We start from the raw sequence: 111,830 nt of genomic DNA, 5'->3' as shown, positions 1-111,830 counted from the left end.
GTACCCGCGCGAATGCGACGGACCGCTGCTCGAGCTGCCGGTAGGTCACCACTTCGCCGCTGCCTGCCATCACGATCGCCGGATGGTCCGGCGTCCGGGCAGCATGCCAGGTCGGCGTCATCGGGTTCGGCGTCATGTGGTCGGGCGTCATCGGGCATCACTCCTGGTAGTTCCGGACCGTGCGGTGTCGCCCTGTCCCGCTGCGGCCGCACGCAGGCAGAAGGCGGCAATTCGGTCAATATCCGCTTCAGTCGGTTGACGGCCACCCCAGAGGTAGTCGGCGAGCTTGCCGACCGCTGCATGGGCCGCGAGCGAGGCATCGAACTCCGGATCCGGACTGCCCAGTTCGGCCAAAGGTGCATTCAGCAGTGCGGCCAGAGGCCCAGCCGCGGACGGCGGGCCACCGATGGCGTCAGCGGACAGGGTGCCGGCATTCCAGAGCACCGCCCGGGTGGTGGTGGCGGCGTCTTCGGCGCACTGGGACAGCACGCCCTCGACCCAGCGCCGAACCTGCCCTTCCGGCGTGGGCTCCTTCGCCATCTGGTGACCGACATAGGCGGTCAACCGCTCGGTCCCGTCTTCCAGGATCGCCGCCACCAAGGCATCTTTCGACTTGAAGTGCCGGTAGAAGGCGTCGTTCGACAGGCCGGCCGCCGCCACGATGTCGGAGACGCGTGGCCGCGAGTCCGTTCCGCAGTTGCGCATCACCTCCAGTGCCGCGTCGAGCAGCCTGCGCACCTCACCGGCATAGCTCGCCTCACGTTTTGCCAGTGCCCTCTGGGCGATTCGGCTGGCGAAGTCGTCCATGCCCTACCTACCGACCCGATCGCGGACGGTGATCGGCGAGCCGGCGCGCCGAGACGTGGAGAAGGTTGTCTGCCATCGGTGTTCCCTTCGTGCGGTTGTGTCAGACGGACTTCGGATCGGACCAGCACCGCTCCAGTCCCGACCGAGCGGCCCTGGTGACGAGTTCGACCCGAAAGCCCTTTGCGCTACGGAGAAATGCAAAGAACGGCATGCCGTCGGGCCCGGTACGCGTCGCCTCTGTGACGTATCCCGCAGCGGCCAACTCCGCCGCGTCGGCCGCAACGTCGTCCGACCAGTACCCGAGGTGGTGGACGCCGGCGCCGGCGACCGGCTCCCACATCGTGCCGGGCACGCTGCGCACCACCTCGAGGCGCGGAGTCGTGATCGAGTACGCGCACCGCATGTCCACCTCCCGAGTCCCGCCCGGCAGGCTCACGACGACCGGCCCGCCGACCTCCGGTCCCCACTCATAGCCGAACAGCGCCGCGAGGTCGGCGCGGGTCGCGGCGGGATCATCGGTGACGATGCCGACGTGAAACAGGTTGTCCGCCTTCATTGAGCACTTCCCAAATCCAGTTCAGAATTGCATTCTTGATGACGAGAAGCATATTCTCACGATAGAGAAGGAGGCGCAATGGCATGGGATTTCGAGACCGACCCCGAGTTCCAGGCGAAGCTGGACTGGGCTGATGCGTTCGTTCGAGAGGAGGTGGAACCCCTCGACCTGGTGTGGGAACACGAGCAGTTCGTGCCCTTGGACGGCGCCCGCCGCAAGGTGATCGACCCGCTCAAACAGGAGGTACGAAAGCAGGGCCTGTGGGCGACGCACCTCGGCCCCGACCTCGGGGGCCAGGGCTACGGTCAGTTGAAACTGGCACTGCTCAACGAGATTCTGGGGCGGTCGCAGTGGGCCCCGATCGTGTTCGGCTGCCAGGCCCCGGACACCGGCAACGCGGAGATCATCGCCCACTACGGCAACGAGGAACAGAAGCGGCGCTACCTGCAGCCGCTGCTCGACGGCGAGATGTTCTCCACCTATTCGATGACCGAACCGCAGGCCGGAGCCGATCCGGCCCAGTTCGAGACGCGGGCCGTCCGCGATGGTGACGACTGGGTCCTGGGCGGGTGGAAGTACTTCTCCTCCAACGCTCGTACCGCGTCGTTCCTGATCGTGATGGCGGTGACCGACCCCGACGCCGACACCTACAACAAGATGTCGATGTTCCTGGTCCCGGCGGACACCCCCGGCATCGAGATCGTCCGCAACGTCGGCCTCACCGGGGAGCCCATGAACGAGGGTTCGCACGCCCTCATCCACTACCGGGACGTGCGGGTGCCGGCCGACGCCCTTCTCGGCGGCGAGGGCCAGGCGTTCGCCATCGCCCAGACCAGGCTCGGAGGCGGCCGGATTCATCACGCCATGCGGACGATCGGGCTGGCCCAGAAGGCGCTGGACATGATGTGCGAGCGGGCGCTGAGCCGCACCACCGCAGGAAGCAAGCTCGCCGACAAGCAGTTCGTCCAGGGCTACATCGCCGAGTCCTACGCGCAGCTCACGCAGTTCCGGCTCTTCGTCCTGCACACCGCGTGGAAGATCGACAAGTACAACGACTACAAGAAGGTCCGCAAGGACATCGCCACCGCCAAGATCGTCATGCCGACCGTGCTGCACGACATCGCCTGGCGCGCAATGCAGGTGCACGGGGCGCTCGGCGTGACCAACGAGATGCCGTTCTTCCGCATGATCAACGGTGCGGCCGTGATGGGTCTCGCCGACGGGCCGACGGAGGTCCACAAGGTCACCGTCGCCAAGCAGGTCCTGCGCGACCACCGGCCCAGTGACGATATCTGGCCGACCGAATGGATCCCCCGCAAGCAGGCCGCGGCGCGGGAGAAGTACGCCGAGTTCCTCGAAAACGAAGTGGGTGACCTGTGATCGACACCGAACGCCTCGCCACCTGGATGGACGGTATGGGCCTGCCCGGCAAGGGCGCCCCGCTCGAAGCCCGATTCCTCTCCGGCGGAACGCAGAACGAGATCTACGAGATCACCCGCGACGACGAAAGCGTCGTCATCCGGATCCCGCCTCCCCACGCACCGGCCAACCGGGACGAGGGCATCCTGCGCGAGTGGCGGATCATCCAGGCCCTCGACGGAACCGACGTGCCGCACACCAGGGCGATCGCCGCCTGCGAGGACACGTCGGTCCTCGGCCGTCCGTTCTACCTGATGGGTTTCATCGACGGGTGGTCGCCGATGGACCACAAGAAGTGGACGGAGCCGTTCACCTCCGATCTCGAGGCCCGCGCCGGGCTCGCCTATCAGCTTGCGGAGGGCATCGCGCTGCTGTCGAAGGTGGATTGGAAGGCGAAGGGTCTGCACGACCTCGGCCGCCCGGACGGGTTCCACGAACGCCAGGTGGACCGCTGGACAACGTTTTTCGAGCGCATCAAGGGCCGCGATCTCGACGGCATGGACGTCGCCACGAACTGGCTGCGCGCGCACCGGCCACTCGACTTCGTCCCAGGGCTCATGCATGGCGACTACCAGTTCGCCAACGTGATGTTCAAGGACGGTGCTCCCGCGCGGCTGGCCGCCATCGTCGACTGGGAGATGGGCACGGTGGGCGATCCGAAGCTCGACCTCGCCTGGATGCTGCAGGGGTGGCCCGAGGACACGAACGCCCCGGAGGCATCCGAGTCCAGTTACGTCGACCTGCGGGGCATGCCGTCGCGCGAACAGGTGGTCGCCCACTACGCCGAGGTGTCGGGTCGTCAGGTCGACGACCTCGACTACTACCTGGTGCTCGCGCAGTGGAAGCTCGCTATCGTGCTGGAACAGGGCTTCCAGCGCGCCGGCGACGACTTCAAGTTGCAGTCGTTCGGCCCGATCGTGCCCGAGTTGATGCGGTCCGCCGCGGAGCTCGCCGAGTCCACCGGGTACCGCTCATGATCGCCGAAGGCTTGGCGATCGAGCGCCGGGGACCCGTCTTGATCGTGCGCCTCGACCGCCCCGAGTCACGAAACGCACTGACCGGAGCCATGATCCGCGGCATCGGTGCCGCCGTCCTCGAGGCGGAGTCGGATCCGCAGATCCGTGCCATCGTCCTCACCGGCACCGGCGACCGGGCGTTCTGCTCGGGAATGGATCTGCGTGCCTTCGCCGACGGCGAGGACGTCGGGTACGGCACCGACGAGGCCACCGCGGCCTACCTCCGGCTCGGCCGGGGCGAGGTGCCGATCCCCATCGTCGGCGCGGCGAACGGGACGGCAATCGGTGGCGGACTCGAGTTGCTGCTCGGCTGCGACATCATCGTGGCCTCCTCGGCCGCGATGTTCGGGTTCCCCGAGGTGAAGCGGGGCCTGTTCCCCGGCGGCGGCGGCACGTTCATCGGCACTCGGATCCCGCTGGGCGCTGCACTGGAGCTGACGCTGACCGGCGACACCGTCACCGCCGAGCGTTGCTACGCGCTCGGCCTGATCAATGCCGTCGTGGACCCGAACGCGGTGCTCGACACCGCGCTGGACTACGCCGATCGAATCGCCGCGAACGCCCCCCTCGGCCTGGCCGCGTGCAAGGAACTCGCCCGCCTCTCGGTCGCCCAGCCTGCCCGCGCCGACGAGCGGCTGAGCGAGTGGCAGGCGGTGGTGTTCTCGAGTCAGGACGCCAAGGAAGGCGCCGCGGCGTTCATCGAGAAGCGGCCACCCGCGTGGACCGGCAGGTGAGCTGACGTGCGTGCGGTCGTCTGCCCGTCGTACGGGCCGCCGGAGGTCGTCCGCGTCGAGGACCGCCCCGTGCCCGCACCCGGCCCCGGCCAGGTGCGGGTGCGGGTGCGGGCCGCGGCCGTCAACTTCCCCGACGTGTTGCTGATCGCCGACCGGTATCAGATCAGCGTGCCTCCCCCGTTCGTGCCCGGCAGCGAGTTCGCCGGGGTGGTCGAGGAGATCGCCGACGACGTCGACGCCGTCGCGGTCGGCGACCCGGTCACGTTCACCGGTCTGGTCGGTGCCTTCGCCGAGGCGGTCGTGGCCGACGCGTCCAGGCTGTCCCCGGTCCCGGTCGGCGTCGACCTGTGCACCGCGGCGGCGTTCGGCGTCGCGTTCCGCACCGCCCACCACACACTGCGGTCGGTGGCACGGGTCCGGGCCGGCGACGAGCTGATCGTGCTCGGGGCGGGTGGGGGTGTCGGGCTCGCCGCGGTGCAACTCGGGGTTGCCCTCGGCGCCTCGGTGACGGCGGCGGCCTCCTCCCCCGACAAGCTGGACGTGGCCGCGTCCTACGGGGCGCGGCACCTGGTCAACCATCGCGACGGCGATCTGCGGGCGGGTCTGCGCCGCGCCCTGCCCGACGGCGCGGACGCCGTGATCGATCCGGTGGGAGGCGACCTCTCCGAGCCCGCGTTGCGCACGCTGCGGCGGGGCGGACGGTTCGTCACCGTCGGCTACGCGTCCGGCGTCATTCCCCGGCTCCCACTCAACCTGGTTCTGGTCAAGGGCGTACACATCCTCGGCTTCCAGTTCCAGGACGTTCCGCCGAACGAGTTCCGCCGCAACGAACTCGAGCTGACCGAGCTGCTCCGCACCGGGCGAGTCGTCCCGCACATCGGCGCCGTGTTCCCTCTGGACGCCGCCGCCGACGCGCTGCGGCAGGTCGCGGACGGCCGCGCGATCGGGAAGGTTCTGCTCGACGTCACGCCCTGAAACGGACAACTCACGCTGTACTCCAATGGATTACGACCAAACAAGGAGATCCACCTGTGCAGGGACTGAAGGACAAGGTCGTGCTCGTGGCGGGGGCCGCCACCGGACTCGGCGCGGATTCCGCTCGCCGACTGGCACGCGAAGGCGCGAAGGTGGTGGTCGGCGATCTGGACGGGGACGGGGCCGCACGCACCGCGGCCTCCATCGCCGACGAGGGTGGCGAGGCGCTGGCCGCACAGTTCGACATCTCCGACGACGACTCGGTTCGGAACCTCGTCTCCACGGTGGTGACGGAACACGGCGGGTTGGATGCGGTCCACGTCAACGCCGGTGACATGGGGGCGGTGCGCCACGACACCAATGTCGTCGACATCGACCTCGAGATCTGGGATCGGACGGTGGCGGTCAATCTGCGCGGGCACATGCTCGTGACCCGGCACGCCGTACCCCGGCTTCTCGAGCGTGGCGGCGGCGCGATCGTGTACACGTCGTCGATCGCCTCGTTCAACGGCGAACCGGACCGGCCGGCATACGCCGCCACCAAAGCCGGGATCAACACCCTGGCCCGCCACGTCGCATCGAGGTGGGGCCGGGACGGGATCCGGGCGAACGCCGTCACTCCGGGCCTCATCCTCACCCCGGAGATCGAACAGGGACTGCCGGCGGACACCAAGCAGCGCATGCTTTCCCGCACCCGGAGCCCGCGTCTGGGCCGGCCCGCCGACGTCTCCGGAATGGTCGCCTACCTCGTCTCCGACGACGGATCGTGGATCAACGGTCAGGTCGTCAACGTCGACGGCGGCACCGTCCTGCGCTGACACCGCCTTCGGGCCACCGCCCGACCGGCCACTCGTTCGGAGGCGCCCCGACAGGGTCGCCTCCGAACAAGGCCTCAGCGACCGCTCACCGGCCAGAAGTCCGGGCGGGCCGCGAGCGGGAAGGACTTCTCCGCTCCCGATCCGTCCCGCGCGGAAGCTCCGTCAGCTCGCCGAGACGAGGCGAAGTCCACCCGGCGGACGCAGGCGATCGATGCGGAACGGTTCCGTGACGCCGACCGGACCGACCGCGGCGGCGGCCGCAGCGAGAGCCTGGGCCTTGAACATTCGGGCCGCACAGCTGAGCCGATGCTGCCCGGCGTCGAAGCGCTCGTCGAGTTCGGCCGGACAGGTCTCGCCCCACATCGTGACGTCCATGTCCCCCCGCTCGAGGGTGTCGAGGACACCCCGCCGGATCCGATCGTCGTTCCGGAAGAGATCCGCCGACACGGCAAGCGCCTGCGGGTACGGCCCATTCTGATCGGCGAGTGCGGAATCCAGATCCAGAGTGCGGGCCCCGAGGATCTCCAGCGGTCGAACATCGGGATGATCCGCGACGACAACGGTGACGTCCCACCCGGCGGTCACTCGATCGAACACCCAACCACCGGCGAGACGAACAACGTCGACCACGCTGGGGCCGACCATCACCAGTCGATGCCTCAGGCTGTGCCGGCGGGCATGAGCTGCCGTCTGAGCGACTGTATGTACTCCGCGAAGACCTCGTTCAGCGGTATCGAACGATCGAGCAGCCATAGCGTCTCCATTCCGTGTAAGAAGGCGATGATCTCCACCGCCTTGACGGCCGGGTCCACGTCGGTTCGATACCTTCCAGCGCGCTGACCGCGCCGGATTCCTGTTTCGACGGTGGCGACCGAGGCCCGGGATCTGTGGAGTAGGCGGTCGTGAAGGAACGCATCGGGTTCGAGGTTCTCGATGAGCAGAACGGTGAACAGGCCGACGAGGTCGGGCGACTCGTCGAACCGGCGCGGCACCCGCTCGAGTTGCTCGATGAGGTCACCGGTCCGGTCGACGCGAGCCATGTCGTCCGCGTCTCGGGTATCGGCCACCGCGTTCAGCAACTGCTCCTTCGACTCGAAGTGGTGCAGCAGTCCCGCGGTGGTGACTCCCGCTTCCTTGGCGATCTGCGCGAGCGACGTGTTGCGCCACCCGTTCCGTACCAACAACCGCTGCGCCACGGACAGGATTCGCTGCTTCCGGTCCTCCCCCTTGGCGAGAAGCGCTGCATACGGCCGTTGCACGGGCGAGCTCTCCTTCATTCAAACCAACCTACTGAGCACACAGTAGGTTGGTTTCGCGGTTGTGACAAGGGTCATATTTCGGCGACAGTGTGACACACCCGACTCTGGTTCACAGGCCTAACGACTTCGCGATGATCACCTTCATGACCTCACTGGTGCCTGCGTAGATGCGCGCGACCCGGGCATCCGTGTAGAGCCGCGCGATCGGGTACTCCGTCATGTACCCGTACCCGCCGAACAACTGCAGGCAGCGGTCGACGACGCGCCCCTGCACCTCGGTGCAGAACAACTTCACCCGGGCCGCGTCGGCACCCGACAACTCGCCGTCGACGAGATCGAGCACGGCGCGGTCGAGCATCGCCTGCGCCGCCTCGATCTCGGCCGACATCGCCGCCAGTTCGAACTTGGTGTTCTGGAACGACGCCACCGGCGTCCCGAACGCCCTGCGCTCCTTGACGTAGTCGATGGTCGTCGCGACAGCCGCGCGCGCCTGCGCCACCGATCCGGTGGCCACCGTCATGCGTTCCTGCGGCAGGTTCCGGCCGAGGTAGCGGAATGCCTCGCCCTCCGCACCGAGGCGGTTCGCCACCGGAACCCGCACGTCCTCGAACGAGAGTTCCGCCGTGTCCTGAACCTTGCAGCCCATCTTGTCGAGGACCCGACCGCGAACGAACCCCGGCATCCCGTCCTCCACGACCAGCAGGGTCAAACCGGCCCGGCGGTTGTCGGGGTCGGTGGAGGTCCGCGCGACCACGATGACGAGTTCGGCCAGGATCCCACCGGTGATGAACGTCTTCGCCCCGTTCAGGACGTACTCGTCGCCCTCCCGCCGGGCAGTGGTCCGGATGCCGGCGAGGTCGGAACCGGTGCCCGGTTCCGTCATCGCGATCGCGGTCAGCAACTCGCCCGCGGCCATGCCGGGGAACCAGCGCGACCGCTGTTCCTCGTTCGCGTACTCGAGGAAGTACGGCAGGATGACGTCGAGCTGGGTGCGCACCGTGCTCAATGTGACCAGCGCGCGGGCCGCCTCCTCCTGCAGGATGACGTTGTACCGGAAGTCCGGAACACCCGCTCCCCCATACTCTTCCGGGATCGCCATCCCCAACATTCCGAGAGATCCCAGCTTCCGGAAGATCTCGCGGGGCATCCGGCCGGCCTTCTCCCAGGCGGGGTAGTCGGGCACAACGTACTTCTCGATGAAGTCACGTGCCAGCTTACGGAAGGCCTCGTGATCTTCGGTGAAAACGTCTCGACGCATGATCTCCCCAGTCCTCAGGCCAGTTCCACGAGGGTCGCGTTGGCCGTGCCCCCGCCCTCGCACATGGTCAGCAGTCCACGATGAATCCCGTTGCGGCGCATGTGGTGAATCATCCTGGTCATCAGGACCGCGCCCGAGCCGCCCAGCGGGTGCCCGAGGGCGATCGCACCGCCGAGCGGATTGAGCAGGCCGGGATCGGCGCCCGTCTCCGCGAGCCATGCCAGAGGGACGGGCGCGAACGCCTCGTTGACCTCGAACACGCCCACGTCACGCAGGTCGATGCCGGCCTTGCGCAGCACCCGCGCGGTGGCGGGGATCGGTCCGGTGAGCATCAGCACCGGATCCGACCCGACGACGGCTCCGGCCACGTACCGCACGAGGGGCGTCAGGCCCAGCTCACGGGCCCGCTCCGGCGTGGTCACCAGCAGCGCCGCCGCGCCGTCGGAGATCTGCGACGAGTTGCCGGCGTGGATGACACCGTCGTCGAGGAACGCGGGTTTGAGAGAGCCCAGCTTCTCCACCGTGGTACCACGGCGGATGCCCTCGTCCACCGAGACCACGCCGGTCTCCGTTGTCACCGGGACGATCTCGGCCTCGAAGGCGCCGGCGTCCTGTGCCGCCGCTGCGCGCTCGTGCGACCGAACGGAGAACTCGTCGACCACGGACCTCGTGAGCCCCCACTTGTCCGCGATCATCTCGGCGCCGATGCCCTGGTTGAATCCGGCATTGCCGTACCGGGCCAGCGCCTTCGGGCCGTACGGCATGCCGGTGGCGCGCGCCGCGCCGAGGGGAACCCGGCTCATCACCTCCACCCCGCCCGCGACGACGACCTCCTGCTGCCCCGACATGACGGCCTGGACCGCGAAATCGAGGGCCTGCTGGCTCGACCCGCATGCACGGTTGACGGTGGTGCCCGGAATGCTCTCGGGCCACCCCGCGGCGAGCACCGCGTACCGGGCGACGTTGCTCGACTGGTCACCGACCTGCGAGACACAACCCCAGACGACGTCGTCGATGACCACCGGGTCGATGCCGGCGCGCTCGACCAACGCCTGCAGGACGTCGGCCGACAGGTCCACCGGATGTACGCCCGACAGGCCGCCGTTCCGCTTGCCCACGGCGGTTCGAACCGCCTCGGCGATCACTACTTCACGCATCAGTTCTCCACTTTCACACTGTCGTCGATGTCGTCCCGGCGGACGCTGGGGCCAGGGGACGTGGCACCGGCGTGAACGCGAGGCACAGCCCACTGCCCGGTGAACCGGGGTTGACGCTTCTCGGCGAACGCGGTGTACGCCTCGGGCGCATCGACGGTTCCGAAATTGATTGCTTGAGCGCGGGACTCGTTGGCGAGTGCATCGCGCAGGGTTCGATCGGCGCCCTCGTTGAGCAGCGCCTTGGTCTGAGCCAGTGCCACCGGTGGTCCCGCAACCAGCCGATCCGCGAGTTCGTCCACGAAACCGTCGATCTCCCCCGACTCCACCACCCAGGTGACCAGGTTCAGGTTGTGGGCGCGTGCCGCGTCGATCGTCTCCGCCAGCAAAGCCAGCCGCTTGGCCTGCTGCAGGCCGACGAGCTTGGGCAGCAGCCACGAGCCGCCCAGGTCCAGCGACAGCCCCCGCCGCGCGAAGATCTGCGAGAACGTCGACTCGGGTGTGGCCACCACCAGGTCACACCCGAGTGCGAGGTTCCAGCCCGCGCCGACGGCCACCCCGGAAACCTTCGCGATCGTCGGTACCGGCAGGTCGTGCAGCAGCAACGCCACGTCCGTGAGCAGCCGCATCTTCTCGGTGGGATGGGCGTCCGAGAGCTCCGCCAGGTCGGCTCCGGAACAGAACGCACCACCCGCACCGGTCACGACAAGCGCGCGGACGTCGCGATCGTCGCGAACGGCCTCCAGCGCGTCCCGCAGGACCACCCACAGTTCCGGATTGATCGCGTTCTTGCGGTGCGTCCGGTTCAGGGTGAGGGTCCGGACACCACCCCGGTCGACGGTGAGCAGCACAGCCGGCCCGGTCATGCCGGCGACCGATCGTCGCGGTACTCGGGTCCGATCGCCCCCTCGGCGCGGAGGTCGGCGATCTCCCCGGCGCCGATCCCGAACTCCGCGAGCACCCGGTCGGTGTGCTCGCCGAGCCCGGGCACCGCGCCCATCGGCGGGTCGAAGCCCTCGATGACCGGCGGCGGCAGGAGCGCCGGGATCGGGCCCGCGGGTGTGTCGATCCGGCGCCACCGGTTCCGTGCCGCCAACTGGGGATGGTCGAGCACCTCGCTCGCCAGGTTGTAGCGCGAGTTGCCGATCGCGGCGGCGTCCGCGGTCTTCTGGATGAACTCCAGGTCGTTCCGGGCGCACCACGCGCCGATCTCCGCGTCGAGTACCTCACGGTTCGCGACACGGTCCGAGTTGGTCCGGAATCGCTCGTCGTCGGCCAGATCGTCCCGGCGCAGGATCTCACGGGCCAGCCGCTGCCACTCCCGGTCGTTGGTGGTCCCCAGCACCACCGTCTGTCCGTCCGCGGTCGGATACGACCCGTACGGGGCCACCGCGGGTGAACTCATGCCCAGCGGTTGCTGATCGACACCCGCGTGGCGCGTGTAGGTCAGGTGGTAGCCCATCAGCTCGGTCATCGTGTCGAACAGGCTCACGGTGACCGCGGGCGCACCCCCCTGTCCGGCTCTGTCCCGGCCGTAGAGCAGGGCCATGATCGACAGCGCGGCATACAGACCGGTGCTGACGTCGGCGACCGGGGGGCCGGGCTTGGCCGGCTCGCCGGGACGCCCGGTCACCGCGCACACCCCCGACTCCGCCTGCACCAGCAGGTCGTAGGCCCGCTTGTGGGACAGCGGACCGCCCGCACCGAAACCGTCGATCTCGACCGCGATCAGGTCCGGATGACGTGCCTCCAGGTCCGCGGAGGCGAGCCCGAGGCGAGCGGTCGCTCCCGGCGCCAGGTTCGACACCAGCACGTCCGCCCGGTCGAGCAACCGGTGCAGCGTCTCGATGCCGGCATCCGACTTCAGGTCGAGCGTCACCGACTCCTTGCCCCGGTTCACCCAGACGAAGTGCGCGGCAAGGCCGTTCACCACGTCGTCGTAGTCGCGGGCGAAGTCCCCGCCCTTCGGGTTCTCCACCTTGATGACGCGTGCGCCGAAATCGGCGAGGGTGCGAGTACACATCGGCGCCGAGACGGCCTGCTCCAGGGTCACGACGGTGACCCCGGCCAGAGGACCGGACGCGGAGGTCGGGTCGGATGCTGCCGTGGTCTGCGGCATCACATGACCATTCCGCCGTCCACCGGCAGCACCTGGCCGGTGACGAAGGACGCCGCGTCCGACGCGAGGAACACGAATGCGCCCGCGACCTCCTCGGGTTCCGCCCAGCGACGCAACGGAATACGAGAGATCATCTGCGCCGAGAACTTCTCGTCTGTGCGGATTGTCTTGGTCATCGGCGTCGCCGCCAGCGGCGCGAGCGCGTTGACGAGGATCTGCTTGCGGGCCAGCTCACGGGCGAGCGACTTCGTCAGGCCGATGATGCCGGCCTTGGCGCCGGAGTAGTTCACCTGGCCGAGGGTTCCGGTGATACCGGCCGACGAGGTGACGTTGATGATCCGTCCGGTGCCGTCGGTGGGCAGGAACGGCAGCGCCGCCTGCGAGCAGTGGAAGGCCCCGAGCAGGTGGATGTCGAGCATCCACTGGAACGCCTCCGCGGTGAGGTCGGCGAACATCGCAGGCGCGGTCGCGCCGGCGTTGTTGACCAGGATGTGCAGGGTGCCCTCGGTGAAACCGGCCGCCTTGGCCACGGCCGCGTCGGCGGCGCTCCGGTCCCGCACGTCCAGTCCGGCCGAGTCGGCCTTGCCGCCGTTCGCACAGATCCGCTCGGCGACGGCGGCTGCGGCGTCGGCGTCCACGTCGGTGACGAGCACGGCCGCCCCCTGCGCTGCGAGGGCCTCGGCGACCGCCGAGCCGATGCCACCGGCCGCACCGGTCACCAGGGCCGAGCGCCCCGTCAGATCGAACAGTCCATTCTTGTCGGCCATCAGTAGCTCCTCGGCAGTCCCAAAGTGTGTGAACCCAGGTAGTTCAAGATCATTTCCTGGCTGATCGGCGCGATCCGCATGACGCGGGCCTCGCGGAAGTAGCGGGCGACGTTGTACTCCTCCGAGTAGCCCATGCCGCCATGCGTCTGGAGCGCCCGGTCGGCGGCTGTGAAGCCGGCATCGGCGCACAGATACTTCGCGGTGTTCGCCTCGCGGCCGCACGGCTTGCCGTTGTCGTACAACCAGGTTGCCTTGCGCAGCACCAGTTCCGCCGCATCCAGATGCGCCAGCGAGTCCGCGAGCGGGAACTGCAGGCCCTGGTTCATGCCGATCGGGCGACCGAAGACCTCCCGCTCATTGCCGTACTTCACCGCCTTCTCCAGTGCGACCCGCCCGATACCCAGCGCCTCGGCCGCGATCAGCATCCGTTCCGGGTTCAGCCCGTCGAGCAGGTACTGGAATCCCTTGCCCTCCTCACCGACCCGGTCCTCCACCGGAACCCGCAGGTCGTCGATGAACAACTCGTTGGAGGTGACTGCGTTGCGCCCCATCTTCCGGATTGGCCGGATGTCGACGTGCGCGCGGTCGAGGTCGGTGAGGAACAGCGTCATGCCGTCGGTCTTCTTCGACACCTCGTCGAAGCGCTGGGTGCGGGTCAGCAGCAGGATCTTCTCGGACTCCATCGCCTTGGAGATCCACACCTTGCGTCCGTTGACAACGTAGTGATCGCCGTCGCGCCGGGCGAACGTGGTGATCCTCGATGTGTCCAGTCCCGCACCGGGTTCCGTGACGCCGAAGCACACGTGCAGATCGCCGTTGGCGATCCGCGGCAGCGTCCGCTGCTTGAGCTCCTCGGAACCGTGCACCACGACCGGGTGCATCCCGAAGATGGACAGGTGAATCGCGCTCGCGGCGTTCATACCGCCGCCGGACCGCGCCACCTCCTCGAGCAGCAGTGTCGCCTCGGTGATCCCGAGGCCGTGCCCGCCGTACTCCTCCGGCATGGTGATCCCGAGCCACCCACCGTCCGCGAGGGCGCGGTAGAACTCGGTCGGGAACTCGTGGGCGAGATCCTTCTCCATCCAGTACTGGTCGTCGAACCTGGTCATCAACTCGGCGACCGATTTCCGGATCAGTTCCTGATCCTCGGTCAGCTCGAAACTCATTCCACTCACTGTGAATTCCTAGTCACGCTCGGGTGGCCGGGCCACCGGACTTCGCCAGGGCGACGGCCGCGCGGGCCCGCTGGCGGTAACCCTCCAGCTTCTCCTCGGCTCCGATCGTGCGGTGGCTGCGGGCCTTGATGCTCACGTCGTGGCCCTCGGCCTGCTGCCGCAGGGCCCCAACCGTGCACTGCTCGCGCGGGATGTGCGCGAAGGGGTCGAAGGAGTACCACTTCATGGCGTTGAGATGTGTCATCTTGTCGATGTCGGAATCGGAAGCGCCGGCGGCGGCGAAGTCCCTGTGCAGCTGCTCCGGCGCGTCCGGCCACATCGAGTCGCTGTGCGGGTAGTCCGCCTCCCAGGCGATGTTGTCGATGCCGATCTCGTGCCGCAGCTTCACACCGAGCGCGTCGCTGATGAAGCAGGTCAGGAAGTGCTCGCGGAACACCTCGCTGGGCAGCTTGCCGCCGAAGTCCTGCAGCGTCCACGCCTTGTGCATCTCGAAGGAGCGATCGACCCGCTCGAGGAAGTACGGAATCCACCCGGTGCCACCCTCGGAGAGGGCGATCTTCAGATCCGGATAGTCCTTGATCGGCTTCGACCACAGCAGATCCGCGGCGGCCGAGACGATGTTCATCGGCTGCAGGGTCATCAACACGTCGGGCGGCGAGTCCACCGCCGGGATGGTCAGCTTGCCGGACGACCCGATGTGTACCGACATCACGGTCTCGGTGTCGACCAGCGCCTTCCACACCGGGGTCCAGTACTCGTCGTGGAAGCTCGGGTAACCGAGCGCCGCCGGATTCTCGGTGAAGGTCAGCGAGTGAACGCCCTTCTCGGAGACCCGCCGGATCTCCTTGGCGCACAGTTCGGCATCCCAGATCACCGGCAGGGCCATCGGAATGAACCGGCCGGGGTAGGCGCCACACCAGTCTTCGATGTGCCAGTCGTTGTACGCCTGCACCAGTGCCAGCGAGAACTCGGGGTCCTCGGTGGCGAACAACCTCGCCGCGAAACCGGGGAACGACGGAAAGTTCATCTGCGCCAGCATGCCGCCGGCGTTCATGTCCTTGACCCGCTCGTGGACGTCGTAGCAACCGGGGCGGATCTCGTCCAGCCCCTGCGGCTCCATCCCGTACTCTTCCTTCGGCCGGCCGGCCACGGCGTTGAGCGCGGCGTTCGGAATCACGGTGTCGCGGAACTGCCACACGTCGGTGCCGTCCTCACGGTGGACCAGCCGCGGCGCCTCGGCCTCGTACTTCTTCGGCAACCTGCCCACGAACATGTCGGGCGGCTCGATCACGTGGTCATCGACGCTGATCAGGATCATGTCATCGACATTCATAGTCGTCCCTTTCGAATCGGGAGAAGCGAGATCAGTCGGAGGCGGGCAGCGCGCGCGCCGCCTTGACGGTCATCACCACGCCGTCGCAGGTCAGTTCGCCGACCCCGGGAACGGTGCAGAGCAGTTCCACCGACTCACCCTCGTTGACGTAGCGCTTGCCGAGAACCGTGACGGCATCCTTGACGGGTCCACCGGCGGGCCGGCCACCGGTCGCGGCCACCATCGGAGCTCCGCCGCAACCGATCTCGGCCGCGCCGTCGGACGGGGCACGCACGACCACCACCCGGGTGGTGCAGGTGGTGCTGGCGAGTTGTTCGCCGGGACGCAGTGTCGTGGACATGATCAAACCTCACTTTCCGAAGCCCGGTCCGCGAGCTGACCGAGGTCGAAGGACTGACGGGCCATCCAGAAGCGGAGAAATCCCGTGAGTGAATAGCGCAGGTACACCGCGGCACCCACCACCGCGACCGCGATCCCGATGAGGGCGATGATGATGGCGTCGCGCTGAACCAGCGGATCGGAGGTGTTGTGCGACATCAGGAATGCCACCACCCCCAGGACCGGGCCGAGCACCATCGCCGCCACGCCGAGGCGCAGCCACAGGCTCGACCGGCCGGCGGACGGGTCGGGGATCTTCAGTTCGGCGAGTTCACGGGTGAAGCGATCCGCGCGGGTCTCTGTCGATGTCATGTGGGACTCCCTAGGTAGAGGGCGGCTAGTTCGGTGCGGAATTCACTGTCGGGGACGCCCTGACGTTGCACCCGGCCCCGGACCAGGACGGCCGCATGGTCGGCGATGTCGAGAACGGTCGATGCGAACTGTTCGACGACCAGCACCGAAACCCCCTGCCGGGCGATCTCGGCGACCTGCTCGTAGAGCTGATCGACGATCAGGGGCGCCAGGCCCATGGACAGCTCGTCCAGCATCAGCACCGCGGGATCCGTTGCCAGACCGCGGCACAGCGCCAGCATCTGCTGCTCGCCTCCCGACATCGTCCCCGCGATCTGCGAGGCCCGCTTACCGAGGATCGGAAAGCGGCTGAAGGCAGTCTCCTCGATCTCGGCCCTGGACTTGCCGGTGAACGTCATCATCAGCAGGTTGTCGCGGACGGTCATGTTGGGGAACACTCCCCGCCCCTCCGGAATCAGGCAGACCCCGGTTCGGGCCAGATCCCGGGACGCAGCACCGGTGACGTCACGGCCGCCGAGCAGCAGCTGCCCCGACGCGACCGGGTGTACACCGGCGGCAACCTTCAACGCGGTCGTCTTGCCCGCGCCGTTCGGCCCGAGCAGGGCCACGATCTGCCCGGGTTCGACGCTCAGATCGATGCCATGCAGAACGGTGATCGCGTCGTACGCGGCGCGCACGTTGCGTAGTTCGAGTATCGCGTTCATGCCTGCCCCAGATAGGCCGCCAGCACGGCCTCGTCGCTTCGGACCGCCTCGGGCGTGCCGACCGAGATGATCCGCCCGAGGTCGAGCACGTGCACGGTGTCGCACACGTTCATGACCAGTTCCATGTCGTGCTCGACGAGCAGGACCGCCGTGCCGCCCTCGGCGAGCGATCGCAGCAACGCCGCGAACCGCTCGGTCTCCGCGGCGTCCTGGCCGGCGGCCGGCTCGTCGAGCAACAGCAGGGTCGGTCGAACCGCCAGCGCGCGTGCCACCTCGACCAGGCGGGCGGTACCGGTGGTCACGGAGTCGGCACAGGTGTCGGCGACCGACTCCAGGCCCAACCGTCCGATGATCTCGTCGACCACCCGTGACGCGTGACGTCGCTCCGGTCCCAGCTCGGCGGCCACGAGCAGGTTGTCGCGAACGCTGAGCCGACCGAAGAGCTCCAGGCGCTGGAACGTCCGGGCCAGCCCGTGTCGGGCGCGGCGGGCCGGACCGGCCCTGGTGACGTCCTGGCCGCCGAGCAGCACTCGCCCCGCGGCGGGACGGCGCAGACCGGAGACGACGTCGAACAGCGTGCTCTTGCCTGCGCCGTTGGGTCCGATCAGGCCGGTGACGTGGCCCTCTTCGGCCGTCAGCGTGACCCCGTCCAGAGCGCGGTGTCCTCCGAAGACGACCGCGATGTCGTCAACTTCGAGCAGCGATGGCACGATCCAGCTCCTCCTCGTCTTCCGGGCGCCAGGGGCGCTCGAGCCCCCACCACTCGACCGGTATCTCGGGCGCCTGCGACGGCGGCCGGTGCCGGGCGTTGCCCCACCAGAGCGCGGCGAGCGCTCCGAGCACCACGCCTCCGAACAGGACGTAGCCGTTGATCACGTCGGCCAGACGCAGCACCCACAGCAGCACCGCCCAGCCCCCCAGCACCGACATCACGAGTCCGTCCCGCAGGGTGGCGTCCCAGCTCTTGCGCATCAGGGAGATCGCGCCGTGCTGGACGGCGGGAGCACCGAACGCGACGCCGGCGAGACCGGGCACCGCCTGGATGAAGTTCTGGGTTGCCGGCCAGAGCGCGACGATCGCATTGAAGGGGCCGGCGAGCATGGTTCCTGTCCACAGACCGTTGCCCACGGCGCCGAGGCCGCCGAGCACCGCGATCAGGAACAGCGAGAGTCCCATGACGAAGTTGAACTGGTCGGCGGTGACGGAACGCAACTGCATGCCGTAGAGCGCGCCGCCGAGACCGGCGATTCCGGCCGAGACGGCGAACACCAGCACCTTGGTCATCAGCAGGCTGCCGCCCAGTGTCGCGTATGCGGCCTCGCTGTCGCGCAGTGCGATCAGCCGTCTGCCGAGCAGTCCGCGTCGCAGCGCGGCGACGGCCAACGTCGCCAGCGCCAGACAGACAGCCGCGAACACCGTGGTCTCCGCCGGGGTGTCGATCTGGAAGCCGAACAGGTTGGGCCCCACCAACTCCACCGATCCCTGATCGAACAGCGTGATCTCGGTGCCGAAGATGCTGAAGGACGGAAGGGTGAAGATCCAGCGGTCGAGGATCACGGCGAAGGCCGCGGTGCCGAGCGCCAGGTAGATTCCGGACAGCCGCAACGCCGGCAACGCGATGACCGCGCCGATGACGGCGGTGACCAGCACGGTGACGATCAACGCCCACCACTGTCCCTGCGCACCGAACCTGGCGCACACGATCGCACCGACACCGGCCATGCTCAACTGACACAACGAGATCTGCCCCGCGTAGCCGGCCAGCGGCACGAAGGACAACGCGATCACGCCGAAGGCGAAGATCTGTCCGTAGGTGACCAGGTCGGCCTCGCCCAACACGGTGGCGAGGACGACGCCGAACGCGACGACCACCCCGCCGAAGGCGAGCGTGCCGCGCATCGTGGGCAGCGGAACCTGACTGAGTTGCCGGTCCCGGCCGCGCAGGCGACCGTGCGGGAACAGCAACAGCGCGAGGAGGAGCAGCAGCGCGGGAGCCGCGAGCCGCAACCCGGGAAGGAACTCGTTCTGCGGCAGGTACCCGGTCAGGTAGCTCTCCAGGCAGCCGACCACGATGGCGCCGACGAACGTCATCGGCAGACTGTGCAGTCGGCCGAAAATGGCCGCCGCGTATGCACTGACGATCAGCAGCGAGAGCTGGGTGGAGTCGAGGGCGATGGTGGGGGCGATGAGGATGCCACCGATCGCGGCCAGCTCGGTACCGAGCATCCACGCCACCCGATTGGCCCGCACCGGGTCGGCGCCGGTCAGGCCGACCAGGCCGCGATCGTCGACGGTGGCCCGCATCTCGGCACCGGTTCTGGTGCGCGTCAGCAGGATTCGCAGACCGATCGCAACGGCCACGGCAACGATCATGGTCAGTGCCTGGTGCCACGTGATCGTCACCGATCCGATCCGCAGCGGCGTCTGGTCGGCGAAGAACTTCGGCAACGAGCGGGCCGTGTTGGGATCCCAGATCCACCGGGCGAGGGCGATGAGACCGCTGAGCAACGCGATCGTCATGACCATTCGCTCGGCTTCACCGAGAGCCTGCACCGGCCGCATCGCTCGCTCGACCAGGAGGGCGAACGCCGGCGCGAGCACCAGCAGCACGGTGGCCAGCGCCAACGGCACCGGCCACCCCCAGCCGACGCTGAGCTGCCAGTACGCGAACGCGGCCATCATGCCCGCCGCACCGTGCGCGAAGTTGAACACCCCGGTGGTCGTGTAGGTGACCACCAGGCCGCTGCCGATGATCGCGTAGATCGCGGCCGCGCTCAGCCCGACGATCCCGAAGGCGAGGAACTGCTCCATGGTCCGTTACCCGACGTCGCTCATGCTCTTGCCGACGTCGGCGAGAGTCAGCGGCTTGCCGTAGTCCTTCGTGTACTTGTACGGCGCGACGTCGCAGCGGTACAGACCGTTGTCCGGCTCGAAGTCCGCGGCCTTCCACCCGTCGGGCGTGGCCTCCTCGACGTTGAAGCACGGCTGCGGGACGGTCGGATTCGACACATCCACCGGCGCCTGCAGTCCCCCGCCGGTCCACTCCGTCTGCTTCTTCGCGTTCTCCAGCAGGCAGGCCCGGGTGAGATCGTCACCGCAGGCGCCGGCCGACTTGGCGAACAGCAGCCACGACGAGATCGCACGAATCGCGGGCAGGGTGATCTGGGCACCCGGTGCGTACTGCTCGAACATCTCGGTGACCTGCTTGGTCGCCGGGTTGTCGCTCTCCAGCGGGGCGACGCCGCCGAGATCGGCGAAGTTGTTCTGGGCGTCGAGCGAGTTGCCCGCCAGCTCCAGGAACGACTCGTTGTAGGCGTTGCTGTTGGCGTCGATCCAGTCCAGCTTGTAGTCCATGCCGGTCAGGACGTCCTCGAGCTTGGCCAGCTGCTTGAAGTCGCCGTAGAAGATCAGGCCCTTGACGCCCTTGGCCTTGATCGCCTGCGCATAGGGGGTCCAGTCCGCGACACCGGCCGCCGGGTACAGGTCGTTGTAGACGAACGTTCCGCCCCCGGCCTGGGTGGCCTCGACCGCCTGGTCGCCGAGATTCTTCGTCACCGGCGAGTCGCCGTTGATGATGCCGACAGCGGCCGCCGATGCGGGATACGCATCGGTCATCAGCCACTTCCGGTACCCGTAGTACGGGTCGTAGCCGGGAACCTGGGTGGGCGCGGCACTGACCTCGAGGTCCGCGCCGACGGACTGGGCCTGGGCAATCTGCGCCGGGAAACTCGGCAGCAGGCAGTTCAGGCGCTCCTTGACGCCGAGACCGTCGAGGGCGGCACCGCCGCCGACGAGGGCGAAGTCGTCGCGGCAGGCCTCGAGCATCCGCTGCCGGACCTCCATCAGCTTCGTGTCGCGAATGTTGACGGTGATCTTGCGGCCGTTGATGCCGCCGGCCTCGTTGCACCAGGAGGAGAACGCCTTCGCCGCGTCGGCGAACTCCGAGTTCTTGGTGAAGCCCATGTCGGTGAACACGCCGACCTTGATCTCGTCGGCCGTCACGCCTTGTGCGGAAGCGCTTTTCGCGTCACCCGACTGACAGACATCGGTGAGGTCACCGAAGTCGCCCGAAGCCGCTGAACTGCTGGTGCCACCACCTCCGGCGCCTTCCTCCGAACCGGAACTGTCGCCGCGGCCACTACATCCCGCGACCAGCAGCGCCATCGCCGCAAGGGCGACGACTGTTCGCTGTGCTTTCACCTGGTCCTCCTCCGCTGGGGCTCGTCGTCGAGCCGGTGCAGGCGATCTGCGTGAGCGCCCGACCTCGACTCAGGTCACTCCCCGATGGGCAGTATTGCTCTCACTGGTGGGAAACTAGCTTCTCCTTGAGAGAGAATCAACAGAGTCCGCAGGAATTGATTGATCCGTGAATCAAGCACCGCAGGCAGAGAGGCCGAACGGGGCGAAGCGGCCAACCGCCGACAAAAGCCCTCGACAGCGGGTCGCCGAGCGCAGTCACCCCCAGGCGTTGACTATCAGGACCCGACGTGGAAACCTTGTGCTCAGAAATGAGAATGCTATTCTCTCGATGAGAGGAGGTTACGGATGGGACTGACACCGCTACCGGCGGACGAATGGGACGACGACACTCGCCGCGCATTCGCCGGCATGCTCCCGAGAGACCGCCAGCACCCGGACGGCGCGGGCCCCATGCTGTCGACACTCGCTCGACACCCCGACCTGACGAAGTCGTTCCTCGGGTTCAGCCTTCACCTGCTGTACCGGTCGACACTGCCGGCGCGCCTGCGCGAGCTGACCATCCTGCGCGTGGCGCACCGCCACGACTGCGCGTACGAGTCGCACCATCACACCGAGATCGCCCGGGAAGCCGGTTTCAGCGACGAGGAGATCGAGTCGACCCGGCTCGGCAAGTCGAACGACGAGTTCGAGCAGACGGTGCTCAGCGCCGTGGACGAGCTCGGCGACACGTCCCGGCTGACCGACGCGACCTGGGCGGCACTCGGGGCGCAACTCGACGACCGCCAGCGACTCGACTTCGTCTTCACCGTCGGCGGCTACTCGACCATGGCCATGGCCATCAACACATTCGGCCTCGCGCCCGACGAAATCGCACACAAGAACCTCGCGCACAGCGACATCGAGCACAGCGGCCACGGGCCCGGAAACGAAAGGTAGACCCTTGTCACACTTCACCAAGCCAGCCGTGGGTAGCTGGACCGAGAACTGGCCCGAACTCGGGACCGAGCCCGTCGACTACTCCGATTCCATCGACCCGGAGCACTGGCAGCTCGAACAGCAGGCGATCTTCAAGAAGCTGTGGCTCAATGTCGGACGCGTGGAGCGCCTTCCGAAGACCGGCAGCTACTTCACGCGCGAAATGCCGTCGGTGGGCACCGGCACCTCGATCATCATCGTCAAGGACGGCGACGGTGAGGTCCGGGCGTACTACAACCTCTGCCGGCACCGCGGCAACAAGCTGGTGTGGAACGACTATCCCGGCGAGGAAGTCGCGGGCAGCTGCCGCCAGTTCACCTGCAAGTACCACGCGTGGCGCTACAGCCTGAAGGGCGATCTCACCTTCGTTCAGCAGGAAGGCGAGTTCTTCGACCTCGACAAGGGCGCCTACGGACTGAAGCCGGTGCGGTGCGAGGTCTGGGAAGGCTTCATCTTCGTCAACTTCGACGACGAGGCCGGCCCGCTGGGGGACTATCTCGGCGACTTCGCCAAGGGCCTGGAGGGCTACCCCTTCCACGAGATGACCGAGGTCTACAGCTACCGCTCGGAGATCAACGCCAACTGGAAGCTGTTCATCGACGCGTTCACCGAGTTCTACCACGCACCGATCCTGCACATGAAGCAGGCGACCAAGGACGAGGCAGAGAAGCTGGCCAAGGTCGGGTTCGAGGCGCTGCACTACGACATCAAGGACGACCACGCGATGATCTCGTCGTGGGGTGGGATGTCCCCGCCGAAGGACCTGAACATGGTCAAGCCCATCGAGCGGGTCCTGCACAGCGGCCTGTTCGGCCCGTGGGACCGCCCCGACATCAAGGGCATCCTGCCCGAGGAGCTGCCGCCGGCGATCAATCCTGCTCGCCAGAACACCTGGGGCACGGACTCGTTCGAATTCTTCCCCAACTTCACCCTGCTGTTCTGGGCACCCGGCTGGTACCTGACCTACCACTACTGGCCGACGGCCGTGGACAAGCACATCTTCGAAGCCAACCTCTACTTCGTGCCGCCGAAGAACACTCGCCAGCGACTCTCTCAGGAACTGGCGGCGGTCACCTTCAAGGAATACGCCCTCCAGGACGCGAACACGCTGGAGGCAACACAGACCCAGATCGGCACCCGGGCGGTCACCGACTTCCCGCTGTGCGACCAGGAGATCCTGCTCCGGCACCTGCACAAGACCGCAGGCGACTACGTGGCCAAGCACAAGGCTGCCGCCACGACCAACACGACCGGCGGCACCGCCGCCACGACCAATGGAAAGGTCGCACATGTCTGAGACGACGACTCCCCTGCTGCCGGCCGAGTTCGCCGACCTGGAGCGGTTCGGTGACTGGATCCTCCAGACAGAGCCGGAACGCTACGCAAAGCGCCTTGCCTCGTCGATGGAGGAGATGCAGGATCTCTACGACGTCGGCATGGCACGGCTCGAGGACGTGATGGTCTACCTCGATGCGCGATTCCCTCTGCACGACATGCCCGATGACGCCAAGCGGCTGATGCACTTGATGCAGTCGGTGGTCATGGTGTCGTTCCCGGTCGAGGTGTGGAAGCAGCCCCGCGTGCTCGACAGCGGTGCAGCCTGGGTTGAGATCATCCGAGAGCCGGTGGTCTGACGCCATGCTGACACTCAAGGCGGCCGGCTATCTCGATGTCGACTCCGGCGAGATCGTCCGCCCGGGAATTCTGCGGATCGAAGATGACCGGATCGTCGGTGTCGGCGGCAAACCCGAGGGCGAGGTCGTGGATCTGGGCAACCTGATCCTCGTCCCCGGCCTGATGGACATGGAGGTCAACCTGCTGATGGGTGGACGCGGCGAGAAGCCGGTCTACTCCACCGTGCAGGACGACCCTCCGCTGCGCATGCTGCGTGCGGTGGGCAACGCCCGCCGCACGCTGCGTGCCGGCTTCACCACGGTCCGAAACCTCGGACTGTTCGTCAAGACCGGCGGATACCTGCTCGACGTCGCGCTCGGCAAGGCGATCGACGCGGGCTGGGTCGACGGTCCCCGGATCGTTCCTGCCGGACACGCGATCACCCCGACCGGTGGCCACCTCGACCCGACCATGTTCGCGGCCTTCTCCCCCGGTGTGCTGGACCTGACCATCGAAGAGGGCATCGCCAACGGCGTCGACGAGGTGCGTAAGGCGGTCCGGTACCAGATCAAGCACGGCGCGCAGCTGATCAAGGTCTGCGTCTCGGGCGGGGTCATGTCGCACACCGGAACACCGGGTGCACAACACTATTCGGACGAGGAACTGCGGGCGATCGTCGACGAGGCACACCGGCGGGGACTCCGCGTCGCGTCGCACACCCACGGCGCCGATGCCGTCCGAGCGGCGATCGCCGCGGGGATCGACTGCATCGAGCACGGCTTCCTGCTCGACGACGACGCCATCGAGAAGATGGTGGAGGCGGGCGCCTTCCTGGTTCCGACCACCCGGCTCGCCGACGCGATGGATGTCTCGCACGCACCGAAGGAACTCCAGGAGAAGGCAGCCCTGATGTTCCCCCGCGCCCGGACGTCGGTGAAGAAGGCATACGACGCCGGTGTGAAGATCGCGGTCGGTACCGACGCACCCGCGATCCCCCACGGCAAGAACGCCGACGAGCTCGTCGCGCTGGTCGAGCGCGGGATGCCCCCGCTTGCCGTACTCCGCGCGGCCACGGTCGTGGCGGCCGAGCTGATCAATGCGCCCGACCGCGGTCGGCTCGCCGAGGGATTGCTCGCCGACGTCATCGGTGTTCCCGGGGATCCGTTGCAGGACGTCACCGTCACCCAGAACGTTCAATTCGTCATGAAAGGCGGGAAGGTCTATGTCAACAACGTCGACAACTGACGACCTGGTCGAGATCAACCAACTGCTCGCCGAGTACGCGGTGAACATGACCCGCGGCAACGTCGACGGCGTGATCGCCGTCTTCACCCCCGACGGTACCTACAGTGCGTTCGGCGACGCGTTCCCGCTGGACCAGTTTCCGGAACTGGTTGCGGCCGCTCCCAAGGGACTGTTCATGACCGGCACCGCGCTGATCGACCTGGACGGGGACACCGCCACCGGCACCCAGCCGCTCTGTTTCGTCGAGGAGGCCACCCACGACATGCGGATCGGGTACTACAACGACACCTACGTCCGTACCGCCGACGGCTGGCGGCTGCGCACGCGGGCCATGACGTTCATCCGTCGCAGCGGCGCGCACGATTCCGGGATCCCGCACGCCTTCGAGCGACCGAGCGCCTGATCGTTCATGGACATCGACGAATTCCGTTCGAGTCTGCAGACGTGGCTCGACGAGAACGATCTGGCCCCCGGCCCGGATCATTCGCTCGACGGCCAGGTCGCGCAGTTGGCCCGCGTCCGCCGCGCGCTCCACGACGCGGACTGGATGCGGTACGGCTGGCCCGCCGAGGTCGGGGGCCTCGGCGGACCGGCCGTTCTCCGCGCGGTTCTCGGCGAGGAGGTCGCCACCCGGGACCTGGCCGAGCCCGGGATCTACTCGATGATCGAGGTCCTCGCGCCGACGATGATCTCGTACGCCCGCCCCGAGCTGGCCGCGGAAATGGTCCCGCGACTGCTCAACGGTCGCGAACAATGGTGCCAAGGCTTTTCGGAACCGGGATCGGGCAGTGACCTCGCCTCGCTGAGCACGCGCGCCACCGACCGCGGCGACGGCCACTGGGTGGTCAGCGGCCAGAAGGTCTGGACGAGTCTGGCGCAGTATGCGTCCCGCTGTGTGCTGCTCACCAGGACCGGTCCGGGCCACGACGGCATCACCGCGTTCTTCGTCGACATGGACACCCCCGGCATCACCGTCCGGCCCCTGCGCACGATGCACGGCGTCGACGAGTTCGCCGAGGTGTACTTCGACGACGTCGTCGTGCCTGCCGACCGGATGCTCGGCAAACCCGGGGACGGGTGGCGAGTGGCGATGGACCTGCTTCCACACGAACGGTCCACCTGCTTCTGGCATCGGATCGCGTACCTGTTCACCCGACTCGACCGGGTCGCCGCCGTCGCAACCGAGTCGGATGACGCCGACCTCGGCGCCGCCTACCTGGCCCTGCACACCGCCCGCTGCCGGTCTCACGCCACGCAGCGGCGTCTGGCGGACGGTGCCCGGCTGGGACCGGAGACCTCGATCGACAAGGTGCTGCTCGCCACCTCCGAACAGCGACTGTTCGACACGGCACGGGACGTGCTGCCCGCGACGGTCGAGTTCACCGATCCCGAGTGGCGGACGGAATTCCTGTACTCGCGCGCCGCCACGATCTACGGTGGGACGGCGGAGATTCAGCGCAACATCATCGCGCGTCGACTGCTCAGTTTGGGGGCGGAGTGACCGTTCACGACGTCGAGTTGGACCTGCTCGACGAGACACTGCGCAAGACAATGGCATCCGCGACGGGCGCCGAACTCTATGAGGCCCTCGCCGAGCTCGGCTGGGCGGACATGCTCACGGAGATGCCCGACGTCGCTGTGCCGCTGGTGTTCCGGCTGCTCGGCGAAACGGGCACGCACGCACCACTGGTCAACGACGTCGTGCTCGCCGCGGCAGGCCTGCCCATCGGGTCCACCGTGCCCCTGCCGTCAGCGGGCGGGCATTGGGTGGTGTGGGACCGCACCGGGTCGAACGACACCGGCCTGGACAGTGAGCTTCCGGTCCGAATCGTTCCCTCGGGGAACGACGTTCCCCTCGCTGCGGGGCGCAGAGCGCTCGGATGGTGGCTGGTGGGCAGCAGCCGCGCCATGCTGGCCCTCGCCCGAACCCACGCCCTCGATCGCACTCAGTTCGGCAAGCCGGTCGCGAGTTTTCAGGCGATCCGGCACAAGCTCGCCGAGACGCTGGTCGCCATCGAGGGAGCGGAGGCCACCCTCGACTCCGCGACCGACGATCTCGGCTCACTGCTCGCCAAAGCCGCTGCGGGACAGGCGGCGCTGACTGCCGCACGCCACTGCCAGCAGGTACTCGGCGGCATCGGGTTCACCGCAGAACACGACCTGCACCGGCACGTCCGCCGCACACTGGTACTCGACGGTCTGCTCGGCAGTTCCCGAGAACTGACCAGGGAAGCCGGCGCGATCATCCGCACCCAGGGGTCCGCGCCCCGACTGGTGCACCTGTAGGCGACAGCGAGAACGAAAGGAGTCCGCATGAACATCGACGACATGATCCTGGTGAGCATCGACGACCACGTTGTCGAACCGCTCGACATGTTCGACAGACACGTGCCGGCCAAGTACAAGGACTACGCACCGAAGGTCGTGCTCGACGAGAAGGGCATCGAACGGTGGATCTACCGTGACCGCCCGACCGGCGTCGCAGGACTCAACGCGGTCGTGACGTGGCCCGCCGAGGAGTGGGGACGCGATCCGGCCAGCTACGCCGAGATGCGGCCCGCGGTGTACGACATCCACCAGCGGATCGACGACATGAACGCGAACGGCATCCTCGCCTCGATGTGCTTCCCCACGTTCACCGGGTTCAGCGCGGGCCACCTGAGCCACGCAAAGGACGAGATCACGGTCGCGATGATCGAGGCCTACAACAACTGGCACTTCGAGGAGTGGGACGACGCCTACCCCGGCCGGTTCATCAAGATCGCGATCCTGCCGTTGTGGGATCCGCAGTTGGCAGTGCACGAGATCGAGCGCGTGGCGAAGCTCGGCTGCCACTCGGTCACCATGCCCGAACTACCGCACATCGACGGCCTGCCGAGCTACCACGACATGGACTACTGGGCCCCGGTTCTCCAGGCACTGTCGGACAACGACATGGTGATGAACCTGCACATCGGTCAGGGCTTCGGCGCACTGCGACTGGCCCCGGACTCCCCCATCGACAATCTGATGGTGCTCGCGCCCAGCGTGTCCCAGATCGCGATTCAGGACCTGTTGTGGGGACCTGCGATGCGGCGATTCCCCAAGCTGAAGATCGCCCTGTCCGAGGGCGGAATCGGCTGGATCCCGTTCTTCCTGGACCGCTCCGACCGCCACTACACCAACCAGCGCTGGCTGCGCCGCGACTTCGGCGGGAAGCTGCCCAGCGAGGTCTTCCGCGAGCACGTGATCGCCTGCTATGTCACCGACAAGACCTCGCTCAAGCTCCGGCACGACATCGGCATCGACACCATCGCGTGGGAGTGCGACTACCCGCACTCGGATTCCCTGTGGCCTGACGCCCCCGAGTTCGTGCTGAACGAGCTCACTGCGGCCGGTGCCGACGATTCGGACATCAACAAGATCACCTGGCAGAACGCCTGCCGGTTCCTGAGCTTCGATCCGTTCGCGCACATCCCGCGCGAGGAGGCCACGGTCGGCGCGTTGCGGGCCAAGGCCGTCGACGTCGACATCTCGACGCGCTCGCGCAAGGAATACGCGGCGCTGTACGCGCAGCAGGCCGGCTGAGCCGACCCCGACAGCACTGTGGGGCGGTGCCGAATCCGTAGCGGATTCGGCACCGCCCCACAGTCGTTCACGGGTGGGGTCGTCAGCAGCCCGGCGGCAGGCCGCCGCCGCCACCCTGGATCGAGAGCAGCGCACAGAAGGTGGCCGCGGCGACCTTCCAGGTCCCGTCCTGCTTGACGGCCTGGCCACCCTGATCCGGAAGCACCGGGTTGCCGCCCATCAGCAGGGTGTACGTGACGTCGGCGTTGGTCGCATCGGTCGTGGCGACCTTGGCGACCGTGGCGGTGGTGGCCGACGCCTGCGGATCGGCGGCCATCGCCTCGAGCGCCGGCTGGAAGGTGGCGCCGTTCTCGACGAGACCGGCCCGGGTGGCCGGCGGGGTCGTCCCGTTGAAGAACGCGACGTATGCGTCCGTGATCTCCTTGGTCGCCGCCGGGTCCGCGGCGGCGGCAGCGGTGGTGGTGGCGGCAGCCTTCGTCGTGGTCGTCGCCGCCGTGGCGTCGTCGTCGGAGTCACTGCTGCAGCCGGTGACGCTCGCGGCCAGGACGGCCACGAATCCACAGGCAGCCAGTGCCCGACGGGAGGTCGAAACCCGCATGATCAATCTCCTATCCGGTGAACGGACCCGCCGCCCACCACTGGGTTTTGCGAAACTGCCTGGGACTCTCCGTGTCCGTGTCCGAAACCTGCACGGACATGTGGCAGAAAGAGTCCAGACTCACCAACACCCCGACAGCGGAGCGGGATTGCTCACTGCCAGGGTGTCGACGTCTTCTGTTGTCCTCGCTGCCTACCGGAGCTTGGCCTTCATCTCGTCCAGCTTCACGAGGATCGGGTATCCGCTGACGCTCAGCGCGTTGCCGTGTCCGGTCTGGTGAACGTCGAACACCGACTGGATCGCGGCGTAGAAGCCCTGCACGTCGAGCGTCTGGTTGACAGCGCGCTTGGCCTGCCGGAGTCCGAACGGCGGCATGTCGGCGATCTGCTCGGCCAGCGCCCGGGTCTCGGAGTCCAGCTCGGCGCGGGGCACCACCTTGTTGACCATGCCGACCTTCTCGGCCTCGTCCGCCGTCACCGGGCGTCCCGTGAACAGGATCTCCTTGGCCTTGCGGGCACCGAGTTCCCAGGTGTGGCCGTGGTATTCGACACCGCCGATGCCCATCATCACGACGGGATCCGAGAACGAGGCGTCGTCCGAGGCGACGATGAGGTCGCACGGCCAGCACAGCAGCAGCCCGCCGGCGATGCACTTGCCCTGCACCGCCGCGATCGACGGTTTGGGCACATTGCGCCAACGTAGTGAGTACTCGAGATAGCGACGACTTTCGGCGGCAATGATCCACTCCAGGGTGATGTTCCCGGGCGCGGGCCACTTGCCGTCGTTGAGGTCGTGGCCGGACGAGAAGTGCTTGCCCTCGGCCCGGAGCACGATGACCGCCACCTCGGGATCCTCGGCGGCACGAGTCCAAGCGGCATCGAGCTCGTCGAGCAGGTCGCTGTTCTGGGCGTTCGCCACTTCGGGGCGGTTCAGGGTGATGGTCGCGATCTTGTCGGCGACCTCGTAGAGAATGTACAAGACCCGCTCCTCAGCTTCGGGGAAGGCCGAGCACGCGCTCGGCGACGATGGTGCGCTGGATTTCGGAGGTGCCGCCGGCGATGGTCCCGGCGAAGCTGCGGACGTACCGCTCGAACCAACCGGACGAGAAGTTGTCGAGATTCCACGGGGTGTATGGCGCGGTTGTCGTGGGATGGACGAGACCGTCCGAGCCGGCCGCGCTCAATGCGTGTTCCGCTGCACTCTGCACGGCCTCGGACCCGAGCAGTTTGAGTACCGACAGCGCGGCCACGTCCTGGTTGCCCCGCGCTTCGCGAGCGAGCGCCTGGGAGCCGAGCAACCGCAGCGCCTGGGCGTCCATCACCAGGGTGGCGTAGTGATCGCGGTCCAGTTCGGTCACCGGCCGGAAGTCCTCGATGAGGTCTTCCAGTCGGTCGGCGAAGCTCAGCCACAGCAGGGTGCGCTCGTGACCGAGCGACCCCGTCGCCACGCGCCAGCCCTTGTTCAACTCCCCGACGAGGTTCTCGGCGGGCACCCGGACGTCGGTGAAGAACACCTCGTTGAAGTCGAGGTCGTCCTCGGCGCAGACCGAGGCGAACGGGCGGCGCGTGACGCCGGGGGTGTCGGTCGGGATGAGCAGCACGCTGATCCCCTGGTGCTTGGGGGCGTCCGGGTCGGTGCGCACGAAGGTCAGCAGCACGTCGGCGTCGTGGGCGCCGGAGGTCCAGACCTTCTGCCCGTTCACCACGAAGTGGTCGCCGTCGAGGACGGCCCGGGTGCGCAGCCCCGCCAGGTCGGATCCGGCGCCCGGCTCGCTCATCCCGAGCGCGGCGGTGATCTCGGCACGCAGAATCCTTGCGGCCCAGCGCTCCTTCTGCTCGTCGGTGCCGAACGACAGGAGCGAGGCGGCGATGATGCCGAGCCCCTGCGGATTGAAACTGTGGTAGATCCGGCGCTTGGACAGCTCCTCGAGATGCACGTACTGCTGCAGGATGGTCGCGTTCCGGCCGCCGAACTCGGGTGGATTGCCAGGCAGCAGCCAGCCGTTGTCGAACTGGACGCGCTGCCAGCGTCTGGCCCAGTCCGGGACGTGGGCACTCGAATGGGACCGTTCGCCCGCCTCGGCATCCGTGGGCAGGTGCTCGTCGAGGAAGGCCACGAACTCGGCCCGGAACCGCTCGACGTCGTCGTCAAAGGTCAGTTGCACGCGTACTCCTTGGCAATGTGCGCGTCCCGCGCGGCGGCGATGAGCGCTCGATGCTCGGCCGCGCCGCCGAGCAGCAGCTCACCGACTTTGGCTCGCTTGAGCGCGAACTGAAGGTCGTTCTCCCAGGTGAACCCCATGGCGCCGAACAACTGCAGCCCGTTCCGGAACACCAGGGACTGGCACTCGCCCGCCGCAGCCTTGGCCATCGACGCGGCCACCCGCCGGCGGGGGTCGTCGGCCGCGATCGTCAACGCCGAGTAGTAGGCCAGGGCACGAGCCCGTTCGATGGCGACGTGCATGTCGGTCGCCTTGTGCTGGACCGCCTGGAACGATCCGATCGGCGCACCGAACTGCTCGCGACCGCGAACGTGTTCGAGCGCGAGGTCGAGGATGCGCTGGCACGCACCAACCGTCGTCAATGCCATACCGGTCAGCGCGAGCTCGCGGGCACGGGCCGGGTCGACGTCGCTGCGGGCCTCGTCGCCGATCCGCACTCCGCCGAAGCGGACCTCCGCGAGGTGCAGGACGGGATCGAACACCGGGCTACGAGTCGCGGTCACCTGCTCGGCGGGGACGACGAACACGCCGGCCCCGGTGAGGACCGCGAACCGGTCGGCGCGGTCGCCGTCGAGGACGTGATGGGCCGTGCCGTCGAGCACCCAGTCGCTGCCGACCCGGTGCACGGCGATGCCGTCGTACACCGCCGTACCCGACAGGGCGGGATCGGCAAATGCCGTTGCGAGAGGGGCGAACTGGGTCATGGTCGCGAGATAGGGCGTTGGATCGGTGCTGCGCCCCAGCTCTTCGAGAACGATCGCCAGCTCGACGGCGGCCTCGGGGTCCGTCAACTCGGTCCAGCCCAGATCGACGTACCGCTTCCACAGCGGACCCGGATCCGTACCGTTGTCGACGACATTACGAATCAGCGTGGGCGAACACTCCTTGGCCGTGACGTCACGGACCGTGTCCTGCCATAGCCGCTGATCGGAATCGAACTCGAAGAGCATTCCGACCTGCCTCCTCCATCAGAGCGCGGTGCACAGTATGGAAGCGAGAATAGCATTCTCATTTGATGAAAGTAATAGTCTCTCAAAAGACCGCGCCATGTGACCTGGCGGCGCAATTGCGCCTTACCCTCCGGTACAGTGCTTCCATGTTCGCCATCAATGAGAGAGCGCAGATCCGACCGTGACCGGCGCAAACGAAGAGCCGGCCTGGAAGGCGCGCGCAGTCGAACGCTCCATCAAAACCGCCAAACTCCGCGCGGAACAGCGTGTCCAGCGCTTCCTCGACGCCGCACAGGCGATCATCACCGAGAAGGGCACGACGGACTTCACGGTGCAGGAGGTCGTCGACCGGTCGAAGCAATCCCTGCGCAGCTTCTACCTGCAGTTCGACGGCAAACACGAGTTGCTGCTTGCCCTCTTCGAGGATGCATTGAGCCGCTCCGCGGACCAGATCCGGGCCGCCGCGGCCGGCCAGACCGACCCCATCGAGCAGCTCCGCGTCTCGATCGAGCTCCTCTTCGAGTTCTGCCGCCCCGACCCGACCGCCCAGCGCCCGCTGTTCACGGATTTTGCTCCACAGTTGCTGGTCTCGCATCCGTCCGAGGTCAAGGTCGCACACTCTTCCCTGCTCGCACTGTTCACGGAGCTGATGGAGCGGGCGTACGAAGCCGGAGAACTGCGCGAGGACGTCAACCCCCGCCGCATGGCCGCGATGACGATGCAGACGGTCATGTTCATCGCCCAGTCCAGCGGCGCGACCGACGACGCGACCGTCAAGCCCATCACCGGCGAGGAAGTCTGGACCTTCTGCGCACGGGGGTTCGCACACTCCTAGCGAGAACAACATTCTCTTTTCGGCAGAGTTCTGATTACACTCGGCGGTATGTCCGAGTTGTGGAACGACCTACTCGCCTGCCTCGACCTGCGCCCGGTGGCGGACACCCACGCGGTGTACGAGGGAGACAACCAGCACCTCGAATACCACCGCCTCTTCGGCGGCCAGATCCTCGGCCAGCTCACCCGGGCCGCTGCCCTCGCCTGTCCGGGCAAGGACCTCAAGTCCCTCCACGTCCTCTTCCCCCGCGAGGGCCGGGCCGACGAACCGGTCCGCTACGAGGTGACACGCCAGCACGAGGGACGATCCTTCGCCACGTTGACCGTCGTGGCACGGCAGTCGAAGGGGCCGATCGCCACGGCCACGATCTCGATGCACTCTCCCGAGGACGGCCCGGTGCACCAGTGGGTCCCCGACGTCTCGGCCGTACTGCCCGACCGGCACCGAGCCCATTTCGACCTGATCCCGTGGGAGACCCGAACCACCACGGACCTCGACGCCACCGGCACGGCGGCGCCGGAGTTCGAAATGTGGATGCGCACAACGGAAGTCGATCCGGCTCTCGGGCCGGCACTCGTCGCGTACGCAACCGATCTCAACCTCATCGGCACCGCCCTGCTGTCGGTGGACGGGTTGTGCCAACTCGGCAACGGCACCGCCTTCACCTCCGCGGTCACCTCCCACACCCTGTGGTTCCATCGCCCGCTGCGCACCGACGACTGGCTGCTGCTGCGCCAGCACAGCCCCCTGGTGGCCGGCGGCCGGTGCTTCGGCCGCGGCGACGTCCTCACCTCGGGCGGGAACCTCGTCGCCTCCTACGCCCAGGAAGCGCTCCTTCGCCTGCCCTGACCGCAGCACCCCCCAACCCCTTTCCAGAGTGGAGTCGAATACGTTGCGTGACAGCGGCAGCAGTTCCGAGCAGGCCCGTTCACTCCGGGTCGCGCAGTGGGCCACCGGCAACATCGGAGCCAAGTCGCTGCGCGGCGTCATCGAGCACCCGAATCTCACCCTGGCCGGCGTGTACGTCCACGGCACCGACAAGGTGGGACGGGACGCCGGCGAACTGTGCGGCACGGGCCCGACGGGGATTCTCGCGACGGGGAGCATCGAGGACATCGTCGACGCCGCGGTCGACTGCGTCCTGTACATGCCGCGCGCCTGCGACCACGACGAGGTGTGCCGACTACTCGCATCGGGCATCAACATCGTCACCACTCGCGGCGAGTTCCACCATCCGGCGAGCATGAATCCCGCCGTCCGCGCTCGTGTCGAAGCGGCGTGCGAGCTCGGCGGATCCTCGATCCACAGCACCGGCAGCAGTCCCGGATTCATCACCGAGGCCGTCCCGCTCGTCCTGGCCTCGGTGCAGCGCCGGCTCGAGCACCTGGCCATCGACGAGTTCGCCGATCTCTCCCGGCGCGACTCCCCGGCGATGCTGTTCGAGGTGATGGGGTTCGGCGGCGACCCGACCGTCGACTCACAGCATCGGGCGGCACACCTGCGGGCCAGTTTCGGGCCGTCCCTGCAGTTGCTCGCGGACGGCCTCGGCCTGCCCCTCGACGCGGTCGAGGCGAGCGGGCAGGTGGCCGTCGCGAGACAGACCACGACGATCGCTGCGGGCACCATCGAGGCAGGCACCGTTGCGGCACAACGGGTTACCGTCTCTGGAATGAGGAACGGGCGCGAACTGCTGCGCTTCCGTGCCACCTGGTACTGCACCACCGACATCGAGTGGGATGTACGGGCCACCGGGTGGCATCTCGCGGTCGACGGGGACGCCCCGCTCGACATCGACATCCGGTTCCCGGTGCCACTCGAACGGATGAGCGCGGTCTCCCCCGGCTACACCGCCAACCGCGCCGTCAATACCGTTGCGGCGGTGTGCGGAGCGGCGCCGGGGATCCGCTCGACTCTCGACCTGCCGCAGGCGCTGGCCACATTCGACTGAGTGCCGCGGCGACGGCCACTGCGAAGGCAGGGCCGTCACCGGCGGTGTCGCGGCTCCTGCACATCGGTGCCGGGTTCCCGGCCGAGGAGACGCGCCGCGGCCCGGTAGGGGTCGAGACCCCCGTCCGCGACGGACTCGGCGAGGCCGGCGAGGTCCGGGTCGCTGCGGAGGCGGGACTGGGCCAGTGAGAGGATCTGCGCCAGCGCCTTGGCGATTCGGCGCTCGCGCGTGTCCGCCTGCTGGTGGGTCTCGATCGCATCGACCAGGTCGGTCAGTCCGTCGCCCCGGGAGGCGACGAGTTTGACGATCGGGACCATGACCTCGGTTCGCAGGTCCCGCACCGTCTGGTCGGCACCGTCGCGATCCGCCTTGTTCACCACGATCAGGTCGGCGACCTCGAGCAGTCCTGCCTTTGCTGCCTGAACCGCATCTCCCGCACCGGGATTGAGCACGGCGACGGTGGGGTCGGCAACGGCGGCGATCTCGATCTCGGACTGTCCGACGCCGACGGTCTCCAGCAGGATCAGGTCGTAGGACAGTGCAGCCAGCAGGTGGACGGCCGCGGGCACCGCGGCGGCGAGACCGCCGAGGTGCCCGCGGGTCGCTACCGAACGGATCAGCACGTCGGGATCGTCGATGTGCTGTGCCATCCGGATCCGGTCGCCGAGCAGGGCGCCGCCGCTGTACGGCGAGGACGGATCCACCGCCAGTACTGCCACGCGCATACCGAGTTCGCGATAGGCGCCGACCAGGGCGGCGACGGTTGTCGACTTCCCGGCGCCGGGCGGCCCGGTCACACCGACAACCCGTGTGGTGGCCGGGTCGAGCACCGAGATCACCTCGTCCCGGCGCGGGCTCTCGACCAGGCTCAGCAACCGCCCGACCGCCCGGGTCGACCCTGCCCGCGCGGCCGCGACGAGTTCCGGGACACTGGCCGCCGCCGGCTCCGGAACACCGGTCGCGGGCCGCCCGGAGACACCTGTCACGGCGCGGGGACCTCGATCACCGTGGCCGACCCCATGCCGCCCCCGGCACACATGGCCGCGACACCGATTCCGCCACCGCGACGGCGCAACTCGTGCACCAGCGTGACCAGCATCCGGGCCCCGGACGCGGCGACCGGATGTCCGAGCGAGCACCCACTGCCACTGACGTTGACCTTGTCCGGGTCGATGTCGAGCAGTTTGACGGTGGCCACGCACATCGCGGCGAAGGCCTCGTTGATCTCGAACAGGTCGACGTCGCAGAAGGTCATTCCCGCGCGGGCGAGGGCCTTCGGGATCGCCTCGACCGGGGCGAGACCGGTCCGGGAGGGGTCCACTGCGACCGACGCCCAGGACCGGACCGTGGCCAGCGCGGGCAGTCCCAGGTCGGAGCTCGCGATGGTGAGCGCGGCGGCGGCGTCGTTGGCGCCGCACGCGTTGCCTGCCGTGATGCTGAACCCCTCGATCTCGGGATGCAGCGGCTTGAGCGAGGCGAGCTTCTCCATGCTGGTGTCACGACGCGGATGCTCGTCGACGGAGAACAGGCCGTGCGGGGTGTCGATCGGGACGATCTCCTCCTTGAACCGGCCCTCCTCGATGGCCTGCACCGCGTTTCGGTGTGACCGCAGCGCCCACGCGTCCATCTCCTCGCGCGACACCCCCGCTTCCACCGCGGCGTTCCAGCCGACGGTGATCGACATGTCGCGGTTGGGTGCATCCGGACGGTCGGGGTGGGTGGGCGACATCCACGGCACCCACTCGTCCCCGACCCGGGTCAACGACCGCGGTGCGGTGGACGCGGAGTTCACGCCGCCGGCGATCACGAGCGAGTCCATGCCGGCGCGGATGCTCGCGGCCGCGGTCTGGACCGCTCCCTGCCCGGCCGCACAGTGCCGGTTGAGGGCGAGACCGGGAACGCTCGTCAACCCGGCGGTGATCGCGGCGTGTCGCGCGATCACGCCGCCGCCGTGCAGTCCCTCGGCGAGGATCACGTCGTCGATGCGGCCAGGGTCGAGCCCCTCGGCCGCGGCGGCGACCACGTGGTGCGCCAGGTCGAAGGCACTGGTGTCACGGAGGGTGCCCTTCCCGGCGGTACCGATGGGCGTACGCAGGGCGGACACGATGACAGCATCAGGCATTGGCATTCTCCAGTTCGGCGATAAGATTGCGGCGCAACAGCTTTCCGGTCTCGGTCTTGGGAAGATCGGCACGGAAGACGATGGTGTCGGGTGTCTTCGAGGAGCGCAGCCGTTCCCGGACCCAGTTCGTGAGCTCGACCGGGTCCGCGTCACCGACGAGCACCGCGACGATGCGCTGCCCCCATTCCGCGTCGGCGACGCCGATCACCGCGGCCTCGACGACTCCCGGATGGGCGAGCAGCACGTCCTCGATCTCCGCCGGCGCGATGTTCTCGCCGCCACGGATGATGGTGTCGTCGGCGCGGCCCTCCACGAACAGGTACCCGTCCGCGTCGATCCGGCCGAGATCGCGGGTGGCGAACCAGCCGTCGGCGTCGAGGACGCTGCGCTTGCCGTACTCACCGGAGATCTGCTCGCCTCGGACGAACACGAGTCCGGTCTCGCCGGCGGGGACGGGGTCGCCGCTTTCGGTCCGCACCGCGATCTCGATGCCCGGCAGCGGCCTCCCGACCGATCCGAGGCGGTCCCGGACCGCGGGATCGCTCGACGCGAACGCCTCGCGGTGATCCTCCGGCGACAGCACCGCCACCGAGGACGCCGTCTCGGTCAGCCCGTACGCGTTGACGAATCCGGTGTCCGGGAAGGCCCGCAGGGCGTGCTCGAGGACCGGGCGCGGGGTCCGGGATCCGCCGTACGCGAGGCTGTGCAGCGTCGGGGTGGCCGCGTCGTCGTCACCCAGTTCGTTCACGATGCGCGCCAGCATCGTCGGCACGAGCATCGCGTGCGTGACCCCTTCGCGCCGAACGGTGGCGAGCCATTCCGTCGGGTCGAACGCGGGCAGGTAGACCACCCGGCGGCCGGTGTACAGGTTCGAGAGCAGATTGGTCAGCCCGGCGATGTGATACGGCGGCACCGCGACCAATGCCGCGTCGGTGGCGTCCGAGGAACCGAACTCCAGCGTGTTCAGCACGTAGGCGAGCAGGTGCCGGTGCCGCAGCACCGCGGGCTTCGGGTCCGACGTGGTCCCGCTGGTGTAGATGATCGCGGCGACGGCGTCTCCGTCCCACTCCGGCAGCGGTTCGGCGGCGGACGGGTCCGACTCAGGCGACTCAGGCGCACCGTCGGCGGTGTCCGACTCAGGCGCACCGAGAAACGCGTCGAGGTCGCCGGGTTCGAGGACGAGGGCACCGGGGTGCTTGTCCCGAAGTGCGGTGAGCTGGTTGTCCCCGAGTCGGTAGTTGAGCGGGACGAACGGCACGCCGGCGAGGGCGGCACCGAACAGCGCCACCGGGTAGGCCGGATGGTTGGCACCCAGGTAGAGCACCGCCGGCTGGTCTCGGAAGCGGGCGGCGGCTCTATGGGCCTGATCCAGTAACTGTGCCGAGGTCAGCGACCGTCCGGCACCGGTCACGGCGATCCGATCGCCATCCGCTGCGGCCATTTCTAGAATCATGCTGATGTTCATGAGAACATGATTCTCTCAGCACGAGAGCAATAGTTGCAAGAAGGGAAATCAATATGCAGATCAATGGCAGCTCCGCGATCGTCGTGGGCGGCACGGGGGGCCTCGGCGACGCCACCGTTCGACGCCTCCACTCCGCCGGCGCCAAGGTGGTCGTCGCGGACGTCAACGACGACAAGGGCAAGGCGCTCGAGGAGGAGCTGGGTGTTCGCTACGTGCGCACCGACGCCGGAGACGAGGCGTCGGTGAGCGCCGCCGTAGCCGAAGCGGAGTCGCTCGGCCCGCTGCGCATCTCCGTGGACTGCCACGGCGGCCCGGCCGGCGGCGGACGGCTGGTCGGCAAGGACGGCAGCCCGATGTCGCTCGACGCATTCCGCACGACCATCGACTCGTACCTGATCTCGGTGTTCAACGTGATGCGGCTGTCCGCGGCCGCCATCGCCAAGACCGAACCGCTGGAGGAGGGAGGGCGCGGAGTCATCGTCAACACCGCCTCCATCGCGGCGTACGAGGGCCAGATCGGCCAGCTGCCGTACTCCGCCGCGAAGGGCGGTGTCGTCGGCATGACCCTGGTCGCGGCCCGCGACCTGTCCCCGCTCGGCATCCGGGTGTGCACCATCGCGCCCGGTACCTTCCTCACGCCGGCCTACGGCAAGGCCGGCGACCAGCTCGAGGCGTACTGGGGCCCGCAGGTCCCGCACCCCAAGCGGATGGGCCGCTCCCCCGAGTACGCGACCCTCGTCGCGTCCATCGTCGAGAACGACTACCTCAACGGCGAGGTGATTCGCCTCGACGGCGCGCTGCGGTTCCCGCCGAAGTGACACCCCTCGCAGGCAAGGTTGCATTCGTCGCCGGCGCGAGCCGCGGCATCGGTGCGGCCGTCGCCGCGGCGCTCGCGGAGGCGGGCGCCGCGGTCGCGGTGGCCGCCCGATCCGAGACCGAGGGCCGGATCCCGGGCACGATCGGCGCGGTTGCGGACCGGATCACCGCATCCGGCGGCCGCGCACTGGCCGTGCCGTGCGACGTCACCGACGAGGCGTCGGTCGAGGCCGCGGTGGCCGCGACCGTCGCCGAGTTCGGCGGGATCGACATCCTGGTCGCCAACGCCGGAGTGCTCTGGCAGGGACCGATCGAGTCCACCCCGCTCAAACGGTGGCAGCTGTGTCTGGACGTCAATCTGACCGGAGTGTTCCTGGTGACCAAGGCCGTGATCCCGCATGTGCGGGCGCGCGGCGGCGGCTCATTGATCGCGGTGACCACGACCGGCGTCGCCATGACGGATCGCGGCTCGAACGCGTACTGGGTGTCGAAGGCCGCGGCCGAGCGTCTCTACCTGGGACTGGCCGCGGACCTTCAGTCCGACAACATCGCGGTGAACTGTCTGAGCCCGTCGCGGGTCGTGCTGACCGAGGGCTGGACGGCGGGTGGCAGCGGAATCGAGATCCCACCGGAGATGGTCGAACCACCGGAGACCATGGGCGCGGCGGCAGTGCTGCTCGCCGCACAGGAAGGAGCCAGCATCACCGGCACCGTGCAGCGTTCGGAATCGCTTGTCCAGCAGCGCTGAACAGATCGATCCCGTCCGACATGCGGTCGGGGACACGCGAGCAGGAGCCCCTGTCCCCGACCGCTACGAGGATCGCCGGTCCTCGCTATCCTCCCGACGGGCGACCAGCGTCTCCTCCGACAGCGGCGCCCGGAGCAGGCCCTCCCAGGCGTCGACGAGTGTGGACAACTCGGCCCGGCTCGGCGCCCCACCCGCCCGGTCGTAGCGGGCCAGCGTCCGAAGCGCGCTCTCGTACACCATCGAGATCCGCGGCCGGCGCAACTCCTCCGGAACGTCGGTGAGTGCTGCCTGCAGTGCCCGGTCGATCGCCATTCCGCTGGCGGTCATGGTGGGGTCTGCAGACTTGAAGGCGTCGCCCAGCAAGTCGGTTTCGATCAAACGGTCGAGCAGACCCACGTAGTGGTTGCCGTTCCGAAGGCTGTCGGCCAGCGGCTGCACGAATCCCCACAGCGCCTCGCGCAGGGTCAACCGGCGTGCACCCGCACTCATCCGGCGAACGAGAGCATCCCGGTCGGCACTGATCGCCGGCAATCGGTGCTCGAAGACTGCGCGCAGCAGGTTCTCCTTCGAGCCGAAGTAGTAGCTGATCACGGAAGCATTGTTCTGGCCTGCGGCACTGCGGATCTCGGCGAGGGTGACGCCCTCGTACCCGCGCCGCGCGAACAGCCGTTCGGCCGTCTCGACCAGCAGCACCCGCGTTTCCTCACCCGCGCTGTAGCGGCCACGTCTGGCGGTCATGGGCGACCACCGTATCGCAACGCCGCAACCCGTCCTCCCCCGAACAACCCGTCCGAAAACACTCCGCTCCAGCGCATTACCGCAGATCCGACGACTTGTAAACGGTTCTTCGCATCCGGATCGGATGCGTTCGCAAATTAATGCCCGTTGATTACTTTTGCCGTCATCCAGTCCAGCCCGAGAGACCGAAGGACGCGACGATGACGACGCTCGAACTGCCCACCCTGACCATCGTGCCGCTGGCCGGCGCGATCGGCGCCGAGGTGCACGGCCTGCAGGTCGGCAACCTGAGCGATGCCGACTTCGCGTCGGTCAAGGACGCCCTCTACACCCACCACGTGCTGTTCTTCCCCGGGCAGGGAACCGATCCCGCCATCCACCGGGCCTTCTCGCAGCACTTCGGCGAGATCGTGTACCCGCACGAACACCTGGCGAATCTCGGCGACGCGGGATACCGCGAGATCAGTGTCATCAGCACCGACAACGGCAGTGCCTACCAGGCCAATCGCTGGCACTGTGACGTCGCGTGGCGCGCCGCCCCTTCTCGGTTCAGCGTCCTGCACATGCAGGTTCTGCCGGAGGCAGGCGGCGACACCCTGTGGTCGAACCAGTACGCCGCACTGGACGCGCTGTCCGCTCCGATCCGGGAGGCGCTGTACGGGCTGACCGCCACACACCGGATCGCCCCGCAGCCGGGAGTACCCGAGGCATCCCATCCCCTGGTGATCCGCCATCCCGAAACCGGCCGCGAGGCGTTGTTCGTCAACGACCTGTTCACCGCACGGATCAACGAACTCTCCGACGACGAGAGCAGCGCGCTGCTCGGTCTGCTCAAGTCGGTGTCGATCCGGCCCGAGTTCACCGTCCGGCGCCGCTGGAGCGTCGGGGACATCGCGATCTGGGACAACCATTTCGTGCAGCACAACGCGATCTACGACTACGGCGACGCGCCGCGGCGCATCCATCGCATCGAGGTCGCCCCCGAAGCGCCCGTCCCGGCACGCTGAATCGGCCAGTCCACTCCCATTCCCGCTCGCACACAGGAGAACCCGTGACCACCACCGAGATTCGTCCCACCACCGCAGCCGACATCTACGCGGCCGGGGGCATCACCGTCACCAAGCTCGGCGAGAACATCGGCGCCCTGATCGAGGGTGTGCACGTCTCCGGGGACATCCCCGCCGAGACCGCCTTCGCGATCCGCTACGCCCTCGCCGCGAACAAGGTCGTCGTCTTCCGCGGCCAGCACCACGTCACCGACGACATCCAGTACCAGTTCGCCGGCACCCTCGGGTCGCAGACCACCACCCACCCGACGCTGACCTCCGAGGACAACCGCACGCTCGTCATCGAGGGCGCCGCCAACAGCTGGCACACCGACGTCAGCTTCATCGACCGGATCCCGAAGGCATCGGTCCTGCGGGCCGTCGACATCCCGCCCTACGGCGGCGCCACCACCTGGGCCTCGACCAGCGCCGCCTACGAGCAGCTTCCCGCTCCGCTCAAGGCCCTCGTCGACAATCTGTGGGCGGTGCACTCGAACGAGTACGACTACGCCGGCGTGCACGCCGATCGCAAAGGCATTGCAGTCAACCGCCACGAGACGATGCAGAACTTCACCCGCCTGAAGTTCGAGACCGAGCACCCGGTCGTGCGTGTGCACCCCGAGACCGGTGAGAAGGCACTGCTGGTCGGCCACTTCGTGAAGAACTTCGTCGGTCTCAAGACCAACGAATCGGCCGCGCTGTACCAGCTGCTGCAGGACCGGATCATCAAGCTGGAGAACACCCTTCGCTGGGCCTGGACCCCGGGCGACCTGGTGATCTGGGACAACCGCGCCACCCAGCACTACGGCATCGCCGACTTCGGCGAGGGCAAGCGCAGTGTGCACCGGGTGACCCTGGCCGGCGACGTCCCGGTCTCCGTCGACGGCGAGACCAGCCGCATCATCGAAGGCGACGCCTCGCACTTCTCGGTCGTCGACACCCCCGACCGCTTCCCCGGCTTCGACGCCTGACCCTCCCCACCCGATCCGCGGCACCGGCCGCCCCGCCCCTCGTGGCGGCCGGTGCCGCACCCTTCGAAAGGAACCCTCCCGTGTTCAGCCGCTCATCCTCCCGCCTGCGTCGCCCCGTGCTCGGTGCGATCGCGATGTCCCTCGCCGGTGCACTGGCCGTCGCGGGATGTAGCTCGGCGGTCGACCAGGCGGCGGCCGATGCCGGCGCCGAGGTCACCGAGGGCGGCGTCCTCCGGATCGGCGACGGCGGCGACCTGATCCCGGCCACGATCTACGCGGGCGCGCTCGCGCAGGCCACCGTCACCGGGCTGGTCTACGACACCCTGATCCGCTACCCGGCCGAGGGCCTCGACGCACAGCCGGATCTGGCGAAGTCCTGGGAAATCTCCCCCGACGGTCTGACGGTGCGGCTCGCACTGCGCGAAGGCGTGACGTTCCACGACGGCAGGCCGCTCACCTCCCAGGACGTCGAGTTCAGTCTCCGCAACTACGCCGACCCGCGCCGCGCCGGACAGCTCGCCCGCACCGCCGCGCTGATCAGCGCCTACGACACCACCGACCCGAACGCCGTCGTGCTGACCCTGTCCCAGCCCGCCGCGAACCTGCTCGACCTTTTCGACATCGTGCCGATCATCGACCGCAACACGATCGCCGACTTCGAAACCGGCAAGGCGTACAACGGAACCGGGGCGTTCCGCTTCACCGGGTGGAAGCCCGGATCGTCGATCACCTTCGAGGCCAACAAGCAGTACTGGGACGGCGCACCCCACCTGGACGGCGTCGAGTACGTCATCGTCCCGGACGCCCAGACCCGTGTCTCGCAACTGCGCTCGGGCCAGCTCGACCTGCTGCTCACGGCATCGCCGCGGGACGCGGACCAACTCGCCTCGGACCCGAACTTCCAGGTGATCGACCAGCACGGTGTCGAACGCACCTGGTACGTCGGTGCGGATGTGGCGGCACCCGGGCTGAGCGATGTCCGCCTGCGCAAGGCGATCGCATATGCCATCGATCGCGAGCGGATCCTCACCGATGTGTACCAGGGGCACGGTGACACCGGCAGTCTGCCGTGGCCCGAGTACTCCCCGGCGTACGACGCCGAGCTCGACAAGACCTACACGAAGGATCCGGAACGGGCGAAGGCTCTGGTCGCCGAGATCGGGACCGTCCCGGTCATTCCGATCTCCTACACCACCGGATCCACCGAATCCGAGGCGACCGCGCAGATCATCCAGGCGGATCTCGCTGCGGTGGGGATCCAGACGACGCTGACGCCACTGGACCAGGCGACGACCCTCAAGAACCTCATCGGCGGCACCTACGGCGGGCTGTGGATCACCGCCCACACCTACGCCCAGTACACCCCGGTGACGCTGCCGACCAGCGCGTACCCGTTCAACGCGAACAAGAACACCTCGAACTTCGTCGACCCGGACTACCAGCGCGCGGTCGAGACGGCGTGGAGGATCGTCGATCCGACCAGCGCCGAGGCGGAGGCCGCCTACCGGACGCTGAACACCGAACTGCTCGACAACGCCTTCGTGATCGGCCTGCACAACAGCGAGGCGCAGCTCGCGGCCGGCGCCGACGTCCACGGTGTCGAGTGGTCCAAGAAGGCCGAACTCGACCTGAGCAACGCCTATCTGGGCGGGTGATCCGGACATGGTGCGCTACACCCTGCAGCGGCTGCCGTCCGCGCTGATCGTCCTCGCCGTCGGATCGGTGGTGATCTTCACCCTGCTCCGCCTGGTGCCCGGTGATCCGGCCCTCGTGCTTGCCGGCCCGGACGCCTCGCCCGAGGCCCTTGCCGCGTTGCGAAACGATCTGGGCCTGAACGGCTCCCAGATCGCCCAGTACTTCTCGTGGATCGGCGGGATACTCTCCTTCGACCTCGGCAAGTCGCTCATCATCGGCGGCGACATCGGTTCCCTCCTGCTCGATGCGCTGGGCAACACCCTCGTCCTCGCGCTGTCGGCGCTGGTGCTCGCCATCGGCATCGCCTTCACCCTGAGCACCGTGTCGGTGATCGTGGACCGCAAGTGGCTCAATTCGGCGGTGACCGCGTTCGGCACGGTCGCGGTCGCGATCCCGAACTTCGTCACCGGCGCGATTCTCGTGGTGCTCTTCGGTGTGGTGTGGGCGGTGCTGCCCGCCGGCGGCATCCCTCGCAAGGGTTTCCTCGACGACCCGGGCATCTCGGTGCAGTACCTGGTGCTGCCCGCGCTCTGCCTGGCGCTGCCGATCGCGGCCGCGCTCACCCGGTTCCTCACCGAGGGTCTGCGCAGCCAGCTCGCCGAACCGTACGTGACGACCGCACGGGCGCTGGGTATCTCGCGGCGCCGCATCGTCCTCACCCAGGCGCTGCCGAACGCGTTGCCCGCGACGATCACGGTGCTGGGCATCCAGATCGGCCACCTGCTCGGCGGCGCAGTCCTCGTCGAGGCAATCTTCGCCTGGCCCGGTCTCGGACAGCTGATCGAACGCGCGATCTCCAGCCGTGACTACCCGGTGGTCCAGGTGATGCTGCTGTTCTCCGTCGCCCTGTTCGTCGTCATCCAGCTGGTCACCGACCTCGTCAACGCGTGGCTCGATCCGCGAATCCGGCTGGGAGGTCGGGCATGAGCGCAGTCACCGACATCTCCCGCGCCGAGGACGACTCGACCGACGCCGATCGCGACAGCCGGTGGGCGGCCCTGCGCAGTGGACGCGGCCTGGTCGGCGTGATCCTCGTCGGCGTCGTCGTCCTCGCCGGCCTGCTCGCCCCGTTGCTCGCGCCTTACGCACCGGACCAGCAGATTCCCGGCGCCAGCCTCCAGGGACCGAGCGGCGAGCATCTGCTCGGCACCGATTCCGTCGGACGCGACGTGCTCTCCCGAACCCTGTACGGCATCCGGATCGATCTGCTGGTGATCTTCCTCGCGGTGCCGATCGGCGCGGCGATCGGATCCCTGCTCGGCCTCGCCGCGACCCGCTTCGGCTGGCTCGACACCGCGATGCAGCGTTCCTTCGACCTGATCCTGGCGTTTCCGACGATCATCCTGGCGATCGCGCTGACGATGGTGATCGGCCCCGGGGTGTGGACGATCGCGGCCGTGATCGTGCTCGCAGAGGTCCCGGTGTTCGGCCGGCTCACCCGCACCTCCGTGCTCACGGTCAGGCAGGCCCCCTACGTGGAGGCGGCCCGGACGATCGGCGCCGACGAGAACTGGATCCTGCGCCGGCACGTGCTGCCGAACTGCCTGGAGCCGTTGACCGTCCAGCTGGCACTGGCGATGTCGGTGGGCGTGTTCATCGAAGGCGCGATGAGCTTCCTCGGCCTCGGTGTCACCCCGCCGACCCCCTCCCTGGGATCGCTGATCAAAGAGGGCACGCAGAACGCCTACCACTCGCCGGCCTTCGTCGTCGGGCCGCTGGCCGTGGTTCTGGTCCTCGTTCTCGGTCTGCTCCTGATCTCGCAAGCACTGGCCGCCCGGTCGCGCCAGCGGTGATCCCTCCACTGAAAGGCAAGGACCTTCCCGTGACCACAGCACTGCTCACCGTCCGTGGCCTGAACATCGACTTCGGCGGCGCTCGGCCCGCCGTCAAGGACATCTCCCTCGAAGTCGAGCGCGGCGAAATCGTCGCCCTGGTCGGCGAATCCGGCTCCGGCAAGTCGATGACGGCCCGAGCCGTCCTCGGCCTGCTGCCCGAGACCGCGACCGCGGGCGGCTCCATCCTGCTCGACGGCACCGAACTCCTCGGCGCGAGCGAGGTGGAACTCAATCGGGTGCGCGGTACCAAGGTGGCGCTGATCTTCCAGGAACCGCAGAGCGCCCTGAACCCGGTCCGCCGGATCGGATGGCAACTGCGCGAGGCGATCCGCGCGCACCGCACGATCTCCAGAGCCGGCGCGCGGGCCGCGGCGATCGATCTGCTCGAGCAGGTCGAGATCCCGGACCCGGAGCGCCGGGTGGACTACTTCCCGCACCAACTCTCCGGCGGGCAGAAGCAGCGCGTCGCGATCGCGCTCGCGCTGGCCGGCGATCCCGACCTGCTGATCGCCGACGAACCGACGACCGCGCTCGACGTGACCGTGCAGGCGGAGATCCTCGCCCTGCTCGACCGGGTGCGTGCACGCACCGGGATGGGTGTCCTGCTCATCACCCACAACATGGGCGTGGTCGCACAGCACGCCGACCGTGTCGTGGTGTTGCGCGGCGGCGATGTCGTCGAAGCCGACAGCACGCATTCCCTGTTCGACTCCCCGACCCATCCGTACACCCGGGCGCTGCTCGCGGCGGTACCGCGGCTGCCCGAGAACTCGTCACCGATCGTCGCGGCGGCCGCGGGGCCGGCCGGTGGGTCCGTCCCCGCCGGGGACGTCGTGCTCGAGTTCGACCGGGTATCGGTCACCTTTCCCGCAACCCGCGGCAATTCCGCCTTCCCGGCGGTGGATTCGGTCGGTCTGACCGTCCGGCGCGGCGAGGTGCTCGGGCTCGTCGGCGAGTCCGGCTCCGGCAAGACCACCCTGGGCCGGGTGGCCGCCGGTCTGGTGTCGCCCACCGACGGCCGGGTGCTGGTCGAGGGCCAGGATCTGGCCACGGTCGGTCCCCGCCGGCTGCGTGAACTCCGCCGCGACGTGGCGGTCGTCCAGCAGGACCCCGCGACCTCGCTCGATCCCCGACTGTCGATCGCGGCGAGCATCCGCGAACCGCTCGACGTGCACAGAGTCGGCTCCCCCGCCGAGCGCCGCCGCCGAGTCCTCGACCTGCTCGACTCCGTCCGGCTGCCCGCAGCTTTCGCCGGCCGCCTGCCGCACCAGCTCTCGGGAGGTCAGCGCCAGCGGGTCGCCCTTGCGCGGGCCCTGGCCCTGCGTCCGCGTCTGCTGGTCGCGGACGAGCCCACGAGTGCGCTCGACGTCTCCGTCCAGGCCGAGGTCCTCGAACTGTTCGCCGAGATCCAGCGCGACCTCGGCTTCGCGTGCCTGTTCATCAGCCACGACCTCGCGGTCGTGCACCAGGTCGCGGATCGGGTGGCGGTGCTGCGCGCCGGGGCCGTGGTCGAGTCGGGCTCGGTCGAATCCGTCTTCGCCGCCCCGCGTGATCCGTACACCCGCGCGCTGGTCGACGCGGTGCCGGTCCCCGACCCGGCCCGGCGATCCGGCCGCACCGAGGACCGTCGCCCCGTCGCGGTGTGACCGCCCACCCCTCCGGTCTCGTGAAAGGACCCCCTCCGTCGATGACCACCACGAAGGCACCCGACGGCGCCCCCAACGTCGTCGTGATCCTGTTCGACGATCTCGGCTTCGGGCAGTTCGGTTGCTTCGGCTCCGACATCGCCACGCCGAACATCGACCGTCTCGCTCAGGGCGGACTGCGGTACAACCGATTCCACGTGACCGCGCTCTGCTCACCGACTCGCGCCGCACTGCTCACCGGGCGCAACCACCATTCCGTCGGCATGGGATTCCTGTGCGACGTCCCCACCGACGACCCGGGCTACACCGGGAAGATCCCGGACTCGGCCGCCGCGCTGCCGCGGGTGCTCCGGGACGCCGGGTGGAACACCATGGCGGTCGGCAAGTGGCACCTGCTGCCCTCCGGTGAGAGGTCCTCCGCGGGACCATACGACCGCTGGCCGCTCGGGCTCGGATTCGAGCGCTACTACGGCTTTCTGCGCGGCGACGCGAACCACTGGGCGCCGGAACTGGTCCGCGACAACTCCTACGTCGATCCGCCTGCCGGGCCGGACGAGGGCTACCACCTGACCGAGGATCTCACCGACGAGGCGATCCGGATGGTGGTCAACCAGCAGCAGTCCGCACCGGGCAAGCCCTTCTTCCTATACTTCGCGCCGGGCGCCATGCACGCCCCCCATCACGTCGAGAAGTCCTGGGCCGACGCCTATTCCGGTCGCTTCGACCTCGGCTGGGACCGGTGGCGGGAGCAGGTCTTCGAGCGGCAGCTCGCCGAGGGTGTGGTCCCGGCGGGCACCACGCTGACCGAGCGGCCGTCCTGGGTGCCTGCATGGGACGACCTCACCGCCGACGAGCGGCGCCTCTACGCCCGCATGCACGAGGTGTACGCCGGATTCCTCACCCACACCGACGCCCAGATCGGCAGGCTCCTCGACACTCTCGACGATCTCGGAGTCACCGACAACACCCTCATCATGGTGATGTCGGACAACGGGGCGAGCGCGGAGGGCGGCGTCGCGGGCACCTACAACGAGCACCGTTTCACCCACCGCATCCGGGACGACCTCGCCGACAACCTGGACCGGCTCGACGACTGGGGTGGGGTCGACGGGTACCCGCACTACGCATGGGGCTGGGCGTGGGCCGGCAACACCCCGTTCCAGTTGTGGAAGCGGTACACCTGGCTCGGCGGTACCCGTGTTCCCCTGGTCGTGCATTGGCCGCGCGGCATCGCCGAATCCGGTTCGGTACGGAGACAGTTCGCGCATGCGGTCGACATCGCCCCCACTGTGCTGGCGGCGTGCGGGGTCACCGCACCCGAGATCGTGGGCGGCGTGCCACAGCAGCCGGTGGATGGCGCGAGTCTGCTGGCGACATTCACCGATCCGGCCGCCCCGGCGCCCCGGTCCAGCCAGTACTTCGAGATGCTCGGATCCCGCTCCATCGTCGCCGACGGCTGGAAGGCCACAACCAACCACGTGTCCGCCGGGGTCCTGGACGAGGAGCTGCTGATGACCGGCAGCCGCGACTTCGCCGAGGACCGTTGGGCGTTGTTCCGGACGGACGAAGACTTCTCCGAGGCCCACGACGTCGCCGACGAGCATCCCGATGTCGTGCTCGATCTCGAGGCACAGTGGGAGCGCGAGGCCGAGCGGCACGGTGTCCGGCCTCTCGCGGACAACCTGGTCGCGCGCGTCGTCCGGGTCACGCCGCGCGCCTACCCGCCGGGTCCGTCGGTCACTCTGCGTCCGGCAGGCGGCGCGGTGTCCGACGAGGCGCTGCCCCGGCTACACGCCGGCGGCACCCTGCGGGCAACGGTGGAGGTCCCCGAAAACGGCTCCGCTGGTGTGCTGTTCGCGCTCGGTGACCACAACGGCGGGTTCGCCGCCTACGTCATCGACGGGACCGCCTCGCTCACCGTGGCCTCGGCGGGCGGCGAGATCACGGTGACCGCCCCCGAGCAGCTTCCACCGGGCAGTCACGAACTGTCCTGGCAGCTGGAGCCGCGCCCGGACGGCGGCCTGCGCATCGGCTACGCCCTCGACGGCGTGCCGGTGGCTGCCACCGACAGCCCGCACGCCCTGCCACACGCCTGGCAGCACGGGGGCACGTCGATCACCCTCGGCCACGACCGCGGACTCCCGGTCTCGGACCGCTACCGGCCGCCGTTCCCGTGGACCGGAACGCTGCACACGGTCACCGTCGAGACGCCCCGGCCCGCCCCGCTCGACGAGGCGGATCTGCGGATCGCGCTGCAGGTGGAGTAGTCCGCTGTCGGGGTAATGCGCAGCCCGAGTGCCGGTGATTCCGCCCGTGTGGCCGAACCACCGGCACTCGTCAGGCCCGGGACGCGGCGTCGCGGCCGGCCACCCGACCGAACGCGAGGGCGTCGGCGATGTGGAATCCGCCATCCTTGGTCCAGCTGTAGGTCGAGCTCACCTCGCCCGCCGCGTACAGGCCGTCGATGGCGACGCCGCGGGTGTCGACCACGCGGGCCCGGCCGTCGCGACGCGGTCCGCCGTTGCTCCACCCGAGGAGAGGGGTGACGTCGAGGACGTAGAAGGGCGCCTGCGACACCGCCCCGAGGGTCTGCGGATCGCGCCCGAAGTGATCGTCGGAGCCTGCCGCACAGGCCGCGTTGTATTGCGCGACCGTGGCCTCGAGCGTCGCGGCGTCCAGTCCGGCGACCTCGGCCAGCTCGGCGATCGAGTCCGCGCGCCGGATCCAGCCCTTCTCGATCTCCTCGCTGTTGTCCGAACTCCACCGAGTTCCCTTCATGAGCATGTTCCATCCGACCGGCAGGACATCGGGAGTGGGACTCAGCGGGCCGGCGGTGCGCATCTGCTCGTCGAAGATCAGACGGAACGGACGCAGCGGGAACAGTTCGTAGGCACCGTTCCGGAGGATGTGCCCGTGCTTGGGGGCGGCCGTCTCGTCGACGAAGCGGCGGCCGTCCTCGGACACCCACAGGTAGTTGTGCGCGTTCCACAGCGCGAGGTAGTGGCCGAACTCGTCGTCGCCGCGCACACCGGTGATGGTCATCATGTTGCCCATGTGCCACAGGTCGGCGCCGACCGCCTGCGCCATGCGGTGACCGTCACCGGTCGATGCGGGTGAGCCCCACAGCACGTGGTCCTCGACCCGCAGGTAGTCGCGAACCATCGCGGGATCAGCCTGGAATCCGCCGGTGGCCAACACCACCCCGCCGCGTGCACCGATCCGACGCCGCCCCTCGGCGCCCTCGACCTCGACACCGACGACGGCACCGCCGTCGCTGATCAGCTCGACTGCCGCGGTCCCGAATCGGGTCTCGATGCCACGCTCGGCGACCGCACCGCGCAGGAAGTCGTAGAGCAGCACATTGCCCATGCGGCCGCCGACGGTGTCCATGCCCGCGTAACAGTCGCTGCCGTCCAGCTCGAGATACTCCGGCTCCGTGTGATAGTCGGGGCTCAGCGCGACGTCGGCGCCGAGTTCCTCGAGCCATCGCGAGTTCTCGGCGGTCTCGGTGGCCCACGCCGCGACGACGTCGTCGGCCACCGGGAAGGGCGCACTGAGCGAGTTCAGGAAGGTGCGCGCCCGTTCCGGGTCGCGGTTCACCCACCAACCGCCGCCGGAGACTCGCGTGTTCCCGCCCGCGGTGTCCGCGTCACTTCTCGACGACCAGAACGCTCGCTCCCGATTGGTGCGCACCGAGAGCCGCAGCCGAACCCGCCGCCCCCGATCCGACGACGACCACATCGAATTCCTCATCGAAACCCGCAATGCCCACGTTCACCCCTCTCGACCCATGTGATCCACATCACAACCATGATTCGCTGTGATGCAGGCCATTGTCGAGGAGTGGGATGCGGGGAGCGAGAGGCCTCCCACACAACGGGACACCACACGGGCCGCCGGGACGTTGCCAGGCCGGACCAGACCTTCGGCCGGGGTCTCGGCACGCGGGTCGACGGCCACCTGTCCGCGGGTTCGTTGCGCCGGTGGGTCATTCGGCCGAATCGACAGAGCGCTACCGGTCGCGCCGGATCTTGCGAAAGTCCCAGCTGACCACCCGTCGCGGCGTCACCCGCAGCCAGCCGTGCCTGCCGTCGGCGGTGAACTCGTCCCTGCCCTGGTACTTGCGGGCATACCGGCGTTCCGGGTCCGCGAGTTCCACGTTCGGCTCCGTCCCACGTGGGGTCTCACCGACGACATCCACAGTGCCCACGATCTCCACGCCGCGGAGCTCGCCGTACCCCTCGCCGCCGTCGACGACGACGGAGACCCGTGGGTCGCGGCTCAGGTCGGTCCAGCGCCGGCTACGCACCAGCGAGTTGAGCCACAGGTGCGTCCCGTCCCACACGAACCACAGCGGCGTCACGTGGGGCTGGCCGTCGCCGTCGACCGAGGCGACCCGGCAGGTCCGCTCCTCGGCCAGGAAGTCGTCGATCTCGGCCGCGGTCATGGCGATGGCCCGACCGCGACGCTGTGTCCCCAGGCCAACCGGCATCGCAGGCTCCTCTCGATCGTTCGGGTCGCCGGGTCAACCGGGAAGGTTGTCCGGCACCCAGTTCGGTTCACGCTTCTCCATGAAGGCCCGCATGCCTTCTCGAGGCTCCGGCGACGTCTCGAGCGCGGCGTTCATGGTCTGGTAGTCGATCAGACCGTACCGCTCGTTGAGCATCCGCTTGACCTGCACCCGGGCCTCGGGCGCGGTCTGCAGCACCTCGCGGGCGGCGGTGAGCGCCGCCGTGCGCAGATCCTCGTGCGGCACCACGCGGGAGATGACACCGAGCCGCTGCGCCTCGGCGGCGTCGAACCGGCGGGCGGAGAGCAGCAGATCCCGGGCGACCGCCATGCCGACATGGGCGGGCAGCGCGGCCGCGAACGTCGCGTCCGGGATGCCTCGCAGCAGCTCCGGCACCCGGAACGTCGCGCGGTCGCTGGCGACGGCGATGTCGGCCATCATCGCCACCAGCAGCCCGCCCGCCTGGCAGATGCCGTTGACGGCGGCGATCACCGGCGCCCGGCTGTCGCGAATGGTCAGGAACGGCAGGATGTCGTGCCCGAGCCCGTCCGGAAGCCGGTCCCCCGGCTCCGCGCGGCCGCCGAGATCACCGCCGGCCGCGAACACGTCGCCAGTGCCGGTGATGATCAGCGCCGCCAGCTCCGGATCCGAGTTCACCAGGCGGACGGCACGTCTGAGTCCGTAGTACATCGCCGGTGTGAACGCGTTGCGGGCCGCCGGCCGGTCGATGACACACCAGCCGATCGGCCCCTGCCGTTCGAAGCGCAGCCCCGCGGCCCCCAGATCATCTCCCACACTTGACGACACAGCAGGTTCTCCGATTCTGGTCATTCCGTGACCTCCAGGGCGCAAGGCACTAGTCGCATTCGATACCGAACCGACGCCAACCTATTGCCACACAATGTAAATCATGTTCTCTTGGGACACCACAGTCTTCCAACGTCCGTGGCAGCCGCACGACGACCACGGCCAGGCGAACGGATGTCCACGACATGAAATTCTGGTGCGGTACCGCATTCATGAAGACGGCCGAGATGCCCGCAGTGGCAAAGATGCTGGACGAGAACGGCTATCACGGGATGTTGGTCTCGGACCACCTCACGTACCCCCGACAGCTCACCACCCGATATCCGGCAAGCGCGGACGGAAAGCCGTACTGGCAGCCGGATACCGAGTGGCCGGATGCCTGGGTGCTCATCGGCGCCTTGGCCGCGGTGACCGAACGTCTCCGGTTCGGAAACAACGTCTACATCGCCCCCGCCCGACCGCTTCTCGAAGTGGTCAAGCAAGTCGGGACGGCGGCCGAACTGTCCGGGGGACGAGTCTCGATCGGACTGTCCGCCGGGTGGATGCGTGAGGAATTCGACATGATGGGGCAGGAATTCGACAATCGTGGCCGCCGCCTCGACGAGATGATCGAGGCGCTGCGGGCCCTGTGGAAGGGCGGGTGGGTCGCGTGGAAGGGGGAGCACTACGACATCCCCGAGCTGATGATCGAACCACATCCCCCGGCGCCGGTCCCCATTCTGTGCGGCGGAGAGTCCGCTCCCGCACTGCGGCGGGCGGCACGCCACTGCGACGGTTGGGTGGGTACCGCTTACACGCTCGAGGATGCCGAACAGTGGATCGGGCGGATCAATCGGCTCCGCCGCGAGTACGGCCGCTACGGAGAACCTTTCGAGTTCGTCATGGGCCTTCGAGACCGGCCGTCGCCGGACCTGTACCGGCGGGCGGAGGACATCGGTGTCACCTCGGTGATGTGCAACCCGTGGGCGAACTGGGAACTCACCCACTCCGGTGACCACGACCACCTCAGGGCACCCGCCGAGCGGTACCGTGCCCCGATCGAAAAGTTCGCGGACGAGATCCTGTCGGTCTGTGGGTAACCCGGCACGGCGGGGTCTCGAGCTCACCGAGACCCCGCCCCTCGGCGCCCCGAGCGGTCACCGGAGCGCGATCTCCAACAATGCGTCTGAGACGGCACGCGGCTCGGTGATCATCAGATCGTGTCCCGTGTCGATCTCCCACAACCTGCCTTCGCGCCGAGCCTTGGCAACCAGGTTCGCATCACGCGTCGGCACGGTGGAGCTGCACACGATGTGCGACTGCGGAAGACCCCACACCGCTGCCTCGTTCGCGAGTTCGAGTGGCTGCTCGAAACAGCTCCAGGGGTGCGGCGTGAGGCGGTCCGCCATCCAGGCCAGAGTGTCGGGATCGGTTATTCCGTAGAACATTCCGGCCTCGGCGAATGGATGGAGTACCAACTCCACCCCGTTGACGACCCGGCTGTCGAACCTGGCCGCCGCCATGATCTCCCCTGCGACGTCGACCAGTGACTGTCCGTTGACCGGTGTCGCCGCGTCCAGGTACACGAGGTGACCAACCCGGTCCACGGCCCTGTCGGCAGCACCGGTGATGACCATACCCCCGTAACTGTGCCCCACCAGGATCACCTCGTGCAGGTCCTCGTAGTGCAGGACGGCGCCCACGTCCCGGATGTGGGTGTCCAGATCGACACCGGGTTCCAGAAGATGCGCACGCTCTCCGAGACCGGTCAGAGTCGGAGTGTGCACCTCGTGTCCCGCGGCCCGCAGGATTCGCGCGACCCGCTGATAGCACCACCCACCGTGACCCCCGCCGTGCACCAGCACGTACGTTGCCATGTCGGTCAGCTCTTGACCGCGGTCAGCCGGGCGATGTTGGCGCGGAAGTCCTCGGTCTGGAAGGACTGGTCCTCGGCGGCGTTCGCGTAGTCGAGCGATGCCAGGACGGCGCGTTCGATGTGCAGATTCAGCATCCGCTTGGTCGCCTCGACCGCCTGCTGCGGTTGAGTGGCGATCTTCTCGGCGCAAGCGAGCGCCTCGGCGAACGGGTCGGCGACGACGTGATTGGCCAGTCCCAGTTCCCGGGCCCGCTCCGCGGGGATGCGCACGCCGGTCAGGGCGAATTCCTTCGCGAGGAGCAGGCTGATCTGCAGCGGCCAGGTGAGCGGTCCGCCGTCGGCGGCGACCAGACCGACCTGCACATGCGGATCGGCCAGGTAGGCCTTGTCCGACATGTACACGATGTCGCTGAGCGCGACGAGACTGCAGCCCAGCCCGACCGCGGGCCCGTTGACCGCCGCGATCACCGGAATCCGGCACCGCGCCATGCCGAGCACGATGTCGCGGCCGTGTGCGATGGTCTTGGCCCTCAGGTCCGGATCCTCCGCCAGTTCGGCGAGGTACGCGAAGTCGCCGCCGGCGGAGAACGCCTTGCCGCTGCCGGTCAGCACCGCGGCACGCGCCCCGCGGTCCGCGCTCAGCTGCGGCCACAGCCGCGCCAGGCCGCTGTGCAGTTCGTCGTTGACGGCGTTGAGCGCGTCGGGCCGGTTCAGCGTGATGATCCGGAGCGAGCCCTCGGCGCGGACGTCGACTTCTGCGGGCATGTCGTACATGTCAGACTCCCAATCCGAGGATGCGTGAGGCGATGATGTTCTTCTGGATCTGCGAGGTCCCGCCCATGACGGACTGCGCGCGGCTGTAGAGGTAGGAGCCGAGCATCTCCTCGTCCCGGGTGCCGCCCACGGTCAGCGCCGCGTGCCCAACCGACTGGTCCACCCACGTCATGAGCAGCTTGTCGAGCGAACCCTCCGACCCGTGGGTGACCCCGTCGAGCTGTTCGGACAGGCGCCGGCGCACGTGCAGCCGGAGCATCTCCGATTGCACCGCGGCCCAGGCCAGTTCCTCCGGAACCCTGCCGTCGACCCGGGCCGCGAGCTGCCGGACCAGCTTGCCGTAGCGGGCGGCGTAGCCAAGGGTGGACGGCTCGCGTTCGTGCCCGACGACGGTCATCGCCAGCTTCCAGCCGTCACCGGGCGCGCCGACCATCTGATCGGCGGGCACCCGGGCACCGTCGAACAGGACCTGGCCGAACTCCTTGGTGACACCGCTGATCATCTTCAGTGGCCGCTGCTCGATGCCGGGCTGGTTCATCGGGACGATGAACCCGGAGATCCCCTTGTGCCGCGGCGCATCCGGGTCCGTGCGTGCCAGCAGCAGACACCAGTCCGCGACATCGGAGTAGCTGGTCCAGATCTTGTGGCCGTTGATGACGTAGTCATCGCCGTCACGGGTGGCGGTCGTGGTCAGCGAGGCCAGATCGGAGCCGGCGCCGGGCTCGGAGAAGCCCTGGCACCAGCGTTCGGTTCCGTTGATCATGCCGGGCAGGAACCGGGCGGCCAGGTCCTTGCTGCCGTGGTGGCCGAGACCGGTGACGAGGTAGCCGAGGCTCGGTCGCGGCGGCGCCCCGGCGATCGCGAGTTCCTCGTCGAGGATCACGTCGTAGACGGGCGGAAGCTCCTGTCCGCCGTACTCCTTGGGCCACGACAGTCCGAAGAACCCGGCGCCGTACAGCGCCTGGTGCCACTCCCCCTGCCGCGCCCAGTACTCGTCCCCGGAAGTCGGGAACTTCTTTGCGTTGTCGGTCAGCCAGGCGCGCAACCGTTCCCGGAATGCGGCTTCGTCCGGCGAGTCACGAAAGTCCAAGGTCGATCTCCTCCAGGCTCACAGGGAACAGTTCGGTGGACGTCAGCGCCCGCCGCAGGTAGACGTGTTCGAGGCACTCCCAGGTGTTGCCGATGCCGCCGTGCACCTGAATGGCGCTCTCGCACACCGTGCGAGCGGCCCGGGCGGAGTAGAGCTTCGCGATCCGCGCGGCGCGCACCGCCTCGGCCGGCGGCAATTCGTCGACGGCCCAGGCCGCGTGCCGCAGCACACTCACCGATCCCTCGATCAGGGCCTCGCTCTCGGCGAGCAGGTGGGCCACCGCCTGGTACGACCCGATCGTCTTGCCGTACTGCTCACGCACCTTCACGTAGTCGCAGGCCGTCGCCTGCGCACCGCGGGACGTGCCGACCAGGTCGGCACAGGTGGCCACGAGGGCGAGCGCGTACCACCGCTGTCCGTCGTCCTCGGACACCTCCCCGAGGCGTTCGGACGGCACGGCGAGTTCGGCGAACTGTCGGGTCAGGTCGGCGGCGGGGGCCACCGCGCCGACTCCGGCGGAGGTGACGACGTTGTCCCGCAACGTGACCACGCTGTCGAGACCGCGAGCGTCGAAGGCCTCGCCGTTCACCCCGATCGCCCGCGACTGCTGACCGTCGGCAACGTGCCGGTAGAGGTCGTCGGCGAGGACGGGACCGAGGAACGGCACGTCGATCAGGCCGCGGCCGAACTCCTCGGCCACGATCGCAACCTCCACGCCGGAGGCTCCGTCGGAGCGGAGGGACCGCCAGCCGGTGGTGTCGACCGTCTTCTCCAGCCGGGCGATCCTCGCCGCGTCGTCCAGATCCAGGACCGATCCCGGTCCGAGGTCGTCGGCCAGTTTGGCGGCCGCGTCACGCAGCTGCCGTTGTTCACTCGTCAGACGTACGTCCATGGCGCTCCTTGAGTTCTCGGCGCAGCACCTTGCCCGAAGGCAGGCGCGGGATTTCGGGCACTATCGCGATGCGGCTCAGCCGCTTGTAGGTGGCCAGCCGTTCGCCGGCGTACGCGATCAGCTCGGCCTCGTCGATGGCCCCGGCCGTCTCGACCGCGGCGACGATGGCCTCCCCGCTGACCGGATCAGGTACGCCGAACACTGCACAGTCCACGACGGCGGGATGACCGTGCAGGACGGCCTCGATCTCGGCCGGGGCAACCTGAAAACCCTTGACCTTGATCATTTCCTTGAGCCGGTCGGTGATCCGCAGCCAGCCGTCGGCGTCGAGATAGCCGACGTCGCCGGTCCGGTACCAGCCGTCGACGAACGCGTCGGCGGTCGCCTCGTCCGGCAGGTACCCGACCATCAGCGACTCGGACCGGGTCTGGATCTCGCCGATCTCGCCGGGGCCGACGGGCTGCCCGGATTCGAGGGACGCCACCCGGACCTCGACACCCGGCACGGGGCGGCCGACGCTGTCGAGTCTGGCGCCCTCGACGGGATTGCACGCGATGACCGGCAGTTCGCTGGCGCCGTAGGCCGGCATCCAGCCGACCCCGGTTCGCTGCGTGACCTGCTCGGCGACGCTCGGCGTGACCGGTGTTGCGCCCCACATGATGTAGCGCAGCGACGACAGGTCGTACGACTCGAGGTCCGGATGCGAGGCGATCGCCAGCGCGATGGGCGCGACGGCCATCTCCACCGTGATCCGGTCGGCCTCGATGTGATGCAGCATCCGGTCGAGGTCGAATCGCCGGTGCAGCCGGAGCCACGCCCCGCAGTCCAGCGCGGTCGCGATGTTCAGCAGGCCGAGGATGTGCGAGGGCGGCGTGACGATCTGCATCCGGTCCTTCGACGACAGGTCGAGCGCCTCCCGCCAGTGCCCGACCGCGGCGGCGAACGAGCCGAAGGTGTGCCGGACCGCCTTCGGCATCCCGGTGGTACCGGAACTGAAGACCAGGACGGCGTCCGCGTTCGGGTCGGGCTGCGGGAACGATCCGTGCTCGGGGACGATCGGTTCGTCGAGGTGCAGCATGGGGGCGAGCTCGCCGAGGACGGGGTTGTCCCCCACCGCGTAGGTGGGTTGCGAGACGGCCAGGGCGTGCTCGACCTCGTTGCGTTTCCAGGCCGGGCTGATCAGCACCACCGCGGCGCCGAGCCGCCAGATCGCCCGCACGGCCACCACGAACTCCGGCCGATTCGAGGACATCAGTGCGACCCGGTCGCCTGCGCGTACACCGCCGCGGGTCATCGTCGCGGCCAGTCCGTCGGCCAGCGCGTCGAGGTCGGCGAGCGTGTACTCCCGGTCCTCGAACGCGAGCACCGTCGGTCCCGTTTCCGCATCGTCCGGCCGAACCGCCACCGAGGCGTCGCCCGCGTTGTTCGAATTCGACATTGAGAAGATCCTATCTCGTCAGAGAGAATAGTATTCTCTGATTGCTAGAACCTTAATACCAGGAGGCTACGGTCCATGGCGAGACCCCCTTTGTTCCAGCGCGCGACCGTGACGCGGATCGTCAAGGAGTGCGCGGACGCACGTACGTACGTCCTCGCCCCGCACGACGGCCCGTTCTCCTACCAGGCCGGGCAGTTCTGCACGTTCAAGGTGCGCGTGGATGGCCAGGACCTGTACCGCTCCTACTCGATGTCGAGCGCCCCGGAAACCGACGACGAACTGATGACCACCGTCAAGCGGGTGCCCGGCGGCCGGGTGTCGAACTGGCTGCACGACAACCTCGTCGAGGGCGACGAGGTGGAACTGACCACCCCGGCAGGCACCTTCCTGTTGCAGCCGAGCGAGGCGCCGTTGCTCGGTTTCGCCGGCGGCAGCGGCATCACCCCGATCCTGGCCCTGGCGAAGAGCACCCTGGCCACCACGAACCGCCGGGTCCGGCTGCTGTGCGCGGACCGCGACGAGGCGTCGGTCATCTTCGAGTCGGTTCTCGCCGAACTCGTCGAGCGGTACCCCGACCGGCTGTCGGTGACCCGCCATCTCGACAATCGCGGCGGATTCCTCGACGCGGGTGCCGTGCGGGAGTTCGTCGGCGACGACGTGGCCGCGGACAGCTACCTGTGCGGCCCCGAGCCCTTCATGGCACTGGTCGAGTCCGCCCTCCCCGGTCCCGGGCGGGTGTTCAGCGAGAAGTTCGGCACCCCGGCGGAACCGGTGACCGCGGCCCCCGCGCCCGCCGCCGACGCGACACCGCCCCAGGGCACCGTGTCCGTCACCCTGGGACGCCAGAAGGTCACGGTCCAGCGTCAGGACGGCGAGACCATCCTGGAGAGCGCCCGCCGCGGCGGCCTGACGCCGCCGTTCTCCTGTGAGGCCGGCAACTGCGGCACCTGCATCGCCACCCTCACCGAGGGCACCGCGACCATGCGGGTCAACGACGTGCTCAGCGACGGGGAGATCGCCGACGGTTACGTCCTGACCTGCCAGGCCGTCCCGGACTGCGCGTCGGTCACGGTGGTCTACGAGGACTGAGCCGGAACGAACGAATCGGGGGCCACCGTCCGGTGGCCCCCGACTTCGTGTCCCTGCCTGCGTCTCATGCGTCCGGCTGGACACCCTTGACACGAGGGCGCCCCGCGGCCTTGCCCGCCGCCCGCTCGGCCGCGTCGACGGCCTGCCAGCGCGCCTTGTCGATCACGCCCGGCACCCGTCCGGTCACGAGCGCGGCAAGCGCGTCCCGGTCACCCTCGGGCGCAGTGAGCCTGCCTGCCTGGAAATCCTCCAGCAACGCGGCGACCGTCTCCTCGGAGTCCGTCCGGTTGGTGCCGATGACGCCGCGCGGACCCCTCTTGATCCATCCGGTGGTGTAGATGCCGTCCGCCCCCTCGATCCGGCCGCGGTCGTTCGGGAGGACGGCGCGCGCCTCGTCGAAGGGCAGTCCGTCGACCGGACGCCCGCGGTAGCCGACCGACCGGAGCACCAGCGCGGTCGGGATCGTCTCGATCTCCCCGGTCGGCACCGCGTTCAGATCCTCGTCAAGGGTGTTGCGCACCAGCGTGATCGACTCGACCCTGCCGTCACCGTGCAGTTCGGTGGGCGAGGCCAGGTATCGGAACACGATCCGCTTCCCTGCCCCCGAGCCGCCCGTCGCTGCGTACTCGCGGGCGAGGTCCATCTTCAGCCGCACCGAGGGTTCCGCCTCCGGATCATCGACGATCGCCGCACTCGCCGCGTCCAACTCCAGTTCCGTCTCGTCGACGACGACGTCGACGCCGGGCAGGTGCCCGAGCGCGAGGAACTCCGAGGTCGAGTACGCCGCCTGCGCCGGTCCCCGCCGACCGACCACGACGACCTCGCGGATGTTGCTGTCGCGCAGGGCCTTCAGTGCATGGTCGGCGATGTCGGTGCGCGCGAGCTCATCCGGGTCCATCACCAGGATCCGGGCGACGTCGAGCGCGACGTTGCCGTTGCCGATGATCACCGCCCGTTCCGCGGTCAGGTCGAACTGCCGGTCCGCGTGGTCGGGATGGCCGTTGTACCAGGCCACGAACTCGGTTGCCGAATGGCTGCCGTCGAGGTCCTCGCCGGCAACGCCGAGACGCCGATCGCCGGGAGCGCCGACCGCGTAGACGACCGCATGGTGGTGTGCGCGCAGCTCGTCGAGGGTGACATCGGCGCCGATCTCGACGCCGAGGTGCATCCGCACCGCATCGGACCGGAACGCCGCCGAGAACCGGTCGGTGACCCCCTTCGTCTCGTGGTGATCCGGGGCGACGCCGTTGCGGATCAGGCCCCACGGCGTGGGCAGGCGGTCGAAGATCTCGACCTCGACGTTGCCGTACCGGAGCAACTGCTCGGCCGCATAGCAGCCCGCCGGACCGGAACCGACGATCGCGACACGGAGCGTGCCGAGCTCCGCGGGCAGACGGCGCGGCGCCGACGGCGGGACGAGGAGGGAGTTGTCGAGCGGGTGCCTCTCGAAGTACGCGCGGTTGATGTCGGTGAACCGTTCCAGCGACGCCGGCAGGTCGAAATCGGAGTAGATCGCGTCCACCGGACAGGCCTCCGTGCACGCGCCGCAGTCGATGCAGGTGTCCGCGTCGATGTAGAGCATCTCGGTGGTGCCGAAATCGGGGTCGTCCGGCCGGGGACGGATGCAGTCGACCGGGCACTCGGGAACGCAACTGGCGTCGTTGCAGCAACGCTGCGTGATAACGAAGGTCATGGGAAATCCTGGGCATCTCGGACGGATCAGCATCGCGACTCGAACGGCTGCGGTCCGCCTTCCACAACGGCGTACCGCGCTGCCTCACCAATCGCGAGAATGACGTTTCTGATATTGTAGAACATTGTTTTCACCCGAACAACGGACAAACCGGGCGCAAAGCCGTGCACCGATCACTGGTCGACGAGACCGCCGGAATCCGCTTCCGTTCCGGCCGTATCGATCTGGCGCCGATGCCCTCAGCTGGCAGACGCCAGACCCACATCGCCCGGACCACGACGCAGATCTGTCCAGATCGACTCCGTCACCCCCGCCGCTGCGACCGACTCCGACGCCGCGGCGAGGGCCCGACCCTTGAACGCCCGAGCGGCACCGCTGAGCCGATGCTCCCCCGGCCGGAACCACTCATCCATATCCCCCGACCACACCTCACCCCACATGCTGATGCTCATGTCACCTTGCTTCGCGAGGAGTCCCAGCAGACCACTTCGCACCCGCTCGTCGCTGACGAACAAGTCCACCGACACGGCCAGCTCGTGCGGATGCGGACCTGCCGGCGTCGCGAGCGCCGCATCCAGATCCAGTGTTCGAACACCGAGAATCTGAAACGGACGAAGATCCGGATGGTCGGCGACGACAGCCGTGACATCCCAACCCGAGGTCACCCGATCGAACATCCACCCACCGGCCAGTCGCACCACATCGCGCACACTCGGCCCGAACACCACCAGTCGCTTCCTGAGGCTGTGCTGACGGGCGTGCGCCGTCGACTGAGCCACCGAATGAACACGGTCGAGACCTCGTCGCGAGGTGACGATCGATCGAGCAGCCATCATGTCTCCGTTTCTCCGAGGAAGCGCGAGCCTTCAGCCACCGGAAGTAACCGGGTTACCGCAGGAAGGTAGCAAGGCGCCCCACCCGCGGCAAGGAAATCCACGAAGTTGGGGAACGCCGAGGCAAAGGGCGGGCCGCGCGGACCGTCACCGCGCCTCGGCGCCGCGAATGTGTCCTTGACCACATACCGGCGCTGGTGCTAAGCATGTGCCCAACAAATGCTGATCGAGTGCTCAGCATTGGGGGTTCGTAGACACTTCACAGGAGGCTGCGGTGACCGACTTCGAAACGATCGACTACTTCACGGATCCGTCCCTGGTACCGGATCCACACCCCTACTACGACCATCTGAGATCCAAATGTCCGGTGACGCGACTGCCGGTGTACAACGTGATCGCGGTGACCGGATACGAGGAGGCCGCCGAGATCTTCCGCGACGCGGACACCTTCTCCAACATCATCGCGCCGATCGGGCCGTTCCCCCCGCTGCCGTTCGAGCCGGAGGGCGACGACATCAGCGCCCAGATCGAGGCGCATCGCAGCGAGTTCCCGATGTCCGAACACCTGGTCACCTTCGACCCGCCGCAGCACCAGCGCACCCGGTCGCTGCTGGGAAAGCTGTTGACGCCGAGGAGGATCCAGGAGAACGAAGAGTTCCTGTGGGGCCTGGCCGACCGGCAGATCGACGAGTTTCTCGCCAACGGCCGGTGCGAACTGATGAAGGAGTACGCACAGCCGTTCGCGCTGCTGACGATCGCGGACCTGCTCGGTGTGCCGGTCGAGGACCGCGAAGCGTTCCGCATCCACCTCGGCGCGCAGAAGCCCGGCGCGATGAGCGAGGAAAACGCGCTCGCGCACAACCCGCTCGAGTTCCTCGACGGCAAGTTCAGCGCCTACCTCGAGGACCGCCGTAACTCCCCCCAGGGCGACGTCCTCACCAGCCTCGCCGAGTCCACCTACCCCGACGGCTCGATGCCTGAGGTGATCGAACTGGTCCGCCTGGCGACCTTCCTGTTCGGCGCCGGCCAGGACACCACCGCCCGGCTGATCACCGCCTCGTTGCAGAAGATCGGCGACGACCAGCAGTTGCAGAAGCAGTTGAGGGAGGACCGGTCCCGCATCCCGAATTTCGTCGAGGAGATGCTGCGGATGGAGGGCACCGTCAAGAGCGACTTCCGGCTGGCCCGCCGCACCACCACCGTCGCCGGGGTCGAGATCCCGGCCGGCACCACCGTGATGATCAATCCCGGTGCCGTGAACCGGGATCCGCGCCGCTTCGAGGATCCGCACGAGTTCGATGCCGACCGGCACAACGCCCGCGAGCACCTCGCCTTCGGCCGGGGCATCCACTCCTGCCCCGGTGGACCGCTGAGCCGCACCGAAGCCCGCATCACGATCGAGCGCTTCCTCGACCGCACCGAGGACATCCGGATCTCCGAGGAGCACCACGGCCCCGCCGGCTCCCGCCGCTACACCTACGAACCGACCTACATTCTGCGTGGCCTGACCGAACTCCACCTCGAGTTCACGCCCGTTTCCTGATCCGCCCCACGAGAGGACCTCATGAGCACCGACAACACCGCGGCGGCCGGCCGCGTTGCCGTGATCACCGGCGGCGCTTCGGGTATCGGCCTGGCCGTCGCCCGTCACCTCGGGGAGGCCGGACACCCGGTCGCCCTGTTCGATCTTCCCGGCGAGACCCTGCAGCAGGCGGCCGAGGGCCTCCGCGGCGACGGGATCACCGCACTGGCCTGCGAGGTGGACGTCACCGACCGGGGCGCCGTCGACAAGGCGATGGATCAGGTGCGCGGCGAGCTCGGACCCGTGCGCATCATGGTCACCAGCGCCGGCATCGAGACCACCGCGCCGTTCGGCGACATCGCCGCCGACGACTGGGAGCGGGTCCTCGCCGTCAACCTGACCGGCACGTTCCACAGTGTGCAGTCGGCGCTTCCGGACATGAAGGAGAGCGGTTGGGGCCGGATCGTCACGATCTCATCCTCGAGCGCCCAGTCCGGCGCCCCCGACCGCGCGCACTACGTCGCATCCAAGGGTGGCGTCATCGCGCTGACCAAGGCGCTGTCGTTCGAGCTGGCACCGCTCGGCATCACCGCCAACACCATCCCGCCGTCGATCATCGACACCCCGATGGCGCGCGAAGGGGCGAAGCACGACGCGATGATCAACCTCGACGCACTGGCGTCGATGACGCCGGTCCGGCGGATCGGCACACCGGACGACGTCGCCGCTGCCACCGCGTTCCTGTGCACGGACGCCGCCGGATTCATCACCGGCCAGGTCATCGGCGTCAACGGCGGCTGGTACCTCTGATGCGCGTCGTCGCCGACTTCGAGCGGTGCGAGGCCAACGCGATCTGCGTCGGGTTGGCCCCCGACATCTTCGACCTGAACGACGACGAAGAACTCTCGGTGGCGCCCGGACCGGTTCCCGCTCACCTCGAGCGGGCCGTCCGGGACTCCGTCAACCAGTGTCCCCGAGCGGCCCTTCGCGAGATCGAGTAGCACTGCGACCAACGGACACGAGAGCAGCTGAGCCACAACACGATGCGGGGCCTGCCGGACGACGATCGTCCGGCAGGCCCCGCACTTCGTGTTCATGCGCTCGGAGGCTCAGGCCCGGGTCGGCACCTGACCGTGCTCGCCGAGGCGCGGCGGCGGTCCGTACTCCGGCTCGAAACCCTCGACCCGGATGGGGCTTCCGATCAGTCTGAAGTCCCCGGCGCTCACCACGACCTCCGGCGTCTCCGCCAGCGCCTCCGGCAGCGTCCGCACCGCCGCCGCCGGAACCCCCAGCGGCCGCAGGCGTTTCTCCCAGCCGAGCGCGGTGTCGGCGGCCAGGGCGGCGGTCACCACGGCCAGCACCTCGTCCCTCCGCTGCGCGCGTTCGGCCATGGTGGGGAATCCGTCGATCCCGGCCTCCGCAGAGAACGACCGCCAGAACCCGTCGTGGGTGACGAACAGGGCCAGGTGACCCTCGGCGGTCGGAAACAGCTGCGCCGGAACATAGTAGGAATGCGCACCGTTGGCCATTCGCTTCGGTGTCGTTCCCTCGTTCAGGTATGCCGAAGCGCGGTAGTTCAGTTGGGACAGCATGACGTCGCGCAGCGACACGTCCACCTGCCCGCCGCGACCGGACACGATCTGCGCGAGCAGGCCGAGTGCGGTGGTGAGACCGGTGGAGTTGTCGGCCGCCGAGTAGCCGGGCAGCGTCGGCGGGCCGTCCGGGTCACCGGTGAGTGCGGCGACGCCGGTCTGCGCCTGGATGACGTAGTCGAATGCCGGGTCGTCGCCGGCATCGAGTCCGTATCCGGTGAGGGCGACGCAGACGATCTTCTCGTTCCACCGGCGCAGGGACCCGTAGTCGAGCCCGTACTTGCGGATCGCCGACGGCTTGAGGTTGACGATCAGGCCGTGCGACTGCGCGGCGAGTTCGCCGAGCCGGCGTTGTCCCTCGTCGGTGCCGAGGTCGAGGCAGATGCTGCGCTTGCCCCGATTGAGGCTGGCGAAGTAGGCGTCGCTCACCTGCCGGGAGAGATCGCCGGTCGGTGGCTCGATCTTGGTGACCTCGGCGCCGAGGTCGGCGAGCATCATGGTCGCGTACGGCCCGGCCAGGATGTGCCCCACCTCGAGGATCCTGATGCCCGACAGCGGGCCCGCTGTCGTCATCGGAGGTCCTTGACCAACTCCGCCACCACTTCCCGGGTCCGGTACTTGGATGCGACGAGCTCGTCCCGGGTGTCACCGATCGGCAGCAACCGCATCGAGATGTCGGTGGCGCCCGCCTCCGCGTACCGACGGAAGCCGGCCATGATGGCCTCCTCGTCCCCCGCGATGCACAGGTCGCCGACGTCCCGGACATCCCCGTGGTCGAGCAGACGCTGGTAGTTCGGCGAGACCTCGGCCTCCGCGAGGATACGGTTCGCGCGTTCCCGGGCGGTGTCGACCTCGGACGGCCGGCACAGGCACACCGGCAGCCCGGCGACGATGCGCGGCGCCGGGCGGCCGACGTCGGCGGCGGCCTTGGTGATCTTGGGCGCGATGTGGTCGGCGATCGCGCGGTCGTCCGCCATCCACAGCACGGTGCCGTCGGCCCGCTCACCGGCGATCTTGAGCATGACCGGTCCAAGGGCCGCGACGAACACCGGCATCGGAGCCACCGGCGGCAGGTCGAGCGGATTGTGCACGGTGAAGGTGCCGTTCTCGACGTCAACGCTGCCCGATCCCGCCAGCGCGGCGTTCAGGACCTCGAGATAGTCGCGGGTGTACCCCGCCGGCTTCTCGTAGGGCAGGCCGAGCATGTCCTGCACGATCCAATGGTGCGAGGGCCCGACGCCGAGGGACAGCCGGCCACCGATGGCGGCGTGCACGGACAGCGCCTGACGTGCCAGCGCGATCGGGTGCTGCGCCTGCAACGGCACCACCGCGGTTCCGATCTCGATCGTCGAGGTCCGTGCACCCATCAGCGCGACGGCCGTCAACGCGTCGAAATCGTTGGGCACCTGCGGCACCCACACGGTGTCCAAGCCCGCGGATTCCGCCCACTCCACGTCGGCCATCATCCGGGCGACCTTGCGCGCGGAGTCCCCCCGCTCCGGCCCGACCATCACACCGATCCGCACGTTACCTCCAGGTTTGACGAGATGAATTGTCTTGCACTGCGCGAAACCACCCTGACCGAATGTGGGATTCGGTCACGTGAACCGACCGAATCCCACATTCGGTCAGGACGGGGACGGGGACCCGGTGAGCTTGCGCACCTCGGTCACCAGCACGTCCAGCGGCGTGCTGGTCGGGAACACCGCGGCCGCACCCGCCTCGAGCAGACGCGGGACGTCGGCCTGCGGGATCGTGCCGCCGACGATCACGTCGATGTCTCCGGCGTCGGCCGCCCGCAACGCGTCGACGACCCGGGTGGTCAGGGCCACGTGCGCACCCGAGAGGATGCTCAGGCCGACGACAGCGACGTCCTCCTGCAGCGCGATCGAGACGATGTCCTCGACCCGCTGGCGGATGCCGGTGTAGATCACCTCGAATCCGGCGTCGCGCAACGCGCGAGCGACGATCTTGGCGCCGCGGTCGTGACCGTCGAGTCCGGGCTTGGCGACGAGAATGCGCGCGGTCATCAGAACACCACCGGCTGCACGAACTCGCCCCACACGGCCTTGAGCGCGGAAACCATCTCGCCGACGGTGCAATACGCGTTGGCGCAGTCGATCAGGGAATGCATCAGATTGTCGGTTCCTTCCGCGGCGCGGGACAGGGCGGCGAGGCTGGAACGAACCGCCTCGGGGTCGCGTTCGGCCTTGACTTTCGCGAGCCGCTTGAGCTGTAGTTCGCGGCCCTCGGCGTCGAGCTCGTACGTTCCGATCTCGGGTGCGGGCTCGTTCGAGGTGAACTTGTTGACACCGACGACCGGGCGCTCGCCGGCCTCGATCTCCTGGTGCAGCTTGTACGCCTCGTCGGCGATCAGGCCCTGCAGGTAGCCGTCCTCGATTGCACGAACCATGCCGCCGTGCTGTTCGAGGTCGGCCATGATCTCGATGATCCTGGCCTCGGTGGCGTCGGTGAGCGCTTCGACGAAGTAGGATCCGCCGAGCGGGTCGGCGACGCGCGTCACGCCGGTCTCGTACGCGAGGATCTGCTGGGTGCGCAGCGCCAGGGTTGCCGACTCCTCGCTGGGCAGCGCGAACGGCTCGTCCCAGGCGGCGGTGAACATCGACTGCACGCCGCCTAGCACGGAGGCCATCGACTCGTAGGCGACACGGACCAGGTTGTTCTGGGCCTGCGGCGCATACAGCGAGGCGCCGCCCGCGACACAGCCGAACCGGAACATCGACGCCTTCTCGGTGGTCGCGCCGTACCGCTCGCGCACGATCGTCGCCCAACGCCGTCGTCCCGCACGATATTTGGCGATCTCCTCGAAGAAGTCGCCGTGCGTGTAGAAGAAGAAGGAGATCTGGGGCGCGAACTCGTCGATCGTCATCCGGCCGCGCTCGACCACGGTGTCGCAGTAGGTGACGCCGTCCGCGAGGGTGAAGGACATCTCCTGCACCGCGTTGGCCCCGGCGTCACGGAAGTGTGCTCCGGCCACGGAGATCGCGTTGAACCGGGGCACCTCGGCCGCACAGAACTCGATGGTGTCCGCGATCAGGCGCAGCGAGGGCTCCGGCGGCCAGATCCAGGTGCCGCGAGAGGCGTATTCCTTGAGGATGTCGTTCTGGATGGTGCCCGTCAGTTTCTCGCGCGGCACGCCCTTGCGTTCGGCGGCGGCGACGTAGAAGGCGAGCAGGATCGCGGCGGTCCCGTTGATGGTGAAGCTGGTGCTGATCTTGTCCAGCGGGATCCCGTCGAACAGCACCTCGGCGTCGGCGAGCGTGTCGACGGCGACCCCGACCCGGCCGACCTCCTCGCTGACCTCGGGGTCGTCGGAGTCGTAGCCGCACTGCGTCGGCAGGTCCAGCGCCACCGACAGCCCGGTACCGCCCTGCTCGAGGAGGTAGCGGTAGCGGCGATTGGACTCCTCGGCGGTGCCGAAGCCGGAGTACTGCCGGAAGGTCCACAGCCGGCCGCGGTAGCCGGACGAGAAGTTGCCGCGAGTGAAGGGGAACTGGCCCGGGGCAGGCGGGTCGACACCGGTGTCGGTCGGCCCGTAGACCGCCTCCAGCGGGATGCCCGACGAGGTCTCAACGTTGTCAGTCACGCCGACAACGATACTTGCAGAAAATGAGAATGCCAATATCATCACCGAGAATAGACTGATCAGACCTTGACGGGAGAACGATGTCCAGCCGAGAGAACACCCTCACCGACCGCACCATGGTCATTTCCGGGGCCAGCCGCGGAATCGGCCTGGCCATCGCGGTGGCCGCGGGCAGGCAGGGCGCGAACGTGGTGCTGCTGGCCAAGACGGCGGAGCCGCACCCGCGGCTGCAGGGCACCGTCCACACCGCGGTCGCCGAGATCGAGGCCGCGGGCGGCAAGGCGGTTGCGGTGGTCGGCGACGTCCGCAACGAGGAGGACGTGGCGCGCACCGCGGCAACCGCCGTGGAACGGTTCGGCGGCATCGACATCTGCGTCAACAACGCCAGCGCGATCGCCCTGGAACCGACCGAGCAGCTCTCGGGCAAGAAGTACGACCTGATGCAGGACATCAACTGCAAGGGCACGTTCCTTCTCACCCAGGCGTGCCTGCCGCACCTGCGCGCATCGTCCAACCCGCACGTGCTCACCATCGCCCCGCCGGTGAACATGAACCCGCGATGGCTCGGCGCGCACCCCGCCTACACGCTGTCCAAGTACGGAATGACCTTGCTGTCGTTGGGTTTTGCCGACGAGTTCGCCGACGCCGGCATCGCCGCGAACTGCCTGTGGCCGCAGACCTACATCGCCACCTCCGCCGTCGCGAACATGGTCGACGGCGAGAACCTGCTCTCCTCGTCGCGGTCCCCGGAGATCATGGCGGACGCCGCGGTCGAGATCGTCTCCCGGCCCGCGCGCACGACGACCGGCAACTGCTACATCGACGCCGACGTGCTCACCGAGTCCGGGGTCGCCGACCTGTCCCGCTACGGCGGCGGCGACCAGCCGCAGCTGGACCTGTTCCTCGACTGACCCGTTCCCCAGGGGAGGTAGCCGTGTACATCTGCCTGTGCCACGCCATCACGCACCACACGGTCGACGAGGCCGTCGCCCGCGGCGCACGCACCTCGAAGGAGGTCGCGGCCGCATGCGGCGCGGGCTCGGACTGCGGACGGTGCCGCCGCACGGTGCAGGCGATCATCGCCGCGGCGGCGGGCGGAGCCACCGGGCCGGCGGCGGACGCGGGGGCGACCATCGCCACCACGCATGCCCGGCGGCATCACGCCCCCGCACGGTGACCCTTCTCGGTGGCGCCCTCCCGAACGGAGGGCGCCACCGAGATCACCCGCCTCGACGGATCACTTGCCCTTGGCGAGGACTCGATCCGCGGCCTCCCAGTGCGCGTCCGACACCCACAACCGGGCGAACGCCGCGACCGCCTCGGACTCGGAGGCGCCACCGATCACCTGCTTGATCGCGCCGGACGACGGGTTGGCCAGCGACCTCGCCAGCGTGCGCCAACCGTCGGCGAACGACTCGCGCGGGAGCACCCGGTCCACCAGACCGACGCGCTGAGCTTCGTCGGCACCGAGGACGGCCCCGGACCCGGCCAGCATCAGCGCGCGACCGCGACCGACCAGGGCGGCGAGCCTCTCGGCGCCACCCCAGGCGGGCATGATGGCCAGGCTCACCTGGTTGAAGCCGATCTTGATGTCGTCCGCGGCGACCCGGATGTCGGCGGCGACGGCGACCTCGGCACCACCGCCGAGGGCGTGGCCGTTCAGCGCCGCGACCACCGGGGCCGGGAAGTTCGCGATCCGGTCGCAGATCGACCGCATCCGCCACGCCATGTCCGCGGCCTGCTCCTCGGTCCGCAGCCTGCTCAGCTCCTTGAGGTCACCACCCGACACGAAGGCCCGGTCGCCCCCGCCGGTGACGACCAGGGCCTGCGCGCCCGCCGCCTCGTCGAGCGCCTTGTCCAACTGGTCCATGGTTTCCGGCGCGATGGCGTTGCGGGCGTGCGGACGGTCGATGGTGATGACCGCCAGCCCCTCGTCGAATTCGAGGTCGACCATCTTTCATTCTCCCAACTGATATTGGCATTCTCTTGCTACGAGAATAATCTATCCGCAGTTGACGGAACATCGGCCGGACCGACCCCGCCGGCACGATGCCCGGGTGCGGCGCCGACATAGGCATTGGAGCTCGCCACATGCGGAACATCCCCAGCGAACTGGTCACCCGTTACGAGTCGGAGGGGTGGTGGACCAAGGACACGATCGGCGATCTGCTCACCCGCGGCCTGGACGCGGCGCCCGACACCGAGTTCCGCGTCCACTCCGCGGTCCGCCCGTACACCGGCACGTTCCGCGACGTCGAGCTCGTCGCCCGCCGCCTCGCCGCCGGCCTGCGCGAGCGCGGAGTCGGCCCCGGCGACATCGTCGCCTTCCAGCTGCCGAACTGGATGGAGGCGGCGGCGGTGTTCTGGGCGTCGTCCTTCCTCGGCGCGGCGGTGGTACCCATCGTGCACTTCTACGGCCGACGCGAACTCGAGTTCATCCTGGGAGACACGAAACCGAAGGTCTTCGTCACCACCGAGAATTTCGGCCGCACCGAGGTGCACGAAGACCTCTGCGCGACAGTGCCGATCGTCGGCGTGGTCGGCTGCAACATTTCCCGAGGCTCCGCCCGGGGTGACAATTTCGACGACCTGCTCGCCACCGAGCCGATGCTCGGGCTGCTCCCGGTCGATGCGGCGGAGCCGGCGTTGATCGCGTTCACCTCCGGGACGACCAGCACTCCCAAGGGTGTGGTGCACAGCCACCAGACACTCGGCCACGAGACCCGTCAGCTCTCCGACCTGTACCCGCCGGACCGCGGCCATCAACTCACCGCGGCTCCGGTCGGGCACTTCATCGGCATGGTGAACGCCTTCCTGATCCCGGTGCTCGACGGCACCGCCGTCAATCTCACCGACGTCTGGGACCCGGCACAGGCGCTGGCCCTGATGCGTAGCGACGGACTGACCGTCGGCGGCGGCGCCACCTACTTCGTCACCAGCCTGCTCGACCACCCGGACTTCACCCCCGAGCACCTGCCGTTCATGCGGTACGCCGGCCTCGGCGGGTCGTCGGTGCCCGCGGCCGTGACCACCCGACTGGAGGATCTCGGCATCACGGTGTTCCGCTCCTACGGCAGCACCGAGCACCCGTCGATCACCGGGTCCCGGCACACCGCCCCGACCGACAAGCGGCTGTTCACCGACGGCGACGCGCTGTCCGGGGTGGAGATCCGTCTCGCCGAGGACGGCGAGATCCTCAGTCGCGGACCGGAACTGTGCATGGGGTACACCGATCCGGAGCTGACCGCGAAGGTCTTCGACGAGGACGGCTGGTATCACACCGGCGACATCGGAGTGCTGGACGAGGACGGTTACCTGACGATCACGGATCGCAAGTCCGACATCATCATTCGCGGCGGCGAGAACATCAGCGCGCTCGAGGTCGAGGAGGTGTTGCTCACCGTGCCCGGCGTCGCCGAGGCGGTGGTGGTGGCCGTTCCGGACGCCCGACTCGGAGAACGCGCGGCGGCCGTCGTCCGAATGCGCCCCGGAAGCGAAGCCCCCTCGATGGACGGCCTGCGCACGCACTTCGACCGGGCCGGACTGGCCAAGCAGAAGTGGCCCGAGGAGTTGCACCAGGTAGACGACTTCCCCCGCACCGCAAGCGGCAAGATCCAGAAGTTCGTCGTCCGGAACGATATTGCGACACTCAAGTAGAGAGAATAGTATTCTCATAAATCGAGAAGGAGGATCACATGCCTGCGAGCAAGCTGCCCTACCCGTTGTTCGACGCCGACAACCACCTCTACGAGACCGAGGAGGCCCTGACGAAATACCTCCCGGAGAAGTACAAGAACGCCATCAGGTACGTGCAGGTCGACGGCCGGACGAAGATCGCCATCAACGGGCAGATCAGCGAGTACATCCCGAACCCGACGTTCGAGGTGGTGGCCCGGCCCGGCGCGATGGAGGAGTACTTCAAGAACGGCAATCCCGAGGGCAAGAGCCGGCGGGAGATCTTCGGCGACTCGATGAAGGCCATCCCGGCCTTCCGCGACCCCGCGGCCCGCCTGGAACTCATGGACGAACTCAAGGTCGACCGCACCCTGATGTTCCCAACACTCGCCAGCGTGGTCGAGGAGCGCATGCGTCACGATCCCGAACTGATCCACGCGGTCACCCACGCTCTCAACGAATGGCTGTACGACACCTGGTCTTTCAACTACAAGGACCGGATCTTCACCACCCCGGTGATCAGTCTGCCGATCCTCGACAAGGCGATCGAGGAGCTCGAGTGGGTCGCCGAGCGCGGCGCCCGCGCCGTTCTCATCCGCCCCGCCCCGGTTCCCGGGTTCAAGGGCCCGCGGTCCTTCGCGTTGCCCGAGTTCGACCCGTTCTGGAAGCGCGTCGTCGAACTCGACATCCTGGTCGCGATGCACTCCTCGGACAGCGGTTACGCCCGCTACACCGCCGAATGGGACGGCAGCGACACCGAGATGCTGCCCTTCCAGACCAACACCTTCAGCATGATCAACGAGTGGCGTCCGGTGCAGGACACCGTGGCCTCCTGGGTCTGCCACGGCGCCCTGTTCCGCTTCCCGGACCTCAAGATCGCCGTCATCGAGTCCGGCGCCAGCTGGCTGCCGCCGCTGCTCGACTCGCTCGCCGACACCTTCAAGAAGGCCCCCGAGGGCTTCGGCATGCAGGACCCCGTCGAGGCGATCAAGCGCAGCATCCACGTCAGCCCGTTCTACGAGGAGGGCGTCGCCGACCTGATCGAACTGGTCGGCGTCGACCGTGTGCTGTTCGGATCCGACTACCCGCACCCCGAGGGGCTCGCCCAGCCGACCCACTTCGCGGACATGCTCGACCACCTCCCGGCGGAGGACCAGGCAAAGATCATGGGCGGCAACCTCGCGAGGTTGATGTCCCTATGACCTGGAAGACCATCCCCGAGATGGTCCTGAGCGTCGGCGATCGCTTCGGTTCTGCCGAAGCGATCGTCGACGGGCAGACGCGGATCACCTTCAGCGAACTGACCGACCGGATCCGCCGCGCCGCAGGATCATTCGCCGACGCAGGCATTCGCAAGGGCGACCGGGTCGCCCTGTGGGCACCCAATTCCGCCGAGTGGATCGTCGCCGCCTTCGGCCTGCTCACCGCCGGCGGTGTCCTGGTACCGGTGAACACCCGGTACCGCACGGAGGAGGCCACCGACATCGTGCGGCGCAGCGGCGCGAAACTGGTCCTCACCCAGAAGGGCTTCCTCGGACTCGACCACACCGTCGACGCCGATGTCCCGGTGATCGACCTGAAGTCCGACTTCCTCTCCGCCGGTGAGCACTTCGAGTGCGAGATCGACGGCGATGACATCGCCGACATCATGTACACCTCCGGCACCACCGGCCGCCCCAAGGGCGTGATGATGAACCACCGTCAGACCCTGCGGATGTTCGCCGAGTGGTGCGACCTGGCCGACCTGCGTCAGGGTGACCGGTACCTGGTGGTCAACCCGTTCTTCCACATGTTCGGCTACAAGGCCGGGCTGATCGCCTCGATGATTCGCGGCGCCACCGTCTACCCGGTGCCGGTTCTCGACGTCGACGAGGTGCTGGATCTGGTGGAGCGCGAACGCATCACGATGCTTCCCGGACCTCCGACGCTGTACCAGTCGCTGCTCGCCGCGGATCGCAGTCGTGACCTGTCGTCCCTGCGCGCGGCGGTCACCGGTTCCGCGGACATCCCGGTCGAACTGATCCGGCGGGTCCGCGAGGAGCTGCCGTTCCAGACGATCATGACCGGCTACGGGCTCAGCGAGGGCGGCACCGCCACCGCGTCCCGCCCCGGCGACACGTTCGAACAGATCGCGACGACCGTCGGAACACCCTGTGACGGAATCGAAGTCCACATCGCCGACGACGGCGAGGTGCTGATTCGTGGCTACAACGTCATGCAGGGCTACCTCGACGACCCGGCGGCCACCGCGGAGGCGATCGACGCGGACGGGTGGCTGCACACCGGCGACCTGGGCAGCCTGGACGACGGCGGGCGGCTCCGCATTGTCGGCCGTAAGAAGGACATGTTCATCGTGGGCGGTTTCAACGCCTACCCGGCGGAGATCGAGGGTTTCCTGCTCGAGCACCCGGACGTCGACCAGGTCGCGGTCATCGGCGTCCCGGACGAGCGGCTGGGGCAGGTCGGCAAGGCGTTCGTCGTGCCGAAACGTCCCGTCTCGGCCGATGATCTGATCGCCTGGAGTCGCGAGCGGATGGCCGGCTTCAAGGCACCACGGTTCGTCGAATTCCTCGACGCACTACCGCTGAACGCCACCGGCAAGGTGGTCAAGGACCTGCTGCGCTGAACGGCGCCGGGCGGGCCCGACGCCCGCCCGGCCCACAACCTGAAGGGGGTACACATGACCAACGACGTCGCGATGCTCGCACATGCCCTGAAATGGCGGCACTGGAACGGCGGGGACGACGAGGACATCTTCGTCGAGTTCGGGGTGTCCGCGCAGCAGTACTACCACCGGGTCCGCCGGATGCTCACCGACCCGCGCGGGCACAGCCTCGAACCGTCCCTCGTCGTCGAACTGATGACGCTGTGCAACAACCGGATCACCCCACCCGCCGCACACGCCAGCTGAGCGGCCTGCCCTTCCGCCCGTCCCTCGGGGCCGTTCCGGGCGGGAACGAACCACAGGAGAATCGATGAGTAAGCGGGTCGCCGGCAAGGTGGCACTGATAACGGGCGCCGCACGCGGACAGGGGCGGGCACACGCAGTCCGACTGGCGGAGGAGGGGGCGGACGTCGTCGTCGTCGACGTCTGCGCGCCGCTTCCGGACAGCGTGCGCTATCCGCCGGCGACCGTCGAGGACCTCGAGGAGACCGTTCGCCTGGTGGAGAAGACCGGGCAGCGAGCGGTTTCGGGAGTGGTCGACGTCCGGAATCTGGACGAACTGCGCTCGATCGTCGACGGCGCCGTCTCGCAGCTGGGACGGTTGGACATCGTCGTGGCCAATGCGGGCATCTGCGTCGCGGCACCCTGGTCCGAGGTCACCCCGCAGATGTACGAGGACGTGGTCGGCACGAACGTCACCGGCGTCTGGAACACCGTGATGGTGGGTGCACCGCATCTCGTCACCGCGGGTGGCGGATCGATCATCCTGGTCAGCTCCGCCGCCGGGCTCAAGGCGCAGCCGTTCATGGTTCCGTACACCACAAGCAAGTGGGCGGTGCGCGGCATGGCGAAGGCCTTCGCTGCGGAACTGGCCCGACACCACATCCGGGTCAACAGCCTGCACCCGACCGGAGTGAACACCCCGATGGTCACCGAGGTCGGGCCGGCGATCGCCCAGGCACTCCCCGACAACGCCCGGCTCGGCCCGATGATGATGAACATGATGCCGGTCGACATCACCGAACCCGAAGACGTCTCCGGCACCGTGCTCTTCCTCGCCTCGGACGACTCGAAGTACATGACCGCCCACGAACTCGCACCGGACGCCGGTGTCACCGAGTTCTGACGCCCGAGGAGAAGACGAACGTGGACAACGACATTCGCGATCGGCAGGAGATCGAGAACCTGCTGTACCGATACGCCCGGGCGGTGGACACAGATGACTGGGAGGGCTACGTCGACGTCTTCACCGAGGACGCCGTCCTCGACTACAGCTCGGCCGGCTACCCGCCGAGTGACCGGCACCAGATGGCGGCCATGTTCGGGTCGACCCTGTCGGTGCTGACGATGAAACAGCACTTCGTGACCAACGTCCAGGTCGAGCTCGACGGCGACCGGGCAAAGGTGACCGCGATGTTCGTCAACCCCATGCAGTTCCCGGGACTCGACGGGCTCAGCGTCTGTGGGGGCAACTACCACCACACCGTGGTGCGGACCCCGGACGGCTGGCGCAGTGAGCGCCTGGTCGAGGAGAACCTCTGGTTCGTCAACCGGCCGCCCCGGCCGGCCGCAACGGCGGGGGCCGCGAGCAGCGCGTGAGCGCGACAGTGGTGATTCCGGGTCCAGGACACAGAACAGGAAGCCGAACTCCGATGACCGATTTTCCCGACTTCGCCTCGCTGCGCGCCGCCGTGGGCACCACGGTGGGCACCAGCGACTGGATCACGATCGATCAGCACCGCATCGACGGTTTCGCCGACGCGACCGACGACCGCCAGTGGATCCACGTCGACGCCGATCGCGCCGCCGACGGACCGTACGGCGGCACCATCGCACATGGTTTCCTCACGCTGTCGCTGTTGGCGCCGATCACCCAGCAGGTGATGACGGTCAGCTGCGCGCGCATGGCACTCAACTACGGCCTCGGCAAGGTCCGGTTCATCTCCCCCGTTCCCGTGGGCAGCCGCGTCCGCGGGACCGTCCAGCTGACCTCGGTCGACGATGTCACCGGCGGCATCCAGGTCACCCGCACCGTCACCATCGCCGCCGAGGGCGCCGAGAAGCCTGCCTGCGTCGCGGAGAATTTGGTGCGCTACCTGTCGTGACCCGCACCGCCTGCACCGCCGGCACCGGGTCCTGAATCCACCGCGAGATTCAGGACCCGGTGCCGAGTCGTTCTCAGCGCGTGACTACTTGAGGTTGCTCCCCGCGTCGACGGTGAGGGGAAGGCCCGTGACGTAGCGGGATTCGTCGGAAGCGAGGAACAGCACGGCGTTGCTGATGTCCTCGGGTTCCACCCAGCCGACCGGCAGTACGTGCATGAGCTGTGCGACGACCTTGAGGTCCTCCGGTCCCGGGTTCTCGAGGTCGGGGCGGAACATCTTCATCGCCCCCTCGTTCATGAACATCGGCGTGTTCACGTTCGTGGGGTGAACGGTGTTGACCCGAATCGAGTGCTGTCCCAGTTCGACCGCGAACGTGCGCATCAGTCCGACCACGCCGTGCTTCGCGGCGATGTACGGGCCCATGTTCGGGTAGGCCTTCAGCCCACCGACCGAGCTCGTCAGGACGATCGATCCGCCGTTTCCTGCCGCGATCATCTGAGGGACACCGGCTTTCACCGACTTCCAGACGCCGGAGAGGTTGATGTCGAGCATCTCCTGCCAGTCGAACTCGTCGGTCTGGTCGAGGGTGACGCCACCCGTCCCGATCCCGGCGTTGGCGACGATGATGTCGAGCCGACCCAACTGCTCGACTCCGTTGTCGACGGCCACCTTCAGGGCGTCGAAATCACGTACGTCGACCTCCGCCGCCACGATGCGACGGCCCAGACCCTTGACCAACTCCACGGTTTCGGCCAGATCATCCGGTCCGGACGGTTCGATCTGCGCGTTCTCCCTGATCGGTCCGCAGATGTCGATCGCGATGATGTCCGCGCCCTCCTGCGCCAGCCGCACCGCGTGACTGCGCCCCTGGCCGCGTGCCGCACCCGTGACGAACGCGACCTTGCCTTCAACTCGCCCTGCCATGACTTGCCTCTCTCGTCGTGCTTCGGGCGACTGCCCGATGCGGTGTCTGCCGAATTGCCTCTAACGGGTCGGGGTGAACTCGATGTGGAGTTCGGTGAGTCCGCGCAGCAGGAAGGTGGGCTCGTACGCGTACCGGCGGTCGTCCGCCGGCCCGTGCGCGCTCTCACTGATACCGATGTCGCTCATCCTGTCGAGCAGCCGGTTCAGGGTCACGTGACCTTCCACGCGGGCGAGCGGCGCGCCGGCACACGTGTGCAGCCCCCGCCCGAACGCGACGTGATCGTGTGCGTTCTTCCGGTCGAGCCGGAACTCGTTCGGGTTGTCGAACTTGCGGGGATCGCGGTTGGCGGCAGCGAGACCCAGCATCACGACCGTCCCGGCCGGGATGTCGAGATCGCCGATTCCGGTGGACTTGCGGGCAAGGCGGAAGTCGACCTTCGTCGGACTGTCGAAGCGAAGCGACTCCTCGATGAAAGCTCGGATGAGACTGCGATCCTCACGCAGGATCTGCTGGTACTCCGGCCGCTCACCGAGGACCCGCAGCGCTGAGCTGAGGAGCTTCGTCACCGTTTCCTGTCCGGCCGCGAACAGGAAGGTCGCCGGCCGCACCACCTCGAGGAGCGCGGGAGTCGATCCGTCCGGATACGTGGCCGAGGCCAGGCCGCTGAGGATGTCGCCGCGGGGCTCACGCCTGCGTTCGGCGATGTAGCCGCCGAACCGCTCGTCCAGGTATTCCAGCGGGTTGATCCCGACCGGCTCGTGATCGAGCGCTCCGACGCGGGCACCGGGTCGTGCGTCGGCACCCAGTGCCTGGCGGAACTCCTCGCGGTCCTCCTCGGGGACGCCGAGCAGGTCCGTGATCGCCAGGGTGGCGAACGGTTTCGCGTACTCGCCGAGAAACTCGCAGCGGCCGTTGTCGATGAACTCGTCGAACTGGCGGTCCGCCAGGGTCCACAGGAATTCCTCGTTCTCCTGCAGTCGTTTCGGTGTGAGCATCCGCCCCAGCAGCGATCGGGCCTTCGTATGGTCGGGGGGATCCATCGTCACGATGTGCTCGAAGATCGGGAACTGGTGGCGGTGGGCTTCGATCTGAGCGGTGATGTCGTCGCCCTCGGGCACGAACGGCAGCGGGGGAAACGGTCCGCCGATCGCGTTGACGGCCGAGAGGGCTTCGGTGTTCTTGAACCCCTCGATCACCTCGTCGTGGCCGGTGACGACAACCACGCCGTGGTGCGGCTCACGGAAGACTGGGTTCCGGCCCCGGAGGTGGTCGAAGTACTCGAAGGGATTCTGCGCGACCTCTCCGTCGGAGAAGTAGTCGACTGATGCGAGATCGGTCATGGGATCACTGGCCTTTCGGGTGAACGAGGTGAGGTGGCAGGTGGGTCCTCGAAGAAGCTGACGGCCTGGCGCGGGCAGGCGCTGACCGCCGACCGCGCCTTGGGCCACAACGCTTCCGGCGGACTCTCGTCGCAGACGGCAACGTCGTCGTCGGCGAGAGTGAAGATCTCGGGTGCGATCTCGACGCACAGTGCATGCGCCTCGCACAGGTCGCGATCGACGTGTAGGCGCTTCGGTGATCCCGTCATCGGGCGCTCCCCAGGGTGAATTCGGTCTCGAGCGGCTGGGCGGACATTCACCCCACGGCCGCCGCTGGAGGTACTGTGAGTAACCGTGTTACCGGGAGCACGGTAACTCTGTTACTCACCGACGGCAAGGAAATTCGCAAAAATGGAGAACTCCGATGTTGTGGATGGGGTGGACCCGACTCGAGACCGACTCCTCGACACCGTCGTCGACCTACTCGAGAACGAGGGATACGGCGCGGTCCAGCTGCGTGAGGTCGCCCGCCGCGCCCGCACGTCTCTGTCGACCATCTACAAGCGGTACGCAACCCGGGACGAGCTGATCCTCGCCGCGATCGAACGCTGGATGGCGGGGAACCACTCCGGGCTCGTCACCAAACCGCGCGACCCGAACGAGCCGCTGCACCCGGCGATGATGCGCGTGATCCGGGCCATCTTCGAACCGTGGGAGCAGCACCCGGCGATGCTCTTCGCGTACTTCCGTGTGAGTGCCGCGCCCGGCGGCGAGGGCTTCGCCGTGCGGAGCTTCGACGCCGTCGTGCCGGTCGGCATGGCGGTCCTGTCCGACGTGGACCCCGACTTCGTCGCCGACCTGGAGTCGATCCTCTCGAGCGTCGTCTACGGCCTGGTGGGGCGCTGCCGCGACGGGTTGATCGAGGTCACCGACATCATGCCGACGATCGACCGCACCGTCTTCTGGCTGACCACCGGCTATCAGGCGTCGCTTCGGGACCCGTCACTGCCTGCGCCGCCTCGACGCGAATGATCACGGCAGCAAGCCTCGCCGCCGCGCCTCGAACACCGCCTCCTGCCGACTGCCCACCTCGAGCTTGGCCATCAGGGTGCGCATGTAGGTCTTCACGGTTTCCACACTGAGGGAAAGCCTCTCGGCGATCTCCGCGTTGCGGCAACCGAGCGCGACGTGCGAGAGCAGGTCGAATTCCCGGGGAGACAACCTGATCGAGTCGTCTGCCGTGACGGGCGTGGTGAGCGATCGGAGCGAGGCCTCCACCTCGCGCAGCTGCGCGGCCACCGTCTCGTCGCCGACCCGGTCGGCGAGCTCGTGCAGGGCCAGATAGCTCTCGGTGATCCGTTCCGACTCCGACGTGGTGCGGGGGGCCCGGGGCACCACGTTCGCGAGCAGCGCGACCCGCCGGTCCACCTCGTCACGGATCTCGATCTCACGCGCCAACCGCGACGCGGCCCTCAGCACCGGGTCGGTCATGGCGTCCCCGATCGGCCGCCGGGCCCGCAGCCCGCCGTACAGGGCGGCCCGCGTGACGCCGCGCACGACCACCGGCACCGCCAGCAGCGATTCGATGCCCTCCCCGGCGACCTGCACGTCGTACTCGTGGGTGATGTGGTCGGAGTCGAAGTAGTCCGGAGCGGCCTCGGGCCGCTGTTCGGCGACCGCCCGACCGCCGAGACCGCAGCGGAAGTCGATGGTCAACCCGCGCAGGATCGAGCTGCGGGTGCCCGCGAACCCGGACAACAGCATCGCGCCCTCGGCGACGGCACCACCGAACAGGACCGGGAACGCGCTCGACGTGCTCAGTGCCCGCAGCTCGGCGCGCAGCGCGTCCTCGTCGCTCGGCCGCAGCACCTCGTTCGTTCTCGTCGTCTCTGTCATCGCCTACCCACTTCGTAGGGTAGCGGCCCACCCGCAGTGGCCCCTACCGTCGGGGGGAACGCCTGTAAGCCCCGTCACACCCGACGGGCACCGTCCGGACCTGGAGAAAACCGCCCATGACCGCCGTACTCGCCCCCAACCACTCCCAGCTCAGCCCGCTGCGTTTCCTGGAGCGCTCGGCGGCGGTGTTCCCCGACCGCACCGCGATCATCCACGGCGACCGCCGCTACAGCTACCGCGAGTTCGGCGACGAGGTGCAGCGGCTGGCGCGGGTGCTGCGGGCCCGCATCACCCCCGGCGACCGGATCGCGTACCTGTGCCCCAACACCCCCGAGATGTTGATGGCGCACTTCGCGGTGCCACTCGCCGGCGGTGTGCTGATCGCGTTGAACTCGCGCCTGGCGGGCCCGGAACTGGAGTACATCCTCGATCACTCCGGGGCCTCGATCCTCTTCGTGGACTCCGAACTGCTCGGCTCCGCCGCCACCATCCGGGAGGCGGTGCCGACGGTGCGCGAGATCGTCGAGATCCCCGACTCCACGAACATCGTCGACGAGCCCGTCGCCGGCGTCGCGACCACCACGTACGCCGAACTGCTGGCCACCGCGGTCGACGGCGCCGAACTGCCGTGGGCGGTGGACGACGAGCTGTCCCCGATCGCGATCAACTACACCTCCGGCACCACCGGAAAGCCCAAGGGCGTCATGTACTCCCATCGCGGCGCCTACCTCAATTCGTTCGGTGAGACCTTCCACAACGGGTTCACCGGGGACTCGAAGTACCTGTGGACGCTGCCGATGTTCCACTGCAACGGCTGGTGCACACCCTGGGCGGTCACCGCGGCCGGCGGCACCCACGTGTGCCTGCGGGCGGTACGCGCGGACGCGATCTGGGACGCGATCGACACCCTCGGGATCACCAACCTGTGCGGCGCCCCGACCGTCTGCTCGATCATCGCCGACGCCGAGCAGGCGCACCCGCTGGCGCACCCGATGCGCATCACCACCGCAGGCGCCCCGCCGTCGCCGACGATCATCGGCAAGCTCGAGGCGCTCGGCGTCACCGTCGTACACGTGTACGGGCTGACCGAGGTGTACGGGCCGTACACGATCTGCGAGCCGCAGGAGTCGTGGGCGGCCCTGGATCCGGCGGAGCGGGCGGTGCTGATCTCCCGGCAGGGCGTCGGCATGCTGCAGGCCGAGACCGCGCGGGTGGTGGACCCCCAGATGAACGACGTGCCCGCCGACGGGGTGAGCCTCGGCGAGATCGTGCTGCGCGGCAACAACGTGATGCTGGGCTATTACCGGGACGAGAAAGCCACCGCGGAGGCGTTCGCCGGTGGCTGGTTCCACACCGGCGACCTCGGCGTCATGCACCCGGACGGGTACATCCAGCTCAAGGACCGCGCGAAGGACATCATCATCTCCGGCGGCGAGAACATCTCCACCGTCGAGGTCGAGCAGGCGATCGTCTCCCACCCGGCCGTCGCGGACGTCGCGGTGATCGGCGTCCCGGACGACAAGTGGGGGGAGCGCCCGAAGGCGTTCGTGCTGCTCCGGCCGGGTGCGGAGCTCACGGCGGAGGAGTTGATCGCACACACCCGGAGCCTGCTCGCCGGGTACAAGGTGCCGCGTGACATCGCGTTCGCGTCGGACCTGCCGCGCACCCCCACCGGCAAGATCCGCAAGAACGAGCTGCGGGCGGGCGGAAGCCCGGTTACCGGCGCGTAGCAGAATGGCCCACGACAAGATGACGAGCATTTCAGGTTTGGAGAGATGACTGTGCAGCTGATCGGAGTGATCGGTGGCGGCACCATGGGTGCCGGAATCGCCGAGGTGTGCGCGAAGGCCGGGAGCGAAGTCCTGGTGCTCGAGACGAAGCAGGAGTTCGCGGACGCCGCCACCGCGCGGATCGCCTCGTCGATCTCCCGCGGCGTCGCCAAGGGCAAGATCACCCAGGAAGAGGCCGACGCGGCCATCGCCCGCGTGCGGGTCACCCTCGACATCGAGGAGTTCGCCGACCGGGACCTGGTCATCGAGGCCGCCCCGGAGATCGAGGCACTCAAGTACGAGATCTTCGGCAAGCTCGACAAGATCGTCAAGCCGGCCGGCATCCTCGCCACCAACACCTCCTCGATCCCGGTGATCAAGGTCGCGGGCGCCACCTCGCGCCCCGAGCAGGTCGTCGGCGTGCACTTCTTCAACCCGGTGCCGGTGATGCCGCTGGTGGAGATCATCTCCACCCTGGTCACCTCCCCGGAGACCGCCGCCGCGGTCACCGACTACGCGAGCAGCACCCTGGGCAAGACCACCGTGCAGGCCGGTGACCGGTCCGGGTTCATCGTCAACGCGCTGCTCATCCCGTACCTGTGCCAGGCGGTCCGGATGCTCGAATCCGGCTACGCGACAGCCGAGGACATCGACGCCGCGATGAAGGGCGGCTGCGGCTACCCGATGGGCCCGCTGACCCTGCTCGACACCGTCGGCCTGGACATCGCGCTGGCCGCGTCGGAGTCGCTGTACGCCGAGTTCGCCGAGCCGCACTACGCCCCGCCGGCGCTGCTGCGCCGCATGGTCGACGCCGGCCGCCTGGGCCGCAAGACCGGCCGCGGCTTCTACGACTACAAGTAGGCGTTACGCGCCTGTGCGCGCTTCCGGTGGCTGGGACCACCGGAAGCGCGCACAGGTGCCGCGAGTCAGCTGAACGCCGAGAGCGCACCGACCACAGCGAGGGTCGCGCCCACGCCACCGATGATCGTGCCCAGACCGGATACGACGGGCTGGATCTGCTTGATGAGGGCGAGATCCTCTTCCGACGAACCGGCGCGGGTTGCACGTGCTACTGCCATTGAACTACTCCTCGAATGTGTGAGTGGGTGAGCGGGATGTATGTAACCGGACCACTCGGCCCGAATCGCCCTCCCGAGAACGAATCTCGCCCGTAACCGCAGGTGACGGGTTTGAATCCGGCTGCCGCAAATGTTCACGGCGTAGCCTCGACTCCATGACGGTCCAGCTGCGATCGCCAACCGGACGCGCAGTCGTACTCGCGACCGTGCTCGGCTCGTCGCTGGCGATGCTCGACGCGACGGTCGTCAACATCGCGCTGCCCCGGATCGGTGAGGACCTCGGCGCCACGGTCTCCGGACTGCAGTGGGTCCTGAGCGGCTACACCCTGACCCTTGCCTCCCTGATCCTGCTCGCAGGCGCGCTCGGCGACCGGCTCGGCCGTCGGCGCGTGTTCGTCTGGGGAACGGTCTGGTTCACGCTCGCCTCGATCGCGTGCGCGCTCGCGCCGACCATCGAAACGCTCGTCTCGGCACGCATCCTGCAGGGCATCGGCGCCGCCCTGCTCACACCGGGCAGCCTGGCGCTGCTGTCGGCGACGATCGACCCCGACGACCGGGGCACGGCGATCGGGTTGTGGTCCGGGTTCGGCGGCGTGGCGTCGGCTGCGGGGCCGCTGGTCGGCGGCTGGCTCGTCGAGGTGGCGTCGTGGCGTGCGGTGTTCTGGCTGAATGTGCCGCTCGCGATCGCGGTGGTGTGGGTGTCCGTGCGTCATGTCCCCGACAGCCGCGACCCGCAGGCGCACGGCCGGCTCGACCTGCCCGGGACGACGCTGGGCATCGTCGCGCTCGCCGCGCTCACCTACGGCCTGATCGCCGGGCAACCTCTTCCCGTGGGCGGCGGGATCGCAGTCTTCGCGGCCTTCCTCGTCGCGGAACGCCGCTCCCCCGACCCGTTGGTCCCACCGTCGCTGTTCCGCTCCCGGGTGTTCACCGCCGCCAATCTGGTGACGCTGACGGTGTACGCCGCACTGGGCGGAGTGTTCTTCCTGCTCGTCCTGCAGTTGCAGATCGTGGCCGGATACTCGCCGATGGCGTCCGGGCTGGCGACTCTGCCGATCACCGTGCTGATGCTGGTCCTGTCGGCCCGGGCCGGGCGCTGGGCGCAGCACCACGGGCCACGGCTGCCGATGACGGCCGGTCCGCTGATCGGCGCGGCCGGCCTGCTGTTGATGCTCCGGATCGGTCCGGACGCTTCGTATCTCACGGAGGTACTGCCTGCGGTTCTCGTCTTCGGGCTCGGCCTGTCCACGTTGGTGGCCCCGCTGACCGGGGCCGTGCTGAACTCGGTCCCGACCGAGCGGTCCGGCATCGCGTCGGGTGTGAACAATGCCGTGGCCCGCAGCGCTCAACTCCTCGCGGTCGCGGCCCTGCCGGGGCTCGCGGGAATCACCGGCTACAGCGACCCGGCGTCGTTCTCGGACGGGTTCCGGGTCGCGATGCTGATCTGTGCCGGACTGATGCTCGCCGGTGCCGCCATCGCCGCAGCGATGGTCCCTACAGTGAAGCCCCTTGCGGAACAGCCGGATTCGATCGAGTGCCGACCACATTGCGATGTCTCTGCGCCGGCGCTCGCACCGGAGGATTCCGCTCGCGGCGAGCGTTGACCTCGCTTCACCCCGCGGTGCGGCGACGGCGTGCGCAGTGCCGTGCCTTCCCGAACCTCGGAGGTCATCGTGGGCCATCAGTTCACCGACACCGTCTCCGTCGCCTGGCTTCGCGAACACCTCGCAGACCCGGCGCTCGTCGTAGTCGACTCGAGCACCCACCTGACCCTGGCGAAGGACGGGCCGTACTCCGTCGAACCGGGGCGGGCGACCTATGCGGCCCCTCCGACGTGGCCGTGTACGACGGGTCCCTGACCGCGTGGAGGCGGACCGGTCGCTACCGCTGGTGCTGGGCGAGAACCCCCGATAGCGGGCGGAGATCGGGACAGGTCACGGCCGCTGCTCTTTCCAAACGGGCCGCGGGCTGGAAACGTGAGCGGTGGACCTCGCCCGGCACCGGTTGCGGGCGGGGTTCCGCTGGACCGAATTTCCGCCGCGAAAGGACGTCACCATGCCCATCCGTTCGAGCTACCCGGAGGGTGTCCCCTGCTGGGTCGACCTGTCCGCGAGCGATCCCACTGCCGCGAAGGACTACTACTCCAGGCTGCTGGGCTGGGAATTCGAGGACATGCCGAACCCCGGGGGCGGGGTCTACTCGATGGCCCACCTGCGCGGCCACACCGTCGGCGCGGTCGGCGGGCAACCACCGGGCACCCCGGCCCGGACGCCGTCGCACTGGAACACCTACCTCGCCACCGACGACGTCACCGCGACGACGGCCAAGGTCGCGGCGGCAGGCGGGCAGGTGGTGATGGGGCCCGACGATGTCGGTGACGCCGGGCGAATGGCATTCGTGACGGACCCGACCGGCGCGGTCGTCGGACTCTGGGAGGCGGGCAGGCACATCGGCGCGACCCTGGAGAAGGAGACGGGCACCCTCGTCTGGTCCGAGTTGATCACCCCGGAGCCGGCGAAGGCGATCGCGTTCTACGCCGACGTGATCGGCGTGACCCAGACCTCCGCGCCGATGCCGGAGGGTTCGTACACGCTGCTGCACGCGGGCGGCGAGAACTTCGGCGGCTGCTCCACCCCCCGTGCACCGCAGGTCCCCTCCCACTGGCACGTGTACTTCGCCACGGACGACACCGATGCCGCGGTGGAAACGTCGACCGCGGCAGGCGGATCGGTGCTGGTCGCGCCGTTCGACGTTCCGAGCGCCGGGCGCATGGCGGTGCTCGCGGACCCGACCGGCGGCGTGTTCAGCGTCCTGCGACCCGACCCCGCACAACAGTAGGCGTGGCCGTGGCACTGGAGTGGCTCGCGCTGCTGCGCCGAGCCCACCACGAATTCTCCACTCGCATCGAGGCGGTCACCGACTGGTCCGCCCCGACCCCGGACACCGAGTGGAACGTCACCGCCCTGGTGCGCCACGTCATCGTCGAACAGCAGTGGGTGCCGCCACTGCTCAGCGGGCTGTCGATCGACGAGGCCGAGGGCCGGATCCGGCCGCTCCGCGACGACCTCGCGGCGGAGTGGGACCTCTACTCCGGGTTGGCGATCGCCGCCTGGGACGCCGCGCCGCCGGCGACGCCGGTGCACCTGTCCTACGCCACGGTGACGGTGGAACACTATCTGCGCGAGCAGGTTTCCGACGTGACGATTCACGCCTGGGATCTGGCCCGCGCCGCCGGCCTGGACGACCGCTTGGACTCCCGGCTCGTCGCCGGGGTGTGGGAGGTCCTGGACGAGCAACGGGACATGCTCGCCGCCAGCGGCCTGTTCGCCGATCCCGTCCCGGTGTCCGAGGACGCCTCACCGCAGGACCGCCTCATCGCACTGACCGGCCGCGATCCGCGACCGTCCGACAACCAGCCGCCCCGGGAGGTACGTGATGACGAGTGAGCACGACATCAAGCCCCGCAGCCGGGACGTCACGGACGGACTGGAGAAGACCGCGGCCCGCGGCATGCTCCGGGCCGTCGGGATGGGAGACGACGACTGGGGCAAGTCCCAGATCGGTGTCGCCTCGTCATGGAACGAGATCACCCCGTGCAACCTGTCCCTCGACCGGCTGGCGCGCGCGGTCAAGGACGGCGTGCACGCCGCCGGCGGCTACCCGCTCGAATTCGGCACCATCTCGGTCTCCGACGGCATCTCGATGGGCCACGAGGGCATGCACTTCTCGCTGGTGTCGCGGGAGGTGATCGCGGACAGCGTCGAAACCGTCATGGAGGCCGAGCGCCTCGACGGCTCGGTCCTGCTCGCCGGCTGCGACAAGTCACTGCCGGGCATGTTGATGGCCGCGGCCCGACTGAACCTCGCCTCGGTGTTCCTGTACGCCGGCTCGATCCTGCCCGGGACCGCGAAGCTGTCCGACGGCACCGAGAAGGACGTGACGATCATCGACGCCTTCGAGGCCGTCGGGGCATGCGCGCGGGGCCTGATGAGCCGCGAGGACGTCGACGCGATCGAGCGGGCCATCTGCCCCGGCGAGGGCGCGTGCGGCGGCATGTACACCGCCAACACGATGGCCAGTGCGGCGGAGGCGCTGGGCATGTCGCTGCCCGGGTCGGCCGCCCCACCGGCCACCGACCGCCGACGCGACGGTTACGCGCGGCGCAGCGGGCAGGCCGTGGTCGAGTTGCTGCGCCGCGGCATCACCCCGTCCGACATCCTCACCACCGAGGCGTTCGAGAACGCGATCGCGGTGGTGATGGCGTTCGGCGGGTCCACCAACGCGGTGCTGCACCTGCTCGCGATCGCCCACGAGGCCGGTGTTCCGTTGACTCTGGAGGATTTCAAACGGGTCGGGGCCCGCGTCCCGCACCTGGCGGACGTCAAACCGTTCGGGGCGTACGTGATGAAGGACGTCGACCGCATCGGTGGTGTCCCCGTGATCATGAAGGCCCTGCTCGACGCCGGCCTGCTGCACGGCGACTGCATGACAGTCACCGGACGCACGGTCGCCGAGAACCTCGCCGACATCGCACCCCCCGACCCGGACGGCAAGGTACTGCGGGCGATGACCGCACCGATCCATCCGACCGGCGGCATCACCATCCTGTCCGGATCTCTGGCCCCCGGTGGCGCGGTGGTCAAGTCGGCCGGCTTCGAGTCCGACGTGTTCACGGGCACGGCACGGGTTTTCGACCGCGAGCGGGCCGCACTGGATGCACTGGAGGACGGCACCATCACCGCCGGGGACGCGGTGGTGATCCGTTACGAGGGCCCGAAGGGCGGGCCGGGGATGAGGGAGATGCTCGCCATCACCGCCGCGATCAAGGGCGCCGGGCTCGGCAAGGACGTCCTGCTGCTGACCGACGGCCGTTTCTCCGGCGGCACCACCGGCCTGTGCGTCGGGCACGTCGCACCGGAGGCGGTGGACGGCGGGCCGATCGCCTTCGTGCAGGACGGCGACCCCATCCGGCTCGACGTCGCATCCGGCCGGCTCGACGTGGTCATCGACGAGGGTGAGCTGACACACCGCGCACAGGGGTGGGAACCGTTGCCGCCCCGGTACACTCGCGGAGTGCTGGCGAAATACACGAAGCTGGTGGGATCCGCCTCGAACGGGGCCGTGTGTGGCTAATCGGGCGAGCGAACGGCGGCAGGCCCGCGAGTTCGAGATGATCCAGGCGGAGGTCGAGCGGAACCTCCTCGGCGGCGAGATCAAGTACACCCGGGAGCAGGTCTCCGAGATCTCGGGGGTCCCGCTCCCCCGCGCGCAGCGCCTCTGGGTGGCGATGGGATTCGCCGTCGATTCCGATCCCGGCACCCCGATGTTCACCGACGCCGATGTCGCGGCCCTGCAGGCGATCACGTCGCTGGTGGACCGCGGCATCATCGACCCCGACCTCGAGGTGTCGGTGACCCGCGCCCTCGGGCAGTCGTTCTCGCGTCTGGCCGAGTGGCAGCTGGGCCTGCTCAACAGTCACATCGTCGATCGGGTCCGCAGCCACGGCGCCGACCAGGCGGTCGACGTGCACGCGGTCGCCGCGGAGGCGACGCTCGTGGCCGAGCAGATGCTGCCGACCTTGGAGAGACTTCAGTCGTACGTGTGGCGGCGGCACCTGGCGTCGAACGCCGCCCGCTTCCTGGACAACCGTGGCGAGGACGTCGCCAGCCGCGCCCTGACGATCGGATTCGCCGACATGGTCGGCTACACCAGCCTGACCCGCCGCCTGGACATCACCGAACTGACCGAACTGCTCGAGTTCTTCGAGTCGACCGTCACCAACGTGATCAGCCAGAACCACGGCTGGGTGATCAAGAACGTCGGCGACGAGGTGCTGTTCGCGGTCGAGGACCCGGCCGACGCCGCGCGAATCGCGTTGGCGCTACAGGACGCGGCGGCGAGCACCGAGGAGCTGCCGAACCTGCGGGTCGGACTCGCACGCGGCGAGGTGCTGATGCGATTCGGCGACGTCTACGGCTCGGTGGTGAACATCGCCGCGCGCCTGACCAGCGCCGCCCGCCCGGGCACCGTGCTGGTCGACGAGAACGTGGCCGAGGCCCTCGGGGCGGTCCGCGACTTCCATCTGCGGCCGCTGCGCACCCTTCGGGTACGCGGCTTCAGCCGACTCAAGGCGTACGCCCTGCGCCGCTGACCTCCCCTCGATTCCCGAATGGCCCATTGGTTCGGTCAGTGCGAACCAATGGGCCATTCGGGAACCGCAGAGGATGGGTGCCGGGCTACGCGCCCAGCGATTCCAGGGCGGTGCGAGCCTCCTCGAGCTGTCGGCTCAGCTCCTCGACCCGCTGGGCGGCGGCCTCCCGCGCAGCCGAGATCACCGATGCGACCGCTTCCTGCGCGGCCGGATCGCCGAGTTCGCGAACGGCCCGCTCGGCGGCGTCGGCAGCGACCGGGGCGGCCTTACCGGGCCGCTTGGCGCCGTGGGTGACGGTGACGGTCCACTCCCCGCCGGCTTCGCCGTGCAGGGTCACGCTGATGCCGGACGGTTCCTTCGTGCGGCGGGGACGCTTCGGCGCCGGGGCCGGTGGAGTGGTCGGCGGGACATCGGTTTTCGGTGCGGTCACGGCAGCCTTCGGTGTGGTTGTCGGGGCATCGGACTTCGGCGCAGCCGGGGCCTTCTTCGCCGGCGGGGCCGAGGCGGCCGAACGCTCCAGCGCGGACCGGGCCGACGCGGAGCGGGTGCGGGGTGCCGCGGGGGCCGGCTTGGGTTTCGGCTTCGCAGCGGGCTGCGCCGGATTGCGGGTCAACCGCAATTCGTCTGCCTCGAAGGGGAGTTCGTCGTTCACACCCTTCGGACGAATCAGCACGGTGGTGCCGTCCACCGACACCACCTTCGCCGAGCATCCGGCGGGCAGGCCGAGGCTCGGGGTCGCTTCGTTGAGGTACACGGTGGCCCGTTTGCCCGCGGAAAGTGCGGCGGCCAGGTCGATCAGATCCTGCTCGGTGAGGCGGTCACCGAGTCGTGCGCGAGGGGGCATCTGCGATCAGATGGGCCTGAAGCCCGCGCCGACACCGCCGTGCGCGTTCAGGTCCGCCATGATTATGTCGATGTCGGTTCCGAGTTCGGGGCCGAGACATGCGACCCCCACGTAGGCGTTCACCATGCCGACCAATGTAGTACCGCGCACCACCGGGCTTCCCGAGTCACCCTCGATCACACACATCTGGGTCCACGTCTCGTTGCTCTGCAGCAGGTCGCCCCACACGATCCCGCAGGTGTTCCCGGTTCTGAGCCCCTGCTTGCACACCACGTCGGGGAACGCCGCCGGCGATCCCACCGCGTTGATGGTCACCCCGCCGACCCTGTTGACGGGCACCACCTTGGCCGGATCGAACTGGATCACCGCGTAGTCGAGGCCTCTGTTCTTACCGACGATCTGACCGACCGTGCCGGCGTCCTGTCTCGCCTCGGACACGATCGAATAGCCGGGCTCACCGCAGTGGCCGGCCGTGATCCCGACCAGCCGGTTCCCACCGTCGTGCCCGATCGCCGTCAGCGTGCAGAGCGCCTCGTCGCCGACGATGATCCCCGACCCGCCCCCGAGCACCACCGGAGAGGCCGCGGCCGACGCACCGACCCCGAGATATCCGAACATCGCCGCGACCACCGCGAACACGAATGCAATCTTCTTGGCCATCGTCCGACCCTCCGGGAGATTCTCCGGCACCGGGCCTCACGCCCGGTCCGTGGGAAGACGAGCTCGGATTCCAGTATCCGCGCACCCTCAAGGGCCCCGCAGTCGAACGCGCCAATTCGAATACACATCGCCTCACCACCGAGGGAACCGGCGACGAGGCACCCGCAACGAGAGCGGTGGCAGCCCTACCCCGTGGCCCGGTTGGCGCGGCGGGCGGCGAGGAAGTCGTCGACGATTCGCTCGCGGGCCCGCGCGTCGAGCGGGGGCAGCGCCCCGAGCCGGGCGAACACCAGCGGACCGAGCAGCTGCGCGAGGGCGATCGCGTGGTCGTCCCGGCCGAGCAGCTCCCGGCCCTCCGCGCCGGCGAACACCCGGTCGAAGGGCTCCCGATACTGCTCGACGATGCGACGCCGCAGCGAGCGCAGTTCGGGGCGGTCGGCGTCGCCGTCGGAGTCCCCGAGTCCGGGCCCCATCCCGAGCCAGCACATGGCGGTCAGCTGGGCGGGGGCCTCGTCGATCAACCGGTCCTGCTCGGTCAGCAGCACGATCAGTTGCTCCCGCAGCCCCAGGTCGTCGGGGACCACCGATGCGGGCGGCAGCAGCCGCGCGAACGCCGCCGCCAGCAGCTCGGTGCCGCTGTCGAAGTGCCGGTACAGCGTCGCGCGGGCGACGCGCGCGGCGCCGGTCACGGCGTCGATCGTGACGGCCTCGATGCCGCCGCGGGCGAGCAGGGCGGTCGCCGCGTCGAGCAGTCGTGCCCGTGAGCGCGCCTTGCGCGGATCCTCCCGCCCGGGGTTGTCAGCGTCCACGGCACCTCCAATTCACGACCGTCACCGGAGAGGTTGTGAAACCACCGTCCCACAAACGATACTGGCAGTCTTGTTTGGCGGTGGGGAGGCCACATGAATGCACGCACCAGGTCCGGCACCGGCATGTCAGGCCGTGAGATCTGGACCCTGACGGTGGTGTGTGCGGGAGTGGCCCTGGTCATCGCCGCGATGGCCGCACTCAACTCGGCGCTCCCTGCGATCGCACTCGAGACCGGCGCGACCCAGAGCGAACTGACCTGGATCGTCGACAGCTACACCCTCGTTCTCGCGGCGCTGCTGCTGCCCGCAGGCGCGCTGGGCGACCGCTACGGTCGACGCGGGGTGCTCCTGGCCGGGCTCGCGATCGTCGCGGCCGCATCCGTCGGCCCGATCTGGCTCGACTCCCCGACCTGGCTCATCGCGTTCCGCGCCGTCGCGGGCGTCGGCGCCGCCCTCGTGATGCCGGCGACGCTGTCGTTGCTCACCGCCACCTTCCCGCCCGAACACCGTGCCCGGGGCGTCGCGATCTGGGCGGGGACCGCGGCGTCGGGCGGGGTCGCGGGCATGGTGGTCTCGGGGCTGATGCTCGAACACTGGCCGTGGCAGTCGATCTTCGTGGGGTTCTCCGTGGGCGCGGTCGCGCTGTTCGCCGCCACATGGACGATCACGGGATCCCGGGCCGAGAACCCACCGCCCATGGACCTGCCCGGTGCCCTGCTGTCCATCGGCGCGGTCGGCGGCTTCGTGCTCGGCATGCTCGAGGGCCCGATGCGCGGGTGGAGCGACCCGCTGCCGCTGTGTGCGCTGGTGGTCGGCGGGCTGTGCGCGGTGGCCTTCACGGTGGTCGAACTGCGCCGCGCCGAACCCCTACTCGACGTGCGCCTGTTCGGCAACCGCGGGTTCAGCGCCGGATCCCTGTCGATGACGTTGCAGTACCTCGCGTCGTTCGCGCTGTTCTTCCTGATCGTGCAGTACATGCAACTGGTTCTCGGATACAGCCCGTTGATGTCCGGACTCGCGTTGGCGCCGATTGCGGTGCCCGTGATGGCGGTGTCGGCCGTGATCCCGTGGTTGCTGCCCCGGATCGGCCTGCGTTGGCTGAGCGTGATCGGCCTCGCGCTGACCGGTGCCGGGATGCTCGCCTTCTCGACGGTCGAGGCCGACAGCGGCTACTGGGCCAGTGTCGCCGCCCTGATGATCTACGCGTTCGGTCTCGGACTGTGCACCGCCCCCGCCACCCACGCCATCATCGACAACACCCCGGACGACAAGCAGGGAGTCGCGTCCGCCGTCAACGACACCACCCGCGAGGTCGGCGCCGCCATCGGGATCGCCCTGGCGGGCAGCCTGCTCGCTGCCAGCTACAGCCAGGGCATCGCACCCGCCGTGGAGGCCGTGCCGGAGGCGGCGAAGGAGCCGGTCGGCTCGTCCCTCGCCGCCGCGCTCGAAGTCGCGAAGATGGCCGGACCGCAGGGCGATCAACTCGCTTCCTTCGCCCGGTCCGTCTTCATGGACGGGATGGCCGACGCGGCCCACGTGCTCGGCGCGATCCTGATCGTCGCGGCCGTCGCGGTCGGCATGATCGCGCCGGGGCGGATCCGCACGAAGTCGGCGCGGCTGGAAGAAGACACGGAACTGGTCGGCTCCGAGAAGGACTGACCGACTGAACCATCCGTTCATTCGATCTACTCGACTGAACGATTCCGTTCATGCGGAAGGCGGCACGGCGCGCGGGACGCTAGCCGGCGACGGTGAGCACGAGCAGGGCGACGTTCAGCGCGACGATCACCGCGGTGGCCGCCCACGCCGCGATCGTGGTGGCTCGACGGTTGACGTGCTCACCCATCAGCTCGGGCTCGGATGTCATCCGGACCAGCGGGATCAGCGCGAACGGGATGCAGAAGCTCAGCACCACCTGGCTGATCACCAGCGACATGGTCGGGTCGGCGCCGCTCGCGAGGATGACCAGCGCCGGAATCAGCACCAGAATCCGGCGCAGCAGCATCGGGATCCGGAAGTGCAGCAGGCCGGCCATGATCTCGGCACCGGCGGCGCACCCGACCGAGGTGGACGCCAACCCGGAGGCGAGCAACCCGATCGCGAACACCACCGCCACCGCAGGACCGAGCGCCGAGGAGATGGCGGCGTGCGCCCCCTCGATGGTGTCGGTGCCCTCGACCCCCCGCAGCGCGGACGCGGCGAGCAGCAGCATGGCGATGTTGACGGTGCCTGCGACGGCGAGCGCCGCCCCGACGTCGAGCTTGGTGGCCTTGATCAGGCGCGGCAGCAGGCCGGGCCGGATTCCACGGCCGTGCCGGTCCCGGGCCAGTGCGGAGTGCACGTAGATCGCGTGCGGCATCACGGTCGCCCCGAGCATGCTCGCCGCGAGCAGCACCGTCTCGGCGCCCTCGAACCGCGGGACCAGACCGCCGAGGGCGTCCCGCGACGAGACGTCGGTGAAGGCGAGACCGCTGACGAAGCCGAGGGTGATGATCGCGAGCAGGCCCATCACGACGAACTCGAAGGTCCGCTGCCCACGCGCCTGGGTGGAGAGGATGGCCATCGACACCGCGCCGGTGATCAGACCTCCGAGCCAGAGCGGCAATCCGAACAGCAGATTCAGCGCGATCGCACCACCGATCACCTCGGCGAGGTCGGTGGCGACGGCGGCGAGTTCGGCCTGCAACCAGAACGCCTTGCGCCGGCTCGGACGCAGGCGGTCGCCGAGCAGTTCGGGCAGCGACCGGCCGGTGACGAGCCCGAGTTTCGCGGACAGGTACTGCACGAGCACGGCCATCGCGTTGGCCATCACCAGGACCCAGACCAGCAGGTAGCCGTACTTGGCGCCGGCGGTGAGGTTGGCCGCGACATTGCCCGGGTCGACGTAGGCGATTGCGGCGACGAACGCGGGGCCGGCCAGCACGATCAGGCGGCCGAGGCTCCTCCACCTCCGCGTCGGAGGGGTGTTCGACTCGAGCGTGCGCACACTCACCTTGACTGGTCTCCCGTCCACGTCAACACCACTATTTGCGAAACCATATCAAAAAGTTTGGGTGTCCGAACTTTGCCGTCCCGACTCGCTGTGGCAGGGCGGATCCTACGGGCGCAATTGCATCTCCGCGCGCCCTCGCGACCACCGCGAGAAGGCGATCTTCCGGTGCTGCCGGCGCGGGCGCCCACGCGCGACAATGACGTCATGACCTCCCGACCGGCGCCCGATTCGGTGTCCACCCGGGACCGGATGAGTGCGCAACGCCGCCGCGACACGGTGCCGGAGATGGCGCTGCGGCGGGAACTGCACCGCCGCGGTCGCCGGTACCGGGTGGACCGGGCGCCGCTGCCGGGCGTGCGGCGCCGGGCCGACCTGGTGTTCCCGACCGCGAAGGTCGCGGTGTTCGTGGACGGTTGCTTCTGGCACCGCTGCCCGGTGCACGCGACCGCGCCGAAGAACAACGCGCAGTGGTGGGCGGACAAGCTGGACGGGAACGTCGCCCGGGACCGGGACACCGATGCCCGGCTCGCGGCGGCGGGCTGGGCGGTGGTGAGGGTGTGGGAGCACGAGGACCCTGTCGCCGGTGCCGACGCGGTGGAGGCCGCGCTGCGCGCGCGTCAGGAGTGCGCGGGCTCCCGCCGTTCAGAGCCGAGCCCGACCCGACGGACGGCCGCGGCCGCGACCGGGGTCAGCGCCACGGCGAAGGCCAGCGCGATGCACGAGCCGAACACCAGGCCCGCGGCGACATCGTGCGGGTAGTGCACACCACTGACCACCCGCGACGCCCCCACCACCAGGGCGGTGAGGGCGGCGACAACGCCGAGCCAGACGCGGCGAGCGGCGTACGCGGCAAGGACCACTGCCGTCGCCAACGCCGCGGAGATGCCGGAGTGATTACTGGGGAACGACCAGTCTCCGAGCGGCGGACACTCGGACAGCGCGTGGACACCGGGGATGGCGGTGCAGGGGCGCTCCTCGGTGACCACCGATTTCACCGCGAGGGTCGCGAGCGCCGAGCCGGCCGCTCCCGCCCCGGCCGCCAATCCGACCGCGAGGGTTCGCGTGTCGCCGCGTCCCCACCACAGCGCCAGCGCGAGCATGCCGGCCAGTGCGAACAGCCCCGCCTCCGCGACGAGGTCGCTGACTGTACCGGCCCCGGCGGGCCAGGACGCGGTCATCGTGTCGACGTCCCGGTACAGGGAGGTGGACCACCCGATGATCGGGTTGGTCGCCATCTCGGCCGGACCGAACACGGCGAGAATGCCGGCAGCGACGATCAGGGCGGCCAATCCGAGAGGCCAGTGCCGGGGAAGGAAACGGGTACGCACCCGGCGGAATGTACTCGGCGAAACTGGTAGGAAACTGAGAGCGGACCGCGGCGCAACCCTCGGCGGGTGAACACCCGGAAAACGTCACTGGACGAACGTCCAGTGTCTAGGGTCGTCAGGAACCTTCGTCCCCACGCATCACGAGGTGGCTTGTGGCCCTTTCCCCCGCCAACGTCTCCCGCCGCGCCTTCCTGGCCGGCCTGTCCGCACTCGGAGGCGCGGCACTGCTGCCCGCAGCCGCCGGCGCCACCCCTGTCCTTCGCCAGGCACCGGACGCAGGCCCCGGCCTGATCCGCAACCCGGAGTTCGGCAACGGCGTCATGGCCGGGGTGCCCCGCACCGACGGCGCGACCCTGTGGACACGGGTCGGCACCGACAGCGCAGGCACCGGCAGCATCGGGACCGGCAGCATCGGGACCGGCAGCGCCGGGAGCAGCGCGGCAGGCGGAGAACTGGCGTTGGTCGTCTCCACCCGCGAGGACCTGTCCGCCCCGGTGCTCGCCGAGCGGGTCCAGGTGCAGGGCGACGCCGACGGCACAGTGCATTTCGACGTCAGCGGCCTCGCTCCGGGGGAAACGTACTACTACCAGTTCCGGGGAACCGGGGGCGAGTCGCCCGTCGGACGGTTCCGGACGCTGCGGCCCGCCGACTCCAACGAGCCGGTCCGCATCGGCTGGTTCACGTGCCAGGGGTTCGAGGAGGGCTACTACGCCGCGCACCGCCACCTCGCCGCGGAGGACCTCGACTTCGTCGTGTGCCTCGGCGACTACGTGTACGAGTTCACCAAGCCGGGCGTGCGCGGCGTGGCCACCAACGCGTTCCCGCAGACGATCGACGCCATGCGGGACAAGTACCGCCAGTACCGCACGGACGCAGATCTGCGGCTGATGCACAGCAACCACGCGTTCGTGCCGCTCTGGGACGACCACGAGTTCCGCAACAACTACAGCAAGGACGGGTGGACGTTCCCGGTGATCTCGCCGATCGACGGTGCGGTCGGATTCCAGCAGAAGAAGCAGTGGGCCTGGCAGTCCTGGTTCGAGCACATGCCGGTACCCCGGTTCGCGGGCGACCCGACCCGCACCTACCGCTCGCTGCGGGTGGGCCGGACCGTGGAGCTGTTCGCGCCCGACACCCGCCAGTACCGGGACCGGCAGGCGTGCGGCGACTCGCTGGACCACATCGTCTGCGCCGAGGCCGATGCGCCGGGACGGACCATGCTGGGCGCGGCGCAGAAGCAGTGGCTGCTCGACGGCCTGGCCACGTCGGACGCTCGCTGGAAGGTGATCGCCAACCCCAACATGATGATGGGCATGGTGGTGGCGGACGACGGGACCCGCGCCTACATGGACACGTGGGACGGCTACGGAGCCGAGCGAGCCGAGATCCTTTCCACCGCAGCACAATCGGTCGACAACCTGGTACTGGTGACCGGCGACGACCACGACGGCTGGGCGGGCGAACTGTGGGACACCGGCTTCGGGCCGGGGACCCCGAGCGGAGCCCAGGTCAACGCGCCCGGCACCCGCCGCGCGGGGGTGGAGTTCGTCGTCCCGTCGGTGACGTCGTCCAACACCGGCGACGGCGCCTACACCAGCAGCGCCGCCGACCCGGCCGGGGCGCGCGCCGAGGAGGCGAGCCGGCTGGCGAAGAACCCGCACCTCCGGCACGCCGACATGGTCGGCCACGGCTACGGGATTCTCGAGGTCGACGCCGGCGAGGCGCGGTTCGCGTTCCGGTCGGTCGACAAGCTGAACCCGAACGCCGGGGTGGAGACGTCGAAGGCGCTGCGCGTCGGGTCCGGGGAGTCGGTGATCCACGAGGCGTGACCGCAATGTGACGGCCCCGAGCGGGTGCGGCGAAAACCTTTGTGCACAGGGTCATTGCTCCGCACACACAGGCTTTGCACGCACGAAGCCTGTGTGCACGCGCGAAAACCCCTGTGCACAAGAGTTCTGCACCAACAACACATCCGGCATCGCGCGCACCGTGCGTCCGCCCGCGAAAACCCCTGCGCACAAGAGTTCTGCACCAACAACACATCCGGCATCGCGCGCACCGTGCGTCCGCCCGCGAAAACCCCTGTGCACAGGGTCCATGCCCCGCGCACACGGGCTCTACACGCACAAAACCCCTGTGCACCCGTCAGGACCGGTGTGCACAGGGGTTTTCGCGCGACGCCACGGCGGGTGCGCGTCGGCGTTCGAGAACTAGCCCCAGCGAGACTGGCCGCCGTCCAGGGGCATGGTCGAGCCGGTGAGGTACCGCGAGTCCTCGGAGCACAGGAAGACCACCGCGCGCCCGATGTCGGACTCCGGGTCGCCCACCCGGCCGAGCGGGATGCCCGCGACGAACTCCGCGGCCTCCTCCGGGTTCTTGTCCATCCACCACTCGAGCGCGGGCGTCACTGCATGCGGGGCAACGTTGTTCACGCGGATCCCGTCCTTGCCCCACTCGGCGGCGGCGGCGCGGGTGAGCACCCGCGTGCCCTCCTTGATCGAGCCGTAGACGCCGTAGTTGCTGGCGTCCCAGCGCACCGCCGCCGACGTCACCAGGTTGACGATCGAGCCGCCGCCGCGGGCGACCATGTGCGGGTGGCACGCCCGCATGAACCGCAGGGTGGCCATCGGACCGGACGCGAACGCACGCTCGAAGTGCTCGTCGACGACGTCGAGCAGCGGACCGGGCTTGGAGTCGTTGGCGTTGTTGACCATGATGTCGACGCCGCCGAACTGCTCGACGGTGCTTTCAACGGCCGCCTCGATGTCCTCGGCGACCGAGACGTCGCAGCGCACCGGGATGGCGCGCCCGCCGAACTCCTCGATCTCCGCGACCGTCTTGTGCAGCTTCGACTCGGTGCGGCCGGCGACCGTGATCGCGGCCCCCTCCTTCGCCAGGGCCAGCGAGATGCCCCGGCCGATGCCTTGCCCCGCGCCGGTGACGATCGCGACCCTACCGTCGAGAATTCCCATGCTCATGCTCCGATCAGGCTGTGTGTCAGTTGATTTCGGGGTGGGTGGCGAGGTAGCGGGCCGGGTACTCGCCGCCGCCGTGCACCGCCAGGTCGGCGCCGTTGACGTACGCCGCCAGCGGACCTCCGAGGAACAGGCAGGCACCGGCGATGTCCGAGGGCACCGCCATCCGGCCGATCGGCAGGGTCCGGGTGACCGCGGCACCGCCGTCCTCCCCGTACACCGACGCCGCGGCCTCGGTGCGGATCAGTCCGGTGGTGATGTGGTTGACGCGCACCTTCGGCGCCCATTCCAGCGCGAGGGCCTTGGTCAGCATCAGCAGGCCGGCCTTGGCCGCGGAGTAGGCGGCGGTGCCGGGCTGCGGGTCGTGCGCGGACACCGACCCGATGTTGACGATCGCCCCGCCGGTCTCCTGCTGCTGCATCACCGCGTTCGCGGCCTGTGCAACGTAGAAGGGCGCCAGCAGGTTCAGTGCGACGATCTTGTCGACGAACCGGGTAGACACGGTCGCGGCGTCCGCGTCCGGTGAGCCACCGGCGTTGTTGATCAGCACGTCCAGCCGACCCATCGCCGAGTTGGCGGCGTCAACCATCGCCTTCGCGGCGTCGGCGTCGCGGAGGTCGACCGGCAGGAAGCCTGCCTCGACGCCGTCGACCGCGATCGGGGCCTCCGGTGCACTGCGCGCACACACCGTCACCTGCGCGCCGGCCGCGAGGAACGTCTCTGCGACCACGCGCCCGATGCCCTTGGTGCCGCCGGTGATCAGGACGGCCTTGCCCGTGAAGTCGGCCGGGTTGTCCCTTCCCGGGAACTCGGCTGCGTTGCTCATCGCCTACTCCCCGAACCGGGCGTGGGCACCGGTGATGGCGCCGCCGACCTCGAAGTCGACGCCGGTCTCGCCGCGCCATGCACGGATCGGCAGCCGGTCACCCGGGAAGGCCGGGGCCGCGAAGCGTCCCGACAGCTGCACCAGATCCGCCGGGTGCGCGCCAAGCGCACCGGCCAGGGGCAGCGTGCTCGCCGCCAGCGTGCACAGCCCGTGCATGATCGGGCGGGGCTGCCCGATCACCGCGGCCGCGGCCGGGTCGATGTGGATGTGGTGCATGTCCCCGAGCAACCGGTACAGCGCCGTCTGGTTCTCGGCGGTCACCAGCTCCGTCGTGACCGCGGGGTCGCCGGTCGGGCCGGCAGGCTTCGACGGCCCACGCTCGCCGCCGAATCCGCCGTAGCCGGGCGCGAACAGCGACCAGGTGGCGACGAAGTACTCGCTCTCGACGACCACCTCGAACACCGCGGCGGCACCCTTGTCCCACACCTCGCCGACGCGCGCGGACAGCGTGACCTCACCGGAGCGCGGGAGCGGCGCGAGCACCGTCAGTTCCTGCGAGCCGTGCAGTGCGGTCTTGGTGTCGAAGGCACCGCGCGAGCCGAGTTCGTCGGGCGCCCACTGGGCGAGGGTCAGCGCGAACGTCGGCAGCACCCGCAGCCGGTCCTCCATCACGAGGTCCAGGTCGGTGGCCTTCGCACCCACTGCGAGCGCGTAGAGGATCGCGTCGCGTTCGGTGTAGCTCACGGTGCGGGTGCCGAGGTCGGCCCCCTTCCAGGCGCCGGCCGGCTTCTGCTCCACTGCCGTCATTCTTCGTCCTTCCAGGGCTTCTTGTGTCGGCTACTGCCGGGTCAGGCGGCGCCGAGAATCAGGCCGCTCGTGGGAACCGCGGTTCCCGCCGTGACGAGCACGTTCTCGACGCCGTCGGGCTGGTTGGTGGAGGTGCCCCGCAGCAACCGGACCGCCTCGGCGATCCCGTTGACACCGTGCAGGTACGCCTCCCCGACCTGACCGCCGTGCGTGTTGCTCGGCAGCCGTCCACCGATCTCCAGGTTGCCCTCGCGGATGAAGTCCTTGGCCTCGCCGAGACGGCAGAAACCGAGTTCCTCGAGCTGCGGGAGCACCAGCGGAGTGAAGTGGTCGTAGAGGATCGCCGCGTTGATGTCCCCCGGCGTCAGACCGGCCTGGCTGTAGAGCTGACGGCCGACCAGACCCATCTCCGGGATGCCGGTGATGTCGGGCCGGTAGTAGCTGGCCATCATGTGCTGGTCCTTGCCCGACCCCTGCGCGGCACCCTTGATGATCGCGGGCTTGTTGCGCAGATCCCTGGCACGCTCGGCCGAGACGATGACGAGGGCCTGGCCGCCGTCGGTCTCCTGGCAGCAGTCGAGCAGGTGCAGCGGCTCGGCGATCCACCGGGAGTTCTGGTGGTCCTCAAGCGTGATGGGCTTGCCGTAGAACCACGCGGCGGGGTTGTTCGCGGCGTGCTTGCGCGCCACGACGGCAACCCGACCGAAATCCTCACTCGTGGCACCGTACTGGTGCATGTACCGCCGAGCGAACATCGCGACCCACTGGGCGGGAGTGGCCAATCCCTGCGGGGTCAGCCATGCGTAGGCTGCGCGGTCCGCGGTCGAATCCATCGGGCGGTCGTGCTGGCCCGCACCGAAGCGCATACCGGAGCGTTCGTTGAACGCACGGTAGACCACCACGACCTCGGCGACACCGGTCGCGACGGCCATCGCCGCCTGCTGCACCGACGCGCACGCCGCGCCGCCGCCGTAGCCGATCCGGGAGAAGAACTTGAGCTCCCCGAGCCCGCAGTTGCGGGCGACGAGGATCTCGCCGTTGGTCTCCATGGTGAAGGTGGTCAGACCGTCGACCTCGGACGGGTCGATGCCGGCGTCGGCGAGCGCGGCGGTGACCGCCTCGCACGCGAGCTGCAGCTCGGAACGGCCGGACTTCTTCGAGAACTCGGTGGCGCCGATGCCGACGATCGCGGCGGCGCCGGAGAGCGGGCTGACGGCCATCAGGCGTCCTTCCCTTCGCTGGCGGGGTACGACACGCTGACGGTGCCGGAGAGGTGGTTGCCGAGGCTGTTGGCGCCCACGACCTTCACCTCGACGACGCCGTTCTCCTTGGACACGACCTCACCGGTCATCGTCATCGTGTCGCCCGGGTAGTTCGGGGCGCCGAGGCGGATCTTGACGCGGCGCACCGTCGCGAACGGCCCGGCCCAGTCCGTCACGAACCGCCCGGCCAGCCCGTTGCTGGTGAGGATGTTCATGAACACGTCCTTCGAGCCGCGCTCACGCGCCAGTTCGGGGTCGTGGTGCACGTCCTGGAAGTCGCGGGTCGCGAGCGCCGTCGCGACGATCAGGGTGCGGGTCAGCGGGATCGCCAGTTCCGGCAGCGCCTCGCCGACCGAGATGTCGTCGTAGCCGCGGCCCGCCAGCTCGATGGTGGCGGTCATGCGACCACCTCGACACCGGCGGCGAGCTGGGCGCCGAGGCGCGCCAGGTCGGAGGCCGAGCCGCCGAGGGTGGCGCCGATCTGCTTGCCCCACAGCAGGTGCCGGTGCACCGGGTAGTCGGTGTCGACACCCATGCCGCCGTGCAGGTGCGTGGTGCGGTGCACGATGCGCTGGCCGCCGTCGGTGGCCCACCACTTCGCGACCAGCACGGCGGTGCCGGGGTCGATGCCGTCGACGAGGTTCTGCGCGGCCTGCCACAGGGTCACGCGCATCGCCTCGAGGTCGATGTAGCAGTCGGCCAGCTGGTGACCCACGGCCTGGAACGTGGCGAGCGGGCGCCCGAACTGGTGCCGGCCGTTGAGGTAGGTCACGGCCTGCGCCACGGCACCGGAGCCGACGCCGATCTGGATCGCGGCGAGCGCGAGCTCGACCCGATCACGCAGCCACCGCACGGTGGTGCCGTCGGCGGCGCCGAGCAGCTCCGCGGGGGCCGACTCGAGGGTGACGTTGCCGCAGATCTCCCAGTTCGTGGACTGGGTCTGCTCCACCGAGACGCCCGCGGCGGCAAGGTCGACGACGAACAGTGCCGCACCGGTCTCGGTGGTCGCCGAGACGATCGCGCGGTCGGCGACGTGGGTGATCGGGACGACGGCCTTCGCGCCGGTCAGCGTCCACCGGCCACCGGCCTCGGTGGCGGTGGTCTCCGGGTCGCGGTCGATGTACGGGCCGAACTCCTCGAGACCGATCGTCAGGAAGCTGCTGCCCTCGGCGACACCGGGGACCAGTGCGCGCTGGGCGTCGGTACCGAACTCGGCGACCGCGAGCGCCGCGAGCGCCGACTGCCAGATCGGGACCGGGGCGACGTAATTGCCCTGCCGCTCGAGCAGAACGTAGAGCTCGGCCAGTCCGAGCCCGCCGCCGCCGAGGTCCTCGGGCAGCGCGATGCCGAGCAGCCCCGTGTTCGCGAGTTCGCGCCACAGGTCCCGGTCGATGCGCTCGTCGCTCAGTTCGACCTGCTTGACCCGGTCGATGTCGGCCTTGCTGGTGAAGACCTCGTCGGCGAGGGTGCGAATCGCTTCCTGCTCTTCGCTGTAGTTGAAGTCCATCAGGAGTCCTCCCGTGCGGCCGGCCGGAACGCGGGCAGCGTCAGATCCGGGTCGGCGTCGATCCAGTCCAGTTCCACCGGCATGTCGATCTCGACGTCCTCCGGCGCGATGCCGGTCATGTTCGCGATCAGACGGGTGCCCTCTTCGAGTTCGATCGTCGCCACGATCAGCGGGTAATCGAATCCGGGGATCTGCGGGTGGTGGTTGACGACGAAGCTGTAGACGGTGCCGCGGCCCGAGGCGTCGACGGTGTCCCAGTCGAGCGACTGGCACGCACCGCACATCGGCCCGGTGGGGTGCCGCAGGGTGCCGCAGGCGGTGCAGCGCTGGATCACCAGGCGGTGTTCCTTGGCGGCCGCGAACCAGAACGCATTGTCGGCGTTGAGCGCCGGACGCGGGCGCAGCCCCTTCGGCTTGCTCTCCTGCTTCGGCTTGGGAGCGAAGCGCAGGGTGCGCCAGCGCTGGGTCGCGACGGTCTCGTCGTCGGAGTTGCGGTAGGTCTTCAGCGTCGTGACGAAGTGCCCGACGCCGAGTCCGGTCGTCTTCTCCTCCGAGACCGACTCGATCACCTCGGTGATCGAAACCCGGTCACCGGGACGCAGTTCGGTGAAGAACTCGAAATCCGAGTCGGTGGCGACGACGGAGGAGAAGCCCGCGTCGTCGAGGGTGGCGATCAGGTCCGTCCACACCTGGGACGGGTCGTTGTTCGCCATCTTGTCGGTGAAGGTGCGCATGATCCACACCTGCGCCATCAGCGCGGGCGCGACGGCGCCCTCGCGGCCGGTGGCGCGGGCCGCCTCGTCGTCGAGGTAGATGGGGTTGGTGTCGCCCATCGTCTCGACCCAGTGCCGGATCATCGGGGTGTTGACCGCGTCCGGTCCCCACGTCTTCGGGGTGAGGGTCTGCCCCTCGAATGCCTTGAGTGTGGTGAGGAATTCGCTCACTTGACCCTCTTCTCCCGCACCAGGCCGAGACCCATCGTCGCGACCATGTCGCGCAGGACCTCGTTGACGCCGCCACCGAACGTGTTGACCATGCCCTGCCGGGAGATCTGCTCGATCTGACCGGCCAGCAGCGCACCCGGGGACTCGGGGCGGATGCGGCCTGCCGCGCCCAGGATGCCGAGGAGGGTGCGGTAGACGTCGATGTGGGTCTCGGTGCCGTACGCCTTGGTGGCACCGGCGTCCGCGCCGGACAGCGTGTCCGCCGCGACGGCCGCCGTCATCTTCCAGTTCAGCAGCCGCATCGCCTCGAGCTTCGCGTGGGTACGCGCGAATTCCTGCTGCACCCACGGGATCTCGATGGCGCCGTTCTCCTTGGCCCAGGCCAGGACCTGATGCCACAGACCGTAGGTGCGGCCGCCGATCGCGGCCAGGCCGATGCGCTCGTGGTTGAGCTGCGCGGCGATCAGCTGCCAGCCGCCGTTGATCTCACCGATCACGTTCTCCTGCGGAATCCGGATCCCGCTGTAGTACGTCGAAGTGACCATCAGACCACCGACGGTGGGGATCGGCGACCACGAGAAGCCGGGGTCGTCGGTGGGGACGACCAGGATCGAGATGCCCCTGTGCTTGGGCGCCTCCGGATCGGTGCGGCACGCGAGCCACACGTAGTCGGCGGTGTTCGCTCCCGAGGTGAAGATCTTGTTGCCGTCGACCACCCACTCCTCGCCGTCGAGGACGGCGCGGGTCTTGAGCGAGGCGAGGTCGGTGCCTGCCTCCGGCTCGGTGTAGCCGATCGCGAAGACGATGTCGCCGGAGAGGATGCCGGGCAGGAACCGGGCCTTCTGCTCCTCGGTGCCGTACTTCATCAGCGTGGGGCCGACGGTGTTCACGGTGACGAAGGGGAACGGCAGTCCGGCCCGCTGCACCTCGTCGAAGAACACGAACTGTTCCTCGATGGAGCGGCCCTGTCCGCCGTACTCGGTCGGCCAGCCGATCCCGAGCCAGCCGTCCTTGCCGAGCAGGCTCACGACCTCGCGGAAGTACTCACCGCCCACGCCCTGCTCGCCGGCCTTGCGCCGCTTCTCCTCCGGCAACAGGCTCGCGAAGTACGCGCGCAGCTCCCGTCGCAGCTCCTGCTGCGCCGCCGACTCCCTCAACTCCATCGTTGCTCTCCCATTCCTCGCGCGCCCGCACTCGAATGGACGCTCGCGTACGCACTCGAATGGACGCTCGCGTCCGTGCGAACTTCGGACGCTACGGAGAGATGCGGAGCCGGTCCTGCGCGGTCTCACTGAGCGGTAGGTCGCCGGGCTCCGACCTCGGGGACTCGGGGGTTTCGGCGCTGCCCATGCGGTCGCGCGGGATGAACACGCCGATGACGACCGCGAGCAGGGCCGCGCCCGCACCGATCCCGAACACCACCGCGTAAGCTCCCGCCGTCGCGAACTCCACCCCCGCGACGTGCATCACCGACGCGGTGGTGACCGCCGCGACCACGGCGCTGCAGGTGGAGGTGCCGAGCGAACGGGCGAGTGCGTTGAGGCTGTTCGCCGCCGCGGTCTCCGTGACCGGGACCGCGCGCATGATCATCGCCGGGATCGCGCCGTAGGCGAGAGCTGCGCCGACCGAGGTCACCGCCGTCGCGGCGATCACGATGACGAGCTGGTGCGGGATGACCGCGCGGGCGAGGTTCGCGAGCATCAGGATCGCGGTGCCGATCAGGAAGGTGATCCGCGGCCCCTTGGTGTCGGACAGGTACGCGGTCACCGGGGAGAACGCGATCATCATCAGACCCCCCGGCAGCAACGCGAGGCCGCTGAGCGTCAACGACATCCCGTAGCCGTAGCCGGTCTCGGTCGGCGCCTGGAAGATCTGTGCGCTGACCATGAACGAGGTGAACATCGCGAATCCGACGAGGACGGAGGCGGTGTTCGTCAGCAACACCTGGCGGCGTGCGGAGACCCGGAGGTCCACCAGCGGTTGCCGGACCACGTCGGCCCGACCGGGTGGGGCGAGCCGCAACTCGTAGACGCCCCACGCCGCGAACAGCACCGTCGCGGCCGCGAACAGGCCGAGGACCGGGACGCTGGTCCAGCCCCAGCCGTTGCCCTGGGTGATCGCCAGCAGCAGGCACACCAGCGCCGCGGACAGCCCGAGCGCGCCGACGAGGTCGAACTTCCCGCCGGAACGGACCTCGGATTCCGGGACGAGCCGCCAGATTCCGAGCATCCCGAGCAGTCCGAACGCCGCCGCCCCGCCGAACAGCCAGTGCCAGCTGAAGTGCTCGGCGACCACACCGGTGAGGGGCAGTCCGATCGCGCCGCCTGCGCCGAGGGTCGAACTCATCAGCGCGATCCCGCTCGCCACCCGCTCCTCGGGGAGTTCGTCGCGCATGATGCTGATGCCGAGCGGCACCACGCCCATCGCGGCGCCCTGCAGCGCGCGGGCGGCGAGCACGACGGCGAAGGCGTCGGACACCGCACCGAGGAGGCTGCCGGCGACCATCACCGCCAACGCGACGAGCAGCAGCCTGCGCTTGCCGTACATGTCACCGAGACGACCGAGGACCGGTGCGCAGACCGCGCCGGCGATGAGGTTGGCGGTGACCAGCCAGGCCGCGCCGCCGGGCGTGGTGTTCAGCAACCGCGGGAACTCGGGGAGCAGCGGCATCACGATGGTCTGCATGAGCGAGACCACGATGCCGCAGGACGCCAGGGCGAGCACCACGACACGGACGGACGCAGCGCGCACTGGCAACGGCACGAAACCTCCCGAACGACCTATTCAGCTATCTGTTCAACAAAGCGCTATTTAGCTTTGGACACTATGACATGCGGTCCCGCCGGAACACCCCCCGTTCCACCCAGCGGGTGCCGAAACCCCGAGCCGGGCCGGTGCCCGCATACTCGTGCCATGACTGATCCGTCGGACCTTGCCGGCCGATACGCGGTCGCGGTGGACGACCGCGACGCCACCGCCCTGGCCGCCCTGTTCACCGCGGACGCCGAGTTCGTGCAGCCCCCCGCCCTGACGCGCGGCGCCGGGGAGGTCGTCACGGTCGGCGGCGACGCGATCGTCGCGGTCGTGCTGGACGGCACCGCACATCTGCACGCCACGCATCACGCCGTGCACCAGTCGGTGGTCGACGTGGACGGGAACACCGCGGTCGGGCGGGTGTACTGCCAGGCGCATCACCTGTACCGGGGCCGGGACGGGATGCGGGACAACGTGATCGCCATCCGCTACCGGGACGACTACCGACGGGTGGACAACCGCTGGCTGATCGCGCGCCGGGAACTGGTCGTCGACTTCGCCGAGGACCGCACCGTCACCGTCCCCGGTACCTGATCGCCCTCCGTTCATGGTTCCCAAATGTCACAGTGGGTATCGCCAAGTGAGCCGATGTGACATTTGGGAACTTTCGCGGAACGGTCAGGGGAGGCCGAACAGTCGCAGGATCGCGGCGGTGGCGGCGGCGGCGAGGACGGCGACGACGAACGGCGCCTTCCGCCACGCCAGGACTCCCCCGACGAGCACTCCCGCGGGCCGCGCGATGCCCGCCGGGCCGCCGTCCTCGACCAGCGCCTGGGTCGCCGCGACCGCGACGAGCAGGACGACCGCACCGACCGCCAGCACCGCCTCGAGTCTGTCCGGGACGATGCCCCGCGCGCGCAGCAGCGGTCCGGCGAACCGGAATGCGAAGGTCCCCACGCCGAGCACCAGGACCGTCGCCACCAGCAACAGGGGCGAGGTCACGAGGCCACCGCCGCTTCCGGTTCCGGGTTCGTCTCGGCCACCCTGCCGGGTTTGAGCCAGACCAGGCCGACAAGGGCCGCGAGCGCCAGCAGCACCGGAATCCCGGCCGGCAGGAAGGGGGTGGCGGCGACGGCGATGACGGCCCCGAGAAGCGCGACCAGTGCGGTCGCCCGGTCCCGCAGCGCCGGGAAGACCAGGGCGAGCAGCACGGTCGGGAACATGGCGTCGAGACCGAAGGCGTCGATGTCGTGGATGAAGGTGCCTGCGGTCGCACCGATCAGGGCTCCGAGGGGCCAGCAGATCCCGATCCCGATCGCGCACAGCCAGTAGGCGGCGCGTCTGCGACGCGGCTCGGCCTGCCCGAGGGCGAACACCGTGCTCTCGTCGTTGAGCAGGTGCGCGCCGAGGACCCGTCGCCACCCGCGGCCGGCGACGTCGCCGACGGCGAGGCCGAACGGCAGGTGCCGGGCGTTGACCAGCAGCCCGCCGGCGAGCGCGGCGGCCAGGCTGCCACCGGCGGCGACGATGCCCACGAACAGGAACTCGGACGCACCGGCGAGCACGACCACCGACATCAGGACCGGGACCCAGGGCGCGAAGCCGAGACCGACGGCGATCGCGCCGTAGGAGACGCCGACGAGGCCGTCGGCCAAGGACACCAGTGCGATGTCCCACCGCAGCCCCCCGTCCAGTGTTCGCCAGATCGAACGCATGATCTTTATAGTGAACACAGAGTGTCCGTTCGTCAAATCGAACAACTCCGCCGATACAGTGAACACATGGCATCGGACAGCAAGGCGCCCCTGGACGTCATCGCGGCCTCCCTGCGTCGGGAGCGCGACCGCGCGGGCCTGTCCCTGACCGAGGTGGCGAAGCGTGCGGGCATCGCAAAGTCGACGCTGTCGCAGCTGGAAGCCGGTGCCGGAAACCCCAGCGTGGAGACGCTGTGGGCGCTGAGCGTCGCGCTCGACATCCAGTTCGCGCAGTTGATCGATCCGCCGCGACCCCGGGTGCAGGTGATCCGGGCGGACGAGGGTCCGGTGTTGTACTCCGAGCGCACCGACTACCAGGTCACTCTTGTCGCATCGTGCCCACCCAACGCGCGTCGCGACATCTACCGCCTCGACGTGGAGCCCGGCCCCGCCCGCGAGTCCGAGCCGCACCTGCCCGGCACGGTCGAGCACGTCCTGGTCAGCGCCGGCCGCGCGCTGGTCGGCCTGCGCGACGACCCGGTCGAACTCGGCCCCGGTGACTACATCGCCTACCCCGGCGACGTCGCGCACGTCTTCCAGGCCCTCGAGCCCGGCACCCGCGCGGTCCTCGTCTCCGAACACACCTGACAGCCGGGCCGCGCGGACAATGGGGACATGACCGAGCGCAAGCCCTGGAACGTCCCGTTCGAGTCGTGGGTCGAGCGTCAGATCCGGCTGGCCCAGGAGCGCGGCGAGTTCGACAACCTCGCCGGCGCGGGAAAGCCGCTGCCCCCAATCGACGACTCCGACGAATTGTGGTGGGTCAAGCGCAAACTCGCGGCGGAGGGCCTGTCCACCGAGGCGCTGCTTCCGCCCTCACTGCAGTTGCGCCGCGAGGTCGAACGGCTGTCCGACGTCGTCGCCGACCTGCCCACCGAGCAGGCCGTGCGCGAGGCGGTCGCCGATCTGAACCGTCGCATCGCCGACTACCTGCGCGCACCGAGCGTCCCGGTCGTGCCGGTCCACAAGGTCGACGCCGACCGGGCGGTCGCCACCTGGCGCGGCCACCGTCCCGGCCGCTGACCCCACCCGCGGTTCCGTAATGTCACATCGGGGGTCGTCA

114 protein-coding genes and 2 pseudogenes (1 of these 116 running past the window's edge) are annotated in these 111,830 nt (G+C 68.8%); 54 read left to right on the top strand and 62 right to left on the bottom strand.

What is annotated here, in order from left to right:
- The 3 genes from ACWDU4_RS00580 to ACWDU4_RS00570 all read right to left on the bottom strand — a co-directional run.
- Window positions 1-121: the beginning of an acyl-CoA synthetase gene (locus tag ACWDU4_RS00580; protein ID WP_450112046.1), read on the bottom strand. The gene continues 1,403 nt to the left of window position 1, outside the view; only the first 121 of its 1,524 coding nucleotides appear in the window; the start codon lies at window positions 119-121; its stop codon lies off the left edge, out of view.
- Window positions 122-147: 26 nt separating this feature from the next.
- Window positions 148-807 (bottom strand): TetR/AcrR family transcriptional regulator, encoded by a 660-nt coding sequence (locus tag ACWDU4_RS00575; RefSeq protein WP_450111889.1) that lies wholly within the window; start codon window positions 805-807, stop codon window positions 148-150.
- 100 nt (window positions 808-907) lie between these two features.
- On the bottom strand, window positions 908-1,363 hold the full coding sequence (locus ACWDU4_RS00570; RefSeq protein WP_450111888.1) for a VOC family protein: 456 nt from the start codon (window positions 1,361-1,363) through the stop codon (window positions 908-910).
- A 78-nt stretch (window positions 1,364-1,441) separates the two neighbouring features.
- Here ACWDU4_RS00570 and ACWDU4_RS00565 point away from each other — a divergent pair, with 78 nt between their 5' ends.
- The 5 genes from ACWDU4_RS00565 to ACWDU4_RS00545 are packed head-to-tail and all read left to right on the top strand — an operon-like array spanning window position 1,442 to window position 6,325.
- On the top strand, window positions 1,442-2,743 hold the full coding sequence (locus ACWDU4_RS00565) for an acyl-CoA dehydrogenase family protein (protein ID WP_450111887.1): 1,302 nt from the start codon (window positions 1,442-1,444) through the stop codon (window positions 2,741-2,743).
- A 26-nt stretch (window positions 2,744-2,769) separates the two neighbouring features.
- On the top strand, window positions 2,770-3,759 hold the full coding sequence (locus ACWDU4_RS00560) for a phosphotransferase family protein (protein WP_450112045.1): 990 nt from the start codon (window positions 2,770-2,772) through the stop codon (window positions 3,757-3,759).
- Window positions 3,756-4,532: an enoyl-CoA hydratase/isomerase family protein gene (locus tag ACWDU4_RS00555; RefSeq protein WP_450111886.1), complete on the top strand. Its 777-nt coding sequence runs from the start codon at window positions 3,756-3,758 to the stop codon at window positions 4,530-4,532. Before ACWDU4_RS00560 ends, ACWDU4_RS00555 begins: the two co-directional genes overlap by 4 nt.
- 6 nt (window positions 4,533-4,538) lie before the next feature.
- Window positions 4,539-5,507, top strand: a complete 969-nt coding sequence (locus tag ACWDU4_RS00550; RefSeq protein WP_450111885.1) for an NADPH:quinone oxidoreductase family protein — start codon at window positions 4,539-4,541, stop codon at window positions 5,505-5,507.
- Between the two features lie 56 nt (window positions 5,508-5,563).
- Window positions 5,564-6,325: an SDR family NAD(P)-dependent oxidoreductase gene (locus ACWDU4_RS00545; protein ID WP_450111884.1), complete on the top strand. Its 762-nt coding sequence runs from the start codon at window positions 5,564-5,566 to the stop codon at window positions 6,323-6,325.
- A 162-nt stretch (window positions 6,326-6,487) separates the two neighbouring features.
- Here ACWDU4_RS00545 and ACWDU4_RS00540 read toward each other — a convergent pair whose 3' ends face one another.
- From ACWDU4_RS00540 to ACWDU4_RS00470, 15 genes are all read right to left on the bottom strand, one after another.
- The gene (locus tag ACWDU4_RS00540; protein ID WP_450112044.1) at window positions 6,488-6,988 is read right to left on the bottom strand and encodes a hypothetical protein; all 501 of its coding nucleotides are present in this window, start codon (window positions 6,986-6,988) and stop codon (window positions 6,488-6,490) included.
- Entirely contained in the window at window positions 6,985-7,602 is a 618-nt protein-coding gene (locus ACWDU4_RS00535; protein WP_450111883.1) for a TetR/AcrR family transcriptional regulator, read from the bottom strand. The genes ACWDU4_RS00540 and ACWDU4_RS00535 overlap by 4 nt, the downstream gene beginning before the upstream one ends.
- 91 nt (window positions 7,603-7,693) lie before the next feature.
- The gene (locus tag ACWDU4_RS00530; protein ID WP_450111882.1) at window positions 7,694-8,842 is read right to left on the bottom strand and encodes an acyl-CoA dehydrogenase family protein; all 1,149 of its coding nucleotides are present in this window, start codon (window positions 8,840-8,842) and stop codon (window positions 7,694-7,696) included.
- 14 nt (window positions 8,843-8,856) lie between these two features.
- Window positions 8,857-9,999 carry a thiolase family protein gene (locus ACWDU4_RS00525; protein ID WP_450111881.1) on the bottom strand — a complete coding sequence of 381 codons (1,143 nt, stop codon included), beginning with the start codon at window positions 9,997-9,999 and terminating at the stop codon, window positions 8,857-8,859.
- Window positions 9,999-10,862, bottom strand: a complete 864-nt coding sequence (locus ACWDU4_RS00520; protein WP_450111880.1) for an enoyl-CoA hydratase/isomerase family protein — start codon at window positions 10,860-10,862, stop codon at window positions 9,999-10,001. Before ACWDU4_RS00520 ends, ACWDU4_RS00525 begins: the two co-directional genes overlap by 1 nt.
- The gene (locus tag ACWDU4_RS00515; protein WP_450111879.1) at window positions 10,859-12,115 is read right to left on the bottom strand and encodes a CaiB/BaiF CoA transferase family protein; all 1,257 of its coding nucleotides are present in this window, start codon (window positions 12,113-12,115) and stop codon (window positions 10,859-10,861) included. Before ACWDU4_RS00515 ends, ACWDU4_RS00520 begins: the two co-directional genes overlap by 4 nt.
- Window positions 12,115-12,882 carry an SDR family NAD(P)-dependent oxidoreductase gene (locus tag ACWDU4_RS00510; RefSeq protein ID WP_450111878.1) on the bottom strand — a complete coding sequence of 256 codons (768 nt, stop codon included), beginning with the start codon at window positions 12,880-12,882 and terminating at the stop codon, window positions 12,115-12,117. Before ACWDU4_RS00510 ends, ACWDU4_RS00515 begins: the two co-directional genes overlap by 1 nt.
- Window positions 12,882-14,048 carry an acyl-CoA dehydrogenase family protein gene (locus tag ACWDU4_RS00505; protein WP_450111877.1) on the bottom strand — a complete coding sequence of 389 codons (1,167 nt, stop codon included), beginning with the start codon at window positions 14,046-14,048 and terminating at the stop codon, window positions 12,882-12,884. The genes ACWDU4_RS00510 and ACWDU4_RS00505 overlap by 1 nt, the downstream gene beginning before the upstream one ends.
- A 22-nt stretch (window positions 14,049-14,070) precedes the next feature.
- A complete protein-coding gene (locus tag ACWDU4_RS00500; RefSeq protein WP_450111876.1) occupies window positions 14,071-15,390 on the bottom strand; it encodes an amidohydrolase family protein in 1,320 nt (439 codons plus the stop codon).
- Between the two features lie 31 nt (window positions 15,391-15,421).
- Window positions 15,422-15,730: a hypothetical protein gene (locus tag ACWDU4_RS00495; protein WP_450111875.1), complete on the bottom strand. Its 309-nt coding sequence runs from the start codon at window positions 15,728-15,730 to the stop codon at window positions 15,422-15,424.
- Window positions 15,731-15,732: 2 nt separating this feature from the next.
- A complete protein-coding gene (locus tag ACWDU4_RS00490; protein WP_450111874.1) occupies window positions 15,733-16,080 on the bottom strand; it encodes a hypothetical protein in 348 nt (115 codons plus the stop codon).
- Window positions 16,077-16,784 (bottom strand): ABC transporter ATP-binding protein, encoded by a 708-nt coding sequence (locus ACWDU4_RS00485; RefSeq protein ID WP_450111873.1) that lies wholly within the window; start codon window positions 16,782-16,784, stop codon window positions 16,077-16,079. Before ACWDU4_RS00485 ends, ACWDU4_RS00490 begins: the two co-directional genes overlap by 4 nt.
- Window positions 16,781-17,494, bottom strand: coding sequence for an ABC transporter ATP-binding protein (locus ACWDU4_RS00480; protein ID WP_450111872.1), 714 nt, complete (start codon window positions 17,492-17,494; stop codon window positions 16,781-16,783). Before ACWDU4_RS00480 ends, ACWDU4_RS00485 begins: the two co-directional genes overlap by 4 nt.
- Complete coding sequence (locus tag ACWDU4_RS00475; RefSeq protein WP_450111871.1) at window positions 17,472-19,595, bottom strand: branched-chain amino acid ABC transporter permease; 2,124 nt, start codon at window positions 19,593-19,595, stop codon at window positions 17,472-17,474. The genes ACWDU4_RS00480 and ACWDU4_RS00475 overlap by 23 nt, the downstream gene beginning before the upstream one ends.
- A 6-nt stretch (window positions 19,596-19,601) precedes the next feature.
- A complete protein-coding gene (locus tag ACWDU4_RS00470) occupies window positions 19,602-20,948 on the bottom strand; it encodes an ABC transporter substrate-binding protein (RefSeq protein ID WP_450112043.1) in 1,347 nt (448 codons plus the stop codon).
- Window positions 20,949-21,329: 381 nt separating this feature from the next.
- On the opposite strand from ACWDU4_RS00470, the gene ACWDU4_RS00465 reads away from it, so the two are divergent.
- The 8 genes from ACWDU4_RS00465 to ACWDU4_RS00430 are packed head-to-tail and all read left to right on the top strand — an operon-like array spanning window position 21,330 to window position 28,385.
- A complete protein-coding gene (locus ACWDU4_RS00465; RefSeq protein WP_450111870.1) occupies window positions 21,330-21,920 on the top strand; it encodes a carboxymuconolactone decarboxylase family protein in 591 nt (196 codons plus the stop codon).
- A 4-nt stretch (window positions 21,921-21,924) separates the two neighbouring features.
- The gene (locus ACWDU4_RS00460; protein WP_450111869.1) at window positions 21,925-23,256 is read left to right on the top strand and encodes an aromatic ring-hydroxylating oxygenase subunit alpha; all 1,332 of its coding nucleotides are present in this window, start codon (window positions 21,925-21,927) and stop codon (window positions 23,254-23,256) included.
- The gene (locus tag ACWDU4_RS00455) at window positions 23,249-23,593 is read left to right on the top strand and encodes a hypothetical protein (protein ID WP_450111868.1); all 345 of its coding nucleotides are present in this window, start codon (window positions 23,249-23,251) and stop codon (window positions 23,591-23,593) included. The genes ACWDU4_RS00460 and ACWDU4_RS00455 overlap by 8 nt, the downstream gene beginning before the upstream one ends.
- Before the next feature lie 4 nt (window positions 23,594-23,597).
- Entirely contained in the window at window positions 23,598-24,818 is a 1,221-nt protein-coding gene (locus ACWDU4_RS00450; RefSeq protein WP_450111867.1) for an amidohydrolase family protein, read from the top strand.
- Entirely contained in the window at window positions 24,796-25,221 is a 426-nt protein-coding gene (locus tag ACWDU4_RS00445) for a nuclear transport factor 2 family protein (protein ID WP_450111866.1), read from the top strand. The genes ACWDU4_RS00450 and ACWDU4_RS00445 overlap by 23 nt, the downstream gene beginning before the upstream one ends.
- A gap of 6 nt (window positions 25,222-25,227) precedes the next feature.
- On the top strand, window positions 25,228-26,319 hold the full coding sequence (locus tag ACWDU4_RS00440) for an acyl-CoA dehydrogenase family protein (RefSeq protein WP_450111865.1): 1,092 nt from the start codon (window positions 25,228-25,230) through the stop codon (window positions 26,317-26,319).
- A 50-nt stretch (window positions 26,320-26,369) separates the two neighbouring features.
- Window positions 26,370-27,104, top strand: coding sequence for an acyl-CoA dehydrogenase family protein (locus ACWDU4_RS00435; protein ID WP_450112042.1), 735 nt, complete (start codon window positions 26,370-26,372; stop codon window positions 27,102-27,104).
- Window positions 27,105-27,131: 27 nt separating this feature from the next.
- Window positions 27,132-28,385 carry an amidohydrolase family protein gene (locus ACWDU4_RS00430; protein WP_450111864.1) on the top strand — a complete coding sequence of 418 codons (1,254 nt, stop codon included), beginning with the start codon at window positions 27,132-27,134 and terminating at the stop codon, window positions 28,383-28,385.
- A gap of 82 nt (window positions 28,386-28,467) precedes the next feature.
- Here ACWDU4_RS00430 and ACWDU4_RS00425 read toward each other — a convergent pair whose 3' ends face one another.
- The 4 genes from ACWDU4_RS00425 to ACWDU4_RS00410 form a co-directional block, all read right to left on the bottom strand.
- Window positions 28,468-28,983, bottom strand: a complete 516-nt coding sequence (locus ACWDU4_RS00425; RefSeq protein WP_450111863.1) for a hypothetical protein — start codon at window positions 28,981-28,983, stop codon at window positions 28,468-28,470.
- A 192-nt stretch (window positions 28,984-29,175) separates the two neighbouring features.
- Window positions 29,176-29,961 carry an enoyl-CoA hydratase gene (locus ACWDU4_RS00420; RefSeq protein ID WP_450111862.1) on the bottom strand — a complete coding sequence of 262 codons (786 nt, stop codon included), beginning with the start codon at window positions 29,959-29,961 and terminating at the stop codon, window positions 29,176-29,178.
- 10 nt (window positions 29,962-29,971) lie between these two features.
- Window positions 29,972-31,147, bottom strand: a complete 1,176-nt coding sequence (locus tag ACWDU4_RS00415) for an acyl-CoA dehydrogenase family protein (protein WP_450111861.1) — start codon at window positions 31,145-31,147, stop codon at window positions 29,972-29,974.
- Entirely contained in the window at window positions 31,138-32,154 is a 1,017-nt protein-coding gene (locus tag ACWDU4_RS00410; RefSeq protein ID WP_450111860.1) for an acyl-CoA dehydrogenase family protein, read from the bottom strand. The genes ACWDU4_RS00415 and ACWDU4_RS00410 overlap by 10 nt, the downstream gene beginning before the upstream one ends.
- Before the next feature lie 181 nt (window positions 32,155-32,335).
- On the opposite strand from ACWDU4_RS00410, the gene ACWDU4_RS00405 reads away from it, so the two are divergent.
- The 3 genes from ACWDU4_RS00405 to ACWDU4_RS00395 are packed head-to-tail and all read left to right on the top strand — an operon-like array spanning window position 32,336 to window position 34,937.
- A complete protein-coding gene (locus tag ACWDU4_RS00405) occupies window positions 32,336-32,989 on the top strand; it encodes a TetR/AcrR family transcriptional regulator (RefSeq protein WP_450111859.1) in 654 nt (217 codons plus the stop codon).
- A 48-nt stretch (window positions 32,990-33,037) separates the two neighbouring features.
- A complete protein-coding gene (locus ACWDU4_RS00400; RefSeq protein ID WP_450111858.1) occupies window positions 33,038-33,838 on the top strand; it encodes an acyl-CoA thioesterase in 801 nt (266 codons plus the stop codon).
- Window positions 33,839-33,866: 28 nt separating this feature from the next.
- Complete coding sequence (locus ACWDU4_RS00395; protein WP_450111857.1) at window positions 33,867-34,937, top strand: NAD(P)H-dependent amine dehydrogenase family protein; 1,071 nt, start codon at window positions 33,867-33,869, stop codon at window positions 34,935-34,937.
- Between the two features lie 35 nt (window positions 34,938-34,972).
- On the opposite strand, the gene meaB is transcribed toward ACWDU4_RS00395, so the two are convergent.
- The 3 genes from meaB to ACWDU4_RS00380 are packed head-to-tail and all read right to left on the bottom strand — an operon-like array spanning window position 34,973 to window position 38,524.
- A complete protein-coding gene (meaB, locus tag ACWDU4_RS00390) occupies window positions 34,973-35,923 on the bottom strand; it encodes a methylmalonyl Co-A mutase-associated GTPase MeaB (protein WP_450111856.1) in 951 nt (316 codons plus the stop codon).
- Complete coding sequence (locus ACWDU4_RS00385; protein ID WP_450111855.1) at window positions 35,920-37,059, bottom strand: thiolase family protein; 1,140 nt, start codon at window positions 37,057-37,059, stop codon at window positions 35,920-35,922. Before ACWDU4_RS00385 ends, meaB begins: the two co-directional genes overlap by 4 nt.
- Window positions 37,052-38,524: a class I adenylate-forming enzyme family protein gene (locus ACWDU4_RS00380; RefSeq protein WP_450111854.1), complete on the bottom strand. Its 1,473-nt coding sequence runs from the start codon at window positions 38,522-38,524 to the stop codon at window positions 37,052-37,054. The genes ACWDU4_RS00385 and ACWDU4_RS00380 overlap by 8 nt, the downstream gene beginning before the upstream one ends.
- 53 nt (window positions 38,525-38,577) lie before the next feature.
- On the opposite strand from ACWDU4_RS00380, the gene ACWDU4_RS00375 reads away from it, so the two are divergent.
- Window positions 38,578-39,342: an SDR family NAD(P)-dependent oxidoreductase gene (locus tag ACWDU4_RS00375; RefSeq protein WP_450111853.1), complete on the top strand. Its 765-nt coding sequence runs from the start codon at window positions 38,578-38,580 to the stop codon at window positions 39,340-39,342.
- Window positions 39,339-40,088 carry an SDR family NAD(P)-dependent oxidoreductase gene (locus ACWDU4_RS00370; RefSeq protein ID WP_450111852.1) on the top strand — a complete coding sequence of 250 codons (750 nt, stop codon included), beginning with the start codon at window positions 39,339-39,341 and terminating at the stop codon, window positions 40,086-40,088. The genes ACWDU4_RS00375 and ACWDU4_RS00370 overlap by 4 nt, the downstream gene beginning before the upstream one ends.
- A gap of 63 nt (window positions 40,089-40,151) precedes the next feature.
- On the opposite strand, the gene ACWDU4_RS00365 is transcribed toward ACWDU4_RS00370, so the two are convergent.
- Window positions 40,152-40,826: a TetR/AcrR family transcriptional regulator gene (locus ACWDU4_RS00365; protein WP_450111851.1), complete on the bottom strand. Its 675-nt coding sequence runs from the start codon at window positions 40,824-40,826 to the stop codon at window positions 40,152-40,154.
- A gap of 200 nt (window positions 40,827-41,026) precedes the next feature.
- On the opposite strand from ACWDU4_RS00365, the gene ACWDU4_RS00360 reads away from it, so the two are divergent.
- The 7 genes from ACWDU4_RS00360 to ACWDU4_RS00330 all read left to right on the top strand — a co-directional run bounded on the left by ACWDU4_RS00360 (window position 41,027) and on the right by ACWDU4_RS00330 (window position 50,286).
- Entirely contained in the window at window positions 41,027-41,833 is an 807-nt protein-coding gene (locus tag ACWDU4_RS00360) for a TauD/TfdA dioxygenase family protein (RefSeq protein ID WP_450111850.1), read from the top strand.
- Between the two features lie 44 nt (window positions 41,834-41,877).
- Entirely contained in the window at window positions 41,878-42,843 is a 966-nt protein-coding gene (locus ACWDU4_RS00355; RefSeq protein WP_450111849.1) for a TauD/TfdA dioxygenase family protein, read from the top strand.
- 80 nt (window positions 42,844-42,923) lie between these two features.
- Window positions 42,924-44,498: an ABC transporter substrate-binding protein gene (locus tag ACWDU4_RS00350; RefSeq protein WP_450111848.1), complete on the top strand. Its 1,575-nt coding sequence runs from the start codon at window positions 42,924-42,926 to the stop codon at window positions 44,496-44,498.
- Window positions 44,499-44,505: 7 nt separating this feature from the next.
- Window positions 44,506-45,465, top strand: a complete 960-nt coding sequence (locus tag ACWDU4_RS00345; protein ID WP_450111847.1) for an ABC transporter permease — start codon at window positions 44,506-44,508, stop codon at window positions 45,463-45,465.
- Window positions 45,462-46,331 carry an ABC transporter permease gene (locus ACWDU4_RS00340; protein WP_450111846.1) on the top strand — a complete coding sequence of 290 codons (870 nt, stop codon included), beginning with the start codon at window positions 45,462-45,464 and terminating at the stop codon, window positions 46,329-46,331. Before ACWDU4_RS00345 ends, ACWDU4_RS00340 begins: the two co-directional genes overlap by 4 nt.
- A gap of 29 nt (window positions 46,332-46,360) precedes the next feature.
- On the top strand, window positions 46,361-48,019 hold the full coding sequence (locus ACWDU4_RS00335; RefSeq protein ID WP_450111845.1) for an ABC transporter ATP-binding protein: 1,659 nt from the start codon (window positions 46,361-46,363) through the stop codon (window positions 48,017-48,019).
- A 41-nt stretch (window positions 48,020-48,060) separates the two neighbouring features.
- A complete protein-coding gene (locus ACWDU4_RS00330; RefSeq protein ID WP_450111844.1) occupies window positions 48,061-50,286 on the top strand; it encodes an arylsulfatase in 2,226 nt (741 codons plus the stop codon).
- 70 nt (window positions 50,287-50,356) lie between these two features.
- Here the strand turns inward: ACWDU4_RS00330 and ACWDU4_RS00325 are convergent.
- The 3 genes and pseudogenes from ACWDU4_RS00325 to ACWDU4_RS00315 form a co-directional block, all read right to left on the bottom strand.
- Window positions 50,357-51,791 (bottom strand): annotated as a pseudogene (locus tag ACWDU4_RS00325) (FAD-dependent oxidoreductase).
- A gap of 240 nt (window positions 51,792-52,031) precedes the next feature.
- Window positions 52,032-52,511 (bottom strand): pyridoxamine 5'-phosphate oxidase family protein, encoded by a 480-nt coding sequence (locus tag ACWDU4_RS00320; protein ID WP_450111843.1) that lies wholly within the window; start codon window positions 52,509-52,511, stop codon window positions 52,032-52,034.
- 33 nt (window positions 52,512-52,544) lie between these two features.
- Window positions 52,545-53,324: an enoyl-CoA hydratase/isomerase family protein gene (locus ACWDU4_RS00315; RefSeq protein WP_450111842.1), complete on the bottom strand. Its 780-nt coding sequence runs from the start codon at window positions 53,322-53,324 to the stop codon at window positions 52,545-52,547.
- A gap of 197 nt (window positions 53,325-53,521) precedes the next feature.
- Here ACWDU4_RS00315 and ACWDU4_RS00310 point away from each other — a divergent pair, with 197 nt between their 5' ends.
- Window positions 53,522-54,415 carry a TIGR03619 family F420-dependent LLM class oxidoreductase gene (locus ACWDU4_RS00310; protein WP_450111841.1) on the top strand — a complete coding sequence of 298 codons (894 nt, stop codon included), beginning with the start codon at window positions 53,522-53,524 and terminating at the stop codon, window positions 54,413-54,415.
- Between the two features lie 57 nt (window positions 54,416-54,472).
- On the opposite strand, the gene ACWDU4_RS00305 is transcribed toward ACWDU4_RS00310, so the two are convergent.
- Genes ACWDU4_RS00305 through ACWDU4_RS00285 form a run of 5 tightly spaced genes read right to left on the bottom strand, consistent with a single transcriptional unit; the run spans window position 54,473 to window position 59,385 of the window.
- Entirely contained in the window at window positions 54,473-55,192 is a 720-nt protein-coding gene (locus ACWDU4_RS00305) for an alpha/beta fold hydrolase (protein ID WP_450111840.1), read from the bottom strand.
- A 5-nt stretch (window positions 55,193-55,197) separates the two neighbouring features.
- A complete protein-coding gene (locus ACWDU4_RS00300; RefSeq protein ID WP_450111839.1) occupies window positions 55,198-55,965 on the bottom strand; it encodes an enoyl-CoA hydratase/isomerase family protein in 768 nt (255 codons plus the stop codon).
- Between the two features lies 1 nt (window position 55,966).
- Window positions 55,967-57,055, bottom strand: a complete 1,089-nt coding sequence (locus tag ACWDU4_RS00295; RefSeq protein WP_450111838.1) for an acyl-CoA dehydrogenase family protein — start codon at window positions 57,053-57,055, stop codon at window positions 55,967-55,969.
- The gene (locus tag ACWDU4_RS00290; RefSeq protein WP_450111837.1) at window positions 57,042-57,947 is read right to left on the bottom strand and encodes an acyl-CoA dehydrogenase family protein; all 906 of its coding nucleotides are present in this window, start codon (window positions 57,945-57,947) and stop codon (window positions 57,042-57,044) included. Before ACWDU4_RS00290 ends, ACWDU4_RS00295 begins: the two co-directional genes overlap by 14 nt.
- A complete protein-coding gene (locus tag ACWDU4_RS00285; protein WP_450111836.1) occupies window positions 57,925-59,385 on the bottom strand; it encodes a class I adenylate-forming enzyme family protein in 1,461 nt (486 codons plus the stop codon). The genes ACWDU4_RS00290 and ACWDU4_RS00285 overlap by 23 nt, the downstream gene beginning before the upstream one ends.
- Before the next feature lie 75 nt (window positions 59,386-59,460).
- On the opposite strand from ACWDU4_RS00285, the gene ACWDU4_RS00280 reads away from it, so the two are divergent.
- A complete protein-coding gene (locus ACWDU4_RS00280; RefSeq protein WP_450111835.1) occupies window positions 59,461-60,474 on the top strand; it encodes a 2Fe-2S iron-sulfur cluster-binding protein in 1,014 nt (337 codons plus the stop codon).
- Between the two features lie 64 nt (window positions 60,475-60,538).
- Here ACWDU4_RS00280 and ACWDU4_RS00275 read toward each other — a convergent pair whose 3' ends face one another.
- Window positions 60,539-62,167, bottom strand: coding sequence for an FAD-dependent oxidoreductase (locus tag ACWDU4_RS00275; protein WP_450111834.1), 1,629 nt, complete (start codon window positions 62,165-62,167; stop codon window positions 60,539-60,541).
- Between the two features lie 239 nt (window positions 62,168-62,406).
- Window positions 62,407-62,844 carry a hypothetical protein gene (locus ACWDU4_RS00270; RefSeq protein WP_450111833.1) on the bottom strand — a complete coding sequence of 146 codons (438 nt, stop codon included), beginning with the start codon at window positions 62,842-62,844 and terminating at the stop codon, window positions 62,407-62,409.
- 430 nt (window positions 62,845-63,274) lie between these two features.
- On the opposite strand from ACWDU4_RS00270, the gene ACWDU4_RS00265 reads away from it, so the two are divergent.
- From ACWDU4_RS00265 to ACWDU4_RS00255, 3 genes are read left to right on the top strand one after another with little or no spacing between them, the layout of a single operon-like run.
- A complete protein-coding gene (locus tag ACWDU4_RS00265) occupies window positions 63,275-64,543 on the top strand; it encodes a cytochrome P450 (protein WP_450111832.1) in 1,269 nt (422 codons plus the stop codon).
- Window positions 64,544-64,564: 21 nt separating this feature from the next.
- Window positions 64,565-65,332, top strand: coding sequence for an SDR family NAD(P)-dependent oxidoreductase (locus ACWDU4_RS00260; protein WP_450111831.1), 768 nt, complete (start codon window positions 64,565-64,567; stop codon window positions 65,330-65,332).
- Window positions 65,332-65,523 carry a ferredoxin gene (locus ACWDU4_RS00255; protein WP_450111830.1) on the top strand — a complete coding sequence of 64 codons (192 nt, stop codon included), beginning with the start codon at window positions 65,332-65,334 and terminating at the stop codon, window positions 65,521-65,523. The genes ACWDU4_RS00260 and ACWDU4_RS00255 overlap by 1 nt, the downstream gene beginning before the upstream one ends.
- 108 nt (window positions 65,524-65,631) lie before the next feature.
- Here ACWDU4_RS00255 and ACWDU4_RS00250 read toward each other — a convergent pair whose 3' ends face one another.
- The 4 genes from ACWDU4_RS00250 to ACWDU4_RS00235 all read right to left on the bottom strand — a co-directional run bounded on the left by ACWDU4_RS00250 (window position 65,632) and on the right by ACWDU4_RS00235 (window position 69,763).
- Window positions 65,632-66,687 carry a CaiB/BaiF CoA transferase family protein gene (locus ACWDU4_RS00250; protein ID WP_450111829.1) on the bottom strand — a complete coding sequence of 352 codons (1,056 nt, stop codon included), beginning with the start codon at window positions 66,685-66,687 and terminating at the stop codon, window positions 65,632-65,634.
- The gene (locus ACWDU4_RS00245; protein ID WP_450111828.1) at window positions 66,684-67,640 is read right to left on the bottom strand and encodes an LLM class F420-dependent oxidoreductase; all 957 of its coding nucleotides are present in this window, start codon (window positions 67,638-67,640) and stop codon (window positions 66,684-66,686) included. The genes ACWDU4_RS00250 and ACWDU4_RS00245 overlap by 4 nt, the downstream gene beginning before the upstream one ends.
- Window positions 67,641-67,742: 102 nt before the next feature.
- Window positions 67,743-68,144, bottom strand: a complete 402-nt coding sequence (locus ACWDU4_RS00240; protein ID WP_450111827.1) for a cobalamin B12-binding domain-containing protein — start codon at window positions 68,142-68,144, stop codon at window positions 67,743-67,745.
- Entirely contained in the window at window positions 68,144-69,763 is a 1,620-nt protein-coding gene (locus tag ACWDU4_RS00235; RefSeq protein WP_450112041.1) for a methylmalonyl-CoA mutase family protein, read from the bottom strand. The genes ACWDU4_RS00240 and ACWDU4_RS00235 overlap by 1 nt, the downstream gene beginning before the upstream one ends.
- 38 nt (window positions 69,764-69,801) lie before the next feature.
- Between ACWDU4_RS00235 and ACWDU4_RS00230 the strand changes: the two genes are divergently transcribed.
- Together ACWDU4_RS00230 and ACWDU4_RS00225 are read left to right on the top strand one after the other, a co-directional pair.
- Window positions 69,802-70,632, top strand: a complete 831-nt coding sequence (locus ACWDU4_RS00230) for an SDR family oxidoreductase (RefSeq protein WP_450111826.1) — start codon at window positions 69,802-69,804, stop codon at window positions 70,630-70,632.
- A 23-nt stretch (window positions 70,633-70,655) separates the two neighbouring features.
- Window positions 70,656-70,898, top strand: a complete 243-nt coding sequence (locus ACWDU4_RS00225; RefSeq protein WP_450111825.1) for a (2Fe-2S)-binding protein — start codon at window positions 70,656-70,658, stop codon at window positions 70,896-70,898.
- Between the two features lie 60 nt (window positions 70,899-70,958).
- On the opposite strand, the gene ACWDU4_RS00220 is transcribed toward ACWDU4_RS00225, so the two are convergent.
- Window positions 70,959-71,675 (bottom strand): enoyl-CoA hydratase/isomerase family protein, encoded by a 717-nt coding sequence (locus ACWDU4_RS00220; protein WP_450111824.1) that lies wholly within the window; start codon window positions 71,673-71,675, stop codon window positions 70,959-70,961.
- 137 nt (window positions 71,676-71,812) lie between these two features.
- On the opposite strand from ACWDU4_RS00220, the gene ACWDU4_RS00215 reads away from it, so the two are divergent.
- From ACWDU4_RS00215 to ACWDU4_RS00185, 7 genes are all read left to right on the top strand, one after another.
- Entirely contained in the window at window positions 71,813-73,378 is a 1,566-nt protein-coding gene (locus tag ACWDU4_RS00215) for an AMP-binding protein (RefSeq protein WP_450111823.1), read from the top strand.
- A gap of 38 nt (window positions 73,379-73,416) precedes the next feature.
- Window positions 73,417-74,598 carry an amidohydrolase family protein gene (locus tag ACWDU4_RS00210; protein WP_450111822.1) on the top strand — a complete coding sequence of 394 codons (1,182 nt, stop codon included), beginning with the start codon at window positions 73,417-73,419 and terminating at the stop codon, window positions 74,596-74,598.
- A complete protein-coding gene (locus ACWDU4_RS00205; protein ID WP_450111821.1) occupies window positions 74,595-76,022 on the top strand; it encodes a FadD3 family acyl-CoA ligase in 1,428 nt (475 codons plus the stop codon). The genes ACWDU4_RS00210 and ACWDU4_RS00205 overlap by 4 nt, the downstream gene beginning before the upstream one ends.
- 54 nt (window positions 76,023-76,076) lie before the next feature.
- A complete protein-coding gene (locus tag ACWDU4_RS00200) occupies window positions 76,077-76,307 on the top strand; it encodes a DUF3263 domain-containing protein (protein WP_450111820.1) in 231 nt (76 codons plus the stop codon).
- Between the two features lie 64 nt (window positions 76,308-76,371).
- On the top strand, window positions 76,372-77,187 hold the full coding sequence (locus ACWDU4_RS00195; RefSeq protein ID WP_450111819.1) for a mycofactocin-coupled SDR family oxidoreductase: 816 nt from the start codon (window positions 76,372-76,374) through the stop codon (window positions 77,185-77,187).
- 20 nt (window positions 77,188-77,207) lie between these two features.
- On the top strand, window positions 77,208-77,660 hold the full coding sequence (locus ACWDU4_RS00190) for a nuclear transport factor 2 family protein (RefSeq protein ID WP_450111818.1): 453 nt from the start codon (window positions 77,208-77,210) through the stop codon (window positions 77,658-77,660).
- A 53-nt stretch (window positions 77,661-77,713) separates the two neighbouring features.
- Entirely contained in the window at window positions 77,714-78,166 is a 453-nt protein-coding gene (locus tag ACWDU4_RS00185; protein ID WP_450111817.1) for a MaoC family dehydratase, read from the top strand.
- An 84-nt stretch (window positions 78,167-78,250) separates the two neighbouring features.
- Here ACWDU4_RS00185 and ACWDU4_RS00180 read toward each other — a convergent pair whose 3' ends face one another.
- The 3 genes from ACWDU4_RS00180 to ACWDU4_RS00170 are packed head-to-tail and all read right to left on the bottom strand — an operon-like array spanning window position 78,251 to window position 80,679.
- Window positions 78,251-79,090: a mycofactocin-coupled SDR family oxidoreductase gene (locus ACWDU4_RS00180; protein ID WP_450111816.1), complete on the bottom strand. Its 840-nt coding sequence runs from the start codon at window positions 79,088-79,090 to the stop codon at window positions 78,251-78,253.
- A 60-nt stretch (window positions 79,091-79,150) separates the two neighbouring features.
- Complete coding sequence (locus ACWDU4_RS00175) at window positions 79,151-80,431, bottom strand: cytochrome P450 (protein WP_450111815.1); 1,281 nt, start codon at window positions 80,429-80,431, stop codon at window positions 79,151-79,153.
- Entirely contained in the window at window positions 80,428-80,679 is a 252-nt protein-coding gene (locus tag ACWDU4_RS00170; RefSeq protein ID WP_450111814.1) for a ferredoxin, read from the bottom strand. The genes ACWDU4_RS00175 and ACWDU4_RS00170 overlap by 4 nt, the downstream gene beginning before the upstream one ends.
- A gap of 142 nt (window positions 80,680-80,821) precedes the next feature.
- Between ACWDU4_RS00170 and ACWDU4_RS00165 the strand changes: the two genes are divergently transcribed.
- The gene (locus ACWDU4_RS00165; RefSeq protein WP_450111813.1) at window positions 80,822-81,442 is read left to right on the top strand and encodes a TetR family transcriptional regulator; all 621 of its coding nucleotides are present in this window, start codon (window positions 80,822-80,824) and stop codon (window positions 81,440-81,442) included.
- Here the strand turns inward: ACWDU4_RS00165 and ACWDU4_RS00160 are convergent, their stop codons facing one another.
- Window positions 81,443-82,306 (bottom strand): response regulator transcription factor, encoded by an 864-nt coding sequence (locus ACWDU4_RS00160; protein WP_450111812.1) that lies wholly within the window; start codon window positions 82,304-82,306, stop codon window positions 81,443-81,445.
- Between the two features lie 116 nt (window positions 82,307-82,422).
- On the opposite strand from ACWDU4_RS00160, the gene ACWDU4_RS00155 reads away from it, so the two are divergent.
- Window positions 82,423-84,036 carry an acyl--CoA ligase family protein gene (locus tag ACWDU4_RS00155; protein WP_450111811.1) on the top strand — a complete coding sequence of 538 codons (1,614 nt, stop codon included), beginning with the start codon at window positions 82,423-82,425 and terminating at the stop codon, window positions 84,034-84,036.
- A gap of 51 nt (window positions 84,037-84,087) precedes the next feature.
- Window positions 84,088-84,936: a 3-hydroxybutyryl-CoA dehydrogenase gene (locus tag ACWDU4_RS00150; RefSeq protein ID WP_450112040.1), complete on the top strand. Its 849-nt coding sequence runs from the start codon at window positions 84,088-84,090 to the stop codon at window positions 84,934-84,936.
- A 65-nt stretch (window positions 84,937-85,001) separates the two neighbouring features.
- On the opposite strand, the gene ACWDU4_RS00145 is transcribed toward ACWDU4_RS00150, so the two are convergent.
- The gene (locus tag ACWDU4_RS00145) at window positions 85,002-85,154 is read right to left on the bottom strand and encodes a hypothetical protein (RefSeq protein WP_450111810.1); all 153 of its coding nucleotides are present in this window, start codon (window positions 85,152-85,154) and stop codon (window positions 85,002-85,004) included.
- Window positions 85,155-85,309: 155 nt separating this feature from the next.
- Between ACWDU4_RS00145 and ACWDU4_RS00140 the strand changes: the two genes are divergently transcribed.
- From ACWDU4_RS00140 to ACWDU4_RS00115, 6 genes are all read left to right on the top strand, one after another.
- A complete protein-coding gene (locus ACWDU4_RS00140; RefSeq protein ID WP_450111809.1) occupies window positions 85,310-86,758 on the top strand; it encodes an MFS transporter in 1,449 nt (482 codons plus the stop codon).
- A gap of 69 nt (window positions 86,759-86,827) precedes the next feature.
- Complete coding sequence (locus ACWDU4_RS00135) at window positions 86,828-87,013, top strand: hypothetical protein (RefSeq protein ID WP_450111808.1); 186 nt, start codon at window positions 86,828-86,830, stop codon at window positions 87,011-87,013.
- A gap of 196 nt (window positions 87,014-87,209) precedes the next feature.
- Window positions 87,210-87,992, top strand: a complete 783-nt coding sequence (locus ACWDU4_RS00130) for a VOC family protein (protein ID WP_450111807.1) — start codon at window positions 87,210-87,212, stop codon at window positions 87,990-87,992.
- Window positions 87,993-88,000: 8 nt separating this feature from the next.
- Window positions 88,001-88,600, top strand: a complete 600-nt coding sequence (locus ACWDU4_RS00125) for a TIGR03086 family metal-binding protein (protein WP_450112039.1) — start codon at window positions 88,001-88,003, stop codon at window positions 88,598-88,600.
- Entirely contained in the window at window positions 88,590-90,287 is a 1,698-nt protein-coding gene (gene ilvD / locus ACWDU4_RS00120) for a dihydroxy-acid dehydratase (RefSeq protein WP_450111806.1), read from the top strand. Before ACWDU4_RS00125 ends, ilvD begins: the two co-directional genes overlap by 11 nt.
- The gene (locus ACWDU4_RS00115; RefSeq protein ID WP_450111805.1) at window positions 90,280-91,305 is read left to right on the top strand and encodes an adenylate/guanylate cyclase domain-containing protein; all 1,026 of its coding nucleotides are present in this window, start codon (window positions 90,280-90,282) and stop codon (window positions 91,303-91,305) included. Before ilvD ends, ACWDU4_RS00115 begins: the two co-directional genes overlap by 8 nt.
- 85 nt (window positions 91,306-91,390) lie before the next feature.
- Here the strand turns inward: ACWDU4_RS00115 and ACWDU4_RS00110 are convergent, their stop codons facing one another.
- The 3 genes from ACWDU4_RS00110 to ACWDU4_RS00100 form a co-directional block, all read right to left on the bottom strand.
- On the bottom strand, window positions 91,391-92,149 hold the full coding sequence (locus ACWDU4_RS00110) for a DUF6319 family protein (protein WP_450111804.1): 759 nt from the start codon (window positions 92,147-92,149) through the stop codon (window positions 91,391-91,393).
- Window positions 92,150-92,155: 6 nt separating this feature from the next.
- Window positions 92,156-92,809, bottom strand: coding sequence for a serine protease (locus ACWDU4_RS00105; protein ID WP_450111803.1), 654 nt, complete (start codon window positions 92,807-92,809; stop codon window positions 92,156-92,158).
- 185 nt (window positions 92,810-92,994) lie between these two features.
- Complete coding sequence (locus ACWDU4_RS00100) at window positions 92,995-93,618, bottom strand: TetR family transcriptional regulator (RefSeq protein WP_450111802.1); 624 nt, start codon at window positions 93,616-93,618, stop codon at window positions 92,995-92,997.
- Window positions 93,619-93,711: 93 nt separating this feature from the next.
- On the opposite strand from ACWDU4_RS00100, the gene ACWDU4_RS00095 reads away from it, so the two are divergent.
- Window positions 93,712-95,277, top strand: a complete 1,566-nt coding sequence (locus ACWDU4_RS00095; RefSeq protein ID WP_450111801.1) for an MFS transporter — start codon at window positions 93,712-93,714, stop codon at window positions 95,275-95,277.
- 79 nt (window positions 95,278-95,356) lie between these two features.
- On the opposite strand, the gene ACWDU4_RS00090 is transcribed toward ACWDU4_RS00095, so the two are convergent.
- The gene (locus tag ACWDU4_RS00090; RefSeq protein ID WP_450111800.1) at window positions 95,357-96,610 is read right to left on the bottom strand and encodes an Nramp family divalent metal transporter; all 1,254 of its coding nucleotides are present in this window, start codon (window positions 96,608-96,610) and stop codon (window positions 95,357-95,359) included.
- A 204-nt stretch (window positions 96,611-96,814) separates the two neighbouring features.
- Between ACWDU4_RS00090 and ACWDU4_RS00085 the strand changes: the two are divergent.
- A pseudogene (locus ACWDU4_RS00085) lies at window positions 96,815-97,225 on the top strand (very short patch repair endonuclease); the annotation flags it as partial.
- 2 nt (window positions 97,226-97,227) lie between these two features.
- Here the strand turns inward: ACWDU4_RS00085 and ACWDU4_RS00080 are convergent.
- Window positions 97,228-97,938: a phosphatase PAP2 family protein gene (locus ACWDU4_RS00080; protein ID WP_450111799.1), complete on the bottom strand. Its 711-nt coding sequence runs from the start codon at window positions 97,936-97,938 to the stop codon at window positions 97,228-97,230.
- Between the two features lie 152 nt (window positions 97,939-98,090).
- Between ACWDU4_RS00080 and ACWDU4_RS00075 the strand changes: the two genes are divergently transcribed.
- Window positions 98,091-99,767 carry an alkaline phosphatase D family protein gene (locus tag ACWDU4_RS00075; protein ID WP_450111798.1) on the top strand — a complete coding sequence of 559 codons (1,677 nt, stop codon included), beginning with the start codon at window positions 98,091-98,093 and terminating at the stop codon, window positions 99,765-99,767.
- Between the two features lie 381 nt (window positions 99,768-100,148).
- On the opposite strand, the gene ACWDU4_RS00070 is transcribed toward ACWDU4_RS00075, so the two are convergent.
- The 9 genes from ACWDU4_RS00070 to ACWDU4_RS00030 all read right to left on the bottom strand — a co-directional run bounded on the left by ACWDU4_RS00070 (window position 100,149) and on the right by ACWDU4_RS00030 (window position 109,022).
- A complete protein-coding gene (locus ACWDU4_RS00070; RefSeq protein ID WP_450112038.1) occupies window positions 100,149-100,910 on the bottom strand; it encodes an SDR family NAD(P)-dependent oxidoreductase in 762 nt (253 codons plus the stop codon).
- 25 nt (window positions 100,911-100,935) lie between these two features.
- Window positions 100,936-101,739 carry an SDR family oxidoreductase gene (locus ACWDU4_RS00065; RefSeq protein ID WP_450111797.1) on the bottom strand — a complete coding sequence of 268 codons (804 nt, stop codon included), beginning with the start codon at window positions 101,737-101,739 and terminating at the stop codon, window positions 100,936-100,938.
- A gap of 3 nt (window positions 101,740-101,742) precedes the next feature.
- Window positions 101,743-102,546: a MaoC/PaaZ C-terminal domain-containing protein gene (locus ACWDU4_RS00060; RefSeq protein ID WP_450111796.1), complete on the bottom strand. Its 804-nt coding sequence runs from the start codon at window positions 102,544-102,546 to the stop codon at window positions 101,743-101,745.
- Between the two features lie 41 nt (window positions 102,547-102,587).
- Complete coding sequence (locus ACWDU4_RS00055) at window positions 102,588-103,766, bottom strand: lipid-transfer protein (protein ID WP_450111795.1); 1,179 nt, start codon at window positions 103,764-103,766, stop codon at window positions 102,588-102,590.
- Window positions 103,766-104,209, bottom strand: coding sequence for a MaoC family dehydratase (locus ACWDU4_RS00050; RefSeq protein WP_450111794.1), 444 nt, complete (start codon window positions 104,207-104,209; stop codon window positions 103,766-103,768). The genes ACWDU4_RS00055 and ACWDU4_RS00050 overlap by 1 nt, the downstream gene beginning before the upstream one ends.
- On the bottom strand, window positions 104,206-105,315 hold the full coding sequence (locus ACWDU4_RS00045) for an acyl-CoA dehydrogenase family protein (RefSeq protein ID WP_450111793.1): 1,110 nt from the start codon (window positions 105,313-105,315) through the stop codon (window positions 104,206-104,208). The genes ACWDU4_RS00050 and ACWDU4_RS00045 overlap by 4 nt, the downstream gene beginning before the upstream one ends.
- Entirely contained in the window at window positions 105,315-106,259 is a 945-nt protein-coding gene (locus ACWDU4_RS00040) for a bifunctional MaoC family dehydratase N-terminal/OB-fold nucleic acid binding domain-containing protein (protein ID WP_450111792.1), read from the bottom strand. The genes ACWDU4_RS00045 and ACWDU4_RS00040 overlap by 1 nt, the downstream gene beginning before the upstream one ends.
- Window positions 106,256-107,422, bottom strand: a complete 1,167-nt coding sequence (locus tag ACWDU4_RS00035; protein ID WP_450111791.1) for an acyl-CoA dehydrogenase family protein — start codon at window positions 107,420-107,422, stop codon at window positions 106,256-106,258. Before ACWDU4_RS00035 ends, ACWDU4_RS00040 begins: the two co-directional genes overlap by 4 nt.
- A 91-nt stretch (window positions 107,423-107,513) precedes the next feature.
- A complete protein-coding gene (locus ACWDU4_RS00030; RefSeq protein WP_450111790.1) occupies window positions 107,514-109,022 on the bottom strand; it encodes an MFS transporter in 1,509 nt (502 codons plus the stop codon).
- Between the two features lie 150 nt (window positions 109,023-109,172).
- Here ACWDU4_RS00030 and ACWDU4_RS00025 point away from each other — a divergent pair, with 150 nt between their 5' ends.
- The gene (locus ACWDU4_RS00025; protein WP_450111789.1) at window positions 109,173-109,607 is read left to right on the top strand and encodes a nuclear transport factor 2 family protein; all 435 of its coding nucleotides are present in this window, start codon (window positions 109,173-109,175) and stop codon (window positions 109,605-109,607) included.
- Between the two features lie 84 nt (window positions 109,608-109,691).
- On the opposite strand, the gene ACWDU4_RS00020 is transcribed toward ACWDU4_RS00025, so the two are convergent.
- Window positions 109,692-110,015 carry an AzlD domain-containing protein gene (locus ACWDU4_RS00020; RefSeq protein ID WP_450111788.1) on the bottom strand — a complete coding sequence of 108 codons (324 nt, stop codon included), beginning with the start codon at window positions 110,013-110,015 and terminating at the stop codon, window positions 109,692-109,694.
- Window positions 110,012-110,728: an AzlC family ABC transporter permease gene (locus ACWDU4_RS00015; RefSeq protein WP_450111787.1), complete on the bottom strand. Its 717-nt coding sequence runs from the start codon at window positions 110,726-110,728 to the stop codon at window positions 110,012-110,014. Before ACWDU4_RS00015 ends, ACWDU4_RS00020 begins: the two co-directional genes overlap by 4 nt.
- Before the next feature lie 66 nt (window positions 110,729-110,794).
- Between ACWDU4_RS00015 and ACWDU4_RS00010 the strand changes: the two genes are divergently transcribed.
- Window positions 110,795-111,355, top strand: a complete 561-nt coding sequence (locus tag ACWDU4_RS00010; RefSeq protein WP_450111786.1) for a helix-turn-helix domain-containing protein — start codon at window positions 110,795-110,797, stop codon at window positions 111,353-111,355.
- Window positions 111,356-111,382: 27 nt separating this feature from the next.
- Entirely contained in the window at window positions 111,383-111,790 is a 408-nt protein-coding gene (locus ACWDU4_RS00005; protein WP_450111785.1) for a DnaJ family domain-containing protein, read from the top strand.
- Window positions 111,791-111,830 lie beyond the last annotated feature (40 nt).

The organism is Rhodococcus sp. NPDC003348 (assembly GCF_053589375.1).
This window is presented reverse-complemented; position numbering and strand designations above follow the sequence as displayed.

Coding starts and splice junctions, on each gene's coding strand:
- ACWDU4_RS00215 (WP_450111823.1), top strand. CDS start 71,813: ATGCGGAACATCCCCAGCGAACTGGTCACCCGTTACGAGTCGGAGGGG.
- ACWDU4_RS00500 (WP_450111876.1), bottom strand. CDS start 15,390: ATGAATGTCGATGACATGATCCTGATCAGCGTCGATGACCACGTGATC.
- ACWDU4_RS00515 (WP_450111879.1), bottom strand. CDS start 12,115: ATGCCGCAGACCACGGCAGCATCCGACCCGACCTCCGCGTCCGGTCCT.
- ACWDU4_RS00200 (WP_450111820.1), top strand. CDS start 76,077: ATGACCAACGACGTCGCGATGCTCGCACATGCCCTGAAATGGCGGCAC.
- ACWDU4_RS00240 (WP_450111827.1), bottom strand. CDS start 68,144: ATGACCGCGCGCATTCTCGTCGCCAAGCCCGGACTCGACGGTCACGAC.
- ACWDU4_RS00280 (WP_450111835.1), top strand. CDS start 59,461: ATGGCGAGACCCCCTTTGTTCCAGCGCGCGACCGTGACGCGGATCGTC.
- ACWDU4_RS00485 (WP_450111873.1), bottom strand. CDS start 16,784: ATGAACGCGATACTCGAACTACGCAACGTGCGCGCCGCGTACGACGCG.
- ACWDU4_RS00465 (WP_450111870.1), top strand. CDS start 21,330: ATGGGACTGACACCGCTACCGGCGGACGAATGGGACGACGACACTCGC.
- ACWDU4_RS00330 (WP_450111844.1), top strand. CDS start 48,061: ATGACCACCACGAAGGCACCCGACGGCGCCCCCAACGTCGTCGTGATC.
- ACWDU4_RS00425 (WP_450111863.1), bottom strand. CDS start 28,983: ATGCGGGTTTCGACCTCCCGTCGGGCACTGGCTGCCTGTGGATTCGTG.
- ACWDU4_RS00270 (WP_450111833.1), bottom strand. CDS start 62,844: ATGTTCGATCGGGTGACCTCGGGTTGGGATGTCACGGCTGTCGTCGCC.
- ACWDU4_RS00345 (WP_450111847.1), top strand. CDS start 44,506: ATGGTGCGCTACACCCTGCAGCGGCTGCCGTCCGCGCTGATCGTCCTC.
- ACWDU4_RS00025 (WP_450111789.1), top strand. CDS start 109,173: ATGACTGATCCGTCGGACCTTGCCGGCCGATACGCGGTCGCGGTGGAC.
- ACWDU4_RS00175 (WP_450111815.1), bottom strand. CDS start 80,431: ATGACCGATCTCGCATCAGTCGACTACTTCTCCGACGGAGAGGTCGCG.
- ACWDU4_RS00140 (WP_450111809.1), top strand. CDS start 85,310: ATGACGGTCCAGCTGCGATCGCCAACCGGACGCGCAGTCGTACTCGCG.
- ACWDU4_RS00015 (WP_450111787.1), bottom strand. CDS start 110,728: ATGCGTTCGATCTGGCGAACACTGGACGGGGGGCTGCGGTGGGACATC.
- ACWDU4_RS00495 (WP_450111875.1), bottom strand. CDS start 15,730: ATGTCCACGACACTGCGTCCCGGCGAACAACTCGCCAGCACCACCTGC.
- ACWDU4_RS00130 (WP_450111807.1), top strand. CDS start 87,210: ATGCCCATCCGTTCGAGCTACCCGGAGGGTGTCCCCTGCTGGGTCGAC.
- ACWDU4_RS00060 (WP_450111796.1), bottom strand. CDS start 102,546: ATGACGGCAGTGGAGCAGAAGCCGGCCGGCGCCTGGAAGGGGGCCGAC.
- ACWDU4_RS00110 (WP_450111804.1), bottom strand. CDS start 92,149: ATGCCCCCTCGCGCACGACTCGGTGACCGCCTCACCGAGCAGGATCTG.
- ACWDU4_RS00050 (WP_450111794.1), bottom strand. CDS start 104,209: ATGACCGCCACCATCGAGCTGGCGGGCCGCGGCTACGACGACATCTCG.
- ACWDU4_RS00220 (WP_450111824.1), bottom strand. CDS start 71,675: ATGGTCGACCTCGAATTCGACGAGGGGCTGGCGGTCATCACCATCGAC.
- ACWDU4_RS00520 (WP_450111880.1), bottom strand. CDS start 10,862: ATGACCGGGCCGGCTGTGCTGCTCACCGTCGACCGGGGTGGTGTCCGG.
- ACWDU4_RS00445 (WP_450111866.1), top strand. CDS start 24,796: ATGTCAACAACGTCGACAACTGACGACCTGGTCGAGATCAACCAACTG.
- ACWDU4_RS00440 (WP_450111865.1), top strand. CDS start 25,228: ATGGACATCGACGAATTCCGTTCGAGTCTGCAGACGTGGCTCGACGAG.
- ACWDU4_RS00525 (WP_450111881.1), bottom strand. CDS start 9,999: ATGCGTGAAGTAGTGATCGCCGAGGCGGTTCGAACCGCCGTGGGCAAG.
- ACWDU4_RS00435 (WP_450112042.1), top strand. CDS start 26,370: ATGGCATCCGCGACGGGCGCCGAACTCTATGAGGCCCTCGCCGAGCTC.
- ACWDU4_RS00010 (WP_450111786.1), top strand. CDS start 110,795: ATGGCATCGGACAGCAAGGCGCCCCTGGACGTCATCGCGGCCTCCCTG.
- ACWDU4_RS00475 (WP_450111871.1), bottom strand. CDS start 19,595: ATGGAGCAGTTCCTCGCCTTCGGGATCGTCGGGCTGAGCGCGGCCGCG.
- ACWDU4_RS00410 (WP_450111860.1), bottom strand. CDS start 32,154: ATGCTCTTCGAGTTCGATTCCGATCAGCGGCTATGGCAGGACACGGTC.
- ACWDU4_RS00070 (WP_450112038.1), bottom strand. CDS start 100,910: ATGGGAATTCTCGACGGTAGGGTCGCGATCGTCACCGGCGCGGGGCAA.
- ACWDU4_RS00235 (WP_450112041.1), bottom strand. CDS start 69,763: ATGATATTGGCATTCTCATTTTCTGCAAGTATCGTTGTCGGCGTGACT.
- ACWDU4_RS00170 (WP_450111814.1), bottom strand. CDS start 80,679: ATGACGGGATCACCGAAGCGCCTACACGTCGATCGCGACCTGTGCGAG.
- ACWDU4_RS00275 (WP_450111834.1), bottom strand. CDS start 62,167: ATGACCTTCGTTATCACGCAGCGTTGCTGCAACGACGCCAGTTGCGTT.
- ACWDU4_RS00260 (WP_450111831.1), top strand. CDS start 64,565: ATGAGCACCGACAACACCGCGGCGGCCGGCCGCGTTGCCGTGATCACC.
- ACWDU4_RS00340 (WP_450111846.1), top strand. CDS start 45,462: ATGAGCGCAGTCACCGACATCTCCCGCGCCGAGGACGACTCGACCGAC.
- ACWDU4_RS00065 (WP_450111797.1), bottom strand. CDS start 101,739: ATGAGCAACGCAGCCGAGTTCCCGGGAAGGGACAACCCGGCCGACTTC.
- ACWDU4_RS00385 (WP_450111855.1), bottom strand. CDS start 37,059: ATGCCTGATGCTGTCATCGTGTCCGCCCTGCGTACGCCCATCGGTACC.
- ACWDU4_RS00250 (WP_450111829.1), bottom strand. CDS start 66,687: ATGACGACAGCGGGCCCGCTGTCGGGCATCAGGATCCTCGAGGTGGGG.
- ACWDU4_RS00560 (WP_450112045.1), top strand. CDS start 2,770: ATGGACGGTATGGGCCTGCCCGGCAAGGGCGCCCCGCTCGAAGCCCGA.
- ACWDU4_RS00055 (WP_450111795.1), bottom strand. CDS start 103,766: ATGGCCGTCAGCCCGCTCTCCGGCGCCGCCGCGATCGTCGGCATCGGC.
- ACWDU4_RS00380 (WP_450111854.1), bottom strand. CDS start 38,524: ATGAACATCAGCATGATTCTAGAAATGGCCGCAGCGGATGGCGATCGG.
- ACWDU4_RS00160 (WP_450111812.1), bottom strand. CDS start 82,306: ATGACAGAGACGACGAGAACGAACGAGGTGCTGCGGCCGAGCGACGAG.
- ACWDU4_RS00210 (WP_450111822.1), top strand. CDS start 73,417: ATGCCTGCGAGCAAGCTGCCCTACCCGTTGTTCGACGCCGACAACCAC.
- ACWDU4_RS00565 (WP_450111887.1), top strand. CDS start 1,442: ATGGCATGGGATTTCGAGACCGACCCCGAGTTCCAGGCGAAGCTGGAC.
- ACWDU4_RS00450 (WP_450111867.1), top strand. CDS start 23,598: ATGCTGACACTCAAGGCGGCCGGCTATCTCGATGTCGACTCCGGCGAG.
- ACWDU4_RS00530 (WP_450111882.1), bottom strand. CDS start 8,842: ATGCGTCGAGACGTTTTCACCGAAGATCACGAGGCCTTCCGTAAGCTG.
- ACWDU4_RS00455 (WP_450111868.1), top strand. CDS start 23,249: ATGTCTGAGACGACGACTCCCCTGCTGCCGGCCGAGTTCGCCGACCTG.
- ACWDU4_RS00105 (WP_450111803.1), bottom strand. CDS start 92,809: ATGGCCAAGAAGATTGCATTCGTGTTCGCGGTGGTCGCGGCGATGTTC.
- ACWDU4_RS00375 (WP_450111853.1), top strand. CDS start 38,578: ATGCAGATCAATGGCAGCTCCGCGATCGTCGTGGGCGGCACGGGGGGC.
- ACWDU4_RS00195 (WP_450111819.1), top strand. CDS start 76,372: ATGAGTAAGCGGGTCGCCGGCAAGGTGGCACTGATAACGGGCGCCGCA.
- ACWDU4_RS00290 (WP_450111837.1), bottom strand. CDS start 57,947: ATGGACGTACGTCTGACGAGTGAACAACGGCAGCTGCGTGACGCGGCC.
- ACWDU4_RS00555 (WP_450111886.1), top strand. CDS start 3,756: ATGATCGCCGAAGGCTTGGCGATCGAGCGCCGGGGACCCGTCTTGATC.
- ACWDU4_RS00155 (WP_450111811.1), top strand. CDS start 82,423: ATGACCGCCGTACTCGCCCCCAACCACTCCCAGCTCAGCCCGCTGCGT.
- ACWDU4_RS00575 (WP_450111889.1), bottom strand. CDS start 807: ATGGACGACTTCGCCAGCCGAATCGCCCAGAGGGCACTGGCAAAACGT.
- ACWDU4_RS00510 (WP_450111878.1), bottom strand. CDS start 12,882: ATGGCCGACAAGAATGGACTGTTCGATCTGACGGGGCGCTCGGCCCTG.
- ACWDU4_RS00095 (WP_450111801.1), top strand. CDS start 93,712: ATGAATGCACGCACCAGGTCCGGCACCGGCATGTCAGGCCGTGAGATC.
- ACWDU4_RS00300 (WP_450111839.1), bottom strand. CDS start 55,965: ATGTACGACATGCCCGCAGAAGTCGACGTCCGCGCCGAGGGCTCGCTC.
- ACWDU4_RS00310 (WP_450111841.1), top strand. CDS start 53,522: ATGAAATTCTGGTGCGGTACCGCATTCATGAAGACGGCCGAGATGCCC.
- ACWDU4_RS00035 (WP_450111791.1), bottom strand. CDS start 107,422: ATGGAGTTGAGGGAGTCGGCGGCGCAGCAGGAGCTGCGACGGGAGCTG.
- ACWDU4_RS00285 (WP_450111836.1), bottom strand. CDS start 59,385: ATGTCGAATTCGAACAACGCGGGCGACGCCTCGGTGGCGGTTCGGCCG.
- ACWDU4_RS00400 (WP_450111858.1), top strand. CDS start 33,038: ATGTCCGAGTTGTGGAACGACCTACTCGCCTGCCTCGACCTGCGCCCG.
- ACWDU4_RS00165 (WP_450111813.1), top strand. CDS start 80,822: ATGGAGAACTCCGATGTTGTGGATGGGGTGGACCCGACTCGAGACCGA.
- ACWDU4_RS00430 (WP_450111864.1), top strand. CDS start 27,132: ATGAACATCGACGACATGATCCTGGTGAGCATCGACGACCACGTTGTC.
- ACWDU4_RS00045 (WP_450111793.1), bottom strand. CDS start 105,315: ATGGACTTCAACTACAGCGAAGAGCAGGAAGCGATTCGCACCCTCGCC.
- ACWDU4_RS00505 (WP_450111877.1), bottom strand. CDS start 14,048: ATGAGTTTCGAGCTGACCGAGGATCAGGAACTGATCCGGAAATCGGTC.
- ACWDU4_RS00570 (WP_450111888.1), bottom strand. CDS start 1,363: ATGAAGGCGGACAACCTGTTTCACGTCGGCATCGTCACCGATGATCCC.
- ACWDU4_RS00305 (WP_450111840.1), bottom strand. CDS start 55,192: ATGGCAACGTACGTGCTGGTGCACGGCGGGGGTCACGGTGGGTGGTGC.
- ACWDU4_RS00205 (WP_450111821.1), top strand. CDS start 74,595: ATGACCTGGAAGACCATCCCCGAGATGGTCCTGAGCGTCGGCGATCGC.
- ACWDU4_RS00005 (WP_450111785.1), top strand. CDS start 111,383: ATGACCGAGCGCAAGCCCTGGAACGTCCCGTTCGAGTCGTGGGTCGAG.
- ilvD (WP_450111806.1), top strand. CDS start 88,590: ATGACGAGTGAGCACGACATCAAGCCCCGCAGCCGGGACGTCACGGAC.
- ACWDU4_RS00360 (WP_450111850.1), top strand. CDS start 41,027: ATGACGACGCTCGAACTGCCCACCCTGACCATCGTGCCGCTGGCCGGC.
- ACWDU4_RS00255 (WP_450111830.1), top strand. CDS start 65,332: ATGCGCGTCGTCGCCGACTTCGAGCGGTGCGAGGCCAACGCGATCTGC.
- ACWDU4_RS00535 (WP_450111883.1), bottom strand. CDS start 7,602: ATGAAGGAGAGCTCGCCCGTGCAACGGCCGTATGCAGCGCTTCTCGCC.
- ACWDU4_RS00180 (WP_450111816.1), bottom strand. CDS start 79,090: ATGGCAGGGCGAGTTGAAGGCAAGGTCGCGTTCGTCACGGGTGCGGCA.
- ACWDU4_RS00145 (WP_450111810.1), bottom strand. CDS start 85,154: ATGGCAGTAGCACGTGCAACCCGCGCCGGTTCGTCGGAAGAGGATCTC.
- ACWDU4_RS00490 (WP_450111874.1), bottom strand. CDS start 16,080: ATGACATCGACAGAGACCCGCGCGGATCGCTTCACCCGTGAACTCGCC.
- ACWDU4_RS00470 (WP_450112043.1), bottom strand. CDS start 20,948: ATGGCGCTGCTGGTCGCGGGATGTAGTGGCCGCGGCGACAGTTCCGGT.
- ACWDU4_RS00230 (WP_450111826.1), top strand. CDS start 69,802: ATGTCCAGCCGAGAGAACACCCTCACCGACCGCACCATGGTCATTTCC.
- ACWDU4_RS00185 (WP_450111817.1), top strand. CDS start 77,714: ATGACCGATTTTCCCGACTTCGCCTCGCTGCGCGCCGCCGTGGGCACC.
- ACWDU4_RS00365 (WP_450111851.1), bottom strand. CDS start 40,826: ATGACCGCCAGACGTGGCCGCTACAGCGCGGGTGAGGAAACGCGGGTG.
- ACWDU4_RS00320 (WP_450111843.1), bottom strand. CDS start 52,511: ATGCCGGTTGGCCTGGGGACACAGCGTCGCGGTCGGGCCATCGCCATG.